This is a genomic window from Citrobacter sp. RHBSTW-01013 (genome assembly GCF_013781985.1).
Lineage (GTDB): Bacteria > Pseudomonadota > Gammaproteobacteria > Enterobacterales > Enterobacteriaceae > Citrobacter > Citrobacter braakii.
This window is the reverse complement of the sequence record NZ_CP056185.1, coordinates 1,498,186-1,613,044: the sequence shown is the minus strand read 5'-3', so window position 1 is coordinate 1,613,044 and position 114,859 is coordinate 1,498,186. Positions and strand designations below refer to the sequence as shown.

116 protein-coding genes, 6 tRNA genes and 2 pseudogenes (2 of these 124 running past the window's edge) are annotated in these 114,859 nt (G+C 52.3%); 56 read left to right on the top strand and 68 right to left on the bottom strand.

Annotated elements, in window-relative coordinates; translation table 11 throughout:
- Positions 1-84, bottom strand: the beginning of a protein-coding gene (locus tag HV350_RS07780; RefSeq protein ID WP_181630144.1) for a CII family transcriptional regulator. 216 nt of this gene lie to the left of the window's left edge; the window shows 84 of its 300 coding nt (coding positions 1-84); its start codon is at positions 82-84; the stop codon falls past the left edge of the window.
- Positions 85-220: 136 nt separating this feature from the next.
- Complete coding sequence (locus tag HV350_RS07775) at positions 221-427, bottom strand: Cro/CI family transcriptional regulator (RefSeq protein ID WP_053389150.1); 207 nt, start codon at positions 425-427, stop codon at positions 221-223.
- A gap of 100 nt (positions 428-527) precedes the next feature.
- On the opposite strand from HV350_RS07775, the gene HV350_RS07770 reads away from it, so the two are divergent.
- From HV350_RS07770 to HV350_RS07760, 3 genes are all read left to right on the top strand, one after another.
- Positions 528-1,241, top strand: coding sequence for a LexA family transcriptional regulator (locus tag HV350_RS07770; RefSeq protein WP_181630142.1), 714 nt, complete (start codon positions 528-530; stop codon positions 1,239-1,241).
- Between the two features lie 259 nt (positions 1,242-1,500).
- Positions 1,501-1,992 (top strand): hypothetical protein, encoded by a 492-nt coding sequence (locus HV350_RS07765; RefSeq protein WP_181630697.1) that lies wholly within the window; start codon positions 1,501-1,503, stop codon positions 1,990-1,992.
- 163 nt (positions 1,993-2,155) lie between these two features.
- Positions 2,156-2,293 (top strand): hypothetical protein, encoded by a 138-nt coding sequence (locus tag HV350_RS07760; RefSeq protein ID WP_181630695.1) that lies wholly within the window; start codon positions 2,156-2,158, stop codon positions 2,291-2,293.
- 40 nt (positions 2,294-2,333) lie between these two features.
- Here HV350_RS07760 and HV350_RS07755 read toward each other — a convergent pair whose 3' ends face one another.
- On the bottom strand, positions 2,334-2,558 hold the full coding sequence (locus tag HV350_RS07755; RefSeq protein ID WP_249418032.1) for a hypothetical protein: 225 nt from the start codon (positions 2,556-2,558) through the stop codon (positions 2,334-2,336).
- A gap of 389 nt (positions 2,559-2,947) precedes the next feature.
- Between HV350_RS07755 and HV350_RS07750 the strand changes: the two genes are divergently transcribed.
- The 16 genes from HV350_RS07750 (at position 2,948) to HV350_RS07670 (ending at position 10,073) form a co-directional block, all read left to right on the top strand.
- Positions 2,948-3,310, top strand: coding sequence for a hypothetical protein (locus HV350_RS07750; RefSeq protein WP_057101630.1), 363 nt, complete (start codon positions 2,948-2,950; stop codon positions 3,308-3,310).
- Positions 3,311-3,328: 18 nt separating this feature from the next.
- Entirely contained in the window at positions 3,329-3,670 is a 342-nt protein-coding gene (locus HV350_RS07745; RefSeq protein WP_181630140.1) for a hypothetical protein, read from the top strand.
- 440 nt (positions 3,671-4,110) lie between these two features.
- Positions 4,111-4,371 (top strand): hypothetical protein, encoded by a 261-nt coding sequence (locus HV350_RS07740; protein WP_181630138.1) that lies wholly within the window; start codon positions 4,111-4,113, stop codon positions 4,369-4,371.
- A 40-nt stretch (positions 4,372-4,411) separates the two neighbouring features.
- Positions 4,412-4,606, top strand: coding sequence for a hypothetical protein (locus HV350_RS07735; RefSeq protein ID WP_032655957.1), 195 nt, complete (start codon positions 4,412-4,414; stop codon positions 4,604-4,606).
- A gap of 142 nt (positions 4,607-4,748) precedes the next feature.
- Positions 4,749-4,997, top strand: a complete 249-nt coding sequence (locus HV350_RS07730; RefSeq protein WP_049041165.1) for a hypothetical protein — start codon at positions 4,749-4,751, stop codon at positions 4,995-4,997.
- Entirely contained in the window at positions 4,994-5,152 is a 159-nt protein-coding gene (locus tag HV350_RS07725) for a hypothetical protein (RefSeq protein WP_181630137.1), read from the top strand. Before HV350_RS07730 ends, HV350_RS07725 begins: the two co-directional genes overlap by 4 nt.
- Positions 5,149-5,358 (top strand): cell division protein FtsZ, encoded by a 210-nt coding sequence (locus HV350_RS07720; protein WP_058657563.1) that lies wholly within the window; start codon positions 5,149-5,151, stop codon positions 5,356-5,358. Before HV350_RS07725 ends, HV350_RS07720 begins: the two co-directional genes overlap by 4 nt.
- A 69-nt stretch (positions 5,359-5,427) precedes the next feature.
- Positions 5,428-6,399 carry a hypothetical protein gene (locus HV350_RS07715; protein WP_181630135.1) on the top strand — a complete coding sequence of 324 codons (972 nt, stop codon included), beginning with the start codon at positions 5,428-5,430 and terminating at the stop codon, positions 6,397-6,399.
- A 7-nt stretch (positions 6,400-6,406) separates the two neighbouring features.
- Positions 6,407-6,691 (top strand): host nuclease inhibitor GamL, encoded by a 285-nt coding sequence (gene gamL, locus HV350_RS07710; RefSeq protein ID WP_181533231.1) that lies wholly within the window; start codon positions 6,407-6,409, stop codon positions 6,689-6,691.
- 18 nt (positions 6,692-6,709) lie between these two features.
- On the top strand, positions 6,710-7,456 hold the full coding sequence (gene bet, locus HV350_RS07705; RefSeq protein ID WP_069219606.1) for a phage recombination protein Bet: 747 nt from the start codon (positions 6,710-6,712) through the stop codon (positions 7,454-7,456).
- Positions 7,453-8,076: a lambda exonuclease family protein gene (locus HV350_RS07700; protein WP_181533229.1), complete on the top strand. Its 624-nt coding sequence runs from the start codon at positions 7,453-7,455 to the stop codon at positions 8,074-8,076. The genes bet and HV350_RS07700 overlap by 4 nt, the downstream gene beginning before the upstream one ends.
- On the top strand, positions 8,073-8,528 hold the full coding sequence (locus HV350_RS26615) for a hypothetical protein (protein WP_249415206.1): 456 nt from the start codon (positions 8,073-8,075) through the stop codon (positions 8,526-8,528). Before HV350_RS07700 ends, HV350_RS26615 begins: the two co-directional genes overlap by 4 nt.
- A gap of 309 nt (positions 8,529-8,837) precedes the next feature.
- Entirely contained in the window at positions 8,838-9,134 is a 297-nt protein-coding gene (locus HV350_RS07685; protein ID WP_181630132.1) for a phage protein NinX family protein, read from the top strand.
- Positions 9,112-9,351 carry a DUF4222 domain-containing protein gene (locus tag HV350_RS07680; protein ID WP_181630130.1) on the top strand — a complete coding sequence of 80 codons (240 nt, stop codon included), beginning with the start codon at positions 9,112-9,114 and terminating at the stop codon, positions 9,349-9,351. The genes HV350_RS07685 and HV350_RS07680 overlap by 23 nt, the downstream gene beginning before the upstream one ends.
- Positions 9,352-9,360: 9 nt before the next feature.
- Positions 9,361-9,552, top strand: coding sequence for a hypothetical protein (locus tag HV350_RS07675; protein WP_181539069.1), 192 nt, complete (start codon positions 9,361-9,363; stop codon positions 9,550-9,552).
- A 320-nt stretch (positions 9,553-9,872) separates the two neighbouring features.
- Entirely contained in the window at positions 9,873-10,073 is a 201-nt protein-coding gene (locus tag HV350_RS07670) for a transcriptional regulator (protein ID WP_023294204.1), read from the top strand.
- Positions 10,074-10,205: 132 nt separating this feature from the next.
- Here HV350_RS07670 and HV350_RS07665 read toward each other — a convergent pair whose 3' ends face one another.
- A complete protein-coding gene (locus HV350_RS07665) occupies positions 10,206-10,838 on the bottom strand; it encodes a DNA-binding protein (RefSeq protein WP_181630129.1) in 633 nt (210 codons plus the stop codon).
- 317 nt (positions 10,839-11,155) lie between these two features.
- Between HV350_RS07665 and HV350_RS07660 the strand changes: the two genes are divergently transcribed.
- Complete coding sequence (locus tag HV350_RS07660) at positions 11,156-12,187, top strand: isoaspartyl peptidase/L-asparaginase (protein ID WP_101700101.1); 1,032 nt, start codon at positions 11,156-11,158, stop codon at positions 12,185-12,187.
- Positions 12,188-12,253: 66 nt separating this feature from the next.
- Here HV350_RS07660 and HV350_RS07655 read toward each other — a convergent pair whose 3' ends face one another.
- A complete protein-coding gene (locus HV350_RS07655) occupies positions 12,254-14,152 on the bottom strand; it encodes a methyl-accepting chemotaxis protein (RefSeq protein ID WP_016153885.1) in 1,899 nt (632 codons plus the stop codon).
- A gap of 374 nt (positions 14,153-14,526) precedes the next feature.
- Between HV350_RS07655 and HV350_RS07650 the strand changes: the two genes are divergently transcribed.
- Entirely contained in the window at positions 14,527-15,066 is a 540-nt protein-coding gene (locus tag HV350_RS07650; protein ID WP_016157066.1) for a DUF2058 domain-containing protein, read from the top strand.
- Between the two features lie 104 nt (positions 15,067-15,170).
- Here HV350_RS07650 and pgtA read toward each other — a convergent pair whose 3' ends face one another.
- The 3 genes from pgtA to pgtC are packed head-to-tail and all read right to left on the bottom strand — an operon-like array spanning position 15,171 to position 19,613.
- Positions 15,171-16,418, bottom strand: a complete 1,248-nt coding sequence (gene pgtA / locus HV350_RS07645; RefSeq protein WP_016153887.1) for a two-component system response regulator PgtA — start codon at positions 16,416-16,418, stop codon at positions 15,171-15,173.
- The gene (pgtB, locus tag HV350_RS07640; RefSeq protein WP_170973721.1) at positions 16,408-18,402 is read right to left on the bottom strand and encodes a two-component system sensor histidine kinase PgtB; all 1,995 of its coding nucleotides are present in this window, start codon (positions 18,400-18,402) and stop codon (positions 16,408-16,410) included. The genes pgtA and pgtB overlap by 11 nt, the downstream gene beginning before the upstream one ends.
- 11 nt (positions 18,403-18,413) lie before the next feature.
- Positions 18,414-19,613, bottom strand: a complete 1,200-nt coding sequence (pgtC, locus tag HV350_RS07635) for a phosphoglycerate transport regulator PgtC (RefSeq protein WP_131379798.1) — start codon at positions 19,611-19,613, stop codon at positions 18,414-18,416.
- Between the two features lie 415 nt (positions 19,614-20,028).
- Between pgtC and pgtP the strand changes: the two genes are divergently transcribed.
- On the top strand, positions 20,029-21,420 hold the full coding sequence (gene pgtP / locus HV350_RS07630) for a phosphoglycerate transporter PgtP (protein WP_181599026.1): 1,392 nt from the start codon (positions 20,029-20,031) through the stop codon (positions 21,418-21,420).
- Between the two features lie 83 nt (positions 21,421-21,503).
- Here pgtP and HV350_RS07625 read toward each other — a convergent pair whose 3' ends face one another.
- Positions 21,504-21,746, bottom strand: a complete 243-nt coding sequence (locus HV350_RS07625; RefSeq protein WP_016153891.1) for a DUF2545 family protein — start codon at positions 21,744-21,746, stop codon at positions 21,504-21,506.
- 442 nt (positions 21,747-22,188) lie between these two features.
- Here HV350_RS07625 and lpxP point away from each other — a divergent pair, with 442 nt between their 5' ends.
- Positions 22,189-23,109 carry a kdo(2)-lipid IV(A) palmitoleoyltransferase gene (lpxP, locus tag HV350_RS07620; RefSeq protein WP_019077327.1) on the top strand — a complete coding sequence of 307 codons (921 nt, stop codon included), beginning with the start codon at positions 22,189-22,191 and terminating at the stop codon, positions 23,107-23,109.
- 41 nt (positions 23,110-23,150) lie between these two features.
- Here the strand turns inward: lpxP and HV350_RS07615 are convergent, their stop codons facing one another.
- A complete protein-coding gene (locus tag HV350_RS07615; RefSeq protein WP_181630128.1) occupies positions 23,151-23,765 on the bottom strand; it encodes a lysozyme inhibitor LprI family protein in 615 nt (204 codons plus the stop codon).
- A gap of 343 nt (positions 23,766-24,108) precedes the next feature.
- On the opposite strand from HV350_RS07615, the gene ypdK reads away from it, so the two are divergent.
- Positions 24,109-24,180, top strand: a complete 72-nt coding sequence (gene ypdK, locus HV350_RS07610; RefSeq protein ID WP_010723117.1) for a membrane protein YpdK — start codon at positions 24,109-24,111, stop codon at positions 24,178-24,180.
- A 65-nt stretch (positions 24,181-24,245) separates the two neighbouring features.
- On the opposite strand, the gene alaC is transcribed toward ypdK, so the two are convergent.
- On the bottom strand, positions 24,246-25,484 hold the full coding sequence (gene alaC, locus HV350_RS07605; RefSeq protein WP_016153894.1) for an alanine transaminase: 1,239 nt from the start codon (positions 25,482-25,484) through the stop codon (positions 24,246-24,248).
- 387 nt (positions 25,485-25,871) lie between these two features.
- Between alaC and HV350_RS07600 the strand changes: the two genes are divergently transcribed.
- The 4 genes from HV350_RS07600 to HV350_RS07585 all read left to right on the top strand — a co-directional run bounded on the left by HV350_RS07600 (position 25,872) and on the right by HV350_RS07585 (position 29,485).
- Positions 25,872-27,569: a sensor histidine kinase gene (locus tag HV350_RS07600; protein ID WP_029139619.1), complete on the top strand. Its 1,698-nt coding sequence runs from the start codon at positions 25,872-25,874 to the stop codon at positions 27,567-27,569.
- Between the two features lie 14 nt (positions 27,570-27,583).
- A complete protein-coding gene (gene ypdB / locus HV350_RS07595; protein WP_016153896.1) occupies positions 27,584-28,318 on the top strand; it encodes a two-component system response regulator YpdB in 735 nt (244 codons plus the stop codon).
- A 15-nt stretch (positions 28,319-28,333) separates the two neighbouring features.
- Positions 28,334-29,197, top strand: a complete 864-nt coding sequence (locus HV350_RS07590) for an AraC family transcriptional regulator (RefSeq protein WP_016157073.1) — start codon at positions 28,334-28,336, stop codon at positions 29,195-29,197.
- 99 nt (positions 29,198-29,296) lie between these two features.
- Positions 29,297-29,485, top strand: coding sequence for a hypothetical protein (locus tag HV350_RS07585; RefSeq protein ID WP_032931709.1), 189 nt, complete (start codon positions 29,297-29,299; stop codon positions 29,483-29,485).
- 77 nt (positions 29,486-29,562) lie between these two features.
- Here the strand turns inward: HV350_RS07585 and ptsP are convergent, their stop codons facing one another.
- From ptsP to glk, 6 genes are all read right to left on the bottom strand, one after another.
- Positions 29,563-32,058 carry a phosphoenolpyruvate--protein phosphotransferase gene (gene ptsP, locus HV350_RS07580; protein WP_181630127.1) on the bottom strand — a complete coding sequence of 832 codons (2,496 nt, stop codon included), beginning with the start codon at positions 32,056-32,058 and terminating at the stop codon, positions 29,563-29,565.
- A 23-nt stretch (positions 32,059-32,081) separates the two neighbouring features.
- Positions 32,082-33,122 carry an aminopeptidase gene (ypdE, locus tag HV350_RS07575; protein WP_181630125.1) on the bottom strand — a complete coding sequence of 347 codons (1,041 nt, stop codon included), beginning with the start codon at positions 33,120-33,122 and terminating at the stop codon, positions 32,082-32,084.
- On the bottom strand, positions 33,122-34,207 hold the full coding sequence (ypdF, locus tag HV350_RS07570; protein ID WP_181630124.1) for an aminopeptidase: 1,086 nt from the start codon (positions 34,205-34,207) through the stop codon (positions 33,122-33,124). The genes ypdE and ypdF overlap by 1 nt, the downstream gene beginning before the upstream one ends.
- Before the next feature lie 17 nt (positions 34,208-34,224).
- Positions 34,225-35,472, bottom strand: coding sequence for a PTS fructose transporter subunit IIC (locus HV350_RS07565; RefSeq protein WP_137380934.1), 1,248 nt, complete (start codon positions 35,470-35,472; stop codon positions 34,225-34,227).
- A gap of 20 nt (positions 35,473-35,492) precedes the next feature.
- The gene (locus HV350_RS07560) at positions 35,493-35,819 is read right to left on the bottom strand and encodes a fructose PTS transporter subunit IIB (protein WP_003028254.1); all 327 of its coding nucleotides are present in this window, start codon (positions 35,817-35,819) and stop codon (positions 35,493-35,495) included.
- A gap of 221 nt (positions 35,820-36,040) precedes the next feature.
- The gene (gene glk, locus HV350_RS07555) at positions 36,041-37,006 is read right to left on the bottom strand and encodes a glucokinase (protein ID WP_016153902.1); all 966 of its coding nucleotides are present in this window, start codon (positions 37,004-37,006) and stop codon (positions 36,041-36,043) included.
- 204 nt (positions 37,007-37,210) lie between these two features.
- Here glk and HV350_RS07550 point away from each other — a divergent pair, with 204 nt between their 5' ends.
- The gene (locus HV350_RS07550; protein WP_053389666.1) at positions 37,211-38,446 is read left to right on the top strand and encodes an ion channel protein; all 1,236 of its coding nucleotides are present in this window, start codon (positions 37,211-37,213) and stop codon (positions 38,444-38,446) included.
- Here HV350_RS07550 and HV350_RS07545 read toward each other — a convergent pair whose 3' ends face one another.
- Entirely contained in the window at positions 38,447-40,099 is a 1,653-nt protein-coding gene (locus tag HV350_RS07545; RefSeq protein ID WP_047358784.1) for a thiamine pyrophosphate-binding protein, read from the bottom strand. It lies immediately after the preceding gene.
- Between the two features lie 182 nt (positions 40,100-40,281).
- Between HV350_RS07545 and mgrA the strand changes: the two genes are divergently transcribed.
- The 5 genes from mgrA to HV350_RS07520 all read left to right on the top strand — a co-directional run bounded on the left by mgrA (position 40,282) and on the right by HV350_RS07520 (position 46,273).
- Positions 40,282-41,280 carry an L-glyceraldehyde 3-phosphate reductase gene (mgrA, locus tag HV350_RS07540; RefSeq protein ID WP_137380935.1) on the top strand — a complete coding sequence of 333 codons (999 nt, stop codon included), beginning with the start codon at positions 40,282-40,284 and terminating at the stop codon, positions 41,278-41,280.
- A gap of 128 nt (positions 41,281-41,408) precedes the next feature.
- Complete coding sequence (gene ypeC, locus HV350_RS07535; RefSeq protein ID WP_016153906.1) at positions 41,409-41,738, top strand: DUF2502 domain-containing protein YpeC; 330 nt, start codon at positions 41,409-41,411, stop codon at positions 41,736-41,738.
- 402 nt (positions 41,739-42,140) lie between these two features.
- A complete protein-coding gene (locus HV350_RS07530) occupies positions 42,141-43,700 on the top strand; it encodes a PTS transporter subunit EIIC (protein ID WP_181630122.1) in 1,560 nt (519 codons plus the stop codon).
- Between the two features lie 16 nt (positions 43,701-43,716).
- Positions 43,717-45,069: an adenylosuccinate lyase family protein gene (locus tag HV350_RS07525; RefSeq protein ID WP_181630121.1), complete on the top strand. Its 1,353-nt coding sequence runs from the start codon at positions 43,717-43,719 to the stop codon at positions 45,067-45,069.
- Positions 45,062-46,273: an amidohydrolase family protein gene (locus HV350_RS07520; protein ID WP_047358786.1), complete on the top strand. Its 1,212-nt coding sequence runs from the start codon at positions 45,062-45,064 to the stop codon at positions 46,271-46,273. The genes HV350_RS07525 and HV350_RS07520 overlap by 8 nt, the downstream gene beginning before the upstream one ends.
- Here the strand turns inward: HV350_RS07520 and HV350_RS07515 are convergent.
- Positions 46,266-47,813, bottom strand: coding sequence for a hypothetical protein (locus HV350_RS07515; RefSeq protein WP_181630119.1), 1,548 nt, complete (start codon positions 47,811-47,813; stop codon positions 46,266-46,268). The two genes, HV350_RS07520 and HV350_RS07515, sit on opposite strands and share 8 nt — an antisense overlap.
- Before the next feature lie 83 nt (positions 47,814-47,896).
- Positions 47,897-49,135, bottom strand: a complete 1,239-nt coding sequence (locus HV350_RS07510) for an Nramp family divalent metal transporter (protein WP_016153911.1) — start codon at positions 49,133-49,135, stop codon at positions 47,897-47,899.
- Between the two features lie 344 nt (positions 49,136-49,479).
- Here HV350_RS07510 and nupC point away from each other — a divergent pair, with 344 nt between their 5' ends.
- Entirely contained in the window at positions 49,480-50,682 is a 1,203-nt protein-coding gene (gene nupC, locus HV350_RS07505) for a nucleoside permease NupC (RefSeq protein WP_046275534.1), read from the top strand.
- 153 nt (positions 50,683-50,835) lie between these two features.
- On the opposite strand, the gene HV350_RS07500 is transcribed toward nupC, so the two are convergent.
- Together HV350_RS07500 and HV350_RS07495 are read right to left on the bottom strand one after the other, a co-directional pair.
- Positions 50,836-50,911 (bottom strand) — tRNA-Ala (locus tag HV350_RS07500).
- Positions 50,912-50,953: 42 nt separating this feature from the next.
- Positions 50,954-51,029, bottom strand: a tRNA-Ala gene (locus HV350_RS07495).
- 221 nt (positions 51,030-51,250) lie between these two features.
- On the opposite strand from HV350_RS07495, the gene HV350_RS07490 reads away from it, so the two are divergent.
- Both HV350_RS07490 and HV350_RS07485 read left to right on the top strand, forming a co-directional pair.
- Positions 51,251-51,613, top strand: coding sequence for a YfeC-like transcriptional regulator (locus HV350_RS07490; RefSeq protein WP_016153913.1), 363 nt, complete (start codon positions 51,251-51,253; stop codon positions 51,611-51,613).
- A 1-nt stretch (position 51,614) separates the two neighbouring features.
- Entirely contained in the window at positions 51,615-52,007 is a 393-nt protein-coding gene (locus tag HV350_RS07485) for a YfeC-like transcriptional regulator (RefSeq protein ID WP_016153914.1), read from the top strand.
- 55 nt (positions 52,008-52,062) lie between these two features.
- Here HV350_RS07485 and gltX read toward each other — a convergent pair whose 3' ends face one another.
- Positions 52,063-53,478 (bottom strand): glutamate--tRNA ligase, encoded by a 1,416-nt coding sequence (gltX, locus tag HV350_RS07480; protein WP_005130009.1) that lies wholly within the window; start codon positions 53,476-53,478, stop codon positions 52,063-52,065.
- Positions 53,479-53,736: 258 nt separating this feature from the next.
- On the opposite strand from gltX, the gene HV350_RS07475 reads away from it, so the two are divergent.
- The 4 genes from HV350_RS07475 (at position 53,737) to HV350_RS07460 (ending at position 54,136) form a co-directional block, all read left to right on the top strand.
- A tRNA-Val gene (locus tag HV350_RS07475) sits at positions 53,737-53,812 on the top strand.
- A 46-nt stretch (positions 53,813-53,858) separates the two neighbouring features.
- A tRNA-Val gene (locus tag HV350_RS07470) sits at positions 53,859-53,934 on the top strand.
- Positions 53,935-53,980: 46 nt separating this feature from the next.
- Positions 53,981-54,056: transfer RNA gene (locus HV350_RS07465), tRNA-Val, on the top strand.
- Positions 54,057-54,060: 4 nt separating this feature from the next.
- A tRNA-Lys gene (locus HV350_RS07460) sits at positions 54,061-54,136 on the top strand.
- A 95-nt stretch (positions 54,137-54,231) separates the two neighbouring features.
- On the opposite strand, the gene HV350_RS07455 is transcribed toward HV350_RS07460, so the two are convergent.
- Genes HV350_RS07455 through xapA form a run of 4 tightly spaced genes read right to left on the bottom strand, consistent with a single transcriptional unit; the run spans position 54,232 to position 57,529 of the window.
- Positions 54,232-55,116, bottom strand: a complete 885-nt coding sequence (locus HV350_RS07455) for a LysR family transcriptional regulator (protein WP_181630118.1) — start codon at positions 55,114-55,116, stop codon at positions 54,232-54,234.
- Between the two features lie 51 nt (positions 55,117-55,167).
- Entirely contained in the window at positions 55,168-55,326 is a 159-nt protein-coding gene (locus HV350_RS07450; RefSeq protein WP_003847305.1) for a DUF1427 family protein, read from the bottom strand.
- 56 nt (positions 55,327-55,382) lie between these two features.
- A complete protein-coding gene (locus HV350_RS07445) occupies positions 55,383-56,639 on the bottom strand; it encodes a nucleoside permease (protein ID WP_181630116.1) in 1,257 nt (418 codons plus the stop codon).
- 56 nt (positions 56,640-56,695) lie between these two features.
- A complete protein-coding gene (gene xapA / locus HV350_RS07440; RefSeq protein WP_131379735.1) occupies positions 56,696-57,529 on the bottom strand; it encodes a xanthosine phosphorylase in 834 nt (277 codons plus the stop codon).
- Between the two features lie 256 nt (positions 57,530-57,785).
- Between xapA and HV350_RS07435 the strand changes: the two genes are divergently transcribed.
- Entirely contained in the window at positions 57,786-58,547 is a 762-nt protein-coding gene (locus HV350_RS07435; protein WP_181547806.1) for an outer membrane protein OmpK, read from the top strand.
- A gap of 25 nt (positions 58,548-58,572) precedes the next feature.
- On the opposite strand, the gene HV350_RS07430 is transcribed toward HV350_RS07435, so the two are convergent.
- Positions 58,573-59,499 carry a LysR family transcriptional regulator gene (locus HV350_RS07430; protein ID WP_016153919.1) on the bottom strand — a complete coding sequence of 309 codons (927 nt, stop codon included), beginning with the start codon at positions 59,497-59,499 and terminating at the stop codon, positions 58,573-58,575.
- Between the two features lie 89 nt (positions 59,500-59,588).
- On the opposite strand from HV350_RS07430, the gene HV350_RS07425 reads away from it, so the two are divergent.
- A complete protein-coding gene (locus HV350_RS07425) occupies positions 59,589-60,587 on the top strand; it encodes a bile acid:sodium symporter family protein (protein ID WP_181630115.1) in 999 nt (332 codons plus the stop codon).
- Here the strand turns inward: HV350_RS07425 and HV350_RS07420 are convergent.
- The 3 genes from HV350_RS07420 to zipA form a co-directional block, all read right to left on the bottom strand.
- The gene (locus HV350_RS07420) at positions 60,584-60,802 is read right to left on the bottom strand and encodes a DUF3820 family protein (protein WP_019077344.1); all 219 of its coding nucleotides are present in this window, start codon (positions 60,800-60,802) and stop codon (positions 60,584-60,586) included. The two genes, HV350_RS07425 and HV350_RS07420, sit on opposite strands and share 4 nt — an antisense overlap.
- A gap of 1 nt (position 60,803) precedes the next feature.
- Positions 60,804-62,819, bottom strand: coding sequence for an NAD-dependent DNA ligase LigA (gene ligA / locus HV350_RS07415; RefSeq protein WP_104651182.1), 2,016 nt, complete (start codon positions 62,817-62,819; stop codon positions 60,804-60,806).
- Between the two features lie 71 nt (positions 62,820-62,890).
- Positions 62,891-63,889, bottom strand: coding sequence for a cell division protein ZipA (gene zipA, locus HV350_RS07410; protein WP_016153923.1), 999 nt, complete (start codon positions 63,887-63,889; stop codon positions 62,891-62,893).
- Positions 63,890-64,119: 230 nt separating this feature from the next.
- On the opposite strand from zipA, the gene cysZ reads away from it, so the two are divergent.
- From cysZ to crr, 5 genes are all read left to right on the top strand, one after another.
- Complete coding sequence (gene cysZ / locus HV350_RS07405; RefSeq protein WP_016153924.1) at positions 64,120-64,881, top strand: sulfate transporter CysZ; 762 nt, start codon at positions 64,120-64,122, stop codon at positions 64,879-64,881.
- A 163-nt stretch (positions 64,882-65,044) separates the two neighbouring features.
- Complete coding sequence (cysK, locus tag HV350_RS07400; protein ID WP_005121957.1) at positions 65,045-66,016, top strand: cysteine synthase A; 972 nt, start codon at positions 65,045-65,047, stop codon at positions 66,014-66,016.
- A gap of 383 nt (positions 66,017-66,399) precedes the next feature.
- On the top strand, positions 66,400-66,657 hold the full coding sequence (ptsH, locus tag HV350_RS07395; protein ID WP_002913505.1) for a phosphocarrier protein Hpr: 258 nt from the start codon (positions 66,400-66,402) through the stop codon (positions 66,655-66,657).
- A gap of 45 nt (positions 66,658-66,702) precedes the next feature.
- On the top strand, positions 66,703-68,430 hold the full coding sequence (gene ptsI / locus HV350_RS07390; RefSeq protein WP_016153925.1) for a phosphoenolpyruvate-protein phosphotransferase PtsI: 1,728 nt from the start codon (positions 66,703-66,705) through the stop codon (positions 68,428-68,430).
- A 40-nt stretch (positions 68,431-68,470) separates the two neighbouring features.
- Positions 68,471-68,980 carry a PTS glucose transporter subunit IIA gene (gene crr / locus HV350_RS07385; protein WP_000522253.1) on the top strand — a complete coding sequence of 170 codons (510 nt, stop codon included), beginning with the start codon at positions 68,471-68,473 and terminating at the stop codon, positions 68,978-68,980.
- A 77-nt stretch (positions 68,981-69,057) separates the two neighbouring features.
- Here the strand turns inward: crr and HV350_RS07380 are convergent, their stop codons facing one another.
- Both HV350_RS07380 and pdxK read right to left on the bottom strand, forming a co-directional pair.
- Positions 69,058-69,297, bottom strand: a complete 240-nt coding sequence (locus HV350_RS07380) for a hypothetical protein (protein WP_016153926.1) — start codon at positions 69,295-69,297, stop codon at positions 69,058-69,060.
- A complete protein-coding gene (pdxK, locus tag HV350_RS07375; protein ID WP_047499829.1) occupies positions 69,294-70,160 on the bottom strand; it encodes a pyridoxine/pyridoxal/pyridoxamine kinase in 867 nt (288 codons plus the stop codon). Before pdxK ends, HV350_RS07380 begins: the two co-directional genes overlap by 4 nt.
- Before the next feature lie 82 nt (positions 70,161-70,242).
- Between pdxK and ptsJ the strand changes: the two genes are divergently transcribed.
- Positions 70,243-71,535 (top strand): transcriptional regulator PtsJ, encoded by a 1,293-nt coding sequence (gene ptsJ / locus HV350_RS07370; protein ID WP_181630113.1) that lies wholly within the window; start codon positions 70,243-70,245, stop codon positions 71,533-71,535.
- A 13-nt stretch (positions 71,536-71,548) separates the two neighbouring features.
- Complete coding sequence (locus HV350_RS07365; RefSeq protein WP_049282271.1) at positions 71,549-72,265, top strand: type 1 glutamine amidotransferase; 717 nt, start codon at positions 71,549-71,551, stop codon at positions 72,263-72,265.
- A gap of 91 nt (positions 72,266-72,356) precedes the next feature.
- On the opposite strand, the gene cysM is transcribed toward HV350_RS07365, so the two are convergent.
- The 7 genes from cysM to HV350_RS07330 form a co-directional block, all read right to left on the bottom strand.
- Positions 72,357-73,268 (bottom strand): cysteine synthase CysM, encoded by a 912-nt coding sequence (cysM, locus tag HV350_RS07360; RefSeq protein WP_019077350.1) that lies wholly within the window; start codon positions 73,266-73,268, stop codon positions 72,357-72,359.
- A gap of 118 nt (positions 73,269-73,386) precedes the next feature.
- Positions 73,387-74,484: a sulfate/thiosulfate ABC transporter ATP-binding protein CysA gene (gene cysA / locus HV350_RS07355; RefSeq protein ID WP_181630111.1), complete on the bottom strand. Its 1,098-nt coding sequence runs from the start codon at positions 74,482-74,484 to the stop codon at positions 73,387-73,389.
- Positions 74,474-75,349: a sulfate/thiosulfate ABC transporter permease CysW gene (cysW, locus tag HV350_RS07350; protein ID WP_016153932.1), complete on the bottom strand. Its 876-nt coding sequence runs from the start codon at positions 75,347-75,349 to the stop codon at positions 74,474-74,476. Before cysW ends, cysA begins: the two co-directional genes overlap by 11 nt.
- On the bottom strand, positions 75,349-76,182 hold the full coding sequence (gene cysT, locus HV350_RS07345) for a sulfate/thiosulfate ABC transporter permease CysT (protein WP_003038061.1): 834 nt from the start codon (positions 76,180-76,182) through the stop codon (positions 75,349-75,351). The genes cysW and cysT overlap by 1 nt, the downstream gene beginning before the upstream one ends.
- Complete coding sequence (locus tag HV350_RS07340) at positions 76,183-77,199, bottom strand: sulfate ABC transporter substrate-binding protein (protein WP_181630109.1); 1,017 nt, start codon at positions 77,197-77,199, stop codon at positions 76,183-76,185. It abuts the gene before it with no gap.
- A 156-nt stretch (positions 77,200-77,355) separates the two neighbouring features.
- Positions 77,356-78,147, bottom strand: coding sequence for an SDR family oxidoreductase UcpA (ucpA, locus tag HV350_RS07335; RefSeq protein WP_016153934.1), 792 nt, complete (start codon positions 78,145-78,147; stop codon positions 77,356-77,358).
- A gap of 174 nt (positions 78,148-78,321) precedes the next feature.
- A complete protein-coding gene (locus tag HV350_RS07330) occupies positions 78,322-78,978 on the bottom strand; it encodes an FCD domain-containing protein (protein ID WP_016153935.1) in 657 nt (218 codons plus the stop codon).
- Between the two features lie 144 nt (positions 78,979-79,122).
- Between HV350_RS07330 and HV350_RS07325 the strand changes: the two genes are divergently transcribed.
- Positions 79,123-80,439, top strand: coding sequence for an anaerobic C4-dicarboxylate transporter family protein (locus HV350_RS07325; protein WP_181630107.1), 1,317 nt, complete (start codon positions 79,123-79,125; stop codon positions 80,437-80,439).
- 121 nt (positions 80,440-80,560) lie between these two features.
- On the opposite strand, the gene HV350_RS07320 is transcribed toward HV350_RS07325, so the two are convergent.
- The 6 genes from HV350_RS07320 to HV350_RS07295 all read right to left on the bottom strand — a co-directional run bounded on the left by HV350_RS07320 (position 80,561) and on the right by HV350_RS07295 (position 86,263).
- The gene (locus HV350_RS07320) at positions 80,561-81,877 is read right to left on the bottom strand and encodes an anaerobic C4-dicarboxylate transporter family protein (protein ID WP_016153937.1); all 1,317 of its coding nucleotides are present in this window, start codon (positions 81,875-81,877) and stop codon (positions 80,561-80,563) included.
- Positions 81,878-81,939: 62 nt separating this feature from the next.
- Positions 81,940-83,316, bottom strand: coding sequence for an argininosuccinate lyase (argH, locus tag HV350_RS07315; RefSeq protein ID WP_049041042.1), 1,377 nt, complete (start codon positions 83,314-83,316; stop codon positions 81,940-81,942).
- Positions 83,317-83,772: 456 nt separating this feature from the next.
- On the bottom strand, positions 83,773-84,672 hold the full coding sequence (yfeX, locus tag HV350_RS07310; RefSeq protein WP_181630106.1) for a porphyrinogen peroxidase: 900 nt from the start codon (positions 84,670-84,672) through the stop codon (positions 83,773-83,775).
- Between the two features lie 94 nt (positions 84,673-84,766).
- A complete protein-coding gene (locus HV350_RS07305; RefSeq protein WP_016153940.1) occupies positions 84,767-85,342 on the bottom strand; it encodes an RpoE-regulated lipoprotein in 576 nt (191 codons plus the stop codon).
- Positions 85,343-85,401: 59 nt separating this feature from the next.
- Positions 85,402-85,851, bottom strand: coding sequence for a DUF2919 domain-containing protein (locus HV350_RS07300; RefSeq protein ID WP_016157098.1), 450 nt, complete (start codon positions 85,849-85,851; stop codon positions 85,402-85,404).
- Positions 85,838-86,263: a GNAT family acetyltransferase gene (locus tag HV350_RS07295; protein ID WP_047501622.1), complete on the bottom strand. Its 426-nt coding sequence runs from the start codon at positions 86,261-86,263 to the stop codon at positions 85,838-85,840. Before HV350_RS07295 ends, HV350_RS07300 begins: the two co-directional genes overlap by 14 nt.
- 211 nt (positions 86,264-86,474) lie before the next feature.
- On the opposite strand from HV350_RS07295, the gene amiA reads away from it, so the two are divergent.
- Both amiA and hemF read left to right on the top strand, forming a co-directional pair.
- The gene (gene amiA / locus HV350_RS07290; RefSeq protein WP_016153942.1) at positions 86,475-87,344 is read left to right on the top strand and encodes an N-acetylmuramoyl-L-alanine amidase AmiA; all 870 of its coding nucleotides are present in this window, start codon (positions 86,475-86,477) and stop codon (positions 87,342-87,344) included.
- A 2-nt stretch (positions 87,345-87,346) separates the two neighbouring features.
- Complete coding sequence (gene hemF / locus HV350_RS07285) at positions 87,347-88,246, top strand: oxygen-dependent coproporphyrinogen oxidase (protein ID WP_019077353.1); 900 nt, start codon at positions 87,347-87,349, stop codon at positions 88,244-88,246.
- A gap of 67 nt (positions 88,247-88,313) precedes the next feature.
- Here hemF and eutR read toward each other — a convergent pair whose 3' ends face one another.
- From eutR to HV350_RS07195, 18 genes and pseudogenes are all read right to left on the bottom strand, one after another.
- Positions 88,314-89,366, bottom strand: coding sequence for an HTH-type transcriptional regulator EutR (gene eutR / locus HV350_RS07280; protein ID WP_019077354.1), 1,053 nt, complete (start codon positions 89,364-89,366; stop codon positions 88,314-88,316).
- Positions 89,367-89,414: 48 nt separating this feature from the next.
- Positions 89,415-89,945: an ethanolamine utilization microcompartment protein EutK gene (eutK, locus tag HV350_RS07275; protein WP_016157100.1), complete on the bottom strand. Its 531-nt coding sequence runs from the start codon at positions 89,943-89,945 to the stop codon at positions 89,415-89,417.
- A gap of 11 nt (positions 89,946-89,956) precedes the next feature.
- Positions 89,957-90,616 carry an ethanolamine utilization microcompartment protein EutL gene (gene eutL, locus HV350_RS07270; RefSeq protein WP_016153946.1) on the bottom strand — a complete coding sequence of 220 codons (660 nt, stop codon included), beginning with the start codon at positions 90,614-90,616 and terminating at the stop codon, positions 89,957-89,959.
- A 9-nt stretch (positions 90,617-90,625) separates the two neighbouring features.
- Positions 90,626-91,522, bottom strand: coding sequence for an ethanolamine ammonia-lyase subunit EutC (gene eutC / locus HV350_RS07265; protein ID WP_016153947.1), 897 nt, complete (start codon positions 91,520-91,522; stop codon positions 90,626-90,628).
- Positions 91,523-91,542: 20 nt separating this feature from the next.
- A complete protein-coding gene (gene eutB, locus HV350_RS07260) occupies positions 91,543-92,904 on the bottom strand; it encodes an ethanolamine ammonia-lyase subunit alpha (RefSeq protein WP_003038029.1) in 1,362 nt (453 codons plus the stop codon).
- Positions 92,905-92,915: 11 nt separating this feature from the next.
- Positions 92,916-94,319, bottom strand: coding sequence for an ethanolamine ammonia-lyase reactivating factor EutA (eutA, locus tag HV350_RS07255; RefSeq protein WP_016153949.1), 1,404 nt, complete (start codon positions 94,317-94,319; stop codon positions 92,916-92,918).
- Positions 94,316-95,548 carry an ethanolamine utilization protein EutH gene (gene eutH / locus HV350_RS07250; RefSeq protein ID WP_016153950.1) on the bottom strand — a complete coding sequence of 411 codons (1,233 nt, stop codon included), beginning with the start codon at positions 95,546-95,548 and terminating at the stop codon, positions 94,316-94,318. The genes eutA and eutH overlap by 4 nt, the downstream gene beginning before the upstream one ends.
- A 27-nt stretch (positions 95,549-95,575) precedes the next feature.
- A complete protein-coding gene (gene eutG / locus HV350_RS07245; RefSeq protein WP_016153951.1) occupies positions 95,576-96,763 on the bottom strand; it encodes an ethanolamine utilization ethanol dehydrogenase EutG in 1,188 nt (395 codons plus the stop codon).
- Positions 96,753-97,592 carry an ethanolamine utilization protein EutJ gene (gene eutJ / locus HV350_RS07240; protein WP_016153952.1) on the bottom strand — a complete coding sequence of 280 codons (840 nt, stop codon included), beginning with the start codon at positions 97,590-97,592 and terminating at the stop codon, positions 96,753-96,755. The genes eutG and eutJ overlap by 11 nt, the downstream gene beginning before the upstream one ends.
- Before the next feature lie 12 nt (positions 97,593-97,604).
- Complete coding sequence (locus HV350_RS07235) at positions 97,605-99,008, bottom strand: aldehyde dehydrogenase family protein (protein ID WP_181630105.1); 1,404 nt, start codon at positions 99,006-99,008, stop codon at positions 97,605-97,607.
- A gap of 11 nt (positions 99,009-99,019) precedes the next feature.
- Complete coding sequence (gene eutN, locus HV350_RS07230; protein WP_016153954.1) at positions 99,020-99,307, bottom strand: ethanolamine utilization microcompartment protein EutN; 288 nt, start codon at positions 99,305-99,307, stop codon at positions 99,020-99,022.
- 114 nt (positions 99,308-99,421) lie between these two features.
- Complete coding sequence (gene eutM, locus HV350_RS07225) at positions 99,422-99,715, bottom strand: ethanolamine utilization microcompartment protein EutM (RefSeq protein ID WP_003835054.1); 294 nt, start codon at positions 99,713-99,715, stop codon at positions 99,422-99,424.
- A gap of 36 nt (positions 99,716-99,751) precedes the next feature.
- Positions 99,752-100,768 carry a phosphate acetyltransferase gene (gene pta, locus HV350_RS07220; RefSeq protein ID WP_137351739.1) on the bottom strand — a complete coding sequence of 339 codons (1,017 nt, stop codon included), beginning with the start codon at positions 100,766-100,768 and terminating at the stop codon, positions 99,752-99,754.
- Entirely contained in the window at positions 100,765-101,568 is an 804-nt protein-coding gene (eutT, locus tag HV350_RS07215) for an ethanolamine utilization cob(I)yrinic acid a,c-diamide adenosyltransferase EutT (RefSeq protein ID WP_049282277.1), read from the bottom strand. Before eutT ends, pta begins: the two co-directional genes overlap by 4 nt.
- A gap of 9 nt (positions 101,569-101,577) precedes the next feature.
- A complete protein-coding gene (eutQ, locus tag HV350_RS07210; RefSeq protein ID WP_043017154.1) occupies positions 101,578-102,282 on the bottom strand; it encodes an ethanolamine utilization acetate kinase EutQ in 705 nt (234 codons plus the stop codon).
- A complete protein-coding gene (gene eutP / locus HV350_RS07205) occupies positions 102,260-102,739 on the bottom strand; it encodes an ethanolamine utilization acetate kinase EutP (RefSeq protein ID WP_181630103.1) in 480 nt (159 codons plus the stop codon). The genes eutQ and eutP overlap by 23 nt, the downstream gene beginning before the upstream one ends.
- Positions 102,740-102,751: 12 nt before the next feature.
- Positions 102,752-103,087, bottom strand: coding sequence for an ethanolamine utilization microcompartment protein EutS (gene eutS / locus HV350_RS07200; RefSeq protein WP_003037995.1), 336 nt, complete (start codon positions 103,085-103,087; stop codon positions 102,752-102,754).
- Between the two features lie 160 nt (positions 103,088-103,247).
- Positions 103,248-103,733: pseudogene (locus tag HV350_RS07195) on the bottom strand (phosphate acyltransferase); the annotation flags it as partial.
- A gap of 80 nt (positions 103,734-103,813) precedes the next feature.
- Here HV350_RS07195 and HV350_RS07190 point away from each other — a divergent pair.
- A complete protein-coding gene (locus tag HV350_RS07190; protein WP_000156884.1) occupies positions 103,814-104,836 on the top strand; it encodes an IS110-like element IS5708 family transposase in 1,023 nt (340 codons plus the stop codon).
- A 257-nt stretch (positions 104,837-105,093) separates the two neighbouring features.
- On the opposite strand, the pseudogene maeB reads toward HV350_RS07190, so the two are convergent.
- Positions 105,094-106,890 (bottom strand): annotated as a pseudogene (gene maeB / locus HV350_RS07185) (NADP-dependent oxaloacetate-decarboxylating malate dehydrogenase); the annotation flags it as partial.
- Between the two features lie 280 nt (positions 106,891-107,170).
- On the opposite strand from maeB, the gene tkt reads away from it, so the two are divergent.
- A complete protein-coding gene (gene tkt / locus HV350_RS07180) occupies positions 107,171-109,165 on the top strand; it encodes a transketolase (protein ID WP_016157105.1) in 1,995 nt (664 codons plus the stop codon).
- Here the strand turns inward: tkt and HV350_RS07175 are convergent.
- The 3 genes from HV350_RS07175 to aegA form a co-directional block, all read right to left on the bottom strand.
- Positions 109,155-110,198: a DUF1176 domain-containing protein gene (locus HV350_RS07175; RefSeq protein WP_016153961.1), complete on the bottom strand. Its 1,044-nt coding sequence runs from the start codon at positions 110,196-110,198 to the stop codon at positions 109,155-109,157. The two genes, tkt and HV350_RS07175, sit on opposite strands and share 11 nt — an antisense overlap.
- A 123-nt stretch (positions 110,199-110,321) precedes the next feature.
- Positions 110,322-110,897, bottom strand: coding sequence for a GDP-mannose pyrophosphatase NudK (gene nudK, locus HV350_RS07170; RefSeq protein WP_095715386.1), 576 nt, complete (start codon positions 110,895-110,897; stop codon positions 110,322-110,324).
- Between the two features lie 157 nt (positions 110,898-111,054).
- Positions 111,055-113,034: a formate-dependent uric acid utilization protein AegA gene (gene aegA / locus HV350_RS07165; RefSeq protein WP_181630102.1), complete on the bottom strand. Its 1,980-nt coding sequence runs from the start codon at positions 113,032-113,034 to the stop codon at positions 111,055-111,057.
- 263 nt (positions 113,035-113,297) lie between these two features.
- On the opposite strand from aegA, the gene narQ reads away from it, so the two are divergent.
- On the top strand, positions 113,298-114,859 hold the 5' portion of the coding sequence (gene narQ, locus HV350_RS07160) for a nitrate/nitrite two-component system sensor histidine kinase NarQ (RefSeq protein ID WP_016157109.1). The gene runs 136 nt beyond the window's last position; only the first 1,562 of its 1,698 coding nucleotides appear in the window; its start codon is at positions 113,298-113,300; its stop codon lies off the right edge, out of view.

Below are 114,859 nucleotides of genomic sequence, written 5' to 3'. Positions count from 1 at the left end.
GCCACCTTTCATAGCGATACGGTTAAGCAACCAGGATTCAATGCGACGGGCATTGACCTTGTTGCGGTTAATTGAGTTTTCCATTTGTTAAATTCCTTTGGTGTTGAAATAGTTAAATAGGCCCATGCGCAGACACGCAGAGCCATGTTTGTTGTTTTGATTTGAAGTTAGCTTTTCAGCTACGTAGGCCGGACGGCCATTGTGAAAAGAGCGGTGTTACTTAGGCTGCGTTATTGTCGCGGCGAATGCTGGGAAACGGTTTTAATTCTTCAGCAGAAACAGAACCATCTGCATGCACGATTACCGTGATATCTCGCTTGGCTGTTAACGCTTTGAAAATAGCGCTCTGATAAACCCCAAGGTCTTGAGCAGCTTTGGTTTGACCGAATCGTTGTGCGTATTCATTAAGTTTTATGCGCTGTTCCATACGACCTCCTTAGTGCATGGATTAATTATCACCGCTGGAGGTAGTTATGTCAACACATGCGGTGTTAGTAAATTATCCCCTACGGTGTTAAATTTCTACTATGAGCATAAAAAAGAAACCATTAACAACAGAACAGCTTGAAGACGCTAGACGTCTGAAGGCGATTTATGAGAGCAAAAAGTCTACGTTGAAGCTCTCACAGGAATCCATAGCCGACGCTTTAAGTGTCGGACAGTCGGCTATTGCCGCACTCCTTAATGGTGTAAATGCGCTTAATGCTAGTAATGCGGCTGCATTAGCGAGAGTTTTACAAGTTAATGTTGGTGAATTCAGTCCTTCTATCGCCAGAGAGATAGAAGAAATGTACAAGTCTGTATCCACTGATTTAGTGGTCAGCAACGACTATGACTACCCGGTGTTCTCGCATGTGCAAGCAGGTATGTTCTCACCTGAGTTTCGTACATTCACCGAACGTGATGCCGAGCGATGGGTAAGCACAACAAAGAAAGCCAGCGATAATGCCTTCTGGCTGGAAGTTGATGGTCATTCGATGACGGCTCCAGCTGGTTCTAAGCCTAGCTTCCCGGAAGGCATGTTGATTCTTGTCGACCCAGAAGAGCCAGTTGACCCGGGAGATTTTTGTATTGCACGACTGAATGGGGACGAGTTCACATTCAAGAAGCTGATCAAAGACAGTGGGCAGGTATTCCTGCAACCCCTTAACCCACAGTTCCCTATGATGCCATGCAATGAGCACTGCCGGGTTGTAGGTAAGGTTGTTGCGTCACAGTGGCCTGATGAGACGTTTGGGTGATAAGAGAATATCTGATAGTAGGCGTGGTTACTTTGCTCTCGGTTGTTGCGATCGTGCTTATGGTGGCCTGATGAGACGTTTGGGTGATGAGGAGGTCGCAGAGATGCGGCCTTTTTTTTAATTGTCAAAACTCACAACCACGCACCCATGAGAATCTTTTTTTCACTCATGGCAATCATGACATTGACTCACACCACTTCTTTATGCCAGGATCATTTCAATCCAAAAAATCCTGGAAAATGATCTACTTAGGTGGAATATGCAACTTCTAACGAAAGAAAAGTTCTTTAGCTTTGTTGAGAACTACGAGCGCCTAACAGCGTCCAGTTCCAGAACAGCAGAGAATATTCAGTCGGTATGTCAACGCGTTGAGGTTTTTATACCTTCTGATTCACCTGCTGATGCATGGGATGTACAAGGCATCGTTGATAGATATGCAGAGACCGTATCACTCAGTGAGGACAGCAAACGTTCATATAGCAGCCGCTTCAATAGCGCTGTATCAAAGTTCATTGCTTATGAGAAAGGGGAAGATGTGAAGGCTAAGCCAAAGCCAAAGCGTCAACGTTCTGCTACAACAAAGCCTGTAGAGGAAAACTCAGTGAAGACTTTTGAATTGCCAATCCCATTGCGGGGCGATCTAATTGTCAACATTGGCAACCTACCTCGCGACCTCACAAGGGAAGAGGCAAAGCGGATCAGCAATATTATTGAGTCGTTTGCAATGTTTGACGATCTCACAAAAGAATAAAGCCCCGTTTGCAGCGGGGCTTCATAGGTGGAAGTTTTGGAAACTTCCTGAGTACAGGTTAACTGTTACCCACTAACTTAGACAATTAGAGGATAACGGTTGGCCGGGGCAAACGCAAGACTGTAAGGGATTACAGTCTGGGTTTAAATACAGGTAAATCGTTATGATGGCACATGATGTAAATCGTGATGACTATATCTACGAACACGACAAACCGGTTTATGTGCGCAGCTACTGCCGCGTACGTTTCGGTGAACTCGAAAATGTTCGTCAGCACTTTCGTTCATATCCGAACTGCTGAGTAAGTATTGTCTAACCAGCCCGGTCACCGCGCCGGGTTTTTACTGTCCTTTCCTCACGAACTCAGCAGCATCCCTCAGTAATCCCTTGTGAATAACATTACCCACCGACTTCCGTTTGGCTTCCAGGCTATCCACAATCGCATCACGACTAATCACCACACCGCCGATAATCAGCTCAACAACTGCTCCGCCAATCTCGCCAGCGATGAAGGCTGCACGATCTTCCAGTAGCTCATCCCGTTCCATATCCATTCCTAAGCCCATAGCAATGCCCTCATTGATGTTTTTCTGAGCATATCACTACGAGTGAAAAAATAAATACACACAAATATCAGCAACTTAATCATTTGCGGTAATATTTTATCTCTTGCGGTGTTGACTTAATTACCACTTGCGGTGATTATTATACCCATCAGCAGGACGCAACATTCACCAGGACGGTGAACATACAACGATTCAGTGATGAATCTACGCGGCTGAAAAGCCGAACCAACCAAAGTGAATTTTGGGATGTGGTGAAGGGTTCATGGACGGGAATATGTCGCACGTAAAGCGGCGAGGCCCGAGGAACTACTGCCGAAGTGAAGTAGGCCGAATCGGGTCGAAATGGGTCTCCCACCTACCACATCACCAAAGTTCATCAGGAGGTCACCATGACACGCAGAACAGCATTCAATGGGTCAGCATCGGGTCGTCGTCGTGAGCGTCGTGCGGCGCTCCAGAGCGAATTAACAAACAGCGCTGACGCATTGCACCGCCCTACTTTAAGCCGCGCACAGAAGCAGGCGCAAGGGGCCCACTTCACGCCATCATGCATTGAGGACGCAACGCCTATCAAGTTCGTTGCACAGGATGCAGTTTGGCAGCAACAGGAATACAAGCGTCAACTGGAACGCGCTGCCATCGTCTACGGCAATGAGTTTGGACATAAGCCATTAGAAAGCGGCATGTGCTTGCCGGATGTGGCGCTGTACTCAGCTGGCCATCGCAGCAGCAAATCGGTTACGGCGCGTTAATTAACTTATGAGGTGTGTATGGCAGATAAAAAAACGGCGCCACTACTGCTTAACGTAGACGCCAGTGAGGTTCTTACTCAGTTCGGGGAGCTTTTGAAATTAGTCGAACTTCCAGCCAGTTCCTTTGAGGGAATTCCTGAGCATGTCGTCGAGCTGTTTTTTGACAGTGTCCGTGGCCTGATTGACAACATCGTTCTTAGTGATTTCGCGACCACAGTCAGCACAACTGACGCCGGTGAAATTTGTCTCAAAGTCAAAATCATCGGGCTGGTTGAACATCTCACTTCCACAGTCAGGGCACACGGTCCGCATGGTTTGCATGAATATATCCTTTCTACTGTTGGGGAGATTAAAGAGTAAGCGATTTCTTGCTGTTGGGGAATAGCGGGAAACCACGCGCCGGGCGTGGATAAACATCCCGGCACTAATTTAACGCTGCCGGTCACCGCCGGAGCAAACAGGTAACTGCGAGATAAGTGAGGTGAGATGTGAATCAAACGTATATGCCACGTTGCCTTAGAAACTTGCCAAAGAAAAAGGTCACACCTCGTAAGCAAGCCATTAGAGAAGCAAAGTCGGATGTTATTAATAAGGCGATTTCAATGCTCAGAGATGAGTTAAGAAGTGGAAAGCTGGATGGAATGATGATGCCGTACCAGAGGGGTTATTTGTCGGCGATAAGTCATCTTGAACAGTTGCGAGATGAGGTTTGAACGTTCCGGAATTTCCGGATAGTTGGGTCGCATAGCGCGGCCTTTTCTTTTGGTTACGGCGCGTTAATTAACTTATGAGGTGAGGCAATGGCAAAAGTACTGGCTCCAAAATATAAAGTTTGTTACCGGACGGCAGACCAGGTTTCTCGCGTAAGCAACGAACTGGCGGGTAGCTTCATGTACTTTGCCACTGCACAGGACGCGATGGATACCGGTCTGTTCTGCCAGAAAGTCCTTATACCGGTTTGGGAGCTTTCTATTGAAGATCGCTCAGATTTTCTTGGTAAGCGTTACGAGATGATAAGCAAAGAAAGCTTATCCCCATCAGATTATTCACAGGTCGCTTAGGCGGCCTTTTTATTAGCTCACGAGACAAGAGGGTAAGGCGATGAAAAGCAGTTTATTAACAAGTGAGATTGAAAAAGATAAGGCTAATGAGATTAGCGAAATCATCTTCCAGGCATTGCAGGAAATCGATCCAGCAGAGTTTAAAGATGAAGACTCTGGTGGCCCAGAGCGGGCATCAGGCCTTGCTGATCAAATTTCAGAACGCCTTGTACTCAAGGGCGCATCTATCAACTAACCCGCTCCGGCGGGTTTTTTATTGCTGATACCAAAGCATCTTCACGAGGGTGCTCAGTTATCAGGGCGGCTATCCACCGCTTAAATGTCTGCATATGCAGAGGTCTTTAGTTCAGCGGCGCGGCTTAAGCGCGGAGATGATTATGGCTAATCCAATCACAGTAGGTTTTTCTGGTCTGACTAAGCGCATTTTTGCTGGTCGTTCAAAGCCAAGCAAACTGGCACCCAGTTTTCGTGAGTTCACTGGTGAGAAATTTGATGTCACTGATGAGGCTCTCTTTGCGGTAGCTCACTTGCTCGTAGCTCGCGATGACATTCTCATATTTCCAGCAGCCGGCGGCAAAGAGATTCACCTCCGCGCCGACATCAAAGAAAAGCGGGAGGCATCATGACAGTCACCCACAAAGGCAAGCAGTACACAGCCAAAAAGCTCAACGATAACGAGTGGCAGCTGACGTCGGTATCGAACCCGCGTGAAAAGATGACGCTTAACCGCCAACAGATGAATATCGCTGGCCTCCTGAAACAGGTTGAGGTGAAGGCATGATGCACCACTACGGAACCACCCCGCTCATTCGCCAGTGCGTCACGCCAGGCATGATGGCATTGCATGAAGGCCGCACCTATCGCGTCTCAGCAGTCATTCAGGAGCGCAAATGGGTGTACCTGCACACCGATGCAGAAATCATACGCCTCAGTGACTGCGTGATTGACGTCCTCCTGGACGGTCACGGTAATCCTATCCAGCACTAACCCCCTATTCAACCGATCGGCCTTGCTAAAAGCGGGCGGGATCTGCACATCCAAATTTCAGGAGAAACCATGAGCGAAGTAACGGACTTAACTGTTATCGAAATCAAGCCGGAACAGGCGCCAGTGCTGTACGTAGCTGGCGGCCTTGATGCTTACCTCGAGCAAATCCGCCAGGCAGTAAACGAAGTGCCGGACCTGTCCACGAAGAAAGGCCGTGACCGTGTCGCTTCTTTGGCGGCGCAGGTGTCCCGCAGTAAGACGGCAATCGAAAAGCCGGGCCGTGAGTACCTGAAGCGCCTGAAGGAGGCTGTGCGTCCTGCTGAGGCCGAAATAAAGCGATTCGTTGATGCCTGTGACGAGCTGCGCGATGCCACCCGCCGACCACTCACCGAATGGGAAGCCGAGCAGGATCGCATTAAGGCTGAGGAAGCCATGAGCGCGATGCACGCCGAAGCGCTTGAAATGAACATCAAGTTCGATCAGGAGCTGGCGGCTAAGTTCGAAGCGGACCACGAAATGGCCCTGCTGATGAACAAGGATATTGACCGTGACCGCGAAGAACAGCGACGCCTGGCGGAACAGGCTCAGCGTGAACGTGACGAGCGGCTGAAGCAGGAAGCGGCAGAACAGGCCCGCCGCGATGCCGAAGCGAAGCACAAAGCAGAGATTGAAGCCGCAGCGCGCCGTGAAGCCGAAGAGAAAGCCCGCGCTGAGCTAGCCGAGCGCCAGCGCATTGAAGCGGAACAGCGTGCGGTACGCGAGAAGCAGGAAGCAGAAGCCCGGGCGGAACGCGAAAAAGCCGCGGCGGTAGAAGCTGAACGCCTGAAAGCAAAACAGGCAGAAGAAGCCCGTCTGGCTGAGCAGAAGCGCATCGCCGACGAACAGGCAAAACGTGAAGCTGACGTGAAGCACCGCAAGACGGTCGGCACCAACATCGTTAACGCGCTTACCAGCCACACCAGCTTAACCCGCGAGCAGGCTATCGAAGTTCTTACCGCTCTAAAAGATGACCTGATCCCCTGCGCGAAAATTCATTACTGAGGCAACCATGAACGCATACCTCACTTACGACCACATAGAGGATCGTCGCTGGGTCGAGCAGCAGTTAACCGACGAGAAAGAGAAGTGGATCGACGACCGGGCGCAGCAAATCATTGACATGATGCCAAAAGAGCCGTCCGGCCTCTTCCACTTCACGGTCCCGATTGATTCCAGCCCATACGAAGGACTTCGCAGCGATAAAGCTGGCGAGGTCTACAACGATTTCATTTCGGCAGTTGCTTACGCCCAGGCGGAGCACGACTGGGAACACCGTACCGGCTGCCCGTTTTAATTTTTGAGGGGATTAACAATGAGCACTGCACTTTCCACCATGGCCGGGAAACTGGCAGCACGCCTCGGAATGGATGCCGGTACAGACCTGATGAATACGCTGAAGAATACAGCGTTTAAAGGTGGCAACGTAACGGACGAACAGTTTACAGCCCTGTTGATCGTCGCCAACCAGTACGGCCTGAACCCATGGACAAAAGAGATTTATGCCTTCCCAGATAAAGGCGGGATTGTCCCGGTCGTCGGCGTTGATGGATGGGCTCGCATTATCAACGAACATCCTCAGTTTGACGGCATGGAGTTCTCTTACGACAAGGAAGAAGGCGCGTGCACCTGCAAGATTTACCGCAAAGACCGCAAGCACCCGACAATAGTCACCGAGTATATGGGCGAGTGCAAACGCAATACTCAACCCTGGCAGTCCCACCCTACCCGCATGCTTCGCCATAAGACACTTATCCAATGCGCGCGCCTGGCCTTTGGTTTCGCTGGCATATTCGACCAGGACGAGGCAGAGCGAGTGATTGAAGGAACAACGGCAGAGGTTCACGTGGGCCATGAATCAGATAGCCGTCGCCCGGAACTAATCGCAAAAGGTGAGTCTGCCGCGCGTCTTGGTACCGTCAAGTATCAGGAGTTCTGGGTGGCGTTAAGCGGAGAAGAGAAACAGGTGATCGGCGCAGTTGAGAAGCGCCGCATGTATGACATGAGTCTTGCAGTCGACAGTGCCGAACCTGTCAATGTCGCAGAGATGGAGGCTGAATGATGGAACAACGCACCCCTGAATGGTTTGCTGCGCGCTGCGGCAAGGTCACAGCCAGTCGCCTGGCTGATGTCATGGCCCGTACTAAGTCTGGCTACTCCGCCAGCCGCCAGAACTACATGGCAGATCTGATTTGCCAACGGCTGACCGGGAAGATGGAGGAAGGGTTTTCGAATGCCGCGATGATGCGAGGTACCGAACTGGAGCCAGTAGCCCGTGATATGTATGCGCTAAATGAGTTCGATGCTGAAATCACTGAAGTTGGACTCATCGATCACCCAGCCATCTATGGATTCGCAGCCAGCCCGGACGGACTTGTTAACGACGACGGGCTTATCGAAATCAAATGCCCCAACACTTGGACCCATCTTGAAACGCTGAAAACAGGTGAGCCAAAGCGCCAGTACATGCTGCAAATGCATGCACAGATGATGTGCACCGGGCGGAAATGGTGTGATTTCGTTAGTTTCGATGATCGCTTGCCGCCTGATCTCGCGTATTTCAAGAAGCGTATTAATTTCGATGAAGAACTGGCGCGAGAAATCGAATCTGAAGTTAAGAGCTTTCTTGCGGATCTGGAATCTGAGATCCAGAAAATAAAATGCCATGGTAAAGCGGCATGAGCAGCGTCGCATGGCAACCGTGGGAAAACCTGTTCCTACATGAAGTTGGCAGAACAATGCCGGTTCAGGTTATCGCAGAAAAGCTTGAGCGTTCCGAATCGGCAATCACTCGCCAGGCGTCACGTATTGGCGCACCACTCATCAGCAAGATGACCGGCAAGCCATGGACGGCAGCCGAGCTATATCTGTTCGGTCGATTCTCAGTGGAAGAGATAGCAACGGCAACCGGTCGATCTATTTATTCAGTCAGAAGCAAGCGTAACTCACTGGCCCGCTCCGGAGGATTAACCATGCGTGAATGGACTGCATGCGAACTGGCTGCACTCATGCGCTACACCAACGCAGAAGTAGCAGAGATTACCGGTCGGAGTATCGAAGAGGTCGGAGATAAGCGTCTGGCTGTGAATATTGAGCGGAATGGATGGGATAAGCATAACACGGAGGATGAATGACGCTAACCAAACGAATCACAAGGTCGCTAATGCGGCCTTTTTATTTTCTCGCGTTCACCTTCAACCTAATTAACCGACAGTTCATGGAGCACTGACTATGACACAAGATGCTGCAAGCGAGCTAACTCAGCAGCGAATAGAAATGGCGGTAGCCGCTCACAGACTCAACCACTCAGCAGTATCAGCAACGCACTGTGAGGAATGCGGTGATCGCCTCAGTAACGAGCGCCGGAAAGCGTATCCGGGATGCACGATGTGTGTGGAGTGCCAGGGTGAGATGGAATTGCGTAAGAAGATTGGGAGGATGTAATGGATTACAGCAAGCTGAGTGACTTTGAGATTAACAGCGCAGTGTCGATGGCCTTGCTGGACAAGTCGGCAAATCCATCGGCAAGATATGTTGCCATTGGTGACTACTGCAACAACCCTACAGACGCATGGCCGATCATTGAAAAATACAGAATTTCTTTCTTAGACCAATTAACCGAATGGTGTGTTGACGCTAAAGGTGTGAGTCCAGTATTTGAGGCCAATCCTTTGCGAGGAGCAATGATTGTATTCCTCATGATGCAGGACTCAGCCAATGTTCAGGATAATCCAGCCTAATACCTGGTATGCCGATCTTCACGGCGCACCCTGCAAAATAATCCGCGCTACCCACGAAGTCATCCACTACATCAGAAACGGTCGCACCTGCATCGCCAGCATGGGCAGATTTCAAAAAGAATTCGAGCCGCTGACCAAAGCACAGACCGAGCGGATCGCCGAAGAACTTGAAACAGCAGAACACTTAAAACGCCTCCGCGCTATGCGGGTGGCATGAGGAGGGATTATGCGCATCACTATGACGGTTAACTCAACGCTGGATATTGAGAGCGCCATCGCCGCCCTGAGACATTTCATCAGCGAGAAGAAGCCGAATGATGGTACGAGCGACGTGTGGGGGATCGGCATTACCGGAGGCACCTACTTTTCCGTAGGCGTTAAGACAAACGGAAATTACACAGTTAAGCAACAGGAATGAGAGGTAATACACCATGAAGAATAACTCAGCGGCACGCAGACTGCTTGGGATGAATCACTGGCGCAGCAACACCCAACTCATGCAGTACGTATCGCGGCACGTTGCAACGAAGACAGGAAAGTCAGCGCCAAGCTGGATTGCAGTCCGAACTCGCAGATCTGATTTCTGCTATTTCACCGAATGACGCAACTGATAGTCAGTTATGAGCTGGCTATTGGGTGCGAATGCACTGCCACGTTATCCCCTATTTGCCCGGCCAATAGTGCCGGGTTCTTTTTGCCTGGCTTCCAGGTTCGATTTCCAAACCGGAGATGAAACCCATGCAACACCAATTACAGCCCGATTCACTGGTTGATCTGAAATTCATCATGGCAGATACTGGTTTCGGAAAGACCTTCATCTATGACCGCATCAAAGACGGCACTCTGCCAAAAAGTAAACTCATCCACGGCCGCGCACGCTGGCTATATAGTGAACACTGCGAGTTCAAACAAAAACTCTTAAGCCGCCTCGATGGGTAAAATTGCGGGTAAAATAAAACACATATCTGAAATTTCCCTTTCTATACAAGCCCCTGACATGCCAATTCGATGTATGCAGGGGACACTTTTAATTAAATGCATCCGGCTAAATCCTTTCATTTACCTGTCAGTTCATCCCTGAGCCAGGCGATAAAACGGCACATTCCTCACCGTTGCAGTAAGATTGTCGGACACCATTGTCTGCTCAGTAGCTATCCGCATCCCTGATTTTCTCAGCCTCAGTACGTCAGCAGCAATACGTTGGCTGCCAAACCAGAAAAGCCCGTCCAAAGCAGTGACATCAAGGCCTGATTCCAGTGCCAGCTTCAGACGCTCACGCGGTGCTTTCACCGTTTTAGCAATTTGCTGATATGGCGCTTCGCTTGAACCTGCACGATTAATGCGTCGAATACGATGCGACAGGCGGTACTGAAATTCATCCGGTATCCCGCCGAGACTCTCTTTCAGGCTGTAAACACAACCAAAGCGTTTGCCGTTAAAGATTACGTTTTTCTGACTAAGCTGTAGCTCTTCACGAACGCTGGCAATCAGTTGCGGGGTACGGAGTAATAACAAACGGAAAGGCAGCTCAAAGCTGGTCACATAGTCCACATTCAATAAAGCAATACGCAGACGCTCTTGCGGACCCGCCTTCATTTCCCGACATTCAGCAATAACATCAACCCACTGGCCAGCCAGACGGGAACTTTCAGTCGCCTCAGTAAAGCTGTATTTTTCAGTCTGATAATCAATACGTTCGGTCACTCGGAATTCCCTTCTGGCCACATCTCGGTATTGGTTGCTCACTTTACCAGCGACAGACTGCAACCGGAAGCCTGCGAGTATGGTCAGTGGAATGATAGAAACTTCTGCGGAAACGCTTCATTTATTGATAAATCAATCATTAAAAATATATTTTGACTAAAATCAATTAACCAAAATTATGGTTATTGAAGTATAGCCATGATTAATCTTTAGCCAGTTTGTCAGGAATAAGTTCTCCATAAACAGGCTGATTAATACCGGTAATGAGAAACATTATCGGAAATGATTCATCACTCAGAAAAAAGGAATTTATTCATATGATCAGAATCAAGACCAGTATCGCTACTTTGACCCTTTGTACCTTACTGACAGCTCCCGCATGGGGAGACGCGCAATCGCCGATAAGGCTGGTGATCCATGGTGGTGCCGGTACCATTACAAAAGATACCATCACACCAGAACAGGAAAAGCAGTATACAGAAAAACTCACTGAAGCTCTGAATGCAGGTTATGCGGTTCTGAATAAAGGCGGTAGCAGCCTGGAAGCCGTTCAGAAAGCGATTAATGTGATGGAAGATTCTCCTCTCTTCAATGCAGGTAAAGGTGCCGTGTTTACCCACGATGGCCGCAATGAACTGGATGCGTCCATTATGGATGGGAAAACCCGAAAAGCCGGTGCCGTTGCCGGTGTAACCACGGTTAAAAACCCAATTAATGCGGCGTATGCCGTTATGACTCAAAGCCCGCACGTTCTCATGGTCTCGACAGGCGCGGATACCTTTGCAAAAGAACAGGGACTCGCAACCGTTGATCCTGCTTATTTCAAAACAGATTTTCGCTGGCAGCAATTACAGAATGCAATCAAAAAAGAAAAAGTGCTCCTTGATCACGATGGAAAGAGCGCTGCCCTGTTCGCTGATCCAATGATGTATGACTATAAATATGGCACTGTCGGCGCTGTTGCTCTGGATAAAGACGGTAATCTCGCTGCCGGAACGTCTACAGGCGGAATGACCAACAAACGTTACGGACGTGTGGGGGATTCACCTATCATTGGCGCAGGAAATTATGCCGACAATGAAACCGTGGCGGTATCCGCAACCGGCTCAGGAGAAATGTTTATCCGCACACTGACCGCGCATAACATTGCAGCCCAGGTGAAATACCGCAATACCCCTTTAAAAGACGCAGCGCAGAATGCTCTGGATGAAGTTAAGGCGCTGAATGGCAGCGGTGGAGTAATTGTGCTTGATAAAGCCGGTAATTACACCATGTCCTTCAACTCTGAAGGTATGTACCGGGGAACCATAGGCGATGACGGAAAACCCGTTGTAGCAATTTATCGTTAATACTATTTCCCCGCCAGGGGATGAACCGACCCGGTATGTTGTCCGGGTCGGTTAAACGGCGTCAGGTCAGACAACAAAACGATTGACCAGATCCTTCATAGTGACAGACAGATTGTCCAGGCGCTGGCTGTCGCTTGCGGCCTGAGAAACCAACGCCGCGTTTTGCTGCGTGACCTGCTCCATAGGTCGCAGTGCCAGGTTAATCTGAGTTACCCCTTGCGATTGTTCCGTCGCTACACGAGCGATATCCGCAATATATTGCTTCATGCTGGTGGTATTGTCCGCCGCGGCTTCTAGCGCGGTAGCGGACGCCGTAACCCGCTCAACACCCTCACTAATTTTTACCATATTCTGCGCGACCAGCTCGCGGATCTGATTAGCTTCTTTGGCACAACGCTGCGAAAGATTCCGCACTTCACTGGCGACAACCGCAAACCCCCTGCCCATCTCTCCGGCCCGTGCAGCTTCCACTGCCGCATTCAGCGCCAGCAAGTTAGTCTGAAACGAAATATCGTCTATCGAGGTCACAATATTCGAGATTTTCTCACTGGAAGAACGAATATCCCCCATGCTCTGATTTGCCGCACTGGCGACGTTACTGGCCTGGCGGACCTCTTTTTCCAGCCTGATTGTCAGATGCTCCGCTTCGCGGGCATTGTCTGCCGTTTGCGTAATCGTCGTGGAGAGCTGTTCCATACTGGCCACCGCTTGTACTATTGATGCTGCCTGTTCATCCGTGCGTTGGGCCAGGTCCTGATTACCCGCCGTAATACTGCTGCTGGCATCGGATAAAACCACAGAGCCTTGTTTAATCTCCTGGACGATATGCTGAATACTTTCCAGCATCGTGTTATAGGCGCGATTAAGTGAGGAAAGCTCATCTTTCCCCGGGGTCGCCAGTCGTTGAGTCAGATCGCCGTTCATACCCGCAATCTTGCGGAGCGTGTCACTAAATTGACGATGCATATTGATAGCGATTGCCCCTGCGAACGCCAATGATGCCAGGAGCGCTAACAAGCTGACAATCATATATATTTGCCAGTTTTTTCGTGCATCCTGCGCGAGTTTTTCCGCATTCGCTAACAGAAGATTCGCCGTCACATCTTCTATCTGCCGCATCACTTCAATACGCTGGGTTTGAACCTTGAACCAGACAGTAGGATCGACATCAAATCCACCGTTCGCGGCATGACTAAACGCGGTTTCGCGTAATGAGAGGGCTTTTGACGCTTCTGTGGACTGTAAGCGGCTTTCCAGCATGGCCGCCTGTTCCGGTGGGCTCAGACGCAACGATTGTGCCAGCCAGACGTTCTGTTTACTGACGACATCACTGAGTTGATGTAACTGCCCCTCGGCGAAATGACCGGAGGAAAAGATATTTGACAGCAGCGCGCGTTCAATACCTGCCTGTTCTTTCAAATTCAGCAAGTTGTAGTAGGCGGCGAATGCGTTCGCCATCTCGCCTGAATCCGTCAACTGTCCCAACCTGCCCACAAAACTCAGCACATCAGCAATGACATTAGTATAAAACTTAACGACATCGGAGGCCGGAAGCCCCAATCGCGTGACGTTTTCCCGGATGGTGGCAAGCGACAGAATGTTTTTCTTAAACGTGGTGACAGAATTGGCGGCATCCCCTTCTGGTAATGCAGTATCGGACAGTGAACGCACAAAGACCTCGATCTCGCGATCGGTTAAAGCCCGCTGCGCGGTTAACTCATCTTTGAACGTCTTCCCTTCAGCCCCCAGAAATCCGACGCTCATTCCCCGTTCTTTTTGCAGCTCATGCACCACATTTCCGGCACTACGCGCGAGCGCTGTCAGTTGAGCAATATTTTCCATCTGCCGTTCTGTCTCAATGCGCGTCAATATTCCTGAACCAGCAAACCAACATAACGCCAATAATAGTGGTTGTAGCGCGATTATTAACTTCATTTTCATCGGCATTCGATAAACCCACCACATGCCACTCCCCTCCATTGTCCATATTTTCATTATGGTTATCGGCGCAATGAGGCTGCACTTTAAATTTGATCAAGAGACAACTGATTGTTTTTTAGATTAAATACCTGCCAAAATAACTCTATTTGATTATGACAATCAGGATAAATCACTGAAATATTTATTTTTATGATATCTATTCTCAAGATAGTTAAATAATTCAGCATATTATTTCTTATTAAAAAACGAGTTAACTATCAACACGATTCGGAAAGGGAGTAAGACACAGAACGGTGACGCCTACTGGAGATAACCGTCGTGGCACGGCCATTTTCTGGCATCCCGCCGAACGTTAAGGTTATAATCCTGACAACGATTTTATTGGATTAGAAGCGACGATGACAAAACTTACCCTACAAGAACAGATGCTTAAGGCAGGTCTGGTCAGCAGCAAAAAAGTGGCCAAAGTGCAAAGAACGGCGAAGAAATCGCGCGTTCAGGCTCGCGAAGCCAGAGAAGCGGTTGAAGAGAATAAAAAAGCGCAAATTGAGCGCGACAAGCAGCTCAGCGAACAGCAGAAACAGGCCGCGCTGTCTAAAGAATATAAAGCCCAGATCAAGCAACTGATTGAAATGAATAAAATCACCATTACCCGTGGCGATATTGGTTACAACTTTACTGATAATAACCTGATCAAAAAAGTCTATGTTGATAAGGTGACTCAGTCTCAGCTGATCAAGGGCCGTCTGGCCATTGCCCGACTGACGGCTGAAAGCGGCAACGATAGCGAATACGCCATTATCCCGGCTGTCGTCGCCGACAAGATTGCGCAGCGCGATGCAAGTTATATCGTTTTAAATTGCGAGCTGAGCCAGGAAGCGAAGGACGAAGACGATCCGTATGCTGATTTTGTCATCCCTGATGATTTGATGTGGTAAGAAAAACAACCAGATAATCACCCGGACTTCCGTTGCCTATTTCGGTGAACGCCAACGCCGCCACCGAAATACTCTCGACGTCCCTTCTCCCCCAATCCTGGCGACTAAAACTTATAGTGTTCTTTGCTCAGCCCGTATTTTCTCATGCGTAAATACAATTTTTTACGCGGGATTTGTAAATACTCCGCCACTTCATTAATGCGCCCCTGATGAATATTTAGCGCTTCAGTAATGATCTGTCGCTCGTACTCTTCAACCCGCCGATCGAGCGGTGTTGGTTCAGGCAGATGCAGCTGCGGATTCGCGGTTTCAGCCAGCGGGAGTAGCCCAACGGCAAAAAGTTCGGCGGCATTCGCCAGTTCCCGGACATTACTTAACCACACGCGACGCCGCATGCCTTTCAGTAACTCCCCTTCAACCTCGGGCACGGGATGGTTCAGGCGCAGACAGGCTTTCTGCAGGTAATGACGAAACAGCGGCTCAATATCATCCGGACGCTGTGACAGCGGCTGGCAACCGATTTGCGTCATCGCAAAACAGTAGTAGAGTTCGGCCACAATCTGGTTGGTTGCCGCCAGTTCCACTAACGATGTGTCACCAATGCCTATCAGACGAAACGGACGCCGCTCCTGGCTTTGCAGATGCACCAGATGGTGCTGCTGTTCACGTGTCAGGCACTCAATATGGCTCAGGACCAGCGTTCCTCCTTGCGCCTGTGCAATAAGGTCATTGAGTAGTCCCGCGTTCCCGGGCGTTAGTTCACCGCGGATAAACGGCCCATCAGCGCTGCGCCCAAGCTGATGCAAATACCGGGCTCCGGTCATACGTCCTGTCCCCGGCTCGCCATAAAACCAGACGGCAATATCCGTTTCCGCCAGGTGTTGCAGACGTTGACGATACTGATTGACCCAGTCACTGTAGCCGAGCAGTTCAACCTGAAGCTTTTGCTGGCAATAATGGCGACGGGCAATCACGGATTGTCTCTGACGCAGCGCATCCTCTACCAGCGACAGCAGTTTGCCGGGGTCGACCGGTTTTTGCAGAAAGTCCCATGCGCCTTTCTTTACTGCCTCCACCGCCATCGGGACATCGCCATGCCCGGTGATAAGCAGAATAGGGAGCTGATTATCATCCTGATGAAACAACGTCATCAGGTCTATTCCATTGCAGCCAGGCATACACACATCGCTCAGAACAATCCCCGGCCAGTCGGCTTGCAGCCAGTTTCGGGCATCAAAAGGGTTATTGCATGCATAGACACGGTACCCCTCTTGTTCAAGCAACAGAGTGTAAGCGTCGAGAACATCGGCATCATCATCAATCAGCAGAACAGAATAGTCATCACACAACATCGTTTACATCCGTCAGATTAAATTGCAGAACGACGCAGGCATTACGCCCCGGTGTCGATGCCAGGCGCAGCTCGCCGTTCATTTGCCCCATTAACGATACACAAATCGATAAGCCAATACCGAGCCCCACATCCTTACTGGTGGTAAACGGCTTTAACAGTGATGGCAATAACGCCTCAGGCCAGCCGGGGCCGTTATCGCAGACAAAGACGCACAATCGGCTGCCCTCAGCCTGCCAGTGAACCTCTATTTGCGCGCCAGTCGGACTGGCATCAAGCGCATTTGCCAGTACGTTTACCAGCACCTGCTGAATACGCACTTCATCACCTGTCACCCATACACTCTGGGCTGGAAGCGTCAGCGTACCCTGCTGAGGCTTATGCCGCATGGCCAACAGTTCCCAGGCGGCGCTGAATGTTTGTCGCAGATCGACCGGATGCAAAGGCGCGCCCGGCTCGGCCCGACGTGCAAACTGACGCAGCGAACGGATAATGGCATCAATACGGGTAATCAGCCCCTCCGCTTTGGTTAACGTACTTCTGGCCTGAGCGGATTGTCCTTGTTCAATTGCCCTTCCCGCCGTAAACAGGTACATCGACAGCGCATTCAGCGGTTGGTTAATCTCGTGCGCCAGCGTGGTCATGGTCTGTCCCACCACTGCCAGTTTTGCCGTCTGGATCAGTTCATCCTGCGTTGCCCGGAGATCGGACTCTATCTCCTTGCGCTCTGTCACTTCCTGCTCCAGCTGATTTTTTTGCGCACTCAACTGGCCCAGAGTATGGCGCAGCAATCCTGCGATGCGCCCGAGCTCATCGCGCCCATAAACCGGGATGGTGGCATCCGTTCTGCCAAGACCAATTTGCACCACGGCCTGGTTGAGTGCGGTAAAACGCTTCACCAGACGCGAACGAATAAAGTAATGGTTGAGCCCCCAGGCGAGAAGTAGCGCCAGCAGCGTCGCCAGCAGAATAAGTCCACCGCTGACGCGAACAATTTGTTCCAGCCGCTGGTTAAACATCTGCATTTGCTGATGGCTACTCCCCAACTGCGCCTCAAGTAGTGTCCGAAAGCGCCCGAGCGTTGCCTCTCTGGCATGGTTGGCATCAACGAGCGCTTTTTGCGCGGCGACATAATCGCGCATGGTATCGGGCATTTTATTTTTCATCATCCCGATTTCCAGTAACTCATCAATGGTTTGCCGCAGGGTGATAGTACTGGGCCAGTCATCGAGGGTACGGATATTTTCATCCGCCGTTTTCTTCAGATTCTCCAGATAGCGGATATGATTCTCCACCAGCATTCCGTCGTCGCTACCCGACTTCAGTTCATTGAGCCTGTCGCGTAAATCATCCACGATCTGATTTTCAATTCTTGCCAGGGTGTAAACCTGCTGCTGCTCGTTTTGTACCTCTCTGGCACGTTTGAGATACTGCGCCGCATCGCCGTTTTTGGCCTCAATTTGATCCAGCAACGTCCCCTGCTGCCAGGTAAAATCCTGCACCAGCGAATTCAGCTCGGTTGTAAAATCATCATGTAGCCAGTCGATGCGCGCGGAGAGTTCACTCACCTTTTCGCGCACGAGGAACATGTTGTAGAGCACCCGGTCCAGCTCCGCCATCAGCGCCCGACTGTCTTGCAAAATCACCGCCAACTGCTGTTGTTCTGCAGATTGTAATCCCCGGCTCAGCACCTCAATTTTGTCCAGATGAGAAATAATTTGATTGCGCAGTTGCAGCCTTACCGTGGTGTTGGGGGCCAACAGGAATTCATTAAGCTGATCCACAACCAGGTTGAGATTTCCTTCTATCAAAAAAGCGGAATGTACGCGCGGGAAGTAATCATCAAGTGAATAGCGTATCTGCGAGCTCTGCTCATGCCAGGAGTACAAACTGACGCAGCTTACGCTCAACGTCAGTAATGCGCCCGTCAGAAACGCTCCCCGCAGGCTGCTGCTGATGCTGAGCTGGCGCAGGCGTTGCAGTATCGAACCACCTTTCATTTTAACTCTTCCAGTTTGGATATCGCCTGACGCTGATTTTTAAGAAACCAGAGCTGCCACTCCATCATCTGCTGTTCGGCTACGCTTTTATTCTCAAATTGCGCAAGCCAGGCCTCATCTTCACTACTTCTGGCATCTATCGGGACGCTGGTCAGTAATGCTCTGATTTCGGGTAGCGGGCGTTTCAGGCGCGCTTCCGCACTGTATAGCGCCCGCCAGGCATCTTTCAGCTGCGCGAGTCGAAAACTGATGGCGGTATCAAACATCCGCTGCACCAGCTGTTGCCGCTTAAGGATCAGCCGATAATTAAGCGCGGGCTGGCTCATCAAAATAGCCTGCTGAGCGGCGCGTGGGTTATCAGGCGCGAGCTGCGTGACCGGATATTTCCCCGTGTTCGCATCCGCAAGGATCCGCTGTCCTTCCGGGCTTAACAGATAGCGGATAAAGCGACGCGCTTCGTTGGGGTGCTGGCTATTCTTGAGTACGGCAACATAGGTGGGTGACACCGCCGAGCGAGGGAAATAGGTAAAAGTAAGGTGCGGATCGTTAAGCAACAGGTTGGCATAGTTATCAATAACCGGCCCCGCCACGCCCAGACCGCTCTTAATTTTGTCGGCCACGCCAAAACTGCGTGATGAAATCGTTACCAGATTACCGGCGCTGGCCAACAGCGTCGCCCAGCCCTCTTCCCACCCTTTCTGTTGCAGCAGCGACTCAACCATCAGGTGGTTGGTATCGGAACGCGACGGGCTACTCATCAACAGCGCGTTCTGATATTTAGGCTGCGTTAAATCCCCCCAGTCGTCAGGCGGCGGAAGATGCCGCGCCGCCAGCGCAGAACGATTAATCAACAGGCCAAACCCTGATATCGCCACAGCCACGGAGGTCGAGCGAATCGAGTCTGGCACCAGCCGCTGGCTTTCAGGCAGCGCATTATCGAAAGGAGCCAGCTTCTGATGCTCCTGAAGATGCTGCAACAGCATGGGGGATGAGGTCAAAATCAGATCGACGTTTTCTGCATTCGCAGTATCCAGCAACTGTTCCAGCGAACCGCTGGTCCGGTTTAACGTGCGAATCATCACTGACCCTGGCTCCGTCTGCCAGCGCTGGATAATCCAGGCCGTGGCCCCTGGGGAAAAGGTGGTCGCCATCACCAGCTCTTTACCCAGGACCTGGCAGCTCGCCGACAGCGACATAAAACAGAGCAAGAATGCCCAAAAACGCCCCCGGCCCAACAGTCTGTTTGTGATCCCGTTCATAAATACCAACATGTACAAAAAATAATATTGAGACAAAACTTACCCGTTTATCACCGCTGGGGGGAAGAATAAGGTTATTCGTAGAATAACCAAACGGAAAGTGACGACATCAGTAAAGAATACCCGAAAATGCAGCCTGAATTTGTTAATACCCGCACACGCCGATGATAAAAATGCCCGTGAAAGAATAGAATTGAAAATCCATTATTAAAAAAGAGTCAAAATCTGCCACGCCGCCCGCAAATTGAGTCAATAGTGACACATTTCATCAACTTGAGTTTCTTTGCCGTCTATTTCACTCTTCACTGCGAAAAATCCTGATATTCACATCAATAAAAAATTAGGTGATGATATGTTATCAATATTTAAGACAGGACCAGCGGCGAATAAAGTCCCGGCGGAGAAAGTCCAGGCAACTTATGGCCGATACCGCATTCAGGCATTACTCAGCGTATTTCTTGGCTATCTTGCGTACTATATTGTGCGCAATAACTTCACGCTTTCGACTCCATATCTGAAGGAGCACTTGGATCTCAGCGCTACGCAGATTGGTTTACTCAGCAGCTGCATGCTTATTGCCTATGGGATCAGTAAAGGCATTATGAGCAGTCTGGCAGACAAGGCCAGCCCGAAAGTCTTCATGGCATGCGGCCTGATCCTGTGCGCTATCGTCAACGTAGGCCTGGGGTTCAGTACCGGATTCTGGATATTTGCCGCGCTGGTCGTTTTCAACGGTTTGTTTCAGGGGATGGGCGTTGGCCCTTCATTTATTACCATCGCTAACTGGTTTCCACGTAAAGAACGTGGACGCGTTGGCGCATTCTGGAATATCTCACACAACGTTGGCGGTGGTATTGTCGCCCCGATTGTTGGCGCCGCGTTTGCCATTTTGGGGAGCGAACACTGGCAAAGCGCCAGCTATATTGTTCCGGCCTGTGTTGCCGTACTGTTTGCTTTTATTGTGCTGATGCTGGGGAAAGGTTCACCACGCCAGGAGGGTTTACCGGCTCTGGAACAAATGATGCCAGAAGAAAAAGTCGTATTAAATTCCCGACACGCTGTCCAGGCGCCAGAAAATATGAGTGCCTTCCAGATCTTCTGCACCTATGTATTGCGTAATAAAAATGCCTGGTATGTTTCACTGGTAGACGTCTTTGTCTATATGGTGCGTTTTGGTATGATTAGCTGGCTGCCAATTTATTTATTAACCGAAAAACATTTCTCGAAAGAGCAAATGAGCATAGCTTTTCTGTTTTTCGAATGGGCGGCAATTCCTTCCACATTACTGGCGGGTTGGCTCACCGATAAACTGTTTAAAGGCCGTCGCATGCCGCTGGCCATGATCTGTATGGCGCTGATTTTCGTCTGCCTGATCGGTTACTGGAAAAGTGAATCTCTGCTGATGGTCACTATTTTTGCCGCCATCGTGGGTTGCCTGATTTATGTTCCGCAGTTCCTGGCCTCCGTTCAGACCATGGAAATCGTCCCCAGCTTCGCAGTAGGTTCTGCGGTAGGGTTACGCGGATTCATGAGCTACATTTTTGGCGCATCGCTGGGAACCAGCCTGTTTGGCGTGATGGTCGATAAAATGGGATGGCATGGCGGCTTCTATCTGTTGATGGGCGGGATTGTCTGCTGCATCCTGTTCTGCTACCTCTCTCATCGCGGCGCGCTGGAACTCGAACAACAGCGGAAAAACGCTCAGCAAGAGGAAGCGTCACTCCAGTTGGCTGATGCCCGGTAGCCGATTTCAGTCTCGCAAAAAGTGCCAGCGATGCTGGCACTTCAATACATTCAGATAAAGAATAAATAGCTCAACGTGATAATTTATTGCTTACCGTAACCCACCATAAAGCGGATGATCAAACCGCATGCTGGGGCAAGAAAAAGGAATAATCCGGTAACCATCTCGTTACCATTGGTCAACTGCATAGTAAAAACGTAAATTAATGCCGTGAGTATGGCCATGCCGATAAAAGCACTTATTGACGCCGCAGCCCCCATAACCTGCCAGATATAGCAACTGACGCTCAGAATGCTCAACGCGAGAAAGATCCAAAAATAGAACATAGCGATACCTCCTGTTTGCCGTAAAAATTTACGTAAGTCCTTACACTCCCTTGAGTTTATATTCTAAGACAATTCCCAATGGTTCGCAATTTAAGCAACATTTTCGTTACAAAAATCACTCAATCGCTGACTACTAATTTATTCGACAGCCGTTTATTTAATCGTCATAAAAACAACGCATTATATATCGACTCATTTTTGACCTTAATCGCCGTAAAAACATTTACGCATCTTGAGTAATTATTTCTGGCTGACATTAATATTCGGGTGTACATTGAGCGTCCGATCATTCATGCCCCTTCCTGGTTTTGTCCTGACTCAGTTTTACACTCTTTACAGGAACCAATGTCGTTCATGGCGGCCTAACGATCAGTACAGACTGTAAAGCGGCAGACTAAAGAATCTTCGCGATACACCTATTTCGTATCAACAACAGGTGCTTATGTTCCCCCAATGTAAATTTTCACGCGCGTTTTTGCATCCGCGCTACTGGCTCACATGGTTTGGCGTCGGTGTGCTCTGGTTACTGGTACAGCTTCCCTATCCCGTATTGTGTTTTCTTGGTACCCGTACAGGAACGCTGGCTCGTCCATTTTTAAAGCGCCGTGAATCTATTGCTCATAAAAATCTCGAACTCTGTTTCCCAAATCTGTCGCAAGAAGAAAGAGACAAACTGGTCGATGAGAACTTCCGTTCACTCGGCATGGCCCTGCTTGAAACGGGTATGGCCTGGTTCTGGCCGGATCGCCGGGTACGCAAATGGTTTGATGTAGAAGGGCTGGACAACCTGCAACGCGCACAGATGCAAAACCGTGGCGTGATGGTGGTAGGCGTACACTTTATGTCACTCGAATTGGGTGGTCGCGTAATGGGACTTTGCCAACCGATGATGGCAACCTATCGCCCGCACAACAATAAGTTGATGGAGTGGATCCAAACCCGCGGTCGTATGCGCTCCAACAAGGCCATGATCGGCAGAAATAATCTGCGCGGTATTGTCGGCGCCCTGAAAAAAGGGGAAGCGGTATGGTTTGCCCCCGATCAGGACTACGGTCGTAAAGGGAGTTCATTCGCCCCCTTCTTCGCAGTCAAAAACGTCGCGACCACCAACGGTACTTACGTGCTGTCACGGTTATCGGGCGCAGCGATGCTGACCGTAACCATGGTAAGAAAAGCAGATAACTCCGGTTACCGCCTGTTCATCACGCCAGAAATGGAAGGTTATCCAACAGATGAAAGCCAGGCAGCGGCGTATATGAACAAAATTATCGAAAAAGAGATCATGCGCGCGCCCGAGCAGTATCTCTGGATCCACCGTCGCTTCAAAACTCGCCCGATGGGTGAAGCCTCGTTGTACATCTAAAAAGAAAGGCCGAAAGGCCTTTCTTTTTTTCTGCGCCTGAATTACTTCACGCCCCACTTGTTCTGTAATTCAGCCATTCGCTCATTGTAGTTACGGGCTATACACGCTGGCTTATCCTGATCTTTCCAGCATTCGTTACGCCCTTTCACCCAGCCGCGTTGCTCTGCTTTGAGCGTCGGGTTATTACTCGATTTTACCAGCGCCTGCTTGTAGGCCCCGTTCAATGCCAAATCCATGGCTGAGAGCGAAGGACTTTGACAGATAACCTCTTCGATACTGCCCTTTGCTACCGCAGAACAGGAAAAAGAAGGCCCGTTGCTGGTCGATTTCTTTGCCCCTGAAAAGTCGATATTGTCTTCAGGCAGGCAAATCCCGTGCTTACGATTAGGCCCGGTCCAGGAAACGTCCGGATTCCCGTCATCTTTACGGGAGATAGACACGGTATTGTTACCGCTTTTTGCTTCCCAGTAATTTTCATTGAAGGCCTTTACCGTCGACTTAGTGCCATCAATCCAGATATTGCCTTTACCATCACTATTCACACCACCAATACTTGCGCAGCTGAAATTGAATGCCATCGGCGAGGCCGCCATCGACGTCACTGGCGTAAGAACGAGTGCTAACATCATTAATCTGGTCATTTTTAACCTTTTCATAATCTCATTCCGCGAAAAATTAACCGCATTAACATCATGGAGACATGAGAATTCTCCGAGTAAACATTTCGTCGCTCAATAGCAATTTATTACCGACAGAAATTAAACTGTCGCCGAATCACGACACTTGTAAGTTATTAAAATTAAATAAAAAAATGCCTCTTGTCTCACCTCATTTTTAGGCGTACATTAGCGCCGTCTGGAGCATAAAAGCTCAGAATTCTGAGGTGATGCAGACAAGCAAACGAAGGGAATTCTCCATTTCGTTTACGCGTGCATCAGCTCTCTGTCAGGTTAGCATATGTTCATTTAGACGTACCTCAGGTACGCGGAGAGATGAAAAGTGAAATATTTCTTTATGGGCATTTCTTTTATGGTCATCGTTTGGGCCGGTACTTTCGCCCTGATGATCTAAATTAAAAGACGCAGCAAAAAAACAGGAGCCTGATGGCTCCTGTTTGCTTTTGGGGAAACGTGTTGTTAGTCAGTACTTTCGGTGGCCGATTTTGCACTGGCAGGCAATAAGCCATCGGCGCGGAACATTGCTTTGATGCCACGGATCGCCTGGCGGGTACGGTCGCGGTTTTCAATTAACGCAAAGCGCACGTGCGTATCGCCATAATCACCAAAACCAATCCCCGGCGAAACACATACCTTCGCCTCGTTCAGCAGTTTCTTGGCAAATTCAAGTGAGCCCATCGCGGCATATTGCTCTGGGATTTTCGCCCAAACGTACATCGAGGCCTTGGGCATCTCGACCATCCACCCGGCTTCATGCAGCCCCTTAACCAGCACATCTCGACGACGTTTATATTGCTCAGCAATATCCCGCACGCACTGCTGATCGCCTTCCAGCGCGGCGATTGCTGCAACCTGCAACGGAGTAAAGGTTCCGTAATCGTGATAGCTCTTAATTCGAGCCAGCGCGTTCACCAGCGTTTTGTTACCTACCATAAAACCGATACGCCAGCCCGCCATGTTGTAGCTTTTCGATAGGGTGAAAAACTCCACCGCGACATCACGAGCGCCCGGTACCTCCATAATCGACGGCGCTTTCCAGCCATCGTAGACGATATCGGCATAGGCCAGGTCATGAACCACCAGCACGTCATAGCGTTTAGCCAGGGCCACAACTTTTTCGAAGAACTCCAGCTCGACGCACTGCGCAGTCGGGTTGGAAGGAAAACCTAAGATCATCATCTTCGGTTTCGGGTAGCTTTCGCGAATCGCGCGCTCCAGCTCATTAAAGAAATCGACGCCTTCGACCAGCGGCACTGAGCGTACCTGCGCGCCGGCAATCACCGCGCCATAAATATGGATCGGATAACTCGGGTTCGGTACGAGGACCGTATCGCCGTGATCCAGCGTGGCCAGCATCAGGTGCGCCAATCCTTCTTTCGAGCCAATCGTCACAATCGCTTCGGATTCCGGATCGATCTCAACGTCATAGCGTTCCTGGTACCAACGGGAAATCGCCCGACGCAGACGCGGAATGCCGCGCGAGGTGGAGTAACCGTGCGTATCCGGGCGCTGCGCCACGGTACAGAGTTTTTCGACGATGTGAGGAGGCGTGGCCCCATCCGGGTTCCCCATGCTGAAATCGATAATATCTTCGCCGCGCCGACGCGCAGCCATCTTTAGCTCAGCAGTGATGTTAAAAACGTAAGGGGGAAGGCGATCAATACGCGTAAAGCGACGTTCAGGGCGGGAGTCAGCCATAATATCCTCAGATTAACGTTAGCGCCCGGACCGTCCGAGCGACGCTGCCACGATGGTGGCACGTTTAGAAAATAGCCTGAATAATTTCCTTCTGTCGAGAGGCAAAACAAAATATTTTTTATTGAGATAAAAGAGGAATAGCCAGAAAAAATGAGGAAATAAAATTTTTCACACTCCGCTTAAAATTACCACCATTTTACATTTTATTGTTAAACATATTACTTTTCGCGCTCCGTTGACAGGACAGGCATTGTAAATACAACAATCATGCAACAATCCCCTTTTAATATTAAGGTTTTTCCCCATTAGCCACAGGCTGCGCGGGTGCTGGTCATCCAGCCTCAGGTTACCTATCATAGAGGTTTAACCCTTGCGCAAGAGTCACCCGTGCACGAAATATTCAATATGCTGCTGGCGGTATTCGACCGGGCAGCGCTGATGCTGTTCTGTCTGTTTTTCCTGATTCGTATCCGCCTGTTTCGCGAACTGTTGCACAAGTCAGCCCACTCCCCGAAAGAGCTGCTCGCCGTTACCGCGATTTTCTCAATGTTTGCCCTGTTCAGTACCTGGTCCGGCGTACCGGTTGAAGGCTCACTGGTTAACGTACGTATTATCGCCGTCATGTCAGGGGGAATTCTGTTCGGTCCCTGGGTCGGTATCATTACAGGCCTGATCGCGGGCACCCACCGCTACCTGATCGACATCGGCGGCGTAACCGCCCTGCCCTGCTTTATCACCAGCATTCTGGCAGGCTGCATTGCCGGCTGGATCAACCGTAGGATCCCCAAAGCGCAACACTGGCGTGCGGGTATTTTAGGCGGAATGCTGTGCGAATCTCTGACCATGATCCTCGTCGTCGCCTGGGCCCCCACCACCGAACTGGGGCTGGATATCGTCTCGAAGATCGGCATCCCAATGATTCTTGGTAGTGTCTGCATTGGTTTTATCGTCATGCTGGTGCAAAGCGTGGAAGGCGAGAAAGAAGCCAGCGCCGCGAAGCAGGCTAAGCTTGCTCTGGATATCGCCAACAAAACTCTGCCACTTTTTCGCCAGGTCAATAGCGAATCGCTTCGCCAGGTGTGCGAAATTATCCGCCATGATATACATGCTGATGCCGTCGCTATTACCAACACCCAGCACGTGCTGGCCTACGTTGGCGTGGGTGAACTTAACTACCGCGATAATGATGATTTCGTCAGTCCGACTACGCAACAGGCGATCAATTACGGAAAAATTATCATTAAAAACAATGATGAAGCGCACCGTACGCCGGAAATACACTCCATGCTGGTGATTCCGCTTTGGGAGAAAGGTGTTGTCACCGGTACGCTAAAAATCTACTACTGTCACGCCCACCAGATAACCTCCTCACTACAAGAAATGGCCATCGGCCTGTCGCAAATTATCTCGACTCAGCTGGAAGTCTCCCGGGCGGAGCAGCTACGCGAAATGGCAAATAAGGCAGAGCTGCGTGCGCTACAAAGTAAAATAAATCCCCATTTCCTGTTTAACGCCCTGAACGCAATTTCATCGTCGGTGCGGCTGAATCCAGACACTGCGCGCCAGCTGATTTTTAATTTATCGCGCTATCTTCGCTATAATATTGAATTAAAAGACGATGAGCAGATCGACATCAAAAAAGAGCTGTATCAAATCAAGGATTACATCGCCATCGAACAGGCCCGTTTTGGCGACAAGCTGACGGTTATTTATGATATCGATGAAGAGGTAAGCTGTTATATTCCCAGCCTGCTGATTCAGCCGCTGGTAGAGAACGCTATCGTCCATGGGATTCAACCCTGCAAAGGAAAAGGGGTGGTCACCATCAGCGTTGCGGAGTGCGGTAATCGGGTACGGATTGCCGTGCGGGATACGGGCCACGGTATCGATCCAAAAGTGATTGAACGGGTCGAATCCAATGAAATGCCGGGCAATAAAATTGGTCTGTTGAATGTGCATCATCGCGTTAAGCTGCTCTACGGCGAGGGCCTCCATATCCGCCGTCTGGAGCCAGGCACTGAGATTGCCTTTTATGTGCCTAATCAGCACTCGCCCGCAGCCGCACCGGCCACATTGTTGCTTTAACCAGGAGTGAAGTCGTGAAAGTCATCATTGTTGAAGATGAATTCCTGGCCCAACAGGAACTTAGCTGGCTGATAAAAGAGCACAGCCAGATGGAGATTGTCGGCACATTTGACGACGGTCTGGACGTGCTGAAATATCTCCAGCACAACCGCGTTGACGCCATTTTTCTGGATATCAATATTCCCTCGCTGGATGGCGTCCTGTTGGCGCAAAACATCAGCCAGTTCGCGCACAAGCCCTTTATTGTCTTTATTACCGCGTGGAAAGAGCACGCTGTTGAAGCCTTTGAACTGGAGGCCTTTGACTACATCCTGAAGCCGTATCAGGAATCACGCATCGTCGGCATGCTGCAAAAGCTGGAAGCCGCCTGGCAGCAACAGCAAACGGGAACCTCGCCTGCCAGTCCGGTGACCCGCGAAAACGATACGATCAATCTGATCAAAGATGAGCGGATCATCGTGACCCCGATCAACGACATCTACTACGCAGAAGCCCATGAAAAGATGACGTTTGTCTACACCCGGCGCGAATCGTACGTGATGCCGATGAACATCACTGAATTTTGCAGCAAATTGCCTGCTTCGCATTTCTTCCGCTGCCACCGCTCGTTCTGTGTGAATCTGAATAAAATCCGCGAGATCGAACCCTGGTTTAACAACACCTACATTTTGCGCTTAAAAGATCTGGAATTTGAAATCCCGGTGAGTCGGAGTAAAGTGAAAGAGTTCAGGCAGTTAATGCACTTATAGCGCAGAGAAAGAGCGATGAAAGAGCCAGGCCTCCCCGCAGACCAACAGTTTTTCGCCGATCTGTTCAGCGGCCTGGTATTGAACCCGCAGCGTCTTGGCCGCGTGTGGTTCGCGTCCCAGCCCACCACATTACCGTCCGGCAGTTTGTGTATTGACCTTCCGCGCCTCGATATCGTGCTGCGTGGCGAATACAGTAATCAACTGGAAAAACAGCAGCATAGCCTGCCAGAAGGCGACATGCTGTTTATCCCGGCGAAGGCAGCGAATTTGCCCGGCAGCGATAAACCCGTGATGCTACTGAGTCTGGTGTTTTCTCCGGCCTGGCTGGGGCTCTCTTTTTACGATAATCGAACGGCATCTCTGTTACGTCCGATCCGCCGTATTGAGTTACCACATCCGCAGCGCGGCGAAGGCGAGGCGATGCTCACCGCATTAACCCATTTAAGCCGCTCTCCTCAGGCCCAGGATATTATTCAGCCGCTGGTGCTTAGCCTGCTGCATCTGTGTCGTAGCGTGGTGAATACCCGCCCTGACACAGAGCGTCCGCGCGCTGAATTTCTCTATCATAGTATGTGTAACTGGGTGCAGGATAACTATGCCCAACCGCTGACCCGGGAAAGCGTAGCGCAGTTTTTTAATATCACGCCCAACCACCTGTCAAAAGTGTTTGCCCAGCACGGCACCATGGGGTTCGTCGAGTACCTGCGGTGGGTCAGAATGGCGAAGGCGCGCATCATCTTACAGAAATACCATCTGTCGATTAGCGAAGTCGCACAGCGGTGCGGGTATCAGGACAGTAATTATTTCTGCCGCCTGTTCCGGCGTCAGTTTGGCCTGACGCCGGGAGAGTACAGCGTACGTTTTCAGTCAGCACGTTAAGTGAGACAACACCAACAGGTTAGTAATATCCGTTTGCATCGTTGTAAAATAACGGCATGTAGCTCCCCCTGCAGGCTTACTCAATAAAGTGAATATGCGATGAAAAACAGACGTGCACTCTCCCTGATGTGTTTTCAGATGCTGGAATCAGGTGCGGATCGTCAGACCGTGAAAAGAGCCCTTACCTCCCGCCGTGTTAAAGCTCGCCAGGCGGTGGTTCTGCTCTGCAAGCAAGAAATGACGCTCTTAAGAGCCGGGAAACTGCCGGTGCCAAACGCGCCACATTGATGATGTCGCTTTCCGGTCGCGTTCATCCAGCCTGCAACCAGATCGTCGCAGGCTGGAGAGCGCTCTTTCAATGAAGCTTAAAACGTCAGTTCCGCCTCCAGCAACGCGAGAATACTGTCGGCATTTTCAGCGGCAAACAACGACTGGCGGAACGGCTTGTTCACCAGCTTACGCGCCAGCTGCGAGAAGACCTTCACGTGGTTAATGCCTTCATCAGCCCCCAGCGTCAGCATGATAACCAGTTCCACTTCGCCCATCTCTGACTGCCAGTCAACGGGATGAGCAAGCCGGGCAATACTGATGCTGGAATGGCGGATCCCCTGGGACTTAGTGTGCGGAATAGCCACACCAAAACCGACAGCAGTGGTGACTATCTCTTCGCGCTGCCAGATATCTTCCTCCAGTTCAAACGGATGTTCAGTTCGCCCATTAACACCCAGATTGCCGCACAGAAACTGAATCACCTGCTCTTTGTTACTCAGAGATTCACCAACAAAGATGTTCTCCCGCGCCAGTAGCGGACGCACGTCTTTCTGCGGTGCAAACTGGTTGAGCAGATCTTCTATCTCTTGAGCGCTACGGCACTCACAGGCCCGTATGGCGAGTTCACGGCATGCCTGGCCCTCCAGTTGACGAAGCTGACTTTTCACCGCCGGAATACGTGGACTGCTCATGCTCAGCTCGTCGAGTCCTAAGCCCAGTAGCAGCGGTAAATAGCGTCCTTCGCCCCCCAGTTCGCCGCAAATGCCCACCCATTTACCGCGTTCGTGCGCCACGCGGACAATCTGCTGCAACATTCGCAGGAACGACGGCGTAATCGGGTTGTACAACGGCGAAACGCGCGGGTTATTACGATCGACGGCGTACAGGTACTGGGTCATGTCGTTTGAACCAATACTGAAGAAATCCACCTCATCGCAGAAATGGTCGATGATGTAACACACCGACGGCACTTCAACCATAATCCCCAATGAAATTGTCGGAGCATGGCGTAAACCGTCGGCTTTCAGTGCCACCAGCGCTTTTTGCAGTTCGCTTTTTACCCACAAAATCTGGTCAAGGCTGTGCACCATTGGGATCATCAGTTGCGCATTGCCGAAGGTTGCCGCACGTAAGATGGCACGCAGCTGCGTGCGAAACAGTCCGGCAAACTCTGGATAAATTCGCACCGCACGATAGCCCAGGAAAGGATTCTCTTCCTGCGGAATATTGAGGTAACGGATATTTTTATCCCCCCCAATATCCATGGTGCGAAAGATAACCGGCTTGTCGCCCGCGGCCAATAAGACCTGCTGGTAGGCTTCAAACTGTTCCTGCTCGTCGGGAGCGCTGTCGCGGTCCATAAACAGCATTTCAGTACGAAACAGCCCAATCCCTTCCGCGCCATTGGCAAACGCCCCCGGCGCTTCCAGCGCGGTACCGATATTCGCTGCAACGTCAATACGCTGATTATCTTTGGTCAGCGCGGGCTGGGCGGCATCAAGCGCCTGCCGCCGCTGGCATTCATCGGCCAGCTTCTGCGCAATCGCGTAATAACCGCGAACCGCATCGTCTGGATTGATGGCCAGTACCCCACAGCGGGCATCCAGTACCGCATGCTGCCCTGCATAGCGGCTAATGGCCTCCAGCGGCAAGCCGCTAAGCACCGGTATAGCCGACGCGCGAGCGAGGATCAGGGTATGCGATGTACGCCCTGTTTTCTCCAGGATCATGCCTGACAGATGCTGCAAATTGAGGCTTAAAAACTGGCTGGGCGTCAAATCCTCAGCGACCAGAATCGTCGGCTTATTCAGCACCAGCGCATTGCGCGGACGTCTTTCAGGCCAGGTAATATGCAGCAGTTGTTCGCTGATATCACGGATATCGCTAACGCGCTCGCGCAGGTAATCGCTACCGGAGGCCGACAGCTTGTCGCACACCTGCTCCATATTGGCGATAATCGCCGCCCCTAACCCCAGATGCTGCTCCAGCATTAAGCGACGAATATTCCCGGCAAACTCGTCGTCCTGAATCAGAGACAGATGGGCGCTGAGGATGGTTTTACTCTCACCCTCACGCTCGCGCAGTTGCTGATTGAGCTGTTCGGCAAGCGTCGCCAGACTATGCTCCAGCCGGGTATTGTCTTCCGCACTCGGCGCAATCGCGCGATAGCTTTCCAGATTATCGCTCTGCCAAAGCGTGAGCGAACCCGCCCCTACGCCCCCTGCAAGCACGGTGCCATAAAGAAGGTCTGGGTTGAGGCGAATCAGCGAACGCGGCAACGGATGCGCCGCCAGTTCCGCCGGCGTCGGCTGAACGCTGTCGCTGTCAATAAATCGGTGCAGGAGGTACTCCTCCAGCGCTCGCCGGGCCTGTTCTTCATCGCGACCGGTGATGGTTAAGCTACAACTGTCATTAAACAGCGTCCCGGTGCCAATCAGCGCCAGCGAGCTTTTCGCATCTGCCCTGGCGTTCTGGCGATGGTTAAGAAATATCACCTCACTTTGCCACTGGCTGCACTGCTCTTTCAGCTCCCACGCCGGACGCGCATGCAGGCCATTGGGTAGCGGGCAAAGAAATTGAATCGTTAGCATAACAACTCCTGATTAGCGCGAAATCAGCACCTGAAATCCGTCAGATGAACCACGGTTTCGCACGTAAGATGTGAAAGAAGAGCCGACAACAACTGCTGCGTCTGGATGATGTCACGGCAGTCGGCAATCGACGCCGCGCAGTGTCCATGCCGCGTAGCTGGCCCCATGACAACCGTGGGGATCCCCGTACCGCTTACGTGCACCGCCCCGCCGTCAGTGCCGCCGTTACTGAACATGTCAATCTGCAGGGTAATGCCCGCATCAGTGGCCACGCTTTCAACCCACGCCGTCAGCTTTGGCGAGGCAATCAGCGATTTATCGCTTAACACCAGCATCGGGCCATTACCAATCTGCCGATGGTTGGCCGCACCATGATCAAAGTTTTTGGCCCAGCAAGCGGTATCCAGCACGATCGCCACATCCGGGGCGACCGCGCGTGCAGCCGTTTGTCCTCCGCGCAGTCCCACTTCTTCACTGGAACTGGCCACCAGCCAGACCTCACATGGGAGAATGGCGTTATGCCATTCGCGCAGCAGCGCCACCAGCAAATAACATCCAAGTCGATCATCAAAGGCTTTGCCCATGACTCGCTGGTGCGGCAAAACCTGAAACGTCGTGTCAAAGGTGACGCGATCGCCAGGGCGTACGCCGGCCTGAAGTACCTCGTCATAAGACCGCGCGCCAATGTCCACCTGCAGCGCACTGACGTCATTACTGCTGCGCACTCCGTCGAGCAGACCGGGAATTTTGCTCTCTTCACGGGTAGTGATCCGCACCGGCTGCAATTGCCTGGCCGCCATACGCACATTTCCCACCGGCAATACATCGATCGCTCCTTCGCTGGAAATACTGCGCACGATAAATCCCACTTCATCCATATGCGCGCAGATCATTACCTTCGGACCGGTTGATTCATTCAGACGGATCAGCACCGATCCCAGGCCGTCAAAGCGCACCTCTTTATGCAGACGATCCGCCTCTTCAAGCAGGATCTGCCGCACTTCCTGTTCTGAAGAGGCGATCGCGTCCGCCTCACTCAGCGCCTTCAGTAGCGATAAGTCCATTACGCTTCTCCCGTGTGTAACAATGTCTTCGCCATGGTGTAGAGCACCTCGCCGCCGTCTGGCGTAACCAGCACCACATCCTCAATACGCACGCCTCCCTGCCCCGGCAGATAAATACCCGGCTCAACGGTGAGCAGCATGCCAACCGCCAGAGGCGTCGCGTCGGTGGGGGAAAAACGGGGATTTTCATGCACCTCAATGCCGATAGCGTGTCCGGTATTGTGACCAAACTCATCACCATAGCCCGCCTGCGTAATGACCTGCCTGGCTGCGGCGTCAACCTCATGGCAACGCCGACCTGGTCGAATTGCCGCCACCGCCGCACGCTGCGCCGCCAGGACAATCTGATACACGGAAAACAGCGGGCTTTCTTCCGCTGGCTGGTTTGCGTCTGGGATGCGAAAGGTTCTCGTCATATCCGAACAATAGCCCTGATACTGCGCGCCAAAATCCAGCGTGATGAACTCACCCGCCTCGACACGCTTGTCGCTGGCTTTACCGTGCGGCAGCGCGCCGCGCCAGCCGCTGGCGACAATGGTGTCAAAAGAGGGTTTGTCTGCACCGAGCGTACGCATGTACCACTCCAGTTCAGCGGCGATTTCGCGCTCACTGAGGCCAGGTTGAATAAAGCGGCGAATATGTTCAGCACTAAGGTCAGCTATCCGGCAGGCTTCGCGAATGCAGGCTATCTCCTGCGCCGTTTTTACCTGCCGGAGCACATCCGGCACGGCACTCACTAGTCGGGCACGCAGTTTGCCCGACCATCCATTCACCGTATTCCAGCTTACCTGCTCGCCTTCAAATCCCACCGTCTGCAGCTTTTCGTCAGCAATAATGTGATTCACCCGTGAATACAGCGTCTGCGCGCCATCAAGTAGATGGATCTGATAGCCCTGAGTACGCGTGGCAACATCGGTGTAGTAACGGGCGTCGACCAGGATATGCGCGCTTTGATGGCTGATAAACACAAACCCTGAACCGCTGGAGATCCCCATATGCGGCTGTTTATTCTGCCGCGATGACAGCAGCATCGCATCGAGATGTTGCGCCGTTAGCCAGTCACGCAGCGAGGCAAGTAAGCTCATGGTCACAATCCTTCTAATCAGAGGCTTTCAATCAGCAATTTGCCTTTGCGGTACATCATGTTGCGCAGGAACACCACCATCAGCGCCGTAATCACCGCACCTAACAGGATCCCCGCCATATAGACGCCGAGGTTAGTGACCAGCGGCCATGCCCAGATAGCCGATTCCGGGAACCACTGCACCGCCCCCAGCCAGACGGCAGCCGTCGATCCGACAATAGCGCCAACCATATAGGATGGAATTGCCGTGATGGGGCTTTCCAGTGCAAACGGGATCGCCCCTTCGCTGATGCCCATAAACGCGAGGAACATTGCCGTTTTCCCTTGCGGGTAGAGCTGTGCGTTGAACAGGCGTTTGCCAGTTAAGCGCCGGTCGAGAAGCGTAGCCAACCCGAGGCCAATTGGAGGAATCACGATGGCAATAGAGCGTGCGGTTACCGGCAGAACGTGATCAGTAGTAAAGCTGAAGGCGACAAATCCTGCGGCTTTATTAATCGGACCGCCGAGGTCAATCGCCGTTGCCGCAGAAATCCCCATCGCGTACATCAGCGTGCCTTTCTCTCCAGCCGCCATCAGCAGAGAACGAATTCCGCCGTTGATCCACCCGCCAAACGGCGTTATCACGTAATACATCGCCAACATGACGAAGATCGCGGAAAGAATGGGCAGTAAAAAGGTGGTTTTGAATGCCAGCAGGAAATCAGGCAACTGGATTTTTTGGTTCATCCACTTCACCAGATACCCGGCGACAATCGAGATAATCAGCGCGCCAATAAAGGTTGACGGGACGGGAGCACTGGTTGCCCATTGCAGCGTCGCTGGGTCAAAATTCAGTATCTGCGTGGGCTGAGTGGACATCAGTCCACCAATGAACCCCGCCGGAAACGCCAGCTTACCGCCGATAGAGTTGGCGACAAACGCGGCAAACATCGGAATAGCAAAACCAAACAGCACGCCGCCAAAAGATTGCGACAGCCAGGCAAACTTCAGTAATGAGAGATTAAAACCGCTGAATTTTCCGCTGTTCAGCGCATCCATGATGCCGGTGTCAGCAGGTATATCGAGCCAGCTATAGGCGATCAGTTGCGAGAAGGCGAGAATTACCCCGCCCATAATTAACGTCGGTACCATGCGCGAAATACCCGACATCACATGCTGCGGAAGTTCGCCCCAGAAGCTATTGTGGGAGGCCGGTGGATTTTTTATTGCCGCTGCCGCACCAGATGCGCCAGGCACAACGGTTGCACTGCGTTTTTTAATGGCCATACGTAATTCCCTGTCGATGATTATTGTTGTTCAGCGGCAACCATCTCTTCGATCTCTTTGATGATGCCGGCTGCATTTTTTATCGCGTCCTGTAACGTAATTTCGTAGACGTCACGCGACTCAAAACGCTCGTTATCTTCCGGAGTAACGGCAACAGAATGGATGATCAACGTTGCCTCTGCGATATCCTGCGCCGTCAGGCGATTTTGAATTCCGTCCGCACCCTGGGTTTCAATTTTCACTTCATAACCCGCTTCAACCGCGGCTTCTTCCAGCGCCTGAGCCGCCATAAAGGTATGGGCCAGCCCCATTGGGCACGCGCAAACGGCAATCAGTTTTTTGCTCATAATCATTTCCTCGTAATAGTTAACGAGTGAAATTATGGTCCGGGGAAAGTAACGACCGTTATCAGACAAATAATGCTTTTACTGGACAAATAATCCCGCCATTCGGAAATGTGACGAAGGTCGGAAAGGCGGGCGGCAGGCATAAAAAAACCGCGTAATAAACGCGGTTTTGCGGGATATATGTAAGCCGGATAAGCGCTGTGCACCGTCCGGCATTGGTCTTACAAAATATGGCCCAGCGTCTGGCGCAGATGCGCACCGGAACCAAGCAGGCCCGGGTTATCATGCACGATCAGATATACCGGAATATCCTGTACGTAGGCTTTAAAACGCCCCTTATCCTCAAAACCACCACGGAAACCCGAAGCTTTAAAGAAGTCGAGGAAGCGCGGTACGATGCCGCCAGCGATGTACACACCGCCAAACGTGCCCAGCGTTAACGCCAGATCGCCGCCAAAACGCCCCATGATGACGCAGAACAGCGACAGCGCGCGACGACAGTCGATACAGGAATCAGCCAGCGCACGCCCGGTGATATCCTTCGGCTGCAGATTTTCCGGCAGGCGCCCGTCTGATTTGACGATGGCGCGATACAGATTAACCAGCCCCGGACCTGACAGTACGCGCTCTGCGGAAACGTGACCAATTTCCGCACGCAGGACCTCAAGGATAATCCCTTCTTCTTCGCTGTTAGGCGCAAAATCCACGTGACCGCCTTCACCAGGCAAGCTCACCCAGCGTTTATCTACATGCACCAAATGCGCCACTCCAAGTCCGGTACCTGCGCCATAGACAGCAATCGGTTTGCCTTCAACAGGTTCCGCACCGCCAAACTGGATCAAATGCTCTTTCTTCAGCATCGGGATCGCCATCGACACGGCGGTGAAATCATTGATGATTTCCAGATGGCTGAAGCCCAGATTTTTTTTCATCTCAGCAATAGAGAATGCCCAGGTATGGTTGGTCATTGCCACCCAGTCACCGGTAATCGGACAGGCAATGGCAATACAACCATCCTCGACGCTGACGCTATGCTCATCCAGGTATACGCGTACTACCGCCTCGAGGCTTGGGTAATCCAGCCCGGAATAGGTTTTTGCCTGCGAAATCTCGCCGCTGGCAATGTCGCACAGAGCAAGACGCGCGTTGGTGCCGCCAACATCACCTACTAAAGCATATTTTGTCATTCTTCCACTGCTCCGCTAAAGTCAGAATAAATCTTTGCCACACTGTAAATTCATGGGGGCATAACAACAACGCCCTGAAGGCTGATGCCCGTGGAAAATCGATCCAGATCACATAATTACTTTATCGTTTCAGCACCATTTGCAGCGATGCGGTTGCGCAGGCTGTGCAAACTATGTCTATGACTCTGTTTTAAGGAATAGAATATGCTTCATCCACGAGCCAGAACGATGCTCTTGCTATCAACTCCTGCGCTAATTATTGGTATTGCCTCCAGCCTGGTGTTGATCGTTGTGATGAAAGTGGCGTCCGTTTTACAGCAATTTTTGTGGGAACGCCTGCCCGTTAGCATCGGTATTGCCCAGGACTCTCCGCTGTGGATTATCGGCATGCTGACGCTCACGGGGATCATGGTCGGGTTAGTTATTCGCTACAGCCAGGGTCACGCAGGACCGGATCCTGCCTGTGAGCCGTTAATTGGAATGCCGGTCCCCACCTCAGCAATTCCGGGCTTGCTGGCAGCGCTCATCCTCGGCCTGGCGGGTGGCGTCAGTTTGGGTCCGGAACACCCGATCATGACCGTGAATATCGCACTGGCTGTGGCGCTCGGCAGCCGTATGTTTCCCCGCATTGCTAAGCTGGACTGGACCATCCTCGCCTCTGCCGGCACCATCGGCGCGCTATTTGGCACCCCCGTTGCCGCCGCGCTGGTCTTTTCACAAACGCTGAATAGCTCGGACAATGTTCCCTTATGGGATCGCCTGTTTGCACCGTTAATGGCCGCCGCCGCGGGCTCGCTGACCACCAGTCTGTTTTTTCACCCCCATTTTTCACTGCCCATCGCGCACTACACGCAGATGCACGTGATCGATATCCTCAGCGGTGCGGTCGTTGCCGCCATCGCCATTGCCGCCGGGATGGTGGCTGTCTGGTGTCTGCCGCGTTTACACCATTTAATGCATCGATTGAAACACCCGGTCCTGATTCTTGGGGCTGGCGGCTTAATCCTCGGCATTTTAGGCGTTATCGGCGGACCGCTTACCTTGTTTAAAGGACTGGACGAAATGCAGCAAATGGCATTTAGCCAGACGCTGGGAGCATCGGATTATTTCATGCTTGCCGTGATCAAATTGGCGGCATTAGTGGTTGCAGCTGCGAGTGGTTTTCGCGGCGGGCGAATTTTCCCGGCAGTATTCGTTGGGGTCGCGCTTGGCCTGATGCTGCACGCCCACGTTGAAGCGGTGCCAGCGGCCATTACCGTCTCCTGCGCGATTCTTGGACTGGTGCTGGTCGTCACCCGTGACGCCTGGCTGAGCCTGTTTATGGCAGCAGTGGTGGTGCCAGATTCCACCCTGCTGCCGCTGCTGTGCATCGTCATGCTGCCCGCCTGGCTGCTGCTGGCGGGCAAACCGATGATGATCGCCGAGCGTACCGATAAGTAGTTAGCCTCCGTTACGCGTTTCCAGCGCACGGGTCACCGTGCGCAATAGCTCAGGAAGATCGGCTTTCGGTAGTACCACCTCAATTAACGACAATCGTTGCGGATGGGACAAACGGGCCAGCACTTCTTCCAGTTGTACCGCCTGCTCCACACGCCAGCACTCCGCCTGACATTCACGACGAAACGCCTGCGGCACCTGCGTCCAGTTCCAGGCGGCGATATCGTTATAGCGCTGATTTGCCCCATGTATAGCCCGCTCCACGGTATAGCCGTCATTATTTAGCAGCAAAATAACGGGAGATTGCCCGTCTCTGAGCATAGAGCCCAGTTCCTGAATGGTGAGCTGCGCCGCACCATCGCCAATAATCAGGATCACCCGGCGGTCCGGGCAGGCGGTTTGCGCGCCAAATGCAGCCGGGAGCGCGTAGCCGATAGACCCCCACAGCGGCTGAACCAGCACCTCCGCTCCACCGGGTAGCGTGAGCGCAGCCGCGCCAAATGCAGCGGTCCCCTGGTCGACGAGGATAATGTCATTGGGTGCCAGATACTGCTGCACCGTATGCCAGAAATTTTCCTGCGTCAGAGGTCCCTTCTCAACCTGAATACGTCTAACTGGCGGGCGTTCTGGCGGCAGTGAAAAGGACATCTCCAGACACAGCTCCCGCAAGGTGGTTACCGCCTGCTCCATCGGGACGTTAAACCAACGGTTTCCAATCCGTGAGGCATGTGGCTGCACCTCAATCGTGCGCTCCTGTGGTAACTGTTGCGTAAACCCGGCGGTCAGAGTGTCAACAAATTGTGTGCCAACACACACTATCGTGTCGGCATCTTCTATCGCCTGACGTACATAGTCGCTGCTGGCTCCAGCGCTGTAGGTGCCGACAAACGCCGGATGACGCTCATCGAATAGCCCTTTGCCCATCAACAACGTGGCGTGGGCCATCGGCGTTTCCGCCATCCAGCGTTGCAATACCGGCTGCAGGCCAAAGCGTTGCGCGAGAACGTCTGCCAGAAGCGCTACGCGCGGGCTGTCCAGTAACCGCTCGCGGGCATGGTAGCGAAACGCTTCTGCCACGCTGCTTTCTGGCTCGCTCAGAGGAACAATCAGGATGTCATTCGGCGGCGTGGTGCGCTGTTTTGCCACATCAGCAGGTAACATCAGATAGCCCGGTCTGCGTTCGATGAGCATTGTTCGCAGCACGCGGTCAATTTCATAACAGGCGTTTTGTTCATCCAGCACTGCGCTGGCCGTCGTCACCGCCTGCTGCATACGATAAAAATGCTGAAAATCACCGTCCCCAAGGGTGTGATGCATCAACTCCCCGCGACGTTGAGCACCGCGACAGGGCGCGCCAACAATATGCAAAACAGGAACATATTCCGCATAGCTTCCCGCGATACCGTTAATCGCGCTTAACTCACCTACGCCAAACGTGGTGAGCAGCGCCCCCACCCCGGATACCCGGGCATAGCCATCCGCAGCATAAGCCGCATTCAACTCGTTCGCACACCCGACCCAACGTACGCTGGGATGTTCAATCACGTGATCAAGAAACTGCAAATTATAATCGCCAGGCACACCAAAGAGATGGCCAACACCACAGCCTGCCAGCCTGTCCAGCAGATAATCAGCAACGGAATACGGGGTTTGCATGACAGCTTTCCTTCTGACGGTAACCTCATGTTGAGTATCGAAGAACTGTGATGACTGTCCAGGAAAGTCGCTGTGAAGGGGGTGGAAAGCAAGATGTACAGTTTTCATCCCTAAATTTAATTGCAGCTGGCCTTGTGTAAACGTATACACTCAAAGTCACACCTTATCTGACAGGAGGCTATATGGCTTATCAGGCTGCTGAAAATCGTTATCAGACAATGGAGTACCGCCGCTGCGGTCAGAGCGGCCTCAAGCTCCCGATTGTATCACTGGGGTTGTGGCACAATTTTGGTGATACCACGCAGGTCGAGAACAGTCGGGCGCTGTTACAGCGTGCATTCGATCTGGGGATCACCCATTTTGATCTGGCGAATAACTATGGTCCACCGCCGGGTTCAGCGGAGCGAAATTTTGGTCGCATCCTGCAGGAAGATTTTTTACCGTGGCGAGATGAGCTGATCATCTCCACCAAAGCGGGTTACACCATGTGGGAAGGCCCTTACGGGGACTGGGGCTCACGCAAATACCTGATTGCCAGCCTCGATCAAAGCCTGAAGCGTCTGGGGCTGGAGTATGTCGATATCTTCTACCACCATCGCCCCGCCCCTGAAACACCGCTCAGAGAAACCATGCGCGCGCTGGATCATATCGTCCGTCAGGGCAAAGCGCTGTACGTAGGCCTATCTAACTATCCGGCTGAACTTGCCAGACAAGCGATTGAAATACTCGACGATTTAGGTACGCCATGCCTTATTCATCAGCCCAAATATTCTATGTTTGAGCGTTGGGTCGAAGAGAGCCTGCTGTCGCTTTTACAGGAAAAAGGCGTCGGTAGTATCGCCTTCTCACCGCTGGCTGGCGGGCAGTTAACCGACCGCTATCTGAACGGTATTCCTGCGGATTCTCGCGCCGCAAGCACCAGCCGTTTTCTGAATCCGGACCAGATCACCCCACAAAAACTGGAAAAAGTTCGAGCGCTGAACGCACTGGCAGAGCGACGGGGACAAAAGCTGTCTCAGATGGCGCTCGCGTGGGTTCTCCGGGAAGACAAGGTCACGTCTGTGCTGATTGGTGCCAGTAAACCGGCGCAAATTGAAGATGCCGTCGGCATGCTGGCAAACCGTCACTTTACGCCTGAAGAGTGCGCGGAGATTGATGCCATTCTGAGTCGGTTGAAATAAAGACACATTTATTAACAAAAAGTGCTCTCACTTGCGATTTAAGAGTTGTGGCGATGAAACGGGGCTTTACTGCCCCGTAATATTACGTTAACAGGCCGGCTACGGCTCGATCGTGAAGGAGAGAAAACATGTTCAGGTCACTGATTCTGGCGGCAGTCTTAATGGCTTTTACACCGCTGGCCGCGAACGCTGGCGAAATCACCCTGCTGCCATCAATAAAATTGCAAATTGGCGATCGCGATAATTACGGTAACTACTGGGATGGCGGCCGCTGGCGCGACCGGGATTACTGGCACCATAACTATGAGTGGCGCAAAAATCGCTGGTGGCGTCATGACAACGGCTACCATCGTGGCTGGGATAAACGCAAAGCTTATGAACGCGGCTACCGAGAAGGCTGGAATGACCGTGACGACCATCGCGGTCGTGGGCGCGGCGGTCACGGGCATCGTCATTAAGAAAAGGAACCTGTGGTAACAGAGAATTTTTAACAATGGCAAAGGGTTCCGTTCACCGTATGTTCATTGTTTCTCTGAAACCCTCATTCCCGTAACGGGCAAGGGAGGCTCACCGTCTCCCTTGCCACCCAGGCTTCCGGCAGGAAAAATCGTCACTTCGTGATCCATTCGCCTTATGTCGTCTTCCTTCGGATCGCTTCAGTACGCTGACTTTCAGTTCAATCCGTTTCGCTTTAATAAAAAATACCTTTGCGGCTAATCAATCCTTAAGTGACCAGCATTAGCCTGCAGGCTGCTTTTTTATGGTCAAATCCTGCGCTTTTTATTTTTCACTATTTGCCCTTGAGCAAAAATCTCCTGAACGTATCTTATCCTCAAGAGAATTCACGTCAGGATTAACTTATGAATGCTAATTTTAAGAATGAAATTCAGACATTCGGTCGATCGCTATTATTACCGATCGCCGTACTGGCGCCTGTGGGGATGGTCATGGGAATTAGCGCTGCGTTAGGGCAGAGCTATATGATTGATAAACTCCCCTTTCTGGGCAATGAAATTTTCAGAGCAATTCTCTCTTCTCTGGGATTAATCAGCAGCGTCGTTTTTAATAATATTCCTTTACTGTTCGCGATGGGTGTCGCCTACGGTATGTCTAAAAAAGAAAAAGGGATTGCTGTATTTGCGTCCGTCGTGGCTTACCTGACTCTGCTTATCGCCATGCATGTGCATCTTAAGCTGGCGGGTACGCTGGCGAAAGAGGATATGGCTTTCGTCGGACAGGGAATGGTATTAGGTATTCAGACGCTGAAAATCGAAGCGCTGGGCGGTATTATTGCCGGGCTGCTGGCAGCTAAAATAACCGACCGTTTTTACCGGCTGCAATTACCTCTCGCTTTCGCCTTTTTCAGCGGTAAAAAATCCGTCGCGATCTTAGCCATTGCTTTTTCCATTCCCGTCGGCTTGATCATTCCTTTTATCTGGGATCTGTTTACCGCAGGTATGCGCTCCATATCAACAATAATGATGGCACCCAACATTGGTGCAGGTATCTATATGACGCTCAATCGCCTACTGATCCCGTTTGGCTTGCACCACGTCCTCAGTTCCACCGTGCGTTTCACCGCGGCAGGCGGTACGTACCTGATTGACGGGCAGACCTATGTCGGTATTTTGCCCGCTATCAATAAAATCCTGTTTGAGCTTGGTCCCACCCATCCGGCCTGGAAAGAGTATATGCCGACGCTCACCAGCTATCTTGCCTCATCACAAATGCTCACGACGCTGTTCCGCGTTCCGGCGATTGGTCTGGCGATGTACCACATGGCCTATTTCAAGAATAAGAAATTTGCCAAAGGGATGATCCTGACCGTGGTGCTGACCGCCATGCTGGGGAATATTACCGAACCGCTGGAGTTCTCCTTCCTGTTTATCGCGCCAAAACTCTTTATTGTCTATGCGGTACTCTGTGGCTTATTGACCATTCCACTGCAATTACTGGAAGTCTCCATCGGCTATATTCGCGGCACCATTTTTGATTTTGGTATTTTCGGTTTGATGTATGAACACACCCAATGGATTAATTTAATTATCCTCGGCGTGATTAACTTTGTTGTCTTCTATTTCGTCTTCCGCTTCGCGATCGGTAAATTTGATATTAAGACCCCAGGCCGCGAGAGTGAAATCGCTGACAGCACCTTACTGAACAATAAAGAGTACGACAAAGTCGCCGAACTGGTGATTCAGGGGCTGGGCGGGACAGACAATATCAAGCGCGTTGAAAACTGCGTTTCACGGTTACGTATTGATTTGAAAGATCAGAAAAAAATGGACATGGCCATTCTTAAAGAATCTGGCTCGCTGGGAACCTTTATCCCCTCCAGCAACCATGTTCATGTGGTATTCGGCCCACACGTAGAATTTGTCCGTAACGCGGTAGACGACCGCCTCGTCGGTGCGAAATAAATTCAAGGAGATAGTAATGCGTGCACTGTATGATTCAAAAAGCAAAACGATCGACGATCGAGGAATGAAATCTCTGCTCGCACAGCCAGCGCGGGTACAGTCATGGCTCGATGTTGAAGCCGCCCTGGCTCAGGCACAGGCCGGACACGGCATGATCCCCGCCAGCGCCGCAGTCAATATTACCGCTAACTGCCACGTGGATAAGATTGACCTGACGGAAATGGAACGCCTGCTGCGCGAGATTGGTCACGGCTTCGTTCCGGTCATCAAAGTGCTGGTCAAAGCCTGTGACAGTGAAAGCGGAAAATACGTGCATTACGGCGTCACCACGCAGAATATTCAGCAAACAGCACAGCTTTATCTGGCAAAGCAGTTCGATACCATCATGCAGGGTTTTGTGGACGATATTCTGCGTAACCTGGCAAAGATGGCATCTGACCATAAAGCAACGATTATGGCCGGACGTACCCACGGTAAGCACGCGCTGCCCATCACCTGGGGCTATAAAGCCGCCGTGTGGATTGATGAGTTACTGAGCGCCCAGCAGCGCATGCGGGAAGCGGAAAAACGCGTCTTTACCGTGATGATGGGGGGAGCCGTGGGCGCCTTCCACGCGACCGGTGAAACCGGCCGCCAGGTTCAGGATAGCGTTGCCCAAAAGCTGGGAATGCATTCAATGGCGATTCCCTCCCGCAACTCGCGCATTTACCGCACTGAATACATCAGTAATTTGTGCCTGCTGGCGACGACGTTACACAAAATAGCCGAAGAGGTTTATCAGACCTCAAGTGAAGAGTTTGCCGAAGTTTCAGAAGCCTTCACTAAAGGCACCGTTGGCAGCAGCACCATGCCGCAAAAAGTGAATCCTAAACTGGCGAAGGGGATCATCGCCAACGCGCAGAAATTGTACTCAGTAATGACCTCCTGCCTGTATGTCAGCCCACGTCCCTTCGAAGCAGACAGCTCCGCTTACTTTATCTTTGACGGTAATATCCAGGAGAGTATGGAGCTAATGGCTGAGATTGTGATGCGAGCCGAAGAGTTGACGCGAACGCTGGTCATCAATCCTGGGCGTATGCGCCAGAATGTGCAGTTAACGCATGGTCTTATTAATAGCGAAAAAATCATGATGCAGCTGGTGGAAAGGCTGGGCAAAGATGCCGCACATGAACGCGTCTACCAACTGGCAATGCGCAGCACGCATGAAGGCATCCCCTACGCTGATGTGCTGCGTGATGACCCTCTTATTCGCCAGCACTTTAGCGACTCAGAAATTAATACGCTGCTGGATCCTGCTCACTACATCGGCCTTTGCGCAGAAATCGCCGAGGAAACGGCCGTTCGCGTATGGGAGAAAGACAATGGCTGATCCCCTGCTTTCTCTGGCAAGTGAACGCATTGTCACCCCGAATGGAATCGAAAGCGGCTATCTGCATATTGAAAGCGGACGTATTTCTGGCCTCGACAGTACACCGCGAGGAAAAATCGTCGATTATCGCCATGCCATGCTGATGCCCGGTTTTGTGGATATTCACGTTCACGGCTGGGGGAGAGGGTCGTTTGCCTGGAGAGGTGAACGCCGTTCTTTGCAGGCGATGAGCCGGGATCTGGTTAACGCCGGGGTTACCGCGTGGCTTGCAACGTCAGCCACCCAGCCGGAAACGTTCTTGCTGGAGAGTCTTTCCACCGCCGCAGACTGGATTGCAGACGCAAAAGCGGAAGATGGTGCCGAAGCGGTGGGTATTCATATGGAAGGCCCCTTTATTAACCCTGCATACAGCGGAATGCAGAGCAAGGACGCGATTCAACCACCCGGTATCGAAGGATTCAAACGCTATCAGCACGCCGCGAGGGGAAATATCCGTCTGATGACGCTCGCACCTGAACTGCCGGGCGCCCTGGCGCTAATCCGCTATTTACGCCAGTCAGGCGTCACCGTGTCAGCCGGTCATACCGACGCCACCTTTGATGAAACCACCCTCGCCATTGAAGCCGGTTTAACCCACTTTACCCATGCCTTTAGCGCCATGCGCGGGCTGCATCACCGGGAGCCTGGCGTGGTGGGGGCGCTGATGTACCATCAGAATACGTATGCCGAGGTGGCAAAGCAGAGCGGGATTACGTTGCGACCAGAAGTGTTCGACATTCTCTATCGGTTGAAAAAAGATCGCCGGTTGGTCATGGTCAGCGATTGTCTGGGATATGTAGATTTTCCCGAAGGATCAGAATTCCACCATTACCTGCGCCAGGAGACGTTTCGCATTCACAATCATTGTCTTGAAATCACCGACCACAGCGGAAAGACCCGAACGGTTTCACCCACGGAGTGGTCCGAAGTGTGCAAACTGGAGATGAGCTTTCTGGACTCCGTGAAAAATGTGGTCGACAGGCTGGAAAAAGGCTGGGTTTCAGCCGCGCAGATTGCCTGCCTTAATCCGGCAATCCTGGCGGGTGTTGACGCGAGAAAAGGCAGCCTGACGTCAGGAAAAGATGCCGATATTCTCGTGTTGGGTGCAGAGTTAAACCTGGAAGCCGTCTGGTGTCGCGGCGTTTCGCAACCTCTGGCTAAATAAAAATATCACTGTAATGCGTATCAAGAAAAATTTTTAACGCCTCCTGGCTCATTCCCTGAACCTGCTGAATAAAGTCCTCAGCAGGTATTTTTTTGCGCGCGGAGGGAAGTCCATTTTCGCGTAATAACAGGAGATCGTCCTGCGTGAGCCAGAAATTCACTTTGACATAATCCAGCCCGGCGTAGCGGAGATGACTCGATATCTTGTTTGTAAAGGTAATCAGCAGGTCGAATTCGAGCTGCTGAAGCCGCGCAATCTCATTGATGTTGATGCAGGCGGGGATTTCAATATGGAAGCGGGAGAAAAGCATCTCTTTAAAATAGCCGACCTTACTCTCTGACGAGTTCGTCACAATAATGACCCGCTTTTTCTTATCGCCAACAACCCGATTTTTGAGCGCATACTTTTTGATAATCAGCACCAGGGTTGCCAGGTGAATAGCAGAAAAGGTCGTTTGCCAGTGATGTTCAATCTCCTTCACCGCATACTGGACATGATCCCATAGCTCAGGATAGCGTCGCTGGACATCATGGAGCTTTTTATCATCGAACCAGAGATGAAATTTATTCTGGATGATGGCGGCATAGATAAAATTATAAATCTCCGCAAACCAGGCGTGCTGATTGTGAATGGTGTTCTCCAGACATCCGGCTAAAGCGTGACAGGTGCGCTTAACGTAAGAGACCAGCCGGGCGTCGTATAATGTGAAGGGGCGATGAGTAAACGTCAGTGAAGCAATCAGCAGATCCAGACAGATATTTTCATCCGCATCAGGCAATACGCCATAAGGAAAGGTCGTCAAAAACTCAGCCGCCGAACTCTCCGTAATTCTGTGTCCCCTGCGGATACGGTGCAGGGCAAGGCTAAGATAGACCAGTAAGTATTTCCTGCCGTTATATCCCAGGGCGATGACCGGACTGATTTTATCTTCGTAATAGTCTGCCGCCTGGTTTATCTCTGCAGCACACTCATGAAGAAACTGTTCGGCAATTGAACGGCCTGTCGGCTCATTGGCCTGGTGGGCGATAAGTCGGTGATCCTCACCAATTTCGACCGTTTTTAGTATCGTCATGCACGCCGCCAGCCGCAGCTGGAACTCATCCCCCGCAAGCCGGGAGCCCTTACGCGGGATACTTTGCACAATCAGATCGCGTTCCTGCACCAGGCTCATCATGACGGGATTATCATTTTTCACCGTTCCCGCACTGACATAAAATTTTTTGTAATAATCATTTTTATTCACCACATCGTGCAAACAGAGCGCCACAAAGAGATCCTTCACCCTCTCTTCTGCCGTAGTGATATAGCGATTAAACTGGACGCGCGCTAAAAACTGTCGGTATTCGCTGTAGCCAATCCGGGTGGTAATAAACTGATTATCCTGATGTAGCTGGACATTTTCTGGCAGAAGTTCATTGAGCTCTTTCATTGTCCGTTTTAGCGTGGAGAGCGTTTTACCGAAACGCTCGACAGCCTCTTCAACGGGGAGCGGACTGTTGTCCTGGAGATATTTCAGGAAAGAGAGATCAAAATGATTCATGAACGCCTGCCAGTTAATTATGCAGGGCACATAATAGAGGAAAAGCTCAAATAAAACCGTGACCCGTCGCGAGTCACGGTTGATTATAGCCCCATCGCCGTGCCTGCCAGTAGCCAGAGATTGAGCGCCACGACCAGTATCACAATGACCCAGCCAATCTGTTTAACGCAACGACGATTGACCAGATCCCCCATCAGCTTACTGTCGCTGGTGAAGATCAGCAGCGGCACCAGCGCCAGCGCGATACCAAAACTGAGCAACACCTGACTCATCACCAGAATACGGGTCGGATCCAATCCCATCAGAATCACAATAAATGATGGCATCATGGTGACGGTACGGCGTACCCATAGCGGAATGTGAAAACGGATAAACCCTTGCATCACCACCTGCCCCGCCAGCGTACCGACCACGGTAGAAGAGAGTCCCGCAGCCACCAGGCTTAAACCAAACACCGTCGCTGCAGCGTGACTCAACAACGGTTCAAGGGTCAGATACGCCTGATCGAGATCGGCAATACCGGTATGCCCGCTAAAATGAAATGCGGCGGCAGCCGTCGCCATCATCGCCAGATTGACAAATCCGGCAATCGTCATGGCGATAGCCACATCCCATTTAGTGGCCGCATAGCGCTGTTGGCGTGTTCCGCCGTGCAAATGCTGAGTTAAGGAAGAGTGCAGATAAATGACGTGCGGCATGATAGTCGCACCGAGCACCCCAGCGGCCAGGAACACCGCTTCGGAATTAGGCAGGCTTGGGATCACCATTCCCTTACTAAGCTGCGCGAAGTTCGGTTGGGAAAAAACCAGCTCCACAATGTAAGCCGCGGCCACAAACAGCAGCAGGCCGCCAATCACCTTTTCCAACGGTTTTTGACCGCGACGCTGCAGCATCAGAATTAAGAACGTCGCGATACCGGTGAGTACGGCCCCTTGCAATAAGGAGACGCCGAGGATCAGTTTGAAGCCAATCGCAGCGCCAATAAATTCAGCAAGGTCTGTTGCCATAGCGATAATTTCTGCCTGCACCCAGTAGAACCACACCACCGGGCGAGGATAATGATCGCGAATTTGCTCCGCCAGGTTTTTACCCGTAGCAATGCCGAGTTTTGCCGACAGCACCTGAATCAGCATCGCCATCAGGTTTGCCCAGACCACCACCCACAGCAATTGATAACCAAAGCTGGCCCCTGCCTGGATATTGGTGGCGAAGTTACCCGGATCGATATAGCCGATCGCCGCGATGAACGCAGGTCCCATTAATGCGAGCTTCAACTTGCGCGCTGCCCGCCCACTGCTACTCTCAACGCGATCGTTAGTCATTTTAGTGCCTCAGAAACATAGCCTTTGCTATGTTTCAAGCTACGCCTACTGAGAATGATTATCAAATTCATTTTAATGGGTGACGTTGATTTCTCTGATAGCGTTTGTCTATGGATCGATAAGGATTCTGGAAATACCGGCGAGATGTTTAATTATTGTTATGAGAATAGCACAATGACATAACTTTTCACTTCCATACTAAACATAACGGAAGTGTATCACCGATCACTAATTTTGAATCTCGTCACAGGTCCTTATTATAGTGTGTGTTTGATCTCGTTTTCTTTATGGTTGTTACATAGAATGTGCACGAAAACTAAACCTGCCTCATATTTGGAGCAAATATGGACCGCGTTCTTCATTTTGTCCTGGCCCTTGCCGTGGTTGCGGTACTCGCACTGCTGGTAAGCAGTGACCGTAAAAAAATCCGCATTCGTTATGTTATTCAATTGCTTGTTATCGAAGTGTTACTGGCATGGTTCTTCCTGAACTCTGATGTCGGTCTGGGCTTCGTGAGAGGCTTCTCCGAGATGTTTGAGAAACTGCTCGGGTTTGCTAATGAAGGGACTAACTTTGTCTTCGGTAGCATGAACGATAAAGGCCTGGCATTCTTCTTCCTGAAAGTGCTTTGCCCGATCGTCTTCATCTCCGCCCTGATCGGTATTTTGCAGCATATCCGCGTACTGCCGGTAATCATCCGCGCGATTGGTTTCCTGTTATCCAAAGTAAACGGTATGGGCAAACTGGAATCCTTCAACGCCGTCAGCTCTCTGATCCTGGGTCAGTCTGAGAACTTTATCGCCTATAAAGATATTCTCGGCAAAATGTCTCGCAACCGTATGTACACCATGGCAGCAACGGCGATGTCGACCGTTTCCATGTCTATCGTCGGCGCGTACATGACCATGCTGGAACCGAAGTACGTGGTTGCGGCGCTGGTTCTGAACATGTTCAGCACCTTTATCGTGCTGTCGCTGATCAACCCTTACCGCGTTGATGCCAGCGAAGAAAATATCCAGATGTCTAACCTGCACGAAGGCCAGAGTTTCTTCGAAATGCTGGGTGAATACATTCTGGCTGGTTTCAAAGTGGCAATTATCGTTGCGGCGATGCTGATTGGTTTCATCGCACTGATCGCTGCCCTGAACGCCCTGTTCGCCACCGTGACCGGTTGGTTTGGCTACAGCATCTCTTTCCAGGGCATCCTGGGTTACATCTTCTACCCAGTTGCATGGGTAATGGGTGTGCCGTCCAGCGAAGCGCTGCAGGTGGGCAGTATCATGGCAACTAAACTGGTTTCCAACGAATTCGTTGCGATGATGGATCTGCAGAAAATCGCCGATACGCTCTCCCCGCGCGCAGAAGGCATCCTGTCCGTGTTCCTGGTTTCCTTCGCTAACTTCTCTTCCATCGGTATTATCGCCGGTGCGATTAAAGGCCTGAACGAAGAGCAAGGTAACGTGGTTTCTCGCTTTGGTCTGAAGCTGGTGTACGGCTCTACGCTGGTGAGCGTACTGTCCGCATCTATCGCCGCACTGGTGCTGTAAGCGTAAGACAGCGTCGCAGTGATAAGGCCGGGGAGATTCATATTCTCCCCGGTTTTTTTATGCCTGCGATTCAGCAAACCAAAGAGATAAAGAGTAAGAACTGGCAGGATGCAGAAACAAAAAACCCCCGCTTTTCAGCGAGGGTTTAAATTTTGGTGGAGCTAAGCGGGATCGAACCGCTGACCTCTTGCATGCCATGCAAGCGCTCTCCCAGCTGAGCTATAGCCCCACGATGCTTTTACGTACGTACCAAATTCATTGGGATTAAATTTGGTGGAGCTAAGCGGGATCGAACCGCTGACCTCTTGCATGCCATGCAAGCGCTCTCCCAGCTGAGCTATAGCCCCATTACGTAAAGCTTGTCGAGTTGACGGGCGGCATCATATGAATTCCCTTCGCGTGTGTCAACGGCAAAATTAACTCATAGAATTCAATCGCTGAAAAAGCAGTCAAATGAAGAACATTGCGTAACAACTCGCATTCAGTAGTTAAACGCGTCACGGTTTCTACTAAAATGGTGCTATAAAATGAACCACTAATTAACCCCACGACTATTCAGGGAATCGTTATGTTCAAGGAACGGATGACGCCAGAAGAACTTGCTAATCTGACCGGATACAGCCGACAGACCATCAATAAATGGGTACGCAAAGAAGGTTGGGCGACATCACCAAAACCAGGCGTTCAGGGCGGTAAAGCCCGGCTGGTTCACGTCACCGAACAAGTTCGTGAATACATTCGCAGCGCTGAGCGTTCAGCCGAAGGTTTATCAGATAACTTATCGTTATCCGGCGATACCTCTGTTGAAGCGCTGCTGATTAGGCTCGCTAAAGAAATGACGCCGACAGAACAGAAAATGTTTACCTCACTGATCCTGCGTGAAGGCATTACGGGTTTATTACAGCGTTTAGGGATCCGCGAAAACAAATAATATGAAAAAATTACGCAGCAAAATGACGACCGAAGAGCTGGCGGAATGTCTCGGGGTTGCCAAACAAACCGTCAATCGTTGGATCAGAGAACAAAACTGGACTACCGAAAAGTTTCCCGGCGTTAAAGGTGGTCGTGCCAGACTGATTCATATTGACTCCAGCGTCCGCGCGTTTCTGCTCAATATTCCCGCTTTTCGCAAAGTTCCTGAAGTTTATCAGGCTGAAGAACCGCTGGCAGAATACACCCACGTAGTACGCAGCCACGCGTGCCGCCAGATAATTAGCGCACTGGACAACATGTCCCCAACGGAACAAGAAAAGCTGGCGATGTATATTTCGCGCGAAGGTATTCGCACTTTTCTTACTCGTTTGGGTATTGATGAGTCTGAATAACAGGCAAAAAAACGGCAGGATACGCTCCTGCCGTTATTTCATCGGTCAATCAGTCTTATTGCTGGCTTTCACGCTCAGCAATAAACGCCAGCGCTTTATTAATACGCTCAATGCTGCGGGATTTACCAATCGCATGCACCGTAACGTCTAACGCCGGGGATTGACCCGCGCCGGTAACGGCTACGCGCAGCGGCATCCCGACTTTACCCATACCAACTTCCAGCTCATCAGCCGTTGCCTGAATCGCATGGTGCACATTTTCTGCCGTCCACTCGCTAATCGCAGCCAGCTTGTCACGAACCACTTCCAGCGGCTGACGCGCAACCGGACGCAGGTGTTTCTTCGCTGCATCAGCGTCGAACTCGGCAAAGTCTTCGTAGAAGTAGCGGCAGCTCTGCGCCATCTCTTTCAGCGTTTTGCAGCGCTCACCGAGCAGTTTAACCAGCTCTGACAGCTGCGGGCCTACGCGGGTATCGATATTTTCCTGCTCAATGTGCCATTGCAGATGGGTTGCTACATATTCCGGCGCCAGCGCATTAATATAGTGATGGTTCAGCCACTGCAGTTTTTCAGTGTTAAACGCACTCGCAGACTTGCTCACCGCACCGAGGGAGAACAGTTTGATCATCTCTTCACGGGTGAAAATTTCCTGATCGCCACTGGACCAACCCAGACGCACCAGATAGTTCAGCAGCGCTTCCGGCAGGTAACCGTCGTCGCGGTATTGCATAACGCTGACCGCACCGTGACGTTTGGAGAGTTTTTTACCATCGTCACCGTTGATCATTGAAACGTGTGCGTACACTGGCACCGGCGCGTTCAGCGCTTTCAGGATATTGATCTGACGCGGAGTGTTGTTGATATGGTCTTCACCACGAATAACGTGGGTGATTTCCATATCCCAGTCGTCGACAACAACGCAGAAGTTGTAGGTCGGGGAACCGTCGGTACGGCGAATGATCAAATCATCCAGCTCCTGGTTGCTGAATTCGATCGGCCCACGGATCTGGTCGTCAAAAATAACGGAACCGTCCTGCGGGTTGGCAAAACGTACCACGCAAGGTTCATCAGCGGCATGATGCTCGTGGCCGTGGCGGCAGCGGCCGTCGTAACGCGGCTTCTCACCGTTCGCCATCTGCTCTTCTCGCAGCGCGTCCAGACGCTCTTTAGAGCAGTAGCATTTATATGCGGTGCCTGCTTCCAGCATTTCATCAATCACCGCGTTGTAGCGATCAAAACGTTTGGTCTGGAAGTACGGGCCTTCATCCCATTCCAGATTCAGCCAGTTCATGCCATCCATAATGGCTTCAATAGCTTCCGGAGTGGAGCGTTCGAGATCGGTGTCTTCAATACGCAGCACAAACTCACCGCCATGGTTGCGTGCAAAAAGCCAGGAATAAAGAGCAGTACGCGCACCGCCGACGTGCAGGTAGCCTGTCGGGCTTGGCGCGAAGCGAGTTTTGATTTTCATGAAATGGCCTTACGTTTATAAAGATGCCGACAACCGGCAAATCCAGGGAAGATTATCAGGCTCGTATTCTATCACCGTGGTCTGATTCCTCAATGTTGTTCAGGTTGGAACATTACGCTTTGCCATTTTCGTATACAAATCATGCCGCACGGACTGTTTTGCGATCGTTTTGTTTAAATTTACGACGAACGAACAATTTCTTTAGAAAATGCGTTGACTCATTTTCAACTCTCCCTATAATGCGACTCCACACAGCGGGGGTGATTAGCTCAGCTGGGAGAGCACCTCCCTTACAAGGAGGGGGTCGGCGGTTCGAACCCGTCATCACCCACCAACTACTTTATGTAGTCTCCGCCGTGTAAAACAAGAAATTGAGAAGTGGGTGATTAGCTCAGCTGGGAGAGCACCTCCCTTACAAGGAGGGGGTCGGCGGTTCGATCCCTTCATCACCCACCACTTTCTCGCCAGCTGGATTTCTTGTTAAAATGTGAAGTACCGAAGTGGGTGATTAGCTCAGCTGGGAGAGCACCTCCCTTACAAGGAGGGGGTCGGCGGTTCGATCCCGTCATCACCCACCACTTCGGGTCGTTAGCTCAGTTGGTAGAGCAGTTGACTTTTAATCAATTGGTCGCAGGTTCGAATCCTGCACGACCCACCAATGTAAGAAGGCGCCCTAAAGGCGCCTTTTTGCTATCTGCGATTCACAAGATCAGAACCAGCTTTCCTGATGCGCTGCACATCCTGCGATGCTTATTACCCCACCAACGCATCAATCAGCTTCGTTAACGCTGGCGCGGCCTGTTGTTGGTCATAGACAATATACAAATCCGCCGGAATCCGTTCCTCTAACGGCCGGAACACCACGCCGGGCCAGTTCATTTGCGCATAACCATCAGCCATCAACGTTATCCCGATTCCCATACTGATCATCGCCAGTACTGTCTGGGGCTCAACAACTTCACGAATTATCATTGGCGAGAAGCCCGCCTGCTGGCATACACGTTGTAAAAAGCCCCAATCGGAATGTACGGAAGGAAGCGTGACAAAATATTCGTTGCGCAGCGCCGCCAGCGAAACAGCATCCCTTGAGGCCAGTACGTGATCTTCCGGTACTGCAACCATAAATGAAGATTCATGGAGACGTAGGCTGGTAAAACCAACGGCTGGTTCAATAGCCATGCGCCAGATCCCTGCATCAAGCTCCCGACGCTCTAACAGCGCCATTTGCATGCCTGGAGATTTTTCGCGAAACAGTACCTCAACATTGGGGTTTGCTTTCAAAAAGTGGTGCATTGCAGGACGCATTCTTCCCCACAGAGCAGTCCCCACCACACCCAGCTCAATACGCCCCGCTTCGCCGCGACCAATCTGCTCCACTCTCGCCATAGCCTGATTTGCACTGGCTAACAAACGACGCGACTCCTCCATCAGAATTTTTCCTGCATGGGTTAACGCAACGCTGCGGGAATGGCGAATAAACAGCAAGGTGCCAAGTTGCTGTTCAAGTTCTTTGATATGAATACTCAAGGGAGGTTGTGACATATTTAACCGGGCAGCAGCCCGGCCAAAATGCAATTCTTCTGCAACAGCGAGAAAATAACGCAATAACTTCAGATCGATTCGGTGGGCTCGTTCCATCTCTGCTGCACTCCAGGAATAAAGGATAACGTCTGGAATCTACCACATTGCTTAGTAAAAAATAGATTTAACGACAAGATACCCAATATACATAAAAACAATAGATAAAACCCCGGGCAAAACATTTGGTGCAGGAATAGGTATTCGGCATAAAGTAAATAATGCGCCAATGCCAAACCCAATGCCTGAGGAAAGAATGATCTCTTTCACATGAAATCCTTGTTTTGAAATGAACTGGCGAGAATCCTCTCGCCAGTTAAATATATTTAATGAGCCAATGATTTGGTCGACAATTTGTCTGGCTGGTGCTGATACTTAAAGAACAATGCAAAGACAACAGCCAGCGCCAGCGCATACGCGGTAAACACCAGCCAGATGGTTTGCCAGTCTTTAACGCCATCTATAGAAAAATAATCCACAGCAATGCCACTTAAAATTGATCCAATCCACGCACCAACACCGTTAACCATCGTCATAAACAGCCCCTGAGCGCTGGCACGAATGTTTGAGTCAACCTCCTGCTCGACAAATACTGACCCGGAAATGTTAAAGAAATCGAACGCGCAACCGTAAACGATCATCGACATCAGCAGCAGCACAAAACCGAACGGAGAAGGATCGCCGAAGGCAAAGAAGCCAAAGCGCAGCGTCCACGCCAGCATGCTCATCAGCATCACCGTTTTAATGCCAAAGCGTTTAAGGAAGAATGGAATAGTGAGGATAAAGCCCACTTCCGCCATCTGAGAAACAGACAGCAAAATGGAGGGATACTTCACGACAAAGCTGTCAGCAAACTCAGGATTACGGGCAAAATCATGCAGGAACGGATTACCAAAGACATTGGTTATTTGCAGCACAGCTCCCAGCATCATGGCAAACAGAAAAAAGATTGCCATACGCGGGTTCTTAAACAGCACAAACGCATCCAGCCCCAGTTTACTGGCAAGCGTGGCAGATTCTTTTTTCTGCGCAACAGGAATTTTCGGCAACGTCAGTGCATAAAGCGCGAGCAGCAACGACGCACCGGAGGCGATATACAATTGCGCGTTGCTGAGCTCCAGGCCCATCAGGCTCACCGTCCACATGGCCACAATAAAACCTATCGTGCCAAAAACACGTACGGGTGGAAATGCCGTCACAGGATCCTGACCCGCTTTCGCCAGACAGGAATAGGAAACACTGTTCGATAACGCAATCGTCGGCATATAGGCCATCGCGTTAACTAACATCACCCAGAACATGGTATCAGAATCGGTAACAGTGGTGGCATACAGCAACACGCCAGCGCAGACCAGGTGGCACAGCATATAAACGCGTTCGGCACGCAGCCATTTGTCAGCGATAATCCCCATAATGCCAGGCATAATAATCGCTGCCAGCCCTTTCGAGCTGTATACCATACCCACATTTGCACCGGTAAAGTGTAGAGTGTTAATCATGTAAGAACCCAGGGTAACCAGCCAGCTACCCCAGATAAAATATTGCAAAAACGACATGATTTTTAAGCGGGACGTAATACCCATTTTTTATTCCTTGCCGTGAGATAAGGCTCCCAAAAGGAGCCTTTGCTATCGTGTTTTTAGGCCAGCTTGCGTAAAAAGCCGCAAATCAGATTAATAAAGTTCTGACGGGAAAGTTCAGCCGCAGCCAGCGTTTGCGCATGGGACAGTTTTACATCTCCTAACCCTTCCGCCAGATTGGTGATCGCAGAGACGGCAACCACGCTGAGGCCACAATGACGAGCGGTAATGACTTCCGGCACCACTGACATTCCGACCACATCGCCGCCAATAATCTGCATCATGCGTATTTCTGCCGCAGTTTCGAAGTTCGGTCCCGGATAAGAAACAAATACGCCTTCGGTGAGGGGGAATCCCTCCTCAGTCGCAACGGTCTGAAGAATGGCGCGGTAATCTGCATCGTAAGCATTTGCCAGAGAGAAGAAGCGATCGCCAAAACGATCATCATTCGCGCCGACCATCGGCGTGCCCGGCATGGTGTTAATATGATCGCGTAACGCCACCAGACTTCCTGGACCAACTTCCGGACGCAGAGATCCTGCCGCATTGGTACAGAACAACACTTCACAGCCCAGTAATTTCAGAGTGCGAATGGCATCGGTCATAACCGTCATACCCCGACCTTCATAAAAATGGCCACGCCCTTTCATACACGCAACAGGAATGCCCGCCAGATGCCCGAGTACCAGTTCTCCTGCATGACCGTGAACGGTGCTCACAGGAAAACCAGGAAGTTTTTCATAAGAGATAGCGACCGCATTTTCAATTTGCTCCGCCAGCGCCCCCAGGCCGGAACCCAAAATAAACGCGACTCGCGGGGTAAACTCCGGTGTGTGTGCACGAATAATATCAACACAATATTCAGGATTATGAGAAAAAAAATCGTGAGACATAAGTATCCTTGTTCTATCGGGTTAAATTTGACTCCTTTTTTATAACGACCTTCGCCCTGCACTGACCAATACACTTTTCACGTGCCATCAATAGTCATTTGATATCGATAGATTTAGATCGCTTCTGTATTAATGAAGAGACAAAAAAGTATTGGTGGTTATCTGCTCTTCATATTAAAAATATGACGCTTTCATTTTTATAAATTACTTATTTTTAATTAAACCATTAATAACTATTGGCATAGGGAAATATGCTATGAAAAAAAACCTTACTCTGACACTCTCTTCTTTACTCATTATTCCCGCGTTATCCCATGCGGAATTTAAAAGTGGATTCGCCGATATCGGCCTGCATTATCTCGACTGGACATCAGAAACTACAGAAAAAACCAGTAAAAAATCCCATAAAGATGACTTTGGGTATCTGGAGCTTGAAGGCGGAGCGAACTTTAGCTGGGGAGAAATGTACGGCTTCTTCGATTGGGAGAATTTCTACAATGGCCGTCACGCTAAACCCGGCAGCGAACAGCGTTATACTTTCAAAAATACCAACCGTATCTATCTCGGTGATACAGGATTAAACCTCTACCTCCATGCTTACGGGACTTACGGTTCACCGAATCGCGCTAACTTCCATGATGATATGTTTCTGTATGGGTTAGGTTATAACTTCACCGGCAATGGGTACTGGTTTAAACCCTTTTTTGCTAAACGTTATACCGATCAGACCTATTACACCGGGGATAATGGTTATGTCATGGGCTGGGTGGCCGGATATAGCTTTCTGCTGGGCAGTGAGAAATTCTGTGTGACGAACTGGAACGAATACGAATTTGACCGCGATGCAACCTACGCTGCTGGTAATGGCGGTAGGGATGGAATCAACGGTGCTGTCGCATTCTGGTGGAACGCGACGCCGCATCTGACCGCTGGAATTCAGTATCGTTACGCTGATAATAAACTGGGTGAATCATTCCTGCAGGACGGTATTATTTATTCTCTTAAGTACTTGTTTTAACGCATTACTCCAGCCGGGGAGAGAATCATAACTGATACAACGGATCGCGGGCGCGGGCTGCGGTTAATTCACTGGCCTGCATTCGCACCACATCCCACAGCGCCTGAGCAGCGGTTGATAAAGAGCGGTTTTTACGTCGGGCCAGCATCAGTTGCCGTTCAACAACCGGCGTCAGGCGCTTAACCTGCAAGTGACTGCCCTGCGGTAAGGGGAGCGCCAGCGCGGGCAGCACGCTGATGCCAATCCCCGCCTCAACCATCGGAAACAGCGTGGCGGGATGGCCTATCTCCTGAACGATATTGGCATCAATGGAAAAATGGGCCAGCGCAGCGTCGATCAGCGGTCGACTACCGGAAGCATAATCCTGTAGCACCAGGCGTTCGTGATACAAATCCTGCCAGTTCACCCACTCTCGTTGGGCTAACGGATGATCCTGGCGACACAGCAGCAGGAACGGTTCGGACAGCACGGCTTCACACTGCAAATCGGTGACTGCGCCGGGATCAATCACAATGCCAAAATCCACTTCTCCCTGGCGAATACTCTCCAGCACCCACTGCTGTGGCCGGTCGTGCAGCACAAAATCGATAGCCGGATAAAGCTGATTACTCTGGGCAATACACTGCGGAATAAGATGAGCAGAGATCGTCTGGCTGGCGGCAACCCGCACCGTGCCGGTTAACTGCGTTCCTACCTGTCCGGCTTCGCGCAGCGTGCTGTGCAATTCATCCAGAATACGTTCCAGCCGCGCCGCCAACTGGTGTCCGGCCTCCGTCAGCACCACTTCCCGCGTCGTTCTGTCCAATAACCGCACACCTGTCTGCCCTTCCAGCTCTTTGACACTATGGCTGACCGCCGACTGGCTTAAGCCGATGATATCCCCCGCCCGGCTAAAGCTTTTGGCCTGAGCGACGGTGACAAAGATACGCAACTGACGCAGAGAGTAATTCATCTATTTGATTCATATATGGATGCAATAAATCAATTTTATTTCTCAAACGGAAAAAAGCAAAATGTTACTACCGAATTTCAGGAGTCTTTATGAAACTTTTTCGTATTCTTGATCCGTTCACGATAACACTGATTACCGTTGTTTTGCTGGCGTCCTGTTTCCCGGCCGAAGGTAGTTTTGTGCCTTTCTTTGAAGGCTTAACCACCGCCGCCATTGCCCTGCTGTTTTTTATGCACGGAGCGAAACTCTCGCGTGAAGCCATTATTGCCGGTGGTAGCCACTGGCGTTTGCATCTGTGGGTGATGTGCAGCACGTTTGTTGTCTTCCCGGTTCTGGGCGTTCTGTTCGCCTGGTGGGCGCAGGTCAACGTTGACCCGATGCTGTACACCGGTTTCCTGTACCTGTGTATTTTGCCTGCCACTGTGCAGTCAGCCATCGCTTTTACGTCGCTGGCGGGCGGTAACGTTGCCGCCGCCGTTTGTTCTGCTTCGGCCTCCAGTCTGCTGGGTATTTTTCTCTCGCCGCTGCTGGTAGGGCTGGTGATGAATATGCACGGCGCAGAAGGTAGCCTGGAGCAGGTGGGAAAAATCATGTTGCAGCTGCTGCTGCCGTTCGTGCTGGGTCACCTTTCACGTCCGTGGATTGGAAACTGGGTTTCTCGACATAAAAAATGGATCGCGAAAACGGATCAATCCTCTATTTTGCTGGTGGTGTACTCCGCCTTCAGTGAAGCCGTCGTTAACGGGATCTGGCACAAAGTGGGGGTGGGTTCACTGCTGTTTATCGTGGTGGTCAGCATCATACTGCTGGCAATCGTGATTGGCATAAATGTCTTTGTTGCGCGCAAATGCGGCTTTAACAAAGCTGATGAAATCACCATTGTGTTCTGCGGTTCGAAAAAGAGCCTGGCGAACGGGATCCCAATGGCAAATATTTTGTTCCCAACTTCGGTGATTGGGATGATGGTGCTGCCGTTGATGATCTTCCATCAAATACAGCTAATGGTGTGCGCCGTGCTGGCGCGTCGCTACAAGCAACAGACGGACGCATTGCAGGCGCAACAGAAAAGCCGCGCCGCGAAGGCTTAAAGAGGACGTTTCAGGGGCTGCACCAGTTGCGTCAGCCCCTCAGTTTTAATCAGCAGTGTGATTTGCATCAGCTCGCCAAGCTTGCCCGGCGGGAATTCATCCTTACGGGCAAACCACAGCAGATACTCTTCCGGGACATCAATCAACCGACGCCCTTTATATTTGCCAAAGGGCATCACAGTATTGGCGATGTCAACCAGCTGCTGTTTTTCCATCTCAGGCACCCAATAAGCGGATCATTTCAGCTTCATCGATCACGGCAATACCCAGTTCCTGTGCTTTTGCCAGTTTCGAACCCGCCGCTTCACCGGCAATCACCAGATCGGTTTTCTTCGACACGCTACCGGCCACTTTTGCACCTAACTCGGTCAGTCTCGCTTTGGCGTCATCGCGCGACATCAGGCTCAGGCTCCCGGTCAGCACCACCGTTTTACCTGCGAAGGGGCTGTCGATTTCTTCAGCGTTAATGACCACCGGCGCTGGCCAGTGGATCCCCTGCGCCAGCAGTTGAACAATTACCTCGCGGTTGCTCTCTTCGGCGAAGAAATTAAACACGTGCGTCGCCACCACAATGCCGACATCCGGCACTTTTTGCAGCTCTTCAATAGAAGCGGCTTCCAGCGCGTCGAGCGTGCCAAAATACGCCGCCAGACCTGCAGCCGTGGCTTCGCCGACTTCACGAATACCCAGCGCATAGAGGAAACGGGCAAACGTGGTTTCTTTCGCTTTTTCCAGCGCATTGACCACGTTTTGCGCCGACTTCGGCCCCATACGATCAAGCCCCGTCAGTTTACCGGCGGTCAGGGTGAAAAGATCCGCCGGCGTGTGGACATACTCTTTCTCGACCAGTTGATCGATAATTTTGTCGCCCATACCGTCAACATCGAGCGCGCGGCGGGAAACAAAGTGTTTCAGCGATTCCTTACGCTGTGCCCCACAGATTAAACCGCCGGTGCAGCGAGTGACCGCTTCGCCTTCCACACGTTCAACATCAGAGTTACAAACCGGACAATGCGCTGGAAACACAATTTCGCGGGTATCGTCCGGGCGTTCAGAAAGCACGACGTTCACCACCTGCGGGATGACATCGCCCGCACGGCGAATGACGACTTTATCGCCAATACGCAACCCCAGACGCTCGATTTCATCAGCGTTATGCAGCGTTGCGTTACTGACCAGCACCCCGGCAACCTGGACCGGCTCAAGGCGGGCGACGGGCGTAATCGCCCCGGTACGTCCAACCTGAAACTCAACATCGCGTACGAAAGTCATCTGCTCCTGCGCCGGGAACTTAAAGGCCACAGCCCAGCGCGGCGCGCGGGCAACAAAGCCCAATTGCTCCTGCAACGCCATAGAGTTGACTTTGATCACCACGCCATCGATATCAAATCCCAGCGTTGGTCGGTCTTCTTCAACCTTGTGATAGTAAGCAAGTACTTCCTCCGGGGAGTCGCAAAGCGCCACTCTGTCGCTTACCGGCAGGCCCCACTCTTTAAATTGCAGCAGGCGGCCCAGATGGGTATCTGGCAGCGTGCCGCCTTCCAACACACCAACGCCATAGCAGAAGAAAGTAAGCGGTCGCTTCGCTGTGATACGCGGATCGAGTTGGCGCAATGAACCGGCCGCTGCGTTACGCGGGTTAGCAAACACTTTGTTGCCAGTGCGGCGGGCCTCTTCGTTAATTTTTTCAAATCCGGCCTGTGGCAGGAACACTTCACCGCGCACTTCCAGACGTGAAGGGATGTTTTCGCCACGCAGTTTTAACGGGATTGCGCGAATGGTGCGCACGTTAGAGGTAATATCCTCACCCGTGGTGCCATCACCGCGCGTTGCAGCGCTGACCAGCACACCGTTTTCATACAGGATACTCACCGCCAGGCCGTCCAGTTTCAGTTCACAGCACCAGGTCAGTTTATCGGTACTCTTTAGCCTGTCCTGCACGCGCTTGTTGAAAGCGAGAAAACTCTCTTCATCAAACACGTTATCCAGCGACAGCATCGGCACTTCATGGCGAATCTGGCTGAACGCGGTTAACGGCGCTGCGCCAACGCGTTGGGTTGGCGAGTCGGGGGTAACAAGGTCCGGATGCTGCGCTTCCAGCTCGCGCAGTTCGCGCATCAGGCGATCGTATTCCGCATCGGGAATTTCCGGCGCGTCCATCACATGGTAGAGATACTCATGATGGCGAAGCGTGGTTCGCAGTTCTGTCAGTTGTTGTTCGATTGATTCCATATCGCACCATCAATGATAAAAAACCCCCGACAGGCGGGGGTTTAGAAAGGAAATGTCACGCCAGAGGAAAATCAGGCGCGAGATTCTTTAACTTCGCGGATGCGGTCCTGATACTCGCGCAGTTTCTGCGGCGTCATCATGCGACGTTGATCGTCGAGCACCACACCACCCACTTCATCGGCAATGTGCTGTGCAGACTGCAGCATCAGCTTAAAGTTTTGCAGCTCGTCCCCGTAGGACGGAACCTGCATAAAAATAGTCACACCAGGGGTGCTGAAGTCGCCCGTCATTTCTGGGTCAAACGTTCCCGGATTAACCATATTAGCAAGGCTGAACAGCGACGGGCCGCTGCCATCCGGGCTCAAATGACGATGGAAAATATTCATATCGCCAAATTTGAAACCGGCCTGCTGAATGCTGTTGAGCAGCACTTCCCCGTTGAGCTCGCTACCATGATGAGCCGCAACGTTCATAATGATGACCGCTTCTTTACGCTGCGGTTTTTCAGCAACAGGCGCTTCTTCTACTACCGGCTCGGGCTGCGGTTGATGTTCAACAACAGGCTCTGCTGGCTGGAAGGTCTGCGGCGCAGGTTGCGGTGCCTGCTGAGCAGGTTGCTGAACCTGCGGGGCAACAGGTTGCTGCACAGGTGGCTGCTGAACAGGCTGATGTTGCACCGGCTGCTGCGGTTGTACAGGCTGCTGCGGCTGCTGAACATGCGGCGGCGGTACCGGCGCTTGTGCAGGCTGCTGCGCAGGCTGACGCGGCTGAGCAGACGCATAAGGCGGCTGGTACTGGTGTTGCGGCGACTGAGGAGGAACACCATGTTCCTGCGCATTACCGGGAGCATGATTCACACGATGAACGCGAACTTCACCCACGCCTTCGTCTTCCTCGACGTTGTCGTCGAACGAATCCTCGTCTTCACGTTTAGACTTCATGCGTTTCAGTGGGCGATCGCGGAATATAGAAGACCGCTCTTTACGGCTAGTCCAAAAACCATGTACCAGTAAAGCGATTATGGCGATCGCGCCAACAATGATTAATATCAGACGCAAATCCTGCATCATTATATTCTCTGTTGTTCTAACACCTTGCCACCACGGCAAACATTTACTCACTAAGAGTATTTGTCGATTACGCCAAGTGCAAGTGTACTCTTGGCTTTCACGGCATAAAGATGAACAAAATTGTGCTTTTTGCTGTTTTTTCGAACATTTCCGAACAGCTTAACGCTCAACAACCCGGTAAGATACGCACAGTTTACCAGAGCTTATATAACAAGGAGTACGTCCTGACCATGGTTTCATCATCTGCAGTTGTACCTCGCAGCGGCCTTTATTACTTTTCTCAGGGATGGAAGCTCATCACCCAACCGGGCATTCGTCGTTTTGTTATTCTGCCTTTGCTGGTGAATATCCTGCTGATGGGCGGCGCATTCTGGTGGTTATTTACACAACTCGGTAACTGGGTTCCCGCGCTGATGAGTCACGTCCCTGACTGGCTTCAGTGGCTCAGCTATTTATTGTGGCCGATTGTGACCATTTCCGTGCTGTTGGTGTTCGGCTACCTGTTCTCCACTATCGCCAACTGGATCGCCGCACCGTTTAACGGTCTGCTGGCTGAACAGCTGGAAGCGCGCTTAACGGGCGCAACACCGCCCGACACCGGCATTCTCGGCATTATGAAAGACGTTCCGCGCATTATGAAACGCGAATGGCAAAAGCTGGCGTGGTATCTCCCGCGCGCCTTCGTGTTGCTGATTCTCTATTTTATTCCTGGCATTGGGCAGACCGTCGCCCCGGTCCTGTGGTTCCTGTTCAGCGCGTGGATGCTGGCCATTCAGTACTGCGATTATCCTTTTGATAACCATAAGGTGCCTTTTAAGGAGATGCGCGTCGCGCTGCGCACGCGCAAGGTGACCAATATGCAGTTTGGCGCATTGACCAGCCTGTTCACCATGATTCCGGTGCTCAATCTGTTCATCATGCCGGTAGCAGTTTGTGGTGCCACGGCGATGTGGGTAGACTGCTATCGTGCTAAACATGCGTTATGGAAGTAATGCAAAAATGTGTAAAAGCGGGCTGGCTTATGCCCGCTCTTATTCCATACTGCTACGCATTATTTCTCATCAGCATATAGATATGCGAATTCCTTACTTCCCCATACTTTCTCAACAGGTATGCTGAAGCGGTATCCCAATTTCATACAGTTAAGGACAGGCCATGAGTAAGATTTTTGAAGATAACTCGCTGACTATCGGTCATACGCCGCTGGTTCGACTGAACCGTATCGGTAACGGACGCATTCTGGCGAAGGTGGAATCACGCAACCCAAGCTTTAGCGTCAAATGCCGTATCGGTGCCAATATGATTTGGGATGCCGAAAAACGTGGTGTACTGAAACCGGGCGTTGAGCTGGTAGAACCGACCAGCGGCAACACGGGGATTGCGCTGGCCTACGTTGCCGCCGCCCGTGGTTACAAACTGACTCTGACCATGCCGGAAACCATGAGCATTGAGCGCCGCAAGCTTTTAAAAGCGCTGGGCGCGAACCTGGTGCTGACTGAAGGCGCAAAAGGTATGAAGGGCGCAATTCAGAAAGCGGAAGAAATCGTAGCCAGCGATCCGGAAAAATTCCTGCTGCTGCAGCAGTTCAGCAACCCGGCGAACCCGGAAATTCACGAAAAAACCACCGGCCCGGAAATCTGGGAAGATACCGATGGCCAGGTTGATGTCTTTATTTCCGGTGTCGGCACCGGCGGTACGCTAACTGGCGTGACCCGTTACATTAAAGGCACTAAAGGCAAAACCGATCTGATTACCGTCGCGGTAGAACCTACTGACTCCCCTGTTATCGCCCAGGCATTGGCGGGTGAAGAACTCAAACCTGGCCCGCATAAAATTCAGGGTATTGGCGCGGGCTTCATTCCTGGCAACCTTGATCTGAAGCTTATCGATAAAGTCGTTGCCATCACCAATGATGAAGCTATTTCTACCGCGCGCCGCCTGATGGAAGAAGAAGGTATTCTGGCGGGGATCTCTTCTGGCGCAGCCGTGGCTGCCGCGCTTAAACTCCAGGAAGATGAATCCTTTACCAACAAGAATATTGTGGTTATCCTACCGTCATCGGGTGAGCGTTATCTGAGCACTGCACTGTTTGCCGATCTCTTCACAGAGAAAGAACTGCAACAGTAATGCCAGCATGTTAAAAACGCGTAAAAAAGCACCCTTTGGGGTGCTTTTTTGTGGCCTGCTTCAAATTTTCAACTCTCCTGGCATTGATTCAACCCGCCGGAACTGGTATTTAACCAAACTAATTATTTTGATGCGCGAAATTAATCGTTACAGGAAAAGCGCTAGCTGAATCGATTTTATGATTTGGTTCAACTCTTCCTTTCGCGGCATAATGTTTAATGACGAACGAAACGTCAGCGGCAAGAAGTTGCCAGCAACGGATTGCACCGAACTCCTTTTGTGTCGCGTCCAGTTTACGCCGATGCTAACAATACAGGCTAAAGTTGAACCGCCAGGCTAGACTTTAGTTCCACAACACTAAACCTATAAGTTGGGGAAATATAATGTTCCAGCAAGAAGTTACCATTACCGCTCCGAACGGTCTGCATACTCGCCCTGCTGCTCAGTTTGTTAAAGAAGCAAAAGGCTTTACTTCTGAAATTACTGTGACTTCCAACGGCAAAAGCGCTAGCGCCAAAAGCCTGTTTAAACTGCAGACTCTGGGCCTGACTCAGGGTACCGTTGTCACCCTGTCCGCAGAAGGTGAAGACGAGCAGAAAGCAGTTGAGCATCTGGTTAAACTGATGGCTGAACTCGAGTAAGTTCAACGAGTTCTTTTAAATATCAGTCACAAGTAAGGTAGGGTTATGATTTCAGGCATTTTAGCATCCCCGGGTATCGCTTTCGGTAAAGCATTGCTGCTGAAAGAAGACGAGATCGTCATTGACCGGAAAAAAATTTCTGCCGACAAGGTTGATCAGGAAGTTGAACGTTTTCTGAGCGGTCGTGCCAAGGCATCTGCGCAACTGGAAGCGATCAAAACCAAAGCTGGTGAAACGTTCGGTGAAGAAAAAGAAGCCATCTTTGAAGGGCATATCATGCTGCTCGAAGATGAGGAGCTGGAGCAGGAAATCATAGCCCTGATTAAAGATAAGCACATGACGGCTGATGCAGCTGCGCATGAAGTTATCGAAGGTCAGGCCACAGCCCTTGAAGAGCTGGATGATGAATACCTGAAAGAACGTGCGGCTGACGTACGTGACATCGGTAAACGCCTGCTGCGTAACATCCTGGGTCTGGCTATTATCGACCTGAGCGCTATTCAGGAAGAAGTTATCCTGGTAGCCGCAGACCTGACCCCGTCAGAAACCGCACAGCTGAACCTGAACAAGGTGCTGGGTTTCATCACTGACGCGGGCGGACGGACTTCCCATACTTCTATCATGGCGCGTTCTCTGGAACTGCCTGCCATCGTAGGTACGGGTAGCGTCACCTCTCAGGTTAAAAACGACGACTATCTGATTCTGGATGCCGTAAACAACCAGGTTTACGTCAATCCGACCAACGAAGTTATTGAGCAACTGCGCGCCGTTCAGGAGCAGGTTGCTACCGAGAAAGCGGAACTTGCTAAGCTGAAAGATCTCCCGGCTATCACGCTGGACGGACATCAGGTAGAAGTTTGCGCCAACATCGGTACCGTTCGTGACGTTGAAGGCGCTGAGCGTAATGGCGCCGAGGGTGTTGGTCTGTACCGCACCGAATTCCTGTTCATGGACCGTGAATCGCTGCCGACTGAAGAAGAACAGTTTGCCGCGTATAAAGCCGTTGCTGAAGCCTGTGGCTCTCAGGCGGTCATCGTCCGTACCATGGACATCGGCGGCGATAAAGAGCTGCCGTACATGAACTTCCCGAAAGAAGAGAACCCGTTCCTGGGCTGGCGTGCCGTACGTATCGCCATGGATCGTAAAGAGATCCTGCGTGATCAGGTTCGCGCTATCCTGCGCGCCTCTGCTTTCGGCAAACTGCGCATCATGTTCCCAATGATCATCTCTGTTGAAGAAGTGCGCGCACTACGCAAAGAGATCGAAATCTACAAACAGGAACTGCGCGACGAAGGTAAAGCATTTGACGAAAGCATTGAGATTGGCGTGATGGTGGAAACACCAGCAGCGGCAACAATTGCGCGTCATTTAGCCAAAGAAGTTGATTTCTTTAGTATCGGCACCAATGATTTAACGCAGTACACCCTGGCAGTTGACCGTGGTAATGATATGATTTCACACCTTTACCAACCGATGTCGCCATCTGTGCTGACGCTGATCAAGCAAGTTATTGATGCTTCTCATGCGGAAGGCAAATGGACTGGCATGTGTGGTGAGCTTGCAGGCGACGAACGTGCTACACTTCTGTTGCTGGGGATGGGTCTGGACGAATTCTCTATGAGCGCCATTTCTATCCCGCGCATTAAGAAGATTATCCGTAACACGAACTTCGAAGATGCGAAGGTGTTAGCAGAGCAGGCTCTTGCTCAACCGACAACGGACGAGTTAATGACGCTGGTTAACAAGTTCATTGAAGAAAAAACAATCTGCTAATCCACGAGATGCGGCCCAATTTACTGCTTAGGAGAAGATCATGGGTTTGTTCGATAAACTGAAATCTCTGGTTTCTGATGATAAGAAAGACACCGGAACTATTGAGATTGTTGCTCCGCTCTCTGGCGAGATCGTCAACATCGAAGACGTGCCGGATGTAGTTTTTGCTGAAAAAATCGTTGGTGATGGCATCGCTATCAAACCAACCGGTAACAAAATGGTCGCCCCTGTTGATGGCACCATCGGCAAAATCTTTGAAACCAACCACGCTTTCTCTATCGAATCCGACAGCGGCATTGAGCTGTTTGTTCACTTCGGTATTGATACCGTTGAACTGAAAGGCGAAGGCTTTAAGCGCATCGCTGAAGAAGGTCAGCGTGTTAAAGTAGGCGACCCGGTTATTGAATTCGATCTGCCGCTGCTGGAAGAAAAAGCCAAGTCTACCCTGACTCCGGTTGTTATCTCCAACATGGACGAAATCAAAGAGCTGATCAAACTGTCCGGTAGCGTGACAGTGGGTGAAACTCCGGTTATCCGCATCAAGAAGTAATTCTTGCTGCAGAGAAGAATGGCGCCTGATGGCGCCATTTTTTTTATCTGGCAGACCTCAAAATCTGCCGGATAGCGCTAAATTTGTGAGGTGACTGGTCGGTAACACGCCTCGCGCATCAGGATTTTCATCCCTTCCGGCCCGCTTTCCAGCATCCGTCGCTCCGAATCCGCCACTAACAGTTCACAATTGTAGCCACCCGCAATGCCAAACATGGCCCGCGCCACACAGATATCTTCCAGCGCCGTTGCCCCGCTGGTGTCAAAATGTCCAACCATACGCCCATTCTGGCGAACCACCAGCCGGTAACTCTTCATCGCGCCTCCCCTGCCGGTGGCAGAATTAACTCATCACAACCGCACAGATTGGTCCATTTCATCACTTCCAGTACGCGCTGTGCTGCATCGTGCGTCGCGGTTGTCAGCGCTTTACCCAGCACAATACCGCTCACCAGCTCAGCACAAAACAGATCGCCAGTTCCCTTCAGATCCGTTTTAACCCGTGGATGAGCGAACACCTCAACCGTTTCAGCCGTCACTACCGCCACGTTAATAATATCTTCGCTATCCCCCGGCGCGCTGGTGATCACCACCCATTTCAGCGTTTCGGTAAGCAGCGATTGCGCCGCCGTGATGGCTTCATCAAGCGTACGACACGGCTTTCCGCTCAGCATTTGCAGTTCAAACACGTTCGGCGTCAGTCCCTGAGCCAGCGGTAGCAGGTGCTGACGGTAGGCCTGCGGAATTTCAGCTTTTACATACATACCGCTGTCCGTATCGCCAATCACCGGGTCGACCAAAATGCACACTGTCGGATGCGTAGCCCGCACCGTTTTCAGCCACTGTGCTAACAGAGCGATTTGCTCTGCACTGCCCATATAGCCTGTCGTCACCGCCTTCAGCTCGCGCAAAGCATCACGCTCATTCAAGGCGCGGAGATACCCGCTAAACCAGTCGGCCGGAATAACGCCGCCGTAAAATGTTTCATAATGCGGGGTATTACTGAACAGCACAGTTGGCACTGCCGTCACGCGTAATCCCTGCGCTTTAATGGCCGGAACGGCGATGCTGTTGCCTACGCTGCCATAGACCACCTGTGACTGGACGGCGACGATATCGGTCTGTAACGCCCGATGCTTGTCGCCGAAGAGCACTGACTGAATATCACTCCCCTGCTCCATAAATTTCTCCTCTCGCTGGACAGCGGGCTTACGCCTCACTATTATCGTCATATGCTAAAATTCATTTTGTCATAGGTCAATAATGATCGACGGAAAAACCGCTAACGAAATTTTTGACAGTATTCGTCAACATGTCGCTACAGGCACGTTGGCAGCAGGAGAAACGTTGCCGCCGGTGCGTGAACTGGCAACAGCATTGAACGTTAACCGTAATACTGTCGCGGCGGCTTATAAACGCCTGGTCACCTCCGGGCTGGCACAAAGCCAGGGACGTAACGGCACGGTAATCAAGGGGATTTCAGCCCCCGTTGCGCTGGAAGGTGGCAATCCAGATACCGCGCTTATCGATCTTTCCGGCGGTAATCCAGCCCCCGCGCGTCTTCCCGACCTCAGCCGTTATTTCGCGCAAATAAATAAGAATCCTCGTTTGTACGGTGATGCCGCTGTATCACCCGGCCTTGAGGCGTGGGCCGCGCAATGGATGCAAGATGCGATGCCAGCCACGGGAGAAATTGATATCACCAGCGGCGCCATTGATGCCATTGAGCGCCTACTGTGCGCCCATTTACTGCCTGGCGACAGCGTTGTGGTAGAAGATCCATGCTTTTTGAGCAGCATCAACATGCTGCGTTATGCCGGATTCTCCGCCAGTCCGGTCAACGTTGACAGCGAAGGCATGCAGCCAGACATGCTGGAAATCGCGCTACAGAAAGGCGCGCGGGCGGTGATTCTGACGCCGCGCGCCCATAATCCGACAGGATGCAGTCTGAGCGCATCCCGCGCGGCGCAATTGCAGGAAATCCTGACCCGCTATCCGCAGACGCTGGTGATCGTCGACGACCACTTTGCGCTGCTGTCCGCATGCCGTTGGTATCCGGTGATTGCGAAGGAAACAACGCACTGGGCGATTGTCCGCTCAATGTCGAAAACTTTAGGCCCGGATTTACGCTTGGCCATCGTCGCCAGCGATCCACTCACTTCCGCGAAACTGCGTTTACGGCTCAACGCCGGCAGTCAGTGGGTCAGCCATCTGCTGCAGGATCTGGCCTGCGCCTGCCTGAGTGACGAGACTTATCAACACACGCTGGCGCAAACTCAGCAGTTTTACGCCGCCCAGCAGCAAAAGCTGGCAGCGGCTCTGCGGCTTCATGGCATTACGCTGCCCGACAGCGACGGTCTTAATCTGTGGCTGCCGCTAGAAGATAACAGCCAGGCGATCGCTTTTGCGCTGGCAAAGTCCGGCTGGCTGGTACGTGAAGGCGAAGTGTTTGGCGTCAATACGCCTGCGCATGGCTTGCGCATTACGCTGTCAACATTAGCAGACAGCGACATTGATAAGCTGGCGACTGATATCCATCAGGCGCTAAAGCGCTAACAGGAGAGGAAAAGTGCGAGTTCATTTTGTTATTCATGAGTCTTTCGAATCTGCTGGCGCGTACCTGCCGTGGGCCGAATCACGCGGCTATACCATCAGTTGGTCGCGCGTTTACGCCGGAGAAACTGTTCCCGCTAATGCCGATGGCTTCGATATGCTGGTGGTATTTGGTGGGCCACAATCACCCCGCACCACGCTCGCAGAGTGCCCATACTTTGACTCTCAGGCAGAGCAACATCTGATAAACCAGGCGATTGCGACACGTAAAATCGTGGTGGGGATCTGTTTGGGGTCGCAGTTAATCGGCGAAGCACTGGGCGCGAAGGTGTGCCAAAGCCCGGAAAAAGAGATTGGTCACTATCCGATCGCCCTGACCGAGGCAGGCCAACAGCATCCGTTGTTCAGCCATTTCGGCTCACCGCTCAACGTGGGTCACTGGCACAATGACATGCCGGGATTAACCGACCAGGCGACAATTCTTGCCACAAGCGAGGGATGTCCGCGACAAATCGTGCAATACGGTAATTTCGTCTATGGTTTTCAGTGCCATATGGAGTTTACCGCCGAAGCGGTCGAAGGATTAATTCAGCACTCTGAGCAAGAACTGGCCGAAGCGAAAGGGAAACGCTTTATTCGCGCTGTTGAAGAGATGCGCACCTGGGATTACCAGCAGATGAATGAGACGCTGTGGCAATTCCTTGATAAGTTGGTAGAAAAACGTAACGATTGAACAGTGCGGGCCGGAGAAGACGCTTTGCGTCGTCATCCGGCGATCCTGCCGTACGGTTGCCTGCTAGCGCTACGCTTATCAGGCCGACAAATTAAATACCTAATCCCTGGCTGAAATGCTCTTCGCCAAAGACCCCGGTGGAAAGGTAGCGATCGCCGCGATCGCAGATGATCGCCACCACCACCGCCCCCGGTGTCGCGCGCGCCACGCGTAACGCGCCCGCAACCGCGCCGCCAGAACTCACTCCGCAAAAAATCCCTTCGCGAACGGCCAGTTCACGCATGGTGTTTTCCGCATCGTTCTGATGAATATCCAGCACCTCATCCACCAGCGAGGCGTTGAAAATGCCCGGCATATATTCCGTCGGCCAGCGACGAATGCCCGGAATACTACTGCCTTCTTCCGGCTGCAGGCCAACGATGGTGACGGGTTTTTCCTGTTCACGCAGAAAACGCGATACGCCGGTAATGGTGCCTGTCGTCCCCATACTGGAGACGAAATGGGTAATACGGCCTGACGTCTGCTGCCAGATTTCGGGTCCGGTAGTCGTGTAGTGCGCATACGGGTTATCAGGATTATTAAACTGATCGAGAAGTTTACCTTCTCCGCGCTGCGCCATCTCAAGGGCTAAATCACGCGCCCCTTCCATCCCCTGCTCTTTGGTCACCAGAACCAGTTCAGCCCCGTAAGCACGCATCGCCGCACGTCGCTCCTGGCTCATGTTGTCTGGCATCAGGAGCTTCATGCGGTAGCCTTTCAGCGCGGCAATCATCGCCAGCGCAATCCCCGTATTACCGCTGGTAGCCTCAATCAGCACGTCGCCTGGCTGAATTTCCCCGCGCTTTTCCGCTTCAACGATCATCGACAACGCCGCGCGGTCTTTCACTGAACCTGCGGGATTATTGCCTTCCAGCTTGACCCAAATTTCACTGCCGTTATCCGCCGTCAGACGTTGTAATTTCACCAGAGGCGTATTGCCAATTGTTTGTTCTAATGTGTTCACGTTTTCAGCTCAATAAAATGCCGGGTGGCGCTGCGCTTACCCGGCTTACAGGTCATGCACCACCCGTTAAGCCCGGTAAGCGCAGCGCCACCGGATGATAACTATACGAATTAACCTATCAGGCACTTTGCGCCAGGGCAAGTTCCTCTTCACGCGTTTCAATACGCTGGTCGCCATTATACAAACGCGCATTTTGCAGCCCAACAAACAGACGTTCGCCGCGGTTCGGGGAATCATCGCCCTGCATAATCACCGTCAGCGGTTCGTTATACCACCCCAAGGGTTGCACAACTAATTGGGTGTAGTGTCCTTTCGGGCTGGCTTCCAGCACCTGTACCGGCAACGGTGAATCCAGACTGGTACGGCGGCTGACGTCCACTTCCCACGGACGCAGGAACAGATCCACCGGGCCCTGATAGCCAGGCGTATAGCCCAGCGGCCAGCGATGTGCGCCCACGTGGAATTGTCCACCGCGAATCGTCCCTTGCAGGCGGTTAACTTCACCCATAAATTCCAGGACAAAACGGGTAGCCGGTTCGCGCCATACCTGATCGGGCGCATCGGCCTGCTCGATATGACCCTGGCTCATTACCACCACGCGGTCTGCGACTTCCGTCGCTTCTTCCTGATCGTGGGTAACAAACACGCTGGTGAACTTCAGCTCTTCATGCAACTGACGCAGCCAGCGACGCAGTTCTTTACGCACCTGAGCATCGAGCGCGCCAAACGGCTCGTCGAGCAACAAGATCTGCGGCTCTACCGCCAGCGCACGCGCCAACGCCACGCGCTGCTTTTGCCCACCGGAAAGCTGTGCCGGGAAACGGTCCGCCAGATGAGCCAGTTGAACCATCTCCAGCAGTTTGGTTACTTTTGCTTTGATCGTTGTCGCATTCGGGCGCTCACGCCGTGGCAGAACAGTCAGACCAAAAGCGATATTGTCGAAAACGGTCATATGACGAAACAGCGCATAGTGCTGAAACACGAACCCCACCTTACGGTCGCGGGCGTGCAAACGGCTGACGTCAGTGCCATGGAAACGGATATGCCCGCTGGACTGATGCTCCAGCCCGGCGATGATGCGCAGCAGCGTGGTTTTGCCCGATCCGGAAGGCCCCAACAGAGCGACCATCTGACCTGAAGGAATATCCAGCGAGATATCGTTCAGCACCTGTGTGCGACCAAAAGACTTCTTAATATTGGCAATCTCAATGCTCATGATTTTCCTCCTGCTGCGCGCGTTTCTCCTGGTTTTCCAGGCGCCATTGCAACATGCTCTTCAAAAACAGGGTAATAATCGCCATCAGCGTTAATAGCGCCGCGGCGGTAAAGGAGCCGACTGTGTTGTAGTCCTGCTCCAGTAATTCAATCTGTAACGGCAAAGACAAGGTTTCACCGCGAATCGAGCCAGAGACCACCGATACCGCGCCGAACTCGCCAATCGCACGGGCGTTGGTCAGCACCACGCCGTACAGCAATGCCCAACGGATATTCGGCAGCGTAACGCGACGGAACATTTGCCAGCCGGAGGCGCCAAGCAGAACCGCCGCCTCATCTTCATGGCTGCCCTGGCTTAACATCACCGGCACCAGTTCGCGCACCACAAACGGACAGGTCACGAACACCGTCACCAGCACCATTCCCGGCCAGGCAAACATAATTTGCAGGTTGTGTTCATCCAGCCATCCGCCAAGCGGGCCGTTAGAGCCGTAAAACAGCAGATAGACCAGGCCAGCGACCACTGGTGAAACGGCAAATGGAATATCCAGTAATGTGAGCAACAACTGGCGTCCAGGGAAGTTAAAGCGGGTCACCAGCCAAGCCAGTAACACGCCAAACACCAGGTTCACCGGCACCGCAATCAGCGCAATCAGCACCGTCAGCCAGATGGCGTGCAGCATGTCCGGATCAGCCAGGTTGTGTAAAACCGGCATCAACCCCTTGCTGAACGCCTGCACGAAGATGTAAACCATCGGCACCAGCAAAATAAAGGCGGATACCAGCATGCCCGTGCCAATCAGAAACCATTTCCCCCAGTTGATGCGGGGTGCGCCATAACGTTTCAATTGGGTAATGTCTGCCATCAGTGACCTACCACGCGTCGACCAAAGCGACTTTGCAGGGTGTTAATTGAAAACAGCAGCAGCAACGAAGCCCCGAGGATCACAGATGCAATCGCGCTGGCGGCCGGGTAGTCAAACTCCTGCAAACGAACAAAAATCATCAGCGAGGTCACTTCCGTTTTCCATGCGATGTTTCCGGCGATAAAGATAACCGCGCCAAACTCACCGAGGCTGCGGGTAAACGAGAGCGCAACGCCCGCGACTAGCGCGGGAGACAGCTCCGGCAGTACCACTTTACGAAAGCTCTGCCAGCGCGTAGCGCCGAGCGTTTCCGCCGCTTCTTCATACTCCGGACCTAACTCTTCCAGCACCGGCTGCACGGTACGCACCACGAATGGAATGCTGGTAAAAGCCATCGCCACCGCAATGCCAAGCCAGGTGTAGGTCACTTTAATATCCAGCTTCGCCAGCCACTCGCCGTAGAAACCGTTGACCGAAAACAGCGATGCCAGCGTCAGACCTGCTACCGCCGTAGGCAGCGCAAACGGCAGATCCATCAGCGCATCCAGCAGCGTACGGCCCGGAAAGCGATAGCGGGTTAAGATCCACGCCATCAGCAAACCAAACACGCCGTTAAAAATCGACGCCACAAACGCCGACAGCAGCGTCACTTTATAAGCCGCCACCACCTGCGGGTTGGTAATCACATCCCAGTATTGCGCCCAGCTCATTTGCGCCAATTGCATCACCAGCGCGCTAAGCGGCAGCAGCAAAATCAGGCAGACAAACAGTAAGCTGGTGCCCAAACTTAAGGTAAAGCCGGGCAGCACGCGTCGGGAAGAAACAGCAAACATTTACTTACGCCCCGCCGCCAACAGTTTGTCCAACTCACCGCCGCTGACAAAGTGCGTTTTCATTACCTCAGGCCACGAGCCAAACCTGTCTTCCACGCGGAAAAGTTCGGTCTGCGGGAATTTATCCTGCAGTTTGTCCATCACCTGCGGGTTATTCACGCGGTAGTAGAAATCGGTAATGATAGTTTGCGCCTGCGGGCTGTACAGCCAGTTCAGGTAAGCTTTTGCCGCTTTTTCAGTACCGTTAGCCTGCACATTTTTATCTACCCAGGCCACCGGGAACTCCGCCAGAATGTTGACCTTCGGCACCACCACTTCGAAGCCCTGATCTTCATACTGTTTACGGATGTTGTTCACTTCTGATTCAAAGGTGATCAGCACATCGCCCAGGCCGCGTTCCACGAATGTGGTGGTTGCCCCGCGACCGCCGGTATCAAACACTTCCACGTTTTTCAGAAACTGGGTCATGAACTGTTCAGTTTTGGCTTTATCCCCACCATCCGCTTTATCTGCCGCACCCCACGCAGCCAGATAGGTATAACGCGCGTTACCGGAGGTTTTCGGATTCGGGAAAATCAGTTTCACGTCCGGGCGAACCAGGTCGTTCCATTCGTGGATATTCTTCGGGTTACCCTTACGCACCAAAAACGCCATGGTGGAATAGAATGGCGAACTGTTATTCGGCAGACGGCTTTGCCAGTCGGCCGGGATCAGCTTGCCTTTGTCATGCAGGATCTGCACATCGGTCACCTGGTTATAGGTCACCACATCGGCTTTCAGCCCCTGCAGAATCGCCAGCGCCTGTTTTGATGACCCGGCATGAGATTGTTTAATCGTCAGTTTGTCACCGCCGTTATCCTTCGCCCATTGCTGTTCAAACGACGGGTTAAGGGCGGCAAACAGCTCGCGAGAGACATCGTATGAACTGTTCAGCAGCTCCGTTGCCTGCGCCTGACCCACCAGCAGCAGCATTGCTGCCAGCGTCAGGGTTCTTTTTTTCAGTAAGTTAACGGCCATTGCGCACCCTTATAAATTTAATGACTTTCTTATGGTCATCATATTTATAACCAGTGCTAAAGGAGTAACGGTTTTATATACCGTTTGATGATTTGAAAGTTGAAAAGAGAATAAGGGTACCTCCTCCCCAGCGCACGGGGAGGAGACCGGCATCAATCAGACGCCGACGCTAACGCTTTCAGGCAGGGTGCTGCCACCATCAATCACGTTTTGCGTGCCAGTCAAGTAACTGGACTCATCCGACGCCAGGAATGCCGCCAGTTCACCAACCTCAAGTGGGCAGGCCAAGCGGCGCATCGGGATCGCTTTTGCCATTTCGACTAATACGGATTCAGGATCCTCCGGATTAGACTGACGAGCGATATTTTCCGCCATCGGCGTACGAACGTAGCCCGGGCAAATAGCATTAACGCGAATGCCGGACTGCGCGTATTCCACCGCCAGAGATTTGGTCAAACCGATGATTGCGGCTTTCGACAGCGCGTAGGCCGTTTCGCCCGGATCGGCAACCATATCGCCGGTCACAGAGGACATCATTACGATGCGCCCGTCTTTGCGCGCAATCATCTCCGGCAGAACGGCTTTCGTCACGTTCCAGACGCCTTTAATGTTGATATCAATGTGGAAATCGCGATCTTCATCGCTCATATCAAGGAAGTTGCCGAGGCGACATACGCCCGCATTGTTGACCAGAATATCGATTTTGCCTTCAATCTTCTTCGCGCGTTTTACCGCTTCCGTGACCGACGCAAAATCTCTGACGTCAGCGTGTACGGCGGTGCAACGGTGCCCGCGCCCAGCCAACTCATCCGCCAGTTTTTCAATCTCATCGGAGATATCCAGCAGGATTAGGTTCGCGCCATGGCGGGCAAATGTTCTGGCGATCCCTTCGCCAATACCCTGAGATGCGCCCGTAATCAATGCTGTTTTGCCCGTGAGTTTTCCCATTTCAATATTCTCCTTTTGAATATGAAGCATTCGCTTCATTCACGCAGAAGATACAGCAATAACAAATAAGTGCTGAGGAATAGCTCACTAAATCAGGTTAATCTCAGGTAAAAAAAATCCCCGGCGTTGCGGGGACCCAACGGTAAACATGCTCTGACCAGGTTAACAGAAGACTTACAGCCGTTTTTCCAGCAAATGGGCTCTCATCAACTCCGATGCCATCTGCGCATCCCCTTTTTTAATATGAAGCAGTATTTCCCTCTGTTTTGCCGCCGTATCAAGAAAATACTGACGATCGTTCGCAGGTAACGACTCCCTTGTTTTCTCAAAATAAGTAATGAGGACATCAGAGAAAACCTGCAGCACCCGGTTGCCACTCGCCTGTAGCAAGAGCAAATGAAAATCTCTATCGTGACGATCGGCCACCTGGGGGTTATCCGCATTCTCTTCAATAAGCCTTAGCTCATTTTCAAGTTTGGAGAGCATCGCCGGAAAAATTCTACGTGTTGCCAGAGGGATAATCGCGCACTCAATCAGGATCCTTGCCTCTGTAAATTCCGTGATATCAAACCCAGACAAATCAAACTGCATTAACAACTGGTGATTTATGTTGTGCTGTTCCAAATTCTTCAAGACGCTGCCACGACGAGGAGATCGTTCCAACATTCCCATCTGTACCAGTGTGCTAAGCGCCTGACGAACTTTATATCTTGATGTATTAAAACGAACGGCAAGCTCAGTTTCAGTTTCAATGCGACCATCAGCATTACGGTTAGCATCATCAAGCAGATAATTTTTAATACTTTCAAACAGTTCGTTTTTGTTATCCATAAACACTCTCGGATTAAAGTGCTGCAAAACTGATGAGTATAAATAATCTAATAAGTTAGATTGCTTAATATACTGTTATGGTAAGATTATAGCCCCTATTATTCAAATTATACCAAGCCATTTGTTAATAAAAAGGAATTAATTATGGTGTTATTCGTAACTCAGTTTGCGATAGTACTTATATGTATCGGTATAGGTGGGCGTTTTGGTGGGATTGGCCTGGGGGCTGCTGGCGGGTTAGGACTCGCTATCCTGACTTTTGGTTTTGGACTCCCTCCCGACTCACCTCCTTTCACTGTTATTTCTATTATCCTTGCGGTTATCACTTGCATCACAATCCTCCAGGCGGCTGGCGGGCTTGATTTATTCGTTACGATGGCAGAACGGATCCTCAGAAAGTGGCCGGGCGCGATCACTTTCCTCGGCCCCGCAGTCGCTTACCTTTTTACTGCTATCTGCGGAACAGGATATGTTGCCTTTTCGGTTTATCCAGTCATTGCTGAAATTGCAGCAGATGCCAGAGTACGGCCAGAGAGAGCCATGTCGATGTCAGTAATCGCTGCCAATTTTGGGCTTATTGCCAGCCCGGTCAGTGCGGTCGTTACAGGGACAATTGCTATCCTTGCTGGATTACATGTCTCTGCTTTAGATATCTTGTTAGTCACCGTTCCCGGAACGTTCCTTGGCTGCGTTGTCGGCTGCCTGTTCGTCTTTAAAAGAGGTCATGAGCTTAAAAATGATCCGGAATTCCAACGCAGGGTTGCTGAAGGTGAGTTTGAATCAGTAAAAGCTGAAGAGCGAACAGCCAATATAGTGACAAAAGAGGCGAAGAGAGGATTGCTGATTTTCCTTACCGGTATCATTCTGGTCGTACTTATGGGTTCAATTCCTGAATTACGTCCTGAGTGGAATAACGGTACCGGAATGGAGCGTATGAGTATCCCTACCACGCTGCAAATAGTTATGCTGACAACAGCATGTATTATTATGATGTTATGTCGAATTTCTCCGTCAAAACTCGATTCAGGTTCTGTTTTTAAAGCTGGTCTTGTGGGTGTTGTCGCCATATTTGGTCTGTCATGGATGATGAACTCCTTTTTTGAGGCATGGCACGAATTATTTAACACGGCTTTCCACGGTTTTCAGAATCCAGTCTTGTTCGGCATTATTGTTTTTGGTCTTTCAGCCGTAATTTATAGCCCCGCAGCGACTGCTGTAGCGCTACTCCCCGCTGGCGTGTTAATGGGATATCCGGCAGAAACCCTGGTCGCCCTGCTCCCGCTGACTTGTGGATCATTCATTATTCCAGGGGGGGCACAGATTGGCTGTGTGGCGTTTGATCGTACCGGGACAACTCGAATTGGCAAGTATGTGGTTAATCACAGCTACATGCTACCTGGTCTTGTCACCGTTGTAGCATCAACTCTTTTTTGCTTCCTTTTTTCCAAAATGCTGATGTAGTGAGAGAGCAATTTAATTGTGGTAAACCTTTTCTTCATGGCATCCCCCCTGAATGAATTCAGAGAGGATGCCTGTTACTCACTTCTGAATAGCGCCACTGCAATTTTCCATAGAATGTACTTTACAGAACAACCTGAGCAATGAGATAAGCAAAAATTACCTGGGAGATAACCATCACAAAGCCCGGACGAATATAGCTATGGTTGACAACAAAGCGTCCAATCTTTGTGGTACCTGTTCGATCAAATGCAACACAGCCGATTTGATTTGCTCCAGGTATAATAAAGTCACCACAGGTACAAGCAAAAATAGCGATAAGAAACGGGGCTGGAATACCTAAGGTAACACCGAGTGGCATGATGGCGGCTACCGTCGCCGCCGGGCTCATAATGACCAGTGAGAACAAGAATACAACCACACCAAATAGCATTGGTGCATCATTGACAATGCCACCAAAAACCTTAATCAGTTCTGGCTGATAGGCATCAAAAAACGTCGCTGTCATCCATGAAACACCGAGTATTGCTACCACTCCCATCAAACCTGCACGGAAGACTGAGCCGCTATTCAAGGTACTACTTGGTACTTTACTGACAATCATAATAAACAACGCGGCTGTCAACATGACCATCTGAATAACCATTGGGGTTGACAGTCTTTTTCCATCCCAGGAAGGGAGTAACTCAGTAAAAGAACCTAAAATAAGTACCAGTACCACACCAATCGCAAAGATAACGACACCTTTTTTAGCGCCAGCTGAAGCAACAAATTCTTTTTTCTGCTCAGTATGCATGAACTCATATTCGCCAGCAGCAACTCTCCTCTGGAATTCCGGATCATCCTCCAGCTCTTTTCCGCGTTTATAAACTGAAAAGCTGGTAACAATAGCTGCCATAAAGAATGATGGGAGAGCAATCGTCAGTATTTGCCCAAGGCTAATCCCGGCATATTCATGCAGAATAGCCAGCATCCCAGCGGTTGCCGCACTCATCGGACTGGCAGCAACCGCGACACTGGCCGCAATAACCGTTGCGGACAACGCTCGCTCCGGACGGACCTTTGCTTCAGCAGCAACTTCAGCGACAACCGGATACAAAGAGAAAGCAACGTAAGTAGTCCCACAGAATAACGTAAATATGGAAGTTAATATGGGGGCAACAAAAGTAATTGCCTGTGGTTTTTTACGGAGTAATTTTTCAGCCACGCGCACCAGATAATCAAGCCCACCAGCGGCCTGTAATACGCTGACAGCACCAATCACACAAATAATAATTAGCATTGCAGTAATAGATGGTGCGGAGGGTTTTAGTCCAAAACCCAGAACTAATATTGCAACACCAAGTCCTCCACCAGCACCCAGCCCCATTCCGCCATAACGCCCGCCTATACCAATACAGGCGAGTACAATAAATAATTGTATAAAAAATAAAGCATCCATTTTTCACCTCAAAGCGTCTCCCGGATATTGCATCCGGGAGATATTAATTACTATACTCGGGATTAGTTTAAATATGATTTAGCAATTTCGATCTGTTTTTTAACAGCATCAGTCCCTGTGCCACCATAAGACATTCTTGATTTAATACATGCTTCAAGAGATATACTCTCATAAATATCATTTTCGATTTTATCATCAAATGTGTGGAATTCATTCAGAGTAAGCTCTTCCAACATTTTTCTATGTTTTATACAGTAATTAACAGCACTGCCAACAATATGGTGGGCTTCTCTAAAAGGAATGCCTTTACGAACCAGGTAGTCAGCCATATCGGTTGCGTTTGAAAATCCTCTTGCCGCTGCGCTGCGAGTATTATCTGAAAGAATAACCATTTTTTCGAGCATCGGCGCCATAATTTTCAGACTGGTCTGTAAGGTATCCATAGAGTCATAGACCTGCTCTTTATCCTCACTCATATCAGTATTATAGGCCAGAGGGATACCTTTCATAATGGTCAACATCGCCATTAGATTTCCGTACATACGCCCCCCTTTGCCGCGCATTTTTTCAGCCACGTCGGGGTTTTTCTTCTGTGGCATGATGCTGGAACCGGTACAGAAATCATCTGAAAGCTCAATAAACTTAAAATCCTGACTTGAGAATAAAACCAGTTCTTCTGACAAACGGGTAAGATGCATAAAGCACATAGCAGCGGCGGCAGTGAATTCAACCATATGGTCACGATCGCTGACAGAATCAATACTGTTTTCAGTCGGTTTGTCAAAGCCAAGCTCTTTAGCCGTGAAATCACGATCAATGGGGAAAGTAGTACCGGCAAGGGCTGCTGAACCTAAAGGGCATTCCCCCATGCGTTGATAAAGGTCTGCAAAACGAGTCCAGTCACGGCGTAACATCCAATAATATGCCATTATCCAGTGCGACAGAAGTATAGGCTGACCGGTCTGTAAATGAGTATAGCCAGGCATGATCGCATTAATGTTATTTTCAGCTTTGCTGATAATAACTTTTTGTAGATGAACGATATCCTGCTGAATTTCACGAATAGTCGATCTCATGTGCATTTTCGAATCGACAGTCGTCTGGTCATTACGACTGCGGCCGGTATGCAGCTTCCCGCCTACAGGACCAATTATTTCTGTCATACGTCTTTCTATCGCCATATGAATATCTTCATCAACGGTATCAAAAACGAATTGCCCTTCCTCAATCTCTTTATTGACCTGCCTTAACCCGCCAATAATCGCATTCGCTTCATCCTGCGTGATAATCCCCTGACGGCCCAGCATAGTGGCGTGAGCAATACTCCCCTGAATATCAAAAGGGCAGAGACGTTGTTCCAGCATAATGGTCGCATTATAAGATTCGACCAGTTTATTTGTAGGCATATCAAAACGCCCACCCCATAATTTTGTAGACATAAAACCTCCAATGACCCTTTGTTGCAAAATAGTTAAATATGAATTCCGTTATTTTTCGGTCATTTTCAGATTACAAGACAGTCATTTTAATTGTCAACAAATGAAGGCATTAAATCAATTTATAGCGAAATTAATTACACTTATTATTTATTTTGTTTTCATAAATTGCATTAAAAAATCTGATCTTCATCACATTTAAATTATGATTTAATTCAAATATATTCAGAATTTTTAAAGTAATAAATTGGTATTAATAGTTTATTAATTCTAAATGATTCCATTTAATACCGTTGTCATAACCGAGAAACTGGCAGATAAATAATAATGAACGTGGGAGGTGATTTTTCAGGATGAGCGTCAACGCGAGTGCATCATCAGCATGGCGGACGTTGGGTGATTCGGGGGAGAGCTATATTGTGCCAGATGGCGGCATCAGCGCCATCTGGCATCAAAAAATTACAGAGCCAGCAAACGATCCAGCGATGGCGCGAAATAATAGCCGCCGGTCACCGGTTTAGTGAAGCGCAGCATCGCATCGCGCTTGCCGTCAGTGTCGCCAAACATGCTCAGCAGTTGCTGCTCGATGTTGTGCAAACGGGCGCAATAGGCACAGAAATAGAGGCCGTGCGTACCGCTGGCGGTACCGTATGGCAGGCTCTGGCGCACAATTTTCAGTCCTTTACCATCTTCTTTGAGATCGACGCGGCTCAGGTGAGAAGTAACCGGACGGTCATCACCGTCGATCTCTTCGTTGGCTTCCTTGGTACGCCCAATCATCATTTCCTGGTCATGAATGCTCATGCGGTTAAGCTGCTTCAGGTTATGTTCCCAACGCTGCACAAACACATAGCTGCCGCCAGCATCCACGCCATCTTTAATAACCGCGACTTCACGGCGCGTTTCAACGCCTGCCGGGTTTTCCGTACCGTCAACAAAGCCGCTGAGATCGCGCTCTTCAATCCAACGGAAACCGTGGATCTCTTCTTTGACTTCAATACAGTCGCCAAAGGCTTCCATTGCCGCCTGTGCAACGGAGAAATTCACGTCATGACGCAAAGAGAGAATATGAATCAGCACATCATACTGGGTGGCTGGCGCAAGACCTTTACCGTAAGGGATAAAGTCTTTTAACTCTTCTGCGCCAACGCCGCCGCTCAGTGTACGCCAGGTGTTGTTGCCAAAAGCAACAACCGCGCCCAGATGCGCATCCGGGAACTTCGCTTCAAAGGTCGCCAGCTTATCGGCGAAGGTTTTGCTGGCCCCACGCAGGGCCTCAACGTCGCCTTTAACATTGGCTTCAATCCAAATCGCCGCACGGCAATGTTCTGGCAAAATGCCACTCTGAACCTGAGACATTGTTCCTCCTGAAAAAAAAGATGCCACGACATCGTGGCATTGATGGGCGCTATTCTACCTGTTTTTTTAACAAGCCGATTTGTTCAGACGCAAATTAACGCCGCCAGATAATTTTGCTTACTTTCCATGCTTTCAACGTATCGTCAGACGGCATTAAGCCCTCAGGCCCGCTCCACTCACCGGAAAAGACGTAGCTAATATGTTGACTTCCTTCAGCTTTACATTCAACACCCGCGCTGTCATCACCAGTCGCCTTCTGACAATTACCAAAGGCTTTAGTGTAAAGGTCGCTAAACGGTGTACCGATTTCGACACCCGCAGAAGAGGGAATATCGCTGTCGACTACATCAATACGGCTAATCGTTCCCTGATTGCCATTGATAACCATCGCCAGCTTGTCATCTTTCATCGCTTCATAAAAGCGCACCACATTACCGTTATCGGTCTTCATCCCGCTACGCAGGCGGTAATCACCGTCCAGCGCATCAGCGATGGTTTTTTCATCCAGCGGGGTTGCGCCAGTCAACGCTCCGACGCCCTGCTCAGTGACCTGCGTTGAAGAACCAAACCAGTTCCACGGATTGGCGGCAGACCAGTTCACCGATGACAACGTTGAACACCCGGTCAATAGCAGCGGCATCGCGCATAAAGTCAAACGCAGTGATTTCATTTCACTTCCTTCCTTATTTATCAACGTTGCTTGGAGTCCGGTTTCGCCAAAAAGTGCCGTTATTCTTTCTCGAGGGAAAAACAGGCGCGCAGACGTTGATTAGTTAACAGCCAGATCAGCGCAACGACATCCGCCACCAGCAGCGCCAGCCCGACGCCGTTGACCGGATCGCCTGCCAGCCACATCACCGGCTGCCAGCACAGCAGCACCAGTTGAGCGAGGATCAGTAATCCTCGCAGCCAGCGCCATACCACCGGAAACGCAAAGCGTCGCCCGCTGAGTAAAAATGCCAATACCGCGGGAACGCCTGGAAGCAAACCCAGCCAGAAAGCGTCGTGATCGGGATAAAACAGATTCAGCAGCGTGTTGCCCTGCTCGCGGGAAGAACCGGCAATCACAAACAGAACCCAAGTGCGCGCCTGCAGCAGCAGCACGCACCAGAAGAGAAAAGGCAGGCGCAGACGCCCATGAGCGTCATAGTCGGCCGGATGAAACTCAGTACTCTTCATCTTCGATCAAACGCTTGCCCAGATTGAGTACATCCGCATGTTCATAACCCAGACGTTCATACATACCCTGTACGACGTCATTATCGTCACGCACCATGATTTGAATCTTCGGACAACCGCGGGCAATGAGCTTTTTCTCCAGCCGGTTGAGCAGCGCATTGGCAATGCCGCGACCTCGAAACTCAGGATGTACGCCCAGGTAATAGGCCGAGCCGCGATGCCCGTCATATCCTCCCATCACCGTACCGACCACCTCGCCATTCACTTCAGCGACCAGGAACAAGCTGACGTCATGATTGAGTTTACGCTCAATGTCCATTTCAGGGTCGTTCCATGGACGCAGCAAATCACAGCGCTCCCAGAGGGTGATCACCTCTTCGAAATCTTCCTGGCGAAAAACGCGTATTTCCATGGTATTGGTTACCTTTTCAGGACGTTAAAAAGCGATTATGGCGCGAACGGCTGATTTAGCCAATATCTGACGCGAAGCGGCGGAAAAAATGGCATAATACGGAATTGTCACGTATTGAAATGAAAAGTAAAACAATTCTTATCCCGATCCGTCGCAACGGACAACGCGATACGATATAACGTTTAGAACCTTTTTTTACAACTCAGGCCGTATGAGCACTTTTAAACCACTAAAAACACTCACATCGCGCCGCCAGGTGTTGAAAGCCGGGCTGGCCGCCCTAACGCTGTCAGGCATGTCGCAAGCCATCGCTAAAGAAGAAGCGCTTAAGACCAGCAATGGACACAGCAAACCGAAAGCGAAAAAAGCTGGCGCTAAGCGCGTTGTTGTCCTTGATCCGGGTCACGGAGGGATTGATACCGGCGCAATTGGTCGCAATGGGTCGAAGGAAAAGCACGTGGTACTGGCGATTGCCAAAAACGTGCGCTCGATTCTACGCAACCAGGGGATTGATGCGCGCCTGACGCGTTCCGGCGATACATTTATTCCGCTTTACGATCGCGTCGAGATCGCTCATAAGCATGGCGCGGACCTTTTCATGTCGATCCACGCCGATGGTTTTACCAATCCGAGCGCTGCAGGTGCGTCGGTCTTTGCGTTGTCCAATCGCGGTGCCAGTAGCGCCATGGCGAAGTATCTGTCCGATCGTGAAAACCGGGCCGATGAAGTGGCCGGGAAGAAGACCACCGATAAAGACCATTTGCTGCAGCAGGTGCTGTTCGATCTGGTGCAAACGGATACCATTAAAAACAGCCTGACGTTAGGCTCGCATATTCTCAAGAAGATCAAGCCGGTACATCGTCTTCACAGTCGCAGCACGGAACAAGCCGCCTTCGTGGTGCTAAAATCACCATCAATTCCGTCGGTACTGGTCGAAACCTCGTTCATTACCAACCCGGAAGAAGAACGTCTGCTGGGTACGGCGGCATTTCGCCAGAAAATCGCCACCGCTATCGCCAATGGCATCATCAGCTATTTCCACTGGTTTGATAACCAGAAAGCACACTCGAAGAAACGTTAACCATGAAGCCCGATGCACAGCGCGTAAAACAGTTCCTGCTCAGCCTGCAAGATGATATTTGCCAGCAGTTATCCGCCGTAGACGGCGCCGAGTTTGTTGAGGATAACTGGCAACGTGAAGCAGGCGGCGGCGGGCGCAGCCGGGTGCTGCGTAACGGCGGTATTTTCGAGCAAGCGGGCGTCAACTTCTCCCACGTTCACGGCGAGGCAATGCCGGCCTCGGCTACCGCCCATCGCCCCGAGCTTGCGGGACGCAGCTTTGAGGCCATGGGCGTCTCGCTGGTGGTACATCCGCAGAATCCCTACATTCCGACCAGTCATGCCAACGTGCGATTTTTTATCGCGGAAAAACCGGGCACTGACCCGGTCTGGTGGTTTGGCGGCGGCTTTGACTTAACGCCCTACTACGGCTTTGATGAGGATGCAGTTCACTGGCACCGCACGGCGCGAGATCTGTGCCAGCCGTTCGGCGAAGACGTTTATCCCCGTTACAAAAAGTGGTGCGATGACTACTTCTTCCTCAAGCATCGCAACGAACAGCGCGGCATTGGCGGGCTGTTTTTCGATGATTTGAATACGCCGGATTTCGACCACGGCTTCGCCTTTATGCAGGCGGTAGGTCAAGGCTATACCGAAGCGTATCTGCCCATCGTTGAGCGCCGCAAAGCAATGAGCTGGGGCGAACGTGAACGCAATTTTCAGCTTTACCGTCGCGGACGATATGTGGAATTTAACCTGGTGTGGGATCGCGGCACGTTATTCGGTCTGCAGACCGGCGGCCGTACGGAATCGATTCTGATGTCGATGCCGCCGCTGGTGCGCTGGGAGTATGACTGGCAGCCGGAAGCGAACAGCCCGGAAGCCGCCCTTAGCGAGTTTATTCAGGTTCGCGACTGGGTGTAACCCCAGACAATACCAGCCCCCAGGCCGGATAAAACGCATTTGCGTCGCATCCGGCACATTCATCGCATCATGCCCACTGGCGCATGCGCTGATGCAGCGTCAATGAAGGTTTTTCCGCAAACAGCTGCTGGTAGTCGGTGGCAAACTGCCCTAAATGCCAGAATCCCCACTGCATGGCGGCGTCTTTCACCGTCGTACTCTGCGACCACGGGCTTATCAGCTCGCGACGTACAGCGTTCAGGCGAATGCGTTTTAACCAGGCATTCGGACCGATACCAAGGATCGCGTGAAAGGCGTTTTGCAACGTCCGGCGGCTGACGTGCAGTTGATTACACAGATCGAGCACGGTCAGCGGTTCTGACATATTTTCCAGCACATATTCACGCGCACGCGACAGCAGGCGACGATAGCTCTGATGGCTGATGCTCTCAGCCGTGATAATCGGCTGCGCTTCTTCCAGCATAGTGCCCATCGCCAGCAGCAGGTTATCGCCCAGCACTTTGCGTACCGCAGGTTGATGGAGGTTTTCCGGATTTTCGCTAAACGTCGCCAGCGCCTGCTGCACAAAGCCCCATAACGCGGCTTTGTGTTGTTCTTTAACTTCCAGCGCCGACTGGTTGCGCAGCATATGCAGCACTCTTTCCGGGTTATGCAGGAAGTTGGCCTGACGGGCAATCGCCTCTTCCGAAATGACGACGCCCAGAATGGTGTAATCATCCGGCGTACTCAGTTCAAACTCTGTCCCGCCAGGGCGGGTGGCAATTTCAGCGTTCCCCAGACACTGGGTGCCAATAAATCCCTGTTCGCCGCGCGTGGCCGGAATACCAAACCAGAAAGAGTTCGGCCAGACAAGACACGACTGACGCAACGCCAGTCCGGTGTATTCACGGAACACCTGAATATCATCGAGCAGGATTTCCGTGAACTCGCCATGAAATTTTCCCGGATGCAACTGGTCGTAGATCTGCTGCCATGCGGTAATCGTCAGCGCATGCTCATACACATCCGTTGTTCGCCGCTGGTGAACGTTGTCCACCTCCACTTTCGGCGTAAGTTTAACGTCTTCGGGTAATGCTTCATGATAAAGATGGTGCAGGTTTGCAGTACGGTTCTTTTTCATGATCTTTTAAGCCGGAAGCTTCAACGAAGCCCCCGGCCCTCCGACAGGTTAATTTTTTAAGCGATAGCGACTACTGCGTTTACGCAACGCTCCGTCAGAAAAGAGCTGTTCCAGCGCCTTTCTGGCTTCATCAAGTGACCAGCCAAAGTGGGCAGCCACTTCCCCTGCCGTCATTCCTTGACGGACCGATGCCAACAGCGTCAGAAGTTGATCAGAGGATTCAGGCGTCAACGGGGCGTCCTGCGTCTTCTGCGTTTTTACATCTGTTTTCACTTCTGGCTTCTGTTCTGGTTTCTTCGGCTGGCGCTTAAAACCGCCGATCAGCCACTGGGTATCATCGTCCGGTCGGCCGATTTCCTTACGGCTGATAACACGGCCTGTACGCGCAGCAGCGGCGCTGCCGGCATCCAGCGCTGCGCGGCACGCCGCCAGATCGCCTTCCACCACCAGCGTCAACCGGCCAGGATCGAGCACTTCGTGGCTAAGCAGGCGCACGTTCGCGGCTTTCAGCATGGCATCCGCCGCATCCACGGCAGCGACCATGCCATCCACTTCCAGTAATCCCAGTGCATTGATCATCACAACCTCTCTTACGCGCGCTGGATTGGGTTACGGGCAATATCCAGAACGGCATCGGCAAAGGCGTTACATGCAGCTTTACAAGCGGCCTGGCTACCGGTCATAAACGCAGCCGAATAGTTGGTTTCTGACGGCGGCGGAACGTAGGTCACCAGTTGTACATCAGCCGATTTCAGCGCAGCATCAATACCAAATGTCGCTTCCAGCGGCGGCGCCACCAGATACGCCATCGGATCGCCAAGCCGGCATCCTGCGGTCGCCGAGAGATACGAGCCGGTACGCGAAACCACATGCGCCAGGAAGGCGGTATCTTCTGCGTCATTCGCCCACTGAAACGCCGCGCCGCTTTCAATATTGGCTACCATCGCGTCCAGACCTGCGCGAACTTCTGCCGGGTTGGGTCCACCGAGCATAATCAGCACTTCACCCGAAGTTGGAGAGGGACTGTGCGCCGCGCCGGCATACAGCGAGCGGCCATAAACCACTTCCACCATTGCCTGTTTTGTCGCTTCGTCTGCGGCAATATACGCCACGTCATCAGAATCTGCTGTGATGAGTCCGAGGCTACGTATATGTGGCGGTAATTTAAGTTCACGGGCAAAACCGTCATTTACCGAGGCAATCACGCGCATTGCGGTGACTGAAGGTCTAATCAAATCTAATGCTGGCATGATGCCTCCTTAACGGGTCATATTGATGCCGGATGCTTTTTGCTCCAGCATGCGCTTGGCCAAATCCACAATGACCGCCGCCGCTTCAACCGGTGGCGTACCGCCCTGGTGAATGTTCGAGATACAGGTACGATCAGCTTCAACGGTCGTCGCCACACGCGGCGAATAGACGGCGTAGCAAGAAAGGCTTTCCGACTGGCCCAGGCCCGGACGTTCCCCAACCAGCAGGATCACCGCTTTCGCGCCCAGCAGTTCGCCGATCTGATCTTCGATTTTCACGCGACCATAGCGAACAAAGAACGGCGTCCCGACCTTCAATCCGGCCTGTTTTAAGCCAGACAACAGCGGCGGCAGGATCTCTTCGTAGTTAGCGGTGATAGCGTCCGTAGACAGGCCATCAGAGATAATCACCTGCACATCCGGGTTCATTACACACTGTGATTTCAGCGCTTCAATGGCTTCCGCACTCAGACGACGCCCCAGATCCGGACGCGTCAGATACAGGTTTTTGTCACTGATTTCCGAGCGCACTTCCAGCAGCCCCTGGGCTTTTACCCACTCTTCCGGCACTTCTTTCAATACCGTATCTTTCGAACGCGAGTGGTCGGCCAGGAAGCGCAGCAGCGCCTGGGTACGCGGACGTGGACCGGCTCGACCGGTACATACACGCGCCGCAGTGCTGCGACGCAGTTCAGTCAACACCTCTGCGCGGTGTGGATTCTCAACGCCAATCCACGCTTTAGCCTCGGCTGAGCCTAAATCCATCGCACAGCTTTCACCGGTCGGCGCGGCGCACTGGGTGGTGCTGCATTGCGCTTGTACTGCCGGCGCTTGAGCCTGCGGCTGCGACTCACCCATTGACGCCATCACGCTGCGTACAATTTCTTCAATCTGTTTTTGATCCATCGTGTGTCATCCCCGCGTCATCAGAAGAACAGTGACGGATCGCCCGCCCGTTTGGTCAGGCGACCGTTTGCCATAATGCCCATGGTTTCCAGCCAGCGTTCAAACTCCGGCGACGGACGCAGGTTCAGCAACTGGCGCACGGTCGCGGTGTCGTGGAAGGCGGTGGTCTGATAGTTGAGCATGATGTCGTCACCGAGCGGCATGCCCATGATGTAGTTGCAGCCAGCGGTGGCGAGCAGAATCATCAGGTTTTCGTTGAGGTTCTGGTCAGCATCAGCATGGTTGGTATAGCAGCAGTCGCAGCCCATTGAGATGCCGCTCAGCTTGCCCATAAAGTGATCTTCCAGACCCGCGCGAATAATCTGACGGTCATTGTAGAGATACTCCGGCCCGATAAAGCCGACAACGGTGTTCACCAGGAACGGATCGTAGTGACGCGCCAGACCGTAGTTACGTGCTTCCATCGTCACCTGATCGGCACCGAAGTTAGCGCCAGCAGAAAGCGCAGACCCTTGTCCGGTTTCGAAGTACAGGCAGTTTTCCCCAGCGATACGGTTAAACTCAGCGCCCACTGCACGCGCTTCATCCAGCATGGCCAGCTCAACGCCAAACTCTTTTAAGCCTTTCTCGCTGCCGCAGATACTCTGGAAAATCAGCCCGCCCGGCGCGCCGCGACGAATGGCTTCGATCTGGGTAGTAACGTGCGCCAGGACGCAGCCCTGGGTCGGGATATTGAATTTGTCGATGACGCCGTACACGGTATCAAGTACGCGGCTTAAGTTTTCCACGTCATCTGTTACCGGGTTAACGCCAATCACCGCATCGCCCGCCCCGAAGGACAGCCCTTCGTAGATTTGTGCCGCAATACTCTGCACGTCATCACGGGTGTCGTTCGGCTGTAAACGACAGCTGAAGGTGCCCGGCAGACCAATGGTGGTGTTGGCCTTTTTGATCACCGGCATTTTCTTACCGCCGTAGATCAGGTCCGCGTTAGAGCAGATTTTTGCAACCGCTGCGACCACTTCCGACGTTAATCCTTTGCGCGTAAACGCAATGTCATCAACGGAGGTTTCATCGCTCAGCACGTACTCGCGCAGCTCGCTGATACTCCAGTTTTTGATGCGGTTATAGGCCGTTTCGTTGACGTCGTCCTGAATCAGACGCGTCACGCAGTCCTCTTCATAGGAAATCACCGGGTTGTTGCGGATATCCGCTACCGTCATTTCCGACAGCACCTGTTTGGCCGCCACTCGCTCTTGCGAACTGGTTGCAGCTACCCCTGCCAGCACATCCCCCGAACGCAGTTCGTTGGCTTTTGCCAGCACCTCTTTAACATCCTTAAACTGATAAACATTGCCGAACAATGTGGTCTTTAGTTTCATAAGTCGTTCCCTCAGGAAGGAAATGCGAGTGATTTCACCGTCACCGGCACAACCGATCCGCCAAAAAGAGGCGTACCAATGTCGATATAGTCCCCCGCCCGGACAACCACCTCATCGATGACTGCCAGCGGGTGTTGCTGTAACTGTGGGCGTAACAGCATGCCCAGGGCTTTACCAAAATCCTGCTCGGCTACCACCAGCAGGGGATGCGGATTCGGATGGCGCGCGACAAAGGCCAGTAGCGCATCAATAACCGTTAACAGCGCGGCGTAGCGCACCGGCAGCGAACCGGGTAGCGCCAGCACGTAAGCGTCTGTTTGCGGGTCCAGATCGAGCTGCATCAGCGCTTGTTGCCAGGCGGCCACCAAATCAGCCTCATCAACCGGAATCGCCACCGGCAGATTGCGCAGCGGAAGCGCCACACCTTCCAGCCAGATGGTGCTGCCCGAAAGCGACAGCGTATGCGCACCGGCGCCAATCACCGTGGCGCGCACGGTTTGCGCCGGGAACTGCACGTTCATCTCACGCAGACGCGGATGTTCATGCAGCGCCGTCGCTAACAGCGGCCCAATATCGGAAAAACAGAATGGATCGGCAGGCTGGTTGCGGTAGCACTCGCCCACCCCGCCGGACAACGTAATCACTTCCGGCTTCACACCCGTCGGCAACAGACCGGTTTGCATCAGCGCCTGCGCCAGCGGTGACAGCGTGCCGTCAATCACCTCAACGATCAGCGCCGCCATCCGTCGGGCCACCTGAACAAGCTGCGCCGCATTGAGGGTCCGGGCGTCGGTGCCTGGACCAAATACGTCATCAACAATCATCTGTCCTGGCTGATGCGCATGCACCACCCGCCCCTGACCGTCCGTTTCCAGCAGCCGTCCGCCGACGTTCAGGCAGGCCGAACCGCTGACTTTTCCGGCATCGAACAGGACGTAGTTCGACGTCCCGCCACCGATGTCGATATTCAGTACGCGGCACAACTTCTGCTCTGACAGGGTTTGAGCCCCTGCGCCGTGACCGGCAATCACTGATTCCAGATGCGGACCGGCGCTGGCTACCACGAAGTCCCCCAGCGACTGAGAGAGCGTCATCACCGCAGGTCGCGCGTTGCGGGTTTTGGCACTTTCTCCGGTAATGATGATCGCGCCGGAATCGACGGTCTCAGGCGCAATCCCCGCCGCCTGATACTGGGCGAGGATCAGCGCCTTAAGTTCGGCCTCTTTCAGCCCTCCCTGCTTATCAACGGGGGTAAAGAACACCGGGCTTTGCCAGCTAATTTCGCGTTTGATGAATTCGTAACGCGGCACCTGCGACACCGCCGCACGGTTGACCAGCTCAAGGCGCGAGAAGATGACCTGAGTGGTGGTGGTGCCGATATCGATACCGACGCTGAGTAGCTGGCGAGTATTCACGATTGCGCCTCCGGGTTGGTTTCTGCTGGTGCCGGAACATCTTCGTCTTTCGGTACCAACAGCATAGCCACACCAATCGCCGTCACGCCGCCAATCAGCTTGCCGACAATCATTGGGAAGATCATCGCGTTCATGTTGGCCGCGGCGAAACCTAAGTGGTCACCCAGAGCGAAGGCTGCGGAGACCGCAAAAGCGCAGTTGATCACTTTGCCGCGGGTATCCATATTCTTCATCATGCCGAACATTGGGATGTTGTTCGCCAACGTCGCCACCATGCCCGCAGCCGCAATATTATTGATTTTTAACAGGTTACCGACGCTCATCAGCGGCTTTTCAAACCAGCGGGTCAGCAGCAGTACCATTGGGTACGCACCCAGCAGCACGCAGGAGATAGAACCGATAACTTCGATGGCGCGCATCACTTCACCCGGCTTGTCACCCGGTGCCATGAAGATAGGATCAAGACCCGGAATCAGTTCCCAGCCGAGCAGGAATTTGATCACCGCTGCCGCCAGACCGATGGTGATCAGCGCCACCAGGAATTTCGCGAAGATCTGGAAGCCGTTGATCATTTTTTCCGGGATGAATTTCAGTCCCAGCGCCACCAGCACGGCAACGATCAGCACCGGGATCATGTTCATCAGGATTAGCGCGAAGGTGAACTCCACCGGCTGCCCGTTGATTTCGACACCGGAGTACATCGCGATCAAACCACCTGCAATACAGCCAATCGGAATGGTGACGATCCCAGCCAACACGCCCAGCGCCAGATAACGACGGTCAGACGGTTCAATAATCCCCAGCGCAACCGGAATAGAGAAGACCAGCGTCGGCCCCATCATCGCCCCGAGGATCAGGCCAGAGTACAGCCACGCCGCAACGTCGCCGCCCGCCAGTTCTTTCGCCAGGAAGAAGCCGCCCATATCGCACGCCAGCAGCGTTCCGGCAAACATCGACGGGTTCGCGCCCAACATTTCGTACAGTGGAATAATCACCGGCCCGAGCACATGCGCCAGTACCGGTGCCAGCGCGGTCATACCGACCATCGCCAGACCCAGCGCGCCCATCGCCATAAAACCTTCTTCAAACTGGCCGCCCGATCCCTCAATACTCTTCCCGAACTTACCGAGGAAGCGTGCCGAACCGCCGAACTGCGACAGGATCCTGTCCACGGCGGCAATCAGCATAAAGAACATCATGATGTACATGATGATTTCGTTAATTCCCATAACCTTCACTCCCTGTCATATGTGTATTTATTGTGCCGCCGCATACAACGCGATAATGTCGGCCTGCGTGGCGGTGCGTGGGTTACTGCGAATACAAATATCCTCCAGCGCGGCGTGAGCCCATGCGCTGTAATGCTCGGGCTTCGCCCCAACGTCAGAGAGTCGTTTGGTCTGGCCCACTTCGCTAATCAACTCGCTGACGGCGTTGATGGCATCGCGATCGTCCGACTTCTTGTTGGTTAGCGCCCGTCCGATATGGCTGAAACGCTCACGACACACCATGCGGTTGAAACCCATTACTGTGGGCAGCAGCATGGCGTTAGCCTGTCCATGTGGAATGTGCAGCGTCGCACCCGGCTGGTGCGCCATCGCGTGACACAGGCCCAGCCCCGCGCTGGAAAACGCCATCCCGGCCATACAGGAAGCCAGTAGCATGCTTTCTCGCGCCGCCAGATCCTGACCATAGCCAACGGCCTTCGGCAGCGATTTACCTATCATCGCAATCGCGCCAATCGCCAGACTGTCGGTAAACGGCGTCGCGTTCAGAGCGCTATACGCTTCAACAGCGTGCGTCAGCGCATCGATCCCGGTCATCGCCGTTACGTGTGCGGGCACACCTTCCGTCAGCGCGGCGTCAAGAATCGCCACATCCGGCATCAGGGTTGCGTGGGCCAGCACTTTTTTAAGCCCGGTCGCGGCGTCGATAATCACCGTGACATTAGTGGTTTCTGAACCCGTTCCTGCGGTAGTCGGTACGGCAATCAGCGGCAGACGCGGGCGTAACGCGCTGCTCTCGTCCATGTCAGCCAGCGTCTGGGTGGGATTGGTCACCAGCAACGCCACAGCCTTTGCGGCATCCAATACGGAACCACCACCAAAGGCCACTACGCCATCGCACTTCGATTCACGCAGTTGCGCGACCGCCGCGCAGACGTCCGTAATGCACGGTTCGCCCACCGGACATGGCCACAGCGTCATCGCCACGCCTTTCATCGCCAGGCTGCGTTCCAGTGCGGCGGTCATCCCCGCCTGGTGCAGGAAACTGTCGACCATGACGAACATATGCGTCAGGCCGCGCGTTTGTGCTTCCTGTCCGCAGGTACTGAGCGCTCCCAGTCCACACAACGTAACCGGTGGAACGCTAAACGTTTTTACGCGTTGCAGATTCAGGGTATCGAATGCCTGAAAGAGCGCGGTCTGCAATTCAGCTTGCATAGATTCCTTCCGCTTTTTCTTTTCCGCTATTTGCAATCGCCAGCGGGGTCATAAACAGGCTGTGCTGGGGTAAATGCACCTGCAGTTCCGGGAAACGCTTACGAAACAGTTCATCAACGCCCGGCTGCATACAGGAACCACCGGCCAGCCATAAATCTGCCACGCCCTGTCCGGCAATATGGTGAGCCACAATTTCCGCCATTTTTTCGTAGACCGGCTTAACCACCGGCCAAATTTCTTTACCGTTGCTGCGTTTGTACTGCTCCGCCTCTTCCAACTGGATGCGACGGTTCCCGGCAAGCGTCAGAGAAATGTGGTGCCCGCCGGTCGCTTCATCGGCGGAGTAAGTCACCTTGCCTCGCTTCACAATCGCAATCCCGGTGGTACCGCCACCGATATCCACCACGCCAGCGTTATCAAGCTGCAACAGGTCTGCCACCGCGGTCGGTTCGTCGAGCACATGACTGACTTCAAGCCCAGCAGATTCCAGCACGTTGATCGAGATCCGTGGGTCAGTTCCCGGTGGAAACGAGGTTGCCGCGTGGGTAAAGCGGCAACCCAACTGTTGTTCGAGCGTATCGAGATGGCGACGAACGATGGTCACCGCACCGAAGAAATCCCAGACGATGCCATCGCGCACGACGTCGGCCCAGTCCAGGCAAACCGCAACCGGCTGTCCGTCACTGTCGACAACCATCGACACCACATCACACGTCCCCAAATCCACGCCCAGCCACAGCGGTGAATCGCTCTTTACGGGCGTCTGGTTACATAGCGTTGCCGCTTTTAGCAATCTGGGTGTCAGCCAACGTTGTTCGTCGTGCGCCATGTCGTTCACTCCTTATACAATTCTGAAGGCATCCACCAACACACAGCGACGCAGACGTACAAATGTGCGTGCGCTGGTCACCCCTTCACCGGTTGGCGTGGTAATGGTCATCGTGGTCCAGCCTTCGCCGCCGAGTCCAAGACCGGCAATGCACGGTCCGTTCTTAACGAAAATGCTGGTATCAATGGCGTTTGCCATGCGGTTCATGTTGTCGATATTGCGCGAGTGCATCGCCGCCGTATGGTGACAGCCGCCTTCAAGCTTGACCGCCAGTTCAATGGCCTCATCGACGTTGGCGACCCGCACGACCGGCAGAACCGGCATCATCAGTTCGGTTACGGCAAACGGGTGAGTCGCAGAGGTTTCGACGAACAACAGCCGGGTTTGCTCCGGTACGTTCAGACCAATCGCCGCAGCGATTTTTCCTGCGTCGCGGCCAACCCAGTCACGACTGACCGTGCCTTTACCGCGTTCATCGACATTTTTCAGCAGCACCGGTTGCAGCTGTTCGGCCTGAGCCGTGGTCAGCTTGACTGCATGCTGACTTTCCATCAGACGCATCAGCTCATCAGCGACGCTATCGACCACGATCAGCACTTTTTCGTCGGCGCAGATAATGTTGTTGTCAAACGAAGCGCCTTTGACGATCGACTGGGCTGCGCGTGCCAGATCAGCCGTTTCATCAACCACCACCGGCGGATTTCCCGCACCGGCGGCAATCAGACGTTTGTTGGTGTGCTTACGCGCGGCATCCACTACGGCTTCACCGCCGGTCACCACCAGCAGGCCGATGCCTGGGTACTTAAACAGACGCTGGGCGGTTTCGATATCCGGATTGGCCACGGTAACCAGCAGGTTTGCCGGTCCGCCTGCTGCAACTACCGCCTGGTTAAGCAGAGTGATAGCGCGCTGAGACACGCCCTTGGCAGCCGGATGCGGTGCGAAGACCACGCTGTTGCCAGCCGCAATCAGGCTGATGGCGTTGTTAATAACGGTCGCAGCCGGGTTGGTGGACGGTGTCACCGAGGCCACCACGCCCCACGGCGCGTTTTCAATCAGCGTCAGGCCGTTATCACCGGTCAGAACCTGTGGAGACAGGCATTCCACGCCCGGCGTGGCGCGTGCCTGCGCCACATTTTTGGCAAATTTATCTTCAACGCGTCCCATGCCGGTTTCTGTGACGGCAAGTTCCGCTAATTCTCGGGCATGTTTTTCGCCCGCCTCACGTACAGCCGTGATAGCCAGTTGGCGCATGGCAACGCTTTTCAGCCCTTGCTGGGCCAGTTTTGCTGCCGCCACTGCGTCATCCAGGGAGGCAAAAACGCCCATTTCTTGAACGGCACTGACGGGTTGGCTGCTGTCTTTCATTTTCAGCAGTACCGCTTTCACGACCTGTTCAATATCCTGTTGATTCATGATTTTCTGCCTTATTTATGGAAGATCACCTGACCACCTGCCACCACTTCATCAACAATGCCAATCACGCACAGATCGACAGGTGATGATTCGTTACGGTGCGCCTGACGGGCTGAGCTTCCGCTGACCAGCAGCACCCACTCTCCGGTTCCCGCCCCAATGCTGTCGATAGCAACAGCACATTGCCCGTCGGGATTTCCGCAGGCATCAATCATTTCCACCATCAGCAACTTGTCGTGCGCGAGCCCCTGATGGCGTACGGTACAAACAATTTGTCCTGTGACGATTGCCAGTTTCATACGCGCCTCCGTGGCATATTTCAGGTAAAACCTCCCCCTACCCTCCGCAGAAGGTAATGTGAAAAGGAGAGAGGGTGACGCCAGCAATGAAGTCTGTGGCGTCACATGGACGACTTACATGTCGTTGCTGTCGCCTTTAAAGCTGATCGGGAACACTTCTTCCAGATCGCCATGCGGACGCGGGATCACGTGTACGGAAACCAGCTCACCAATACGCTGTGCAGCAGCAGCACCAGCATCCGTTGCAGCTTTACATGCCGCTACGTCACCACGGACCATTGCAGTAACCAGACCGCCGCCGATCTGCTTCACGCCGACCAGTTTCACGCGTGCCGCTTTAACCATTGCGTCAGAAGCCTCAATCAGTGCAACCAGGCCCCGGGTTTCAATCATTCCTAATGCTTCCATTGTGTTTTCCTCTCATTAAGGGGTCCAGAACGGGACCTAAACAACCAGTGTGTGTGAGGCGTTTTCACGACTCATGTCAGTCTGACGCGGCACTGCTGCCACCAACGCCAGTTCGATAATTTCCTGTACGCTACAGCCGCGAGAGAGGTCATGAAGCGGTGCGGCAAGCCCTTGGATCAACGGACCTACGGCACGATACCCTCCCAGACGCTGGGCGATTTTGTAGCCAATATTGCCTGCCTCCAGCGATGGGAAGACCATCACATTGGCATTGCCCTTTAACGGACTGGCGGGCGCTTTTTGCGCGGCGACATCCGGAACAAAGGCGGCATCAAATTGCAGTTCCCCATCCACGGTAAGCTGCGGGGCGCGCTCACGAACGATCTCCGTAGCCTGCTGCACGTTAGCGACGTTAGGATGACGAGCGCTGCCTTGACTTGAAAACGACAGCATGGCCACGCGCGGTTCTTCACCGGTGATCGCCTGCCATGTCTGCGCGCTGGCAATCGCAATATCCGCCAGCTGCGCGGCTGTGGGCTGCGGCACGACGCTGCAATCGGCAAACCCTAATGACGGCCCGAGGTACTGCGGCAGCATCAGGAAAATTGACGACAGCGTTTTACAGCCTGGCTGTAACCCAATAATGCGTAACCCAGCGCGCAGCACGTTTGCTGTCGACGACAAATTGCCCGCAATACAGACGTCAGCTTTACCCGCGCTAACCATGGCGGCGGCGAACATCAGCGGATCGTTGAGTTTTTCCAGCGCATCTGCAGGCGTTTTATCTCCCGCGCGGGCCAGCCAGCGCAGCGCAAACTCTTCACGCATGGACTGGTTGCTTTGCGGGTCGATAACCTGAATGCCATCCATCGCCACCCGATGGCTGAGGGCAAACTGGCGCAGCGCAAACGGACTGGCGACGAGAACAGGATGTGCCAGACCGTGCTGATGCAGGTAATTTGCCGCTTTCAACACCCGAACATCCAGCGCATCCGGGAACACCACCCGTGCAGGTGAGCGCTGGGCGAGTTGACGAGCACGTTCAATGATCATTGCTTCTCCCCCAGTCGCTGTTGAATTTGGCTAACCGTCAGTGGATGCTTCGCTACGCTCAGAATCATCATCACGTAGACCGTACTGGAAAGGCGATTGAGCGCCTGCATGATGTCCGGTCGCATCACGTCAAAACTACGGGTGATGAATACCTGGGCCGCCACCGTCTCCGTTTCACGGACTTTGGTACGCAGCAGATTAAGCAACGCGCAATCACGGCCATGACTGGCTTCAGGCACCAGATGGTCGTGGTCCAGATAGCGCAGCGGCTGATGCGAAAGCCGGTGTAAATCTTCGTCGCTTAACCCGACGATAGCTTGTGCTGCCAGCGGCTCGTCGATAGCGTCGGCGCGCATAATGTTGCCCAGACGCGAACGGATATCCGCCAGCCACGGCTGCCACGGTTCCGCCAGCTCTATCTGCAACCACACGGCCAGGGCGATGGTGCTGTCCAGCGCGGCGCGAAATCCCAGGCGCGGGTCACTTTTAGCGACCATCTTGTCCGCTGTCAGATGCGTCAGCGTGTCTGCTTTCTTCACCACCGGTTGATGACACAGTTCGCAACTGGCCTGTGGATGCGTATCGCTGCTGGTTAAACCATGCACCGGCTGCGGCTGCTGTTCTTCGTCATCAATAAACAGGCTGCCCTGCTCGTCGATAAACTTAATGCGCAGATGTCGGCTTTCCAGTAATTCCCGGGCAGATGGCGTCAGGCGAGCATCAGCGGGGAGATGAATTTCAGCCCCTTCGCTGAGCGTATGATTCGCTCTGAGCCATGCTTCGGTAATGAAATCCTTCATACATCCGCCTTAGCAGGACTGCCAGTTCGCAGGCCAGGCCACATACAGAAATTTCACCGTCGATGGCGTACCAAATTCGATGCTGGAGCCTTTCGGGATAAACATCACGTCCCCGGCTTTAGCAATCATGGTTTCGCCTTCGTGGCGAACGTGCAGCTCGCCTTCCAGAATCATGTCGATTTCGTCGTAGTTCAGCGTCCATGGGAAAAAAGCGTTATCCCACTGCATGAACCCGGCGGCCATGCTGCTACCGTCCTGGTCGGTCACCAGATCGGTTAAACCCACGCAGTGCGGCTGTGCGCCGTCAAAACGACCAAACTTCACGCTGCTGCCGTCGATGACTTTGACGCCGCCTTTGCCGGTCACCGAGTTAAAGCTCGGCTGCATTCCGCCCTGCTCCAGCGACTGTTTCTCCTTCATGACTTTGTCCATCAGTTGGGCGACCAGGCTTTCGGTAAACTGCCCTTCCGGTAACTGCGCAATGATGGTTTCGCGAATGCGCTGGCTTTCCGTTTTGCCATCATCCACCGCAGCCGGTGCGGCAGCAGCAGCGGTTGGCGCGGATTCATCGCATTCACTGATGGTGACGCCCAGCAGCTCCGCAACTTCGCGCGCCTCCGGGGTGATGATGCTGGCGCGCAGAACAACCGACATTTCCTGTTCGCCGCGTGCGTGGGCCGCACGAATATCGTTAGCTGTGATGAGTTTTTTCACCTGCCCTTTCCTCCTTTTGGCTGAGCTCAGTCAGATAATCCACCAGGTGCTGCACGCTGCGCGGGTCATGGCTGTTGAGTTCGAAAATCGGCTCCTGGAACCCTATCCCGCGAAGTAGTTGTCGCGTTGCGGCGACGTCGGCATCCGGCATGTCCGTTTTGCTGATAACGGCGATTTGTCGTTTACTGACGCCGATATCCAACAGCCCGGCAGGTAAGCGACTTTCTTTATCATTTGCCGCGTGTATATAAATCAACGTATCAACATCCTGCAGCGTGGTAATTAAGGCGTGATACCAGCGCGGATGGCTAAAATATTCTCCTGGCGTGTCGATATCGCCATTTTCATTAAACTCCACGGCCTGTGTTTTTCTGGCGAGGGAATAATTTCCCTGTAGCGCATTAAAGAGCGTTGTTTTCCCCGCCCCCACCGTACCGACAAACGCAATACGTTTCATCGCCGCCTCTGATTAACTTTTTGTCAGGTTGCACAAAGTGAAATTTAATAACCGACCCAGACCGCTTACCGTCTGTAATAACGCTTCTTCTACCGCGCCTACCGAGCCGTAGATGACCAGCGCACCGCTGAATCGATCGAGAAAGCCGATATGTACATCTGCCGCCTTCATAGCTAAGTCACCGGCAATCATCGCGGTTTCGCCTGGCGTCAGCGTCATGATGCCGATAGCGCCCGCTTCGGGAACGCCGATCTTTTTCGCCAGTTCCTCACCAGGGTGCGCAATGAGATGCGCCAGCGTAACCTGTTTCCCCGGCACAAATTCCTGAATAATGCGTTCTTTTTCCATTGCTCACCGCCTCCGCTAAAACTGCCCTCATCGTAGCAATTTTTTGTCAGAGTAAATAACAAAATTCGGCAACCATGTTTAAAAGGTGAAGTGGATCACTAAGAAAGGGGAAATAAAAAGGCGCGGGAGAAACCCGCGCCGGAAATAAATTAAAGTGAAATTACAGCGGTTGAGTTTGGGCTTCTACGACCGCCAGCGCCACCATATTAACGATACGACGAACAGAAGCGATCGGCGTTAATACGTGAACCGGTTTCGCAACCCCCATCAGCACCGGGCCGACCGTTACGCCTTCAGAGCTGGAAACGCGTAGTAAGTTGTAACTAATACGGGCAGCTTCCATATTCGGCATCACCAGAATATTCGCTGAGCCTTTCAGCGGACTGTCCGGCATGCGGTCATGACGGATGCTTTCCACCAGCGCGGCATCGCCGTGCATTTCGCCATCAATCATCAACTCTGGCGCACGCGCCTTAATCAGCTCCAGCGCTTCGCGCATTTTGCTGGCCGACGGACAGTTAGATGAGCCAAAGTTGGAGTGCGACAGCAGCGCTACCTTCGGTTCGATACCAAAGCGACGCACGGTTTCTGCCGCCATCACGGCGATTTCCGCCAGTTGCTCCGGCGTAGGATCGTCGTTAACGAATGGAAGGGACTTCCCCTAGATATGCGCCTGATTAACTTTCGTGCAATCATAGGATAAACATTGACCCAGAGGGATTCGTTATGACCATCACCACTGTCGGTATCGATCTTGCTAAAAATGTGTTTGCTGTTCACTGCATTGACCAAAATGGTAAAGCTGTTCTGGTTAAACCCAAGGTGTCGCGTGCAGCACTTTCTGAACTCATCGCAGGTTTACCTCCCTGTGTCATTGGAATGGAAGCCTGCTCGGGTGCCCACTATTGGGCAAGATTATTCAGGCAGTATGGCCATGATGTCCGGTTGATGGCTCCGAAATTTGTCTCACCCTATCGCATGGCGGGTAAGACCGGGAAAAATGATGCAGCTGATGCAATAGCTATTTGTGAGGCAGTGCAGCGGCCGCATATGCGCTTTGTACCAGTCAAAGACGAAAGCCAGCAGGCAATGCAATGCTTACATCGGACAAGACAGGGATTTATCCAGGAAAGAACAGCAACGTATAACCGTCTTCGGGGCCTGATATCTGAATTCGGGGTTATTGCCCCACAAAGCACTGATGCTCTGCGTCATGTTGTTTCTGACCAGAAGGAAACTCTGCCAGTACAGGTTAGGCTGTGCATTGATGATCTATTGACACATGTCACTAATATTGAAGAGAAAATCGCCGAATATGACAGGGTATTATCTCGTGTGGCCAAAACAGATCATCGCAGCCAGCAGTTAATGGAACTGAAAGGTGTTGGGCCCACCACAGCGAGTGCGCTGGTCGCCAGTATTGGCAATGCCCATGATTTTAAGAACGGGCGCCAACTGGCAGCCTGGTTGGGGCTAACGCCATCACAATACAGTAGTGGCGGAAAATCAAAGCTTGGCAGGATAACAAAAGCGGGTGATGCCTATCTGCGAACCCTACTGGTCCAGGGAGCCCGTTCTGTAATGGTAGGGGCAGAGAATAGAACGGACCCGTTTAGCCGTTGGGTCTGCTCGTTGATTGGTAGGCGGGGATACTGGCGTGCTGTCGTTGCAATCGCCGCCAAGAATGCGAGGTTGTGCTGGGCATCATTACATTACGGCGATGACTTCAGACTGTATTCAACAACATGAAAAATTTAACTGAGTAGTAACTGAACTGTAAATTGTTGATGGTAAAGGGTTAGACCCCCGTGAGAAGTATCTGCATATCCTACTGGATATCACTATCCGATTAACGAAGGAGGATCTCACGAGCGTCTTTCATCAGGGTCCGAATCACTAGCGATTCAGCATGACCGTTTATAGTAGCGCAGTCTTATCCCTTGCCTTTCATTGATGAACAGACAGAAATTAAAAACCGGCGTTGACTGTTCGGGGAAGCCCTTATAGTAGGTATCGGCGATAAAGGTGTTACCGCTTGGCAGCAGCAAGGCGTTCATCGCCCCGGCAGTATGCACGCCATCGCGGTGACCAAACACCTCTTTCACCACGCTGAAGTGCTCATGGTAGTCGCCAATCGTACCGCAGATCATTGCATCCGCTTCGCCGCGCTGCACCATGATCGCGCCGATCACCGTGGTGTTGGCAATTACCGCACGCTGCGCCTGCTCCTGGGTAATACCACGACGTTTCATAATCTGGTAGTACTCGCTCCAGTACTCCTTAAAGCGCGGATCGGACTCATTGTTGACGATCTCAAAATCGACGCCCGCTTTGATCTGCAGACCCAGTTTCTGGATACGCATTTCGATAACGCTCGGACGACCGATCAGGATCGGTTTCGCCAGACCTAAAGTGATCAGCTCCTGCGTGGCATGCAGTACACGCGCCTCTTCCCCTTCAGTCAGCACCACGCGCTTCGGCGCTTTGCGTGCCAGAGAGAAAATCGGCTTCATGAACAGGTTGGTTTTGTAGACGAATTCGGTCAGCTTATCGATGTAAGCGTCAAAGTCGGCAATCGGACGCGTTGCCACACCGGAATCCATCGCCGCCTTCGCCACCGCAGGGGCGATTTTGACGATCAGACGCGGGTCGAACGGTTTCGGAATAATGTATTCCGGCCCGAAGCTCAGGTCCTGGTCGCCATAGGCGGAGGCCACCACTTCGCTCTGCTCGGCGTGCGCCAGCTCAGCAATGGCGTGTACCGCGGCCAGTTTCATCTCTTCGTTGATGGCAGTAGCGCCGACGTCCAGCGCGCCGCGGAAGATGAACGGGAAGCACAGAACGTTGTTAACCTGGTTCGGATAGTCGGAACGGCCGGTGCAAATGATGGCGTCAGAACGCACCTCTTTCGCCAGCGGCGGCAGGATTTCCGGTTCCGGGTTGGCGAGTGCCAGGATCATTGGCGCACGCGCCATCTTCTTAACCATTTCCTGCGTCAGCACTTTCGGACCCGAGCAACCGAGGAAAATGTCTGCGCCGTCAATGACATCATCCAGCGTACGCTTACCGTCATCCACCACTGCGTAAGCCGCTTTGGTTTCCGCCATGTTTGGTTCACGATCTTTGTAAATCACCCCTTTGGAGTCGCAGACCACAATGTTGTGTTTCTGCATCCCCAGCGCCACCAGCAGGTTCATACAGGCAATCGCCGCCGCACCTGCGCCGGACACCACCATGCGCACATCAGAGATATTTTTCTCAACCACCCGCAGACCGTTAAGGATTGCGGCAGTACTGATGATTGCCGTGCCGTGCTGGTCATCATGGAATACCGGAATATTCATGCGCTCACGGAGTTTTTGCTCAATGTAGAAGCACTCCGGCGCTTTGATATCTTCGAGGTTAATGCCGCCAAACGTTGGTTCAAGCGCCGCTACCACGTTGATAAATTTATCCGGATCGAGTTCATCAACTTCGATGTCGAACACGTCAATCCCGGCGAATTTCTTAAACAGAACGCCTTTACCTTCCATCACTGGTTTACCGGCCAGCGCGCCAATATTACCCAGGCCCAGAACCGCAGTACCGTTGGAAATAACCGCAACCAGGTTGCCGCGTGCGGTGTATTTGTAGGCTGCCAGCGGGTCCTTTTCAATTTCAAGACACGGTGCAGCCACGCCCGGCGAGTAGGCCAACGCGAGGTCGCGCTGGGTTGCCAGAGGCTTGGTCGGAGAAACCTGGATTTTACCGGGTACCGGAAATTCGTGGAAATCGAGGGCGCTTTGTTTTAACTGGTCATCCATCTTGTTGTTCCTTTCACGTATCTATCAAAAAAGTGGCGCGGGTAACCATTCTACTGAGCCGCACATTATCACCTCAGTCAACGGCACAAACTTTGAAGGTCCCCATACTCTCACCATTCAAAGAAAGAATTTGTTATCAATTTATAACATCTATGTTACCTGCTTAAGCCAGCAATACCATGCTTGTCTGCTATGCTTTTTGCTGACAACGCCCGCAATTATCTCAAAAGTGTGAATCACAACACGCATCTAACACTTTACTTTTCAAGGAGTATTTCCTATGACCCGTAAAGAGCTTGCCAATGCCATTCGTGCGCTAAGTATGGATGCCGTCCAAAAAGCTAACTCTGGCCACCCTGGCGCACCAATGGGGATGGCCGATATCGCCGAAGTACTGTGGAACGATTTCCTGCGCCATAACCCGTCCGATCCCACCTGGTACGATCGTGACCGGTTTATTTTGTCCAATGGCCACGCCTCAATGCTGCTTTACAGCCTGTTGCATCTTTCCGGCTACAACCTGCCGCTCGAAGAGTTAAAGAACTTCCGCCAGCTCCATTCGAAGACGCCAGGACACCCGGAAATTGGCTATACGCCGGGCGTGGAGACCACCACCGGACCGTTGGGTCAGGGTTTAGCCAACGCTGTCGGAATGGCGATTGCAGAACGCACGCTGGCGGCGCAGTTTAACCAGCCAGACCACGAGATTGTTAATCACTATACCTGGGTCTTTATGGGCGACGGCTGTCTGATGGAGGGCATTTCTCACGAAGTGTGCTCGCTGGCGGGCACCCTGGGACTTGGCAAACTCATCGGCTTTTACGATCACAACGGCATCTCAATTGATGGCGAAACCGACGGCTGGTTTACCGACGATACCGCGAAACGCTTTGAGGCCTATCACTGGCATGTGGTGCACGAGATTGACGGTCATGACCCTGAGGCGGTGAAAAAAGCGATTCAGGAAGCACAGGCCGTTACCGATAAACCGTCGCTGATTATCTGCCGCACGGTGATTGGTTTTGGTTCACCGAATAAAGCCGGGAAAGAGGAAGCGCACGGCGCGGCGCTGGGTGAAGAAGAAGTGGCGCTGACCCGGCAGAAGTTGGGGTGGCATCATCCTGCCTTTGAAATCCCCAAAGAGATTTACCGGGCGTGGGACGCTCGTGAAAAAGGCGAGAAAGCCCAACAGAGCTGGAATGAGAAATTCGCCGCTTATCGACATGCACATCCGGACCTGGCGGCAGAGTTTACCCGCAGGATGAGCGGTGGACTGCCGGAAGAGTGGGAAGAAACGACCCAGAAATATATCACCGAGCTGCAGGCCAATCCGGCCAAAATCGCCACCCGTAAGGCCTCGCAAAATACCCTGAACGCTTACGGGCCGATACTGCCTGAGCTGCTTGGCGGTTCGGCGGATCTGGCGCCCAGCAACCTGACCATCTGGAAAGGCTCCACTTCTCTTAAAGAGGATCATGCAGGAAACTACATCCACTACGGCGTGCGGGAATTTGGCATGACCGCGATTGCCAACGGTATCGCTCACCACGGGGGCTTCGTACCGTACACCGCAACGTTCCTGATGTTTGTCGAATATGCCCGTAATGCCGCACGCATGGCGGCGCTGATGAAAGCCCGACAAATCATGGTTTATACCCACGACTCGATTGGCCTTGGGGAAGATGGTCCCACGCACCAGGCTGTCGAACAGCTCGCCAGCCTGCGTCTGACGCCTAATTTCAGCACCTGGCGACCCTGCGATCAGGTTGAAGCGGCGGTAGGCTGGAAGCTGGCGGTCGAACGCCATGACGGGCCAACGGCGCTGATCCTCTCGCGGCAAAATCTGGCGCAGGTTGAGCGGACGCCTGAGCAAGTGCAGCAGATTGCCCGCGGCGGCTATGTGCTGAAGGATGGCGGCGGTAAGCCGGATGTTATCCTGATTGCTACCGGTTCAGAAATGGAAATCACACTGCTGGCGGCGGAAAAACTGACCGGTGAAGGTCGTAACGTGCGGGTGGTTTCTCTGCCCTCAACCGATATCTTCGACGCCCAGGATGAAGCGTATCGGGAATCGGTCCTCCCCTCAAACGTCAGCGCGCGCGTGGCGGTAGAAGCAGGAATTGCCGACTACTGGTACAAATATGTTGGGCTGAAAGGGGCGATTGTCGGTATGACGGGTTATGGGGAGTCGGCTCCGGCAGACAAGCTGTTCCCGTTCTTCGGCTTTACGGTGGATAACATTGTCGACAAAGCGCATAAGGTGCTTAACGTGTGATCCACAGCGTGGGCCAGGCATCTGGCCCATGCCAGTTATCGCAGCTTGGCTCTTGGGCATAGCGCACCAGACGAAAACGCTGACCGTCGTAGCGCCAGCGAGTCTGGATACCGCAATCTGCCAACCCTCGTCCTTTAGCGAGGGTTACCAGCTCGCGCGACTTCTCATCAAACGTGGCGTTGGTCAGCTCCATATCGCGGCTTTCCGCATCCGTTTTAAAAGGCAGGCTTAGCCGTACCGCCCGTGACGTTAACGGGGTAGTACGTGAAACCACCCACGCCAGATCGATGGTGTTATATGCCCCGGCTTCACAGCCGATCATCAGCAGCGCTTTATCATCCGTTAAGGCCGTGACGCGCATCTCGCGACGCAGCGGATCGATCGAACAGCGAATACCGTTGATCCGCCAGTTACCGTAATCCAGCAATTCACTGCGCTCTTGTTGCGTGAGAGGCGTTGGCGTTGGGTTAATCACAGCCACGCCTTTTAAAGCGGGAGCAGGAGGAACGCTGAGCGGAGGCTCGTCGCCTTTTTCGATCCATGCGGTTTCGCTGCCGACCCGTTTTTGCTGGGCGTCGATAAAAAGCAGCGCGGCTTTTAGCCCGACCAGGGACAGGTTTTGCGCCCCTTTTTGCAGGGTTATCGCCTTCGCGTCCTGTACGGTTGTTAAAAATGCGCTGATGGTGGCCGGATCATCGGTCATCAGTTGCCAGGGGGTAATACGCCAGTGTTCGCCGCGAAGCGGGAGCGGCGCGCCATCCAGTAGCAGACGTGGCGCAATATCGCTCTCTTTGGCTGTGGGCGATTCCAGCCCACCCAGTTCAATACGCAACACGGCGTCGGTATGTGCCCCGGCACTGCGGCTCAAGGTCATGACCAGGCCGTGATGTTCTCCGGTATTGCGCGCCACGCAAAAGTTTTGGTTATTGCACGTCACCTGCCAGTCAGAAAACGTCTGTTGCGCGGGCGCGGCCCACAGCAAACGGACGGGTAACAACCCGAGCAGGAAAAGTAAAATAACGCGATAGCGCATGGACGGTACAACCCCGAAGTCAAAACACACAGCCTAAGCGGTATCTTCCTTGCGCGACTGATGTGGCTCAATAAGAATCGTCGGATTGGCCGAAAATTTGTAAAGAAATATAAATCCCGCGCATTAGTCCATGAGATGCGACGATTGCAAATAGTTCAGCAATAGCACCGTCTTACCGTCACGGATCTCACCCGTTTTAATCATTTCCAGCGCCTGGGTGAACGGCAGCTCCAGAACCTCAATATCTTCATCTTCCACCCCTCCGCCCTCATTTGCCCGCTGGCTGTCGCTGTATTGTGCAATAAAGAAATGAATTATCTCCGTCACGCCGCCCGGCGACATATAGAGCTCAAACAGCTTACGCACTTCCCCCACTTCAAAGCCGGTCTCTTCAATGGCCTCTTTCCGAATGCACGCTTCCGGTTCGTCGTTATCCAGCAGCCCGGCGCAGGTTTCAATCAGTTGACCGCTTTCATTACCATTGACCCAGGTGGCGACGCGAAACTGGCGGATGAGCACCACCGTTTTCTTCTCCGGGTTATACAGCAGGATAGTGGCGCCGTTGCCGCGATCGTAAACCTCGCGTTTGTGACGAATCACCTCTCCATTGCTACGGGTCAGGTCATAGGTGATATTGCGCAGGATGAAGTAGTTATCGGAAAGGACTTTATCTTTGATGAGGGTAATTTTTTGCGACATACCGGCTCCACAGCAAGAAGTGAGAAATAATACTACGCCGTGAAACCGGGTTTGTCTTGGTGCAATGTCGGCCTGATAAGCGAAGCGCCATCAGGCAATTAGGCGGCACAGAGCCGGATAGCAACGCTAACGCGCCTTATCCGGCCTTCTTAGCGACTTAGTGAGATTTGACTGATTTTACGCCCAGCCAGTCGACGATCCCTTGGGCGGCATGCCGTCCTTCCGCCATGGCCGTAACCACCAGATCCGCACCGCGTACCGCGTCACCACCGGCGAAGATTTTCGGGTTACTGGTTTGATAACGGTATGCGCTTTCAACATTGGCGGCTATGCGCCCCCAGTTATCGACCTTAACCCCATGCGTCTCCAGCCACGGCATGCCATGTGGGTGAAAACCAAACGCCATGATCACCGCATCTGCGGGCATGACAAACTCACTCCCGGCGAGGGGAACCGGGCGACGACGTCCCTGCGCGTCTGGCTCGCCAAGCTGGGTACGTAAAAAACGCACGCCGCTGACTCGCCCATCATCATGTAACACCAGCTCAACCGGCTGGACGTTAAACTCGAAGTTCGCCCCCTCTTCCCGGGCGTTCTTCACCTCTTTTTTCGAACCGGGCATGTTGGCTTCATCACGACGATAAGCGCAGGTCACCTGGCGTGCGCCATGACGCAGCGCGGTACGCACGCAGTCCATTGCCGTATCGCCTCCGCCCAGTACAACCACGTTCAGTCCGGCGGTATCGATGAACGGCTCTTCAGGCAGTTCATCCAGCCCCATCACCTGCTTGGTGTTGGCAATCAGGAACGGTAACGCGTCATAAACGCCAGGCGCGTCTTCATTCGGCAGATCCGCCTTCATGGAACGATAGGTTCCTACGCCCACGAACACGGCATCGTAATCCTCCAGCAGCGCCGACAGCGCCACATCCTTACCCACTTCACAGTTAAGTTCGAAATGAATACCCATGGCGCTGAAGATTTCACGGCGGCGGGCCAGCAGCGATTTGTCCAGCTTGAAGGCCGGAATGCCGAACGTCAGCAAACCGCCGATTTCAGGGTGGCGATCGTATACGGTGGCGCTGACTCCGCTGCGCGCCAGCACATCCGCGCAGGCCAGACCCGCCGGCCCCGCGCCGATGATAGCAACGCGCTTATCCACTTTCTGCACGTGGCTTAAGTCCGGTCGCCATCCTTTGCTCAGGGCCCGATCAGAGATGTAACGCTCAATATTTCCGATAGTGACCGCCCCATGCTCGCTACGCACCGTACATGCCCCTTCGCAGAGTCGGTCCTGCGGACATACGCGCCCGGTCACTTCCGGCAGGCAGTTGGTCTGGTGAGAAAGCTCAACCGCCGCGTCGATATTCCCGGCTTTGACCAGTTCAATCCACTGCGGAATATGGTTATGCAATGGGCAGGTCCATTCGCAAATACTGTGGTCGCCGCATTTCAGGCAGCGGGACGCTTCCCGTTCCGCTTGCGCCGTACGAAACGGCAGATAGATCTCCTCAAAGCTGGTTTTACGGGCCTCAATTGCCAGCTTATCCGGCTCACCACGCGCAGGCGTCGCCTGCATTTGCTCACGTTTGGTAATTGCATGCGAAACGAAATCGGTGGCGTTGGCATGCCAGGGCTGGCTTTCCAGACTGGCGGTGCGTAGCCTGCGCGCTTTTGACAGACCAGTAAGCGAATTTTCCGTCACCAGTTGTAACGCTTGCGCCGGACAGTTCTCTACGCAGGCGGGTCCCTGTTCGCGTCCCTGACACAAATCGCATTTGTGCGCAGTGGCTTTCACCTTCCCTTTAGCGACAGGAGTGAGTACGATCTGCATCGTGCCGAAAGGACAAGCAACGACGCACGATTTACAGCCAATACACTTTTTCGGGTTCACCTGAACGCTGTCGTTATCATGGCTGATTGCCCCGTTCGGGCAACTTCTGGCGCAGGGCGCATCTTCACAGTGATGGCAGGTTACCGCACTGCGCTGCTGCTGATGCTTGATGACGGTAATTCGGGGCAGGAAATGCCGTTGACTCAGGACATGCTGCTCGCCATTGTGAGCCATGACGCAGGCGACCTCACAGGCATGGCATCCCAGGCACTGCTGGCTATTAACCATAATAAAACGATTCATGGCTTCCTTCTTTTTTGGTTGCAAAAACCTTATTCTTTATATGAGTGTTGTTATTAACCGACACGGAAGGAAGCGGCAATGTTCATTTGCCCAGGAAGCACAACTATTTATCCAGAACCTGTGGCAGATCAATTTATTTCATCGCATATGAAATTGTGTTTCAGTTACCATCCAGTTTCATGGCGTTTTATTAACATTTATCAAATACACCGCATCGTTCGGGCTGTTTTAAGGCGCGACGTGTATTGTGTGAGGATGCACAAGTGACGGTAAAGCGTCCGGTCTCGGCCAGTCTGGCTAAAGCTTTTTTCTACATAGTGCTGTTGTCGATTCTCTCAACGGGTATTGCTCTGCTCACGCTGACCAGCAGCTTACGAGATGCCGAAGCCATCAACGTGGCTGGCTCATTGCGCATGCAAAGTTACCGTCTGGGTTACGATCTGCAAAGCCAAAGTCCGCAGCTTAACGCTCACCGCCAGCTTTTCCAGCAGGCGCTAAATTCGCCAGCACTACAGAACCTGAACGCGTGGTACGTGCCTCAAGCGGTAAAAAGTCGCTATGGACGTCTACATGCAAACTGGCTGGAAATGAACGCCCGTCTGATCGATGGCGATTTAAATTGGTACCAGAGCAATATCAATAACTATGTCGATCAAATCGATCTCTTCGTGCTGGCGCTGCAACATTATGCCGAACGCAAAGTGATGCTGGTTTTTGGTATTTCACTGGCGGGCGGGATCGGCATATTCACCCTCGTTTTCTTTACCTTACGGCGTATTCGCCAGCAGGTGGTGCGTCCGCTGAATAAGCTGGTGGTGGCCAGCCAGCACATTGAACACGGTCAGTTTGACATCCCCTCGCTGGATACTGATTTGCCCAACGAACTCGGGTTGTTGGGCAAGACCTTCAGCCAGATGTCGAGTGAATTACACAAGCTGTACCGCTCACTGGAAGCGTCTGTCGCTGAGAAGACCCACGATCTCCACGAAGCTAATCGTCGTCTGGAAGTGTTGTATCAGTGCTCTCAGGCGTTAAATACCAGTCAGATTGATGTGTACTGCTTCCGCCATATTTTACAGATCGTCCGCGAGCATGACGCCGCCTATTTCCTGGAACTCACCGTCGGAGATAACTGGCGAATTAGCGAAGGCGCAAAAAGCCCCGAGCTGCCGATGCAGATCCTGCCGGTCACCATGCAGGAAACCGTCTACGGTGAACTGCACTGGCAAAGCCCGAACGTCAATGCTTCTACCCCTCTGCTCAACAGCGTCTCCTCGATGCTGGGTCGCGGGTTGTACTTCAACCAAGCGCAAAAACATTTTCAGCAGCTGTTGTTAATGGAGGAGCGCGCGACGATTGCGCGCGAGCTGCACGACTCGCTGGCGCAAGTGCTCTCTTATTTACGCATTCAGCTCACGCTGCTGAAGCGTTCGATTCCCGAAGATAACGCCCCAGCGCAAAGCATTATGGCGGATTTCTCTCAGGCGCTGAACGATGCCTACCGCCAGCTACGCGAACTGCTCACCACCTTCCGCCTGACTTTACAGCAGGCCGATCTCCCCTCCGCCCTGCATGAAATGCTGGAAACGCTGCAAAATCAGACCTCGGCTAAACTGACGCTTGATTGCCGGTTACCTACCCTGGCGCTGGACGCGCAAATGCAGGTGCATCTGCTGCAGATCGTCCGTGAAGCGGTGCTGAACGCGATTAAACATGCCAGCGCAACCGAAATTGCCGTCAGTTGCGTGACCGCGCCGGATGGTAATCACACGGTTTATATTCGCGATAACGGTATCGGCATTGGCGAGCCGCATGAGCCTTCGGG

Coding starts and splice junctions, on each gene's coding strand:
- HV350_RS07190 (WP_000156884.1), top strand. CDS start 103,814: ATGACCATCACCACTGTCGGTATCGATCTTGCTAAAAATGTGTTTGCT.
- cysA (WP_181630111.1), bottom strand. CDS start 74,484: ATGAGCATTGAGATTGCCAATATTAAGAAGTCTTTTGGTCGCACACAG.
- HV350_RS07515 (WP_181630119.1), bottom strand. CDS start 47,813: ATGAATCATTTTGATCTCTCTTTCCTGAAATATCTCCAGGACAACAGT.
- HV350_RS07725 (WP_181630137.1), top strand. CDS start 4,994: ATGACAGTCACCCACAAAGGCAAGCAGTACACAGCCAAAAAGCTCAAC.
- ypdF (WP_181630124.1), bottom strand. CDS start 34,207: ATGAGCTTACTTGCCTCGCTGCGTGACTGGCTAACGGCGCAACATCTC.
- ligA (WP_104651182.1), bottom strand. CDS start 62,819: ATGGAATCAATCGAACAACAACTGACAGAACTGCGAACCACGCTTCGC.
- mgrA (WP_137380935.1), top strand. CDS start 40,282: ATGGCTTATCAGGCTGCTGAAAATCGTTATCAGACAATGGAGTACCGC.
- ypeC (WP_016153906.1), top strand. CDS start 41,409: ATGTTCAGGTCACTGATTCTGGCGGCAGTCTTAATGGCTTTTACACCG.
- HV350_RS07730 (WP_049041165.1), top strand. CDS start 4,749: ATGGCTAATCCAATCACAGTAGGTTTTTCTGGTCTGACTAAGCGCATT.
- cysW (WP_016153932.1), bottom strand. CDS start 75,349: ATGGCAGACATTACCCAATTGAAACGTTATGGCGCACCCCGCATCAAC.
- bet (WP_069219606.1), top strand. CDS start 6,710: ATGAGCACTGCACTTTCCACCATGGCCGGGAAACTGGCAGCACGCCTC.
- HV350_RS07485 (WP_016153914.1), top strand. CDS start 51,615: ATGAAAAAATTACGCAGCAAAATGACGACCGAAGAGCTGGCGGAATGT.
- HV350_RS07700 (WP_181533229.1), top strand. CDS start 7,453: ATGATGGAACAACGCACCCCTGAATGGTTTGCTGCGCGCTGCGGCAAG.
- HV350_RS07750 (WP_057101630.1), top strand. CDS start 2,948: ATGACACGCAGAACAGCATTCAATGGGTCAGCATCGGGTCGTCGTCGT.
- HV350_RS07590 (WP_016157073.1), top strand. CDS start 28,334: ATGAAAGAGCCAGGCCTCCCCGCAGACCAACAGTTTTTCGCCGATCTG.
- HV350_RS07740 (WP_181630138.1), top strand. CDS start 4,111: ATGGCAAAAGTACTGGCTCCAAAATATAAAGTTTGTTACCGGACGGCA.
- amiA (WP_016153942.1), top strand. CDS start 86,475: ATGAGCACTTTTAAACCACTAAAAACACTCACATCGCGCCGCCAGGTG.
- HV350_RS07550 (WP_053389666.1), top strand. CDS start 37,211: ATGCTTCATCCACGAGCCAGAACGATGCTCTTGCTATCAACTCCTGCG.
- HV350_RS07325 (WP_181630107.1), top strand. CDS start 79,123: ATGGTGTTATTCGTAACTCAGTTTGCGATAGTACTTATATGTATCGGT.
- HV350_RS07650 (WP_016157066.1), top strand. CDS start 14,527: ATGACAAAACTTACCCTACAAGAACAGATGCTTAAGGCAGGTCTGGTC.
- HV350_RS07615 (WP_181630128.1), bottom strand. CDS start 23,765: ATGAAAAGGTTAAAAATGACCAGATTAATGATGTTAGCACTCGTTCTT.
- eutB (WP_003038029.1), bottom strand. CDS start 92,904: ATGAAACTAAAGACCACATTGTTCGGCAATGTTTATCAGTTTAAGGAT.
- HV350_RS07445 (WP_181630116.1), bottom strand. CDS start 56,639: ATGGGTATTACGTCCCGCTTAAAAATCATGTCGTTTTTGCAATATTTT.
- HV350_RS07530 (WP_181630122.1), top strand. CDS start 42,141: ATGAATGCTAATTTTAAGAATGAAATTCAGACATTCGGTCGATCGCTA.
- alaC (WP_016153894.1), bottom strand. CDS start 25,484: ATGGCTGACTCCCGCCCTGAACGTCGCTTTACGCGTATTGATCGCCTT.
- HV350_RS07435 (WP_181547806.1), top strand. CDS start 57,786: ATGAAAAAAAACCTTACTCTGACACTCTCTTCTTTACTCATTATTCCC.
- eutC (WP_016153947.1), bottom strand. CDS start 91,522: ATGGATCAAAAACAGATTGAAGAAATTGTACGCAGCGTGATGGCGTCA.
- HV350_RS07490 (WP_016153913.1), top strand. CDS start 51,251: ATGTTCAAGGAACGGATGACGCCAGAAGAACTTGCTAATCTGACCGGA.
- HV350_RS07525 (WP_181630121.1), top strand. CDS start 43,717: ATGCGTGCACTGTATGATTCAAAAAGCAAAACGATCGACGATCGAGGA.
- HV350_RS07560 (WP_003028254.1), bottom strand. CDS start 35,819: ATGAGCAAAAAACTGATTGCCGTTTGCGCGTGCCCAATGGGGCTGGCC.
- HV350_RS07685 (WP_181630132.1), top strand. CDS start 8,838: ATGGATTACAGCAAGCTGAGTGACTTTGAGATTAACAGCGCAGTGTCG.
- ucpA (WP_016153934.1), bottom strand. CDS start 78,147: ATGGGAAAACTCACGGGCAAAACAGCATTGATTACGGGCGCATCTCAG.
- tkt (WP_016157105.1), top strand. CDS start 107,171: ATGACCCGTAAAGAGCTTGCCAATGCCATTCGTGCGCTAAGTATGGAT.
- HV350_RS07300 (WP_016157098.1), bottom strand. CDS start 85,851: ATGAAGAGTACTGAGTTTCATCCGGCCGACTATGACGCTCATGGGCGT.
- eutT (WP_049282277.1), bottom strand. CDS start 101,568: ATGAAGGATTTCATTACCGAAGCATGGCTCAGAGCGAATCATACGCTC.
- HV350_RS07305 (WP_016153940.1), bottom strand. CDS start 85,342: ATGAAATCACTGCGTTTGACTTTATGCGCGATGCCGCTGCTATTGACC.
- HV350_RS07520 (WP_047358786.1), top strand. CDS start 45,062: ATGGCTGATCCCCTGCTTTCTCTGGCAAGTGAACGCATTGTCACCCCG.
- HV350_RS07295 (WP_047501622.1), bottom strand. CDS start 86,263: ATGGAAATACGCGTTTTTCGCCAGGAAGATTTCGAAGAGGTGATCACC.
- ptsP (WP_181630127.1), bottom strand. CDS start 32,058: ATGCTAACGATTCAATTTCTTTGCCCGCTACCCAATGGCCTGCATGCG.
- nudK (WP_095715386.1), bottom strand. CDS start 110,897: ATGTCGCAAAAAATTACCCTCATCAAAGATAAAGTCCTTTCCGATAAC.
- HV350_RS07675 (WP_181539069.1), top strand. CDS start 9,361: ATGCGCATCACTATGACGGTTAACTCAACGCTGGATATTGAGAGCGCC.
- crr (WP_000522253.1), top strand. CDS start 68,471: ATGGGTTTGTTCGATAAACTGAAATCTCTGGTTTCTGATGATAAGAAA.
- eutG (WP_016153951.1), bottom strand. CDS start 96,763: ATGCAAGCTGAATTGCAGACCGCGCTCTTTCAGGCATTCGATACCCTG.
- pgtA (WP_016153887.1), bottom strand. CDS start 16,418: ATGTTGTGTGATGACTATTCTGTTCTGCTGATTGATGATGATGCCGAT.
- eutP (WP_181630103.1), bottom strand. CDS start 102,739: ATGAAACGTATTGCGTTTGTCGGTACGGTGGGGGCGGGGAAAACAACG.
- HV350_RS07765 (WP_181630697.1), top strand. CDS start 1,501: ATGCAACTTCTAACGAAAGAAAAGTTCTTTAGCTTTGTTGAGAACTAC.
- pgtC (WP_131379798.1), bottom strand. CDS start 19,613: ATGTCGCTGTCGGCGAGCTGCCAGGTCCTGGGTAAAGAGCTGGTGATG.
- argH (WP_049041042.1), bottom strand. CDS start 83,316: ATGTCTACAAAATTATGGGGTGGGCGTTTTGATATGCCTACAAATAAA.
- HV350_RS07755 (WP_249418032.1), bottom strand. CDS start 2,558: ATGGGCTTAGGAATGGATATGGAACGGGATGAGCTACTGGAAGATCGT.
- eutM (WP_003835054.1), bottom strand. CDS start 99,715: ATGGAAGCATTAGGAATGATTGAAACCCGGGGCCTGGTTGCACTGATT.
- HV350_RS07660 (WP_101700101.1), top strand. CDS start 11,156: ATGATCAGAATCAAGACCAGTATCGCTACTTTGACCCTTTGTACCTTA.
- HV350_RS07760 (WP_181630695.1), top strand. CDS start 2,156: ATGATGGCACATGATGTAAATCGTGATGACTATATCTACGAACACGAC.
- HV350_RS07655 (WP_016153885.1), bottom strand. CDS start 14,152: ATGTGGTGGGTTTATCGAATGCCGATGAAAATGAAGTTAATAATCGCG.
- HV350_RS26615 (WP_249415206.1), top strand. CDS start 8,073: ATGAGCAGCGTCGCATGGCAACCGTGGGAAAACCTGTTCCTACATGAA.
- cysZ (WP_016153924.1), top strand. CDS start 64,120: ATGGTTTCATCATCTGCAGTTGTACCTCGCAGCGGCCTTTATTACTTT.
- HV350_RS07585 (WP_032931709.1), top strand. CDS start 29,297: ATGAAAAACAGACGTGCACTCTCCCTGATGTGTTTTCAGATGCTGGAA.
- cysK (WP_005121957.1), top strand. CDS start 65,045: ATGAGTAAGATTTTTGAAGATAACTCGCTGACTATCGGTCATACGCCG.
- eutR (WP_019077354.1), bottom strand. CDS start 89,366: ATGAAAAAGAACCGTACTGCAAACCTGCACCATCTTTATCATGAAGCA.
- eutL (WP_016153946.1), bottom strand. CDS start 90,616: ATGCCAGCATTAGATTTGATTAGACCTTCAGTCACCGCAATGCGCGTG.
- zipA (WP_016153923.1), bottom strand. CDS start 63,889: ATGATGCAGGATTTGCGTCTGATATTAATCATTGTTGGCGCGATCGCC.
- HV350_RS07175 (WP_016153961.1), bottom strand. CDS start 110,198: ATGCGCTATCGCGTTATTTTACTTTTCCTGCTCGGGTTGTTACCCGTC.
- gamL (WP_181533231.1), top strand. CDS start 6,407: ATGAACGCATACCTCACTTACGACCACATAGAGGATCGTCGCTGGGTC.
- HV350_RS07330 (WP_016153935.1), bottom strand. CDS start 78,978: ATGGATAACAAAAACGAACTGTTTGAAAGTATTAAAAATTATCTGCTT.
- HV350_RS07715 (WP_181630135.1), top strand. CDS start 5,428: ATGAGCGAAGTAACGGACTTAACTGTTATCGAAATCAAGCCGGAACAG.
- HV350_RS07565 (WP_137380934.1), bottom strand. CDS start 35,472: ATGGCCATTAAAAAACGCAGTGCAACCGTTGTGCCTGGCGCATCTGGT.
- pgtP (WP_181599026.1), top strand. CDS start 20,029: ATGTTATCAATATTTAAGACAGGACCAGCGGCGAATAAAGTCCCGGCG.
- HV350_RS07745 (WP_181630140.1), top strand. CDS start 3,329: ATGGCAGATAAAAAAACGGCGCCACTACTGCTTAACGTAGACGCCAGT.
- pta (WP_137351739.1), bottom strand. CDS start 100,768: ATGATCATTGAACGTGCTCGTCAACTCGCCCAGCGCTCACCTGCACGG.
- HV350_RS07235 (WP_181630105.1), bottom strand. CDS start 99,008: ATGAATCAACAGGATATTGAACAGGTCGTGAAAGCGGTACTGCTGAAA.
- hemF (WP_019077353.1), top strand. CDS start 87,347: ATGAAGCCCGATGCACAGCGCGTAAAACAGTTCCTGCTCAGCCTGCAA.
- HV350_RS07625 (WP_016153891.1), bottom strand. CDS start 21,746: ATGTTCTATTTTTGGATCTTTCTCGCGTTGAGCATTCTGAGCGTCAGT.
- HV350_RS07775 (WP_053389150.1), bottom strand. CDS start 427: ATGGAACAGCGCATAAAACTTAATGAATACGCACAACGATTCGGTCAA.
- ypdE (WP_181630125.1), bottom strand. CDS start 33,122: ATGGACTTATCGCTACTGAAGGCGCTGAGTGAGGCGGACGCGATCGCC.
- aegA (WP_181630102.1), bottom strand. CDS start 113,034: ATGAATCGTTTTATTATGGTTAATAGCCAGCAGTGCCTGGGATGCCAT.
- eutN (WP_016153954.1), bottom strand. CDS start 99,307: ATGAAACTGGCAATCGTCACAGGACAAATTGTTTGTACCGTACGCCAT.
- ptsH (WP_002913505.1), top strand. CDS start 66,400: ATGTTCCAGCAAGAAGTTACCATTACCGCTCCGAACGGTCTGCATACT.
- HV350_RS07545 (WP_047358784.1), bottom strand. CDS start 40,099: ATGCAAACCCCGTATTCCGTTGCTGATTATCTGCTGGACAGGCTGGCA.
- HV350_RS07670 (WP_023294204.1), top strand. CDS start 9,873: ATGCAACACCAATTACAGCCCGATTCACTGGTTGATCTGAAATTCATC.
- HV350_RS07380 (WP_016153926.1), bottom strand. CDS start 69,297: ATGAAGAGTTACCGGCTGGTGGTTCGCCAGAATGGGCGTATGGTTGGA.
- eutH (WP_016153950.1), bottom strand. CDS start 95,548: ATGGGAATTAACGAAATCATCATGTACATCATGATGTTCTTTATGCTG.
- eutJ (WP_016153952.1), bottom strand. CDS start 97,592: ATGGCGCACGACGAACAACGTTGGCTGACACCCAGATTGCTAAAAGCG.
- HV350_RS07420 (WP_019077344.1), bottom strand. CDS start 60,802: ATGGAAAAACAGCAGCTGGTTGACATCGCCAATACTGTGATGCCCTTT.
- HV350_RS07340 (WP_181630109.1), bottom strand. CDS start 77,199: ATGGCCGTTAACTTACTGAAAAAAAGAACCCTGACGCTGGCAGCAATG.
- eutS (WP_003037995.1), bottom strand. CDS start 103,087: ATGGAAAAAGAACGCATTATTCAGGAATTTGTGCCGGGGAAACAGGTT.
- yfeX (WP_181630106.1), bottom strand. CDS start 84,672: ATGTCTCAGGTTCAGAGTGGCATTTTGCCAGAACATTGCCGTGCGGCG.
- glk (WP_016153902.1), bottom strand. CDS start 37,006: ATGACAAAATATGCTTTAGTAGGTGATGTTGGCGGCACCAACGCGCGT.
- cysT (WP_003038061.1), bottom strand. CDS start 76,182: ATGTTTGCTGTTTCTTCCCGACGCGTGCTGCCCGGCTTTACCTTAAGT.
- HV350_RS07320 (WP_016153937.1), bottom strand. CDS start 81,877: ATGGATGCTTTATTTTTTATACAATTATTTATTGTACTCGCCTGTATT.
- ptsI (WP_016153925.1), top strand. CDS start 66,703: ATGATTTCAGGCATTTTAGCATCCCCGGGTATCGCTTTCGGTAAAGCA.
- HV350_RS07735 (WP_032655957.1), top strand. CDS start 4,412: ATGAAAAGCAGTTTATTAACAAGTGAGATTGAAAAAGATAAGGCTAAT.
- HV350_RS07425 (WP_181630115.1), top strand. CDS start 59,589: ATGAAACTTTTTCGTATTCTTGATCCGTTCACGATAACACTGATTACC.
- nupC (WP_046275534.1), top strand. CDS start 49,480: ATGGACCGCGTTCTTCATTTTGTCCTGGCCCTTGCCGTGGTTGCGGTA.
- pdxK (WP_047499829.1), bottom strand. CDS start 70,160: ATGGAGCAGGGGAGTGATATTCAGTCAGTGCTCTTCGGCGACAAGCAT.
- ptsJ (WP_181630113.1), top strand. CDS start 70,243: ATGATCGACGGAAAAACCGCTAACGAAATTTTTGACAGTATTCGTCAA.
- HV350_RS07510 (WP_016153911.1), bottom strand. CDS start 49,135: ATGACTAACGATCGCGTTGAGAGTAGCAGTGGGCGGGCAGCGCGCAAG.
- HV350_RS07455 (WP_181630118.1), bottom strand. CDS start 55,116: ATGGAACGAGCCCACCGAATCGATCTGAAGTTATTGCGTTATTTTCTC.
- HV350_RS07680 (WP_181630130.1), top strand. CDS start 9,112: ATGTTCAGGATAATCCAGCCTAATACCTGGTATGCCGATCTTCACGGC.
- xapA (WP_131379735.1), bottom strand. CDS start 57,529: ATGTCTCACGATTTTTTTTCTCATAATCCTGAATATTGTGTTGATATT.
- eutK (WP_016157100.1), bottom strand. CDS start 89,945: ATGATCAATGCACTGGGATTACTGGAAGTGGATGGCATGGTCGCTGCC.
- gltX (WP_005130009.1), bottom strand. CDS start 53,478: ATGAAAATCAAAACTCGCTTCGCGCCAAGCCCGACAGGCTACCTGCAC.
- HV350_RS07770 (WP_181630142.1), top strand. CDS start 528: ATGAGCATAAAAAAGAAACCATTAACAACAGAACAGCTTGAAGACGCT.
- lpxP (WP_019077327.1), top strand. CDS start 22,189: ATGTTCCCCCAATGTAAATTTTCACGCGCGTTTTTGCATCCGCGCTAC.
- HV350_RS07430 (WP_016153919.1), bottom strand. CDS start 59,499: ATGAATTACTCTCTGCGTCAGTTGCGTATCTTTGTCACCGTCGCTCAG.
- HV350_RS07720 (WP_058657563.1), top strand. CDS start 5,149: ATGATGCACCACTACGGAACCACCCCGCTCATTCGCCAGTGCGTCACG.